Genomic DNA, 112,440 nt, shown 5'->3' with positions numbered 1-112,440 from the left:
ATGCAGAGTTAACGGTGTTGTCTGATCAGCAGGCTTCCTACATTGGTGTAACGAAGGAAGGCCCATATAAGGCTGACCACTATCGTTATTAATCCATTCATTTAATAGATACCTAGGCCCAAGATCATGGAATTAAGCGTCGAGTTCTTTCCTCCAAAAACACCTGAAGGTGAGAATAAGTTGCGCCTTGTGCGTGAGCGTTTCAGCGAAACACTCAAGCCAGCGTTTTATTCTGTGACTTTTGGTGCCGGTGGTTCTACTCAGTCTGGCACATTAAAAGTGGTGAGTGATATTCATGCTGCAGGCGCTGCAGTGGCTCCCCACTTATCTTGTGTTGGCAGCTCACGCGATAGTGTGAGAGAAATGCTCAAGCAGTATCAAGCTTTAGGCATTAAACGAATTGTTGCTTTACGTGGAGACTTACCGTCTGGCATGGGCCAGTACGGTGAGTTTCATCATGCCAATGAATTAGTTGAATTTATTCGTGCGGAAACAGGTGATTGGTTTCATATTGATGTGGCAGCCTATCCAGAGACTCATCCACAGGCAAAGTCGCCTGCAAGCGATGTAGATTTCTTTGTGCAAAAAATGAAGGCGGGGGCTAATTCTGCTGTAACACAGTATTTTTATAACAGTGATGCCTATTTTCGTTTTGTCGATGAGGCTTATGACTTAGGTGTTACGCAGCCCATTATTGCCGGCATCATGCCGATTACGAATAGTACGCAGTTACTACGTTTTTCAGACGCCTGTGGCGCTGAGATTCCACGTTGGATTCGCTTGCGCCTCCAGTCATATGGCGATGACATTGCATCTATACGTGCGTTTGGTGAACAGGTGGTGACGGATCTGTGTGACCAGCTTCTGACCGCTGGCGCACCAGGCTTACACTTCTATTCTTTGAATCAAGCAGATGCAGTTTTAGCAATCGCCGACAACCTCGATCTAACGAAGTAAGCCTGACTCAGTCAGGAGCATATCCAAAGGCTCATCGTGTGTTTGAGCCGCCCACTGGGTATCATCCAGTTTTTGCCAATCAAATCCAATCCCAATACAAATGAGCTTGGGATTGTTTTCTCTCAAGTTCGCAAGGGTTCGATCAAAATAGCCGCCGCCATAACCTAGACGCCAGTAATGTGTTTTACCGTTTGCTGTTGAGCCTGACCAGCCAACACAAGGAATCAGGATGCAGTCCGGTGTGCTAGCAGGCCTATCTGAGTTATTCGGGTCTGGTTCTGGCACACCATGTTTGCTTGGGATTAGGCTGTCACCATCTCTCCATTCATAAAAATCGAGATGCTTATCAGGGCGAGCAAAAGGCAGTAAGAGTAGACGTCCGAATGCGCTTTTAGACCAAGCAATTAAGGTAGGGCGCAAATCCAATTCATCCTGAATGGGCCAATAGAGCGCAATCGAGCGCAGGGATGCGCCATCCGATTCTAAAAATGCGTTTAGCTTACTCAGTAGGGGTTCTGTGGCATGGGTATAGTTTGCCCCCGCCGCAAATTCTTTGCGTTGCTTTAACAATTCTTGGCGAAGAGTTTTTGGTGAATTACCGTGCATATCGACCATTATCAGGCGAAAATCAATAGATGTAGTAATCAAGTTAGCTTAACAAAATGCCTCATCCATCGATATAGGGTTAGATGTTGAAAAAGAAGTTAAAAATTCGCATATGCCAACAATGGGCCAAGATTCTGATTTTGGGCCTAGTCTTCAATGCGCCCCAAGCATTTGCAGAGAAATTGAAAAAGCCAGTTCTACCTAAATCCTATAAGAGTAAGACCGCCCCAGCTGAAATTACTGACGCCGATAGGATGTTTATCGACTTACGTGAGGCAGCCAGAAAAAATGATGTGTTTCGTACGCAGCAGTTGTCAGCCAATTTAGCCAACTATCCTTTTGATGACTATGTAGCTTATTTCCGTATCAAGCCTCAGTTGTTTGATAGCGCTGGAGGGCCGCGAAATGATTACAGTGCCGATACTCAGGTAGTTGCATTCTTAAATCAATATCTAGGCACTGCTTTAGCAGATCGTATGCGCAATGATTGGCTACTGGTGCTGGGTAAGCGCAAAGACTGGGCGCGATTTGATACTGAGTACACCAAGTTTGTTTTAGATGACGATACTCAAGTGAAATGCTATTCCTTGTTATCGAAACTTTCTCAAGGCGAGAACCCAACAAAATTAGCAATTGATTCACGGGCAATCTTGTTGGACCCCAGTTACTTCGGTCAAGCCTGCCAAGAGTTAGTGCCTTCACTAGTGGCGGCAGGCGGTATGACGCCAAGTGAGGCAAAGGCGATTGGTCGTGCTGCCAGCGAAAGAGGTTTTGACACTATGGCGAAACGTCTTGGTGGTGATGATCCTATTGGCGAGATTGTCAGGGCGGCTAAAGCCGATCCATCAAAAGCCTATCGAGATTTCTTGCAAACATCCTCGCGGTATAGCAAAGAGAATCAAGCGGTGGCATGGGGTGTTATTGGACAATTTTTGGCGAAGAAATTAGACCCAAATGCAGATGATGCTTATCAATTACAACAAGCCCTGGGCTATAACGAACTTCTCTCAGTTGAATCGCAAGAATGGAAAGTGCGTGCTGCATTACGTGCTAAAGACTGGGTCTTGGTGAAGAATGCTATCGATGGTATGAACCCTGTGATACGCAGCAAAGATCCTGCTTGGACCTATTGGTACGGTCGTGCATCAAAGGCTGAGGGTCAGGATGCCAAGGCTAAAGATAGCTTTGAAATGATTGCTGATCAATACAACTTTTATGGTCAGCTCGCTCGTGAAGAGTTGGGCAAATCGAATCATGCACCAAGTCGCACCAAGGTAACTGAGTCTGAAATTGATGCCATGGCTAGTCATAAGGGATTTATTCGTGGTGAGCGCCTTTATGCGATGAACTTACGTTTTGAAGGTAATCGTGAGTGGAATTGGGAATTACGGAACATGACAGATAAGCAGCTATTAGCTGCCGCAGAGTATGCCAAACGAGTCAATCTCTATGATCGCGTGGTCAATACTGCGGATCGAACCAAGCAAGAACATGATTTTAGTTTGCGTTACCCAACGCCATATCGTGATGAGCTTTCTCCAATTGCAAGGCAGATTGATTTGAATCTTGCTTGGGCTTATGGACTCATTCGTCAGGAGTCACGCTTCATCATGAATGCCTCTTCTTCAGTTGGCGCTTCTGGCTTGATGCAAGTTATGCCTAACACCGCAAAGTATGTCGCCAAGAAAATTGGAATGACGAATTACACCAACGATAAGTTGACCGATACCAATACCAATCTGACCTTAGGCAGCAATTACCTCAATATGGTGTTGATTGATTTGGACGGCTCTTGGGTGCTAGCTTCAGCTGCGTATAACGCAGGCCCTTCGCGATCTAAGGCTTGGCGTGAAAAGCTCACAGGGCCTACTGAAGGCGCCATCTTTGCTGAAACGATTCCATTTAATGAAACACGTACTTATGTAAAGAATGTATTGTCCAATGCGAATTACTATTCATCGGTAATGAACGGACAAGCACAATCATTAAAGCAACGTTTAGGTGTGATTACGCCTAAAGCTGCGACACAATCTGAGTTACCTTAACGATACGTTTATAAAAGAAGGCTCTATGCAATACGATATTTTACTCATTGGTGGTAATGGATTTGTGGGCCGTGTGTTGGCTGCACAACTTCAAGTTGCGGGCTATTCAGTATTAATTCCGTCTAGTCATCCTGCGGCTGGGCGTGAGTTACGTATGCTACCGAAGATACACATTGAAGATGCTGACATTCATGAGTTTGATGAATTGCAGTCATTGTGTGCTCGTATAAAACCCAATGGCGCAGTCATCAACTTAGTTGGCGTATTGCACGATAAACCGGCTCAGCCTTATGGGAAAGTATTTAAAGCTGCACACGTAGATTTACCAAAAAATATTATTACTGCGATGCAACTCCATGGGCTAAAGCGCTATCTGCACATGAGTGCGCTTGGTGCCGACTCCAATGGACCTTCTATGTATCAACGGAGTAAGGGCGATGGAGAGGCGGCGGTTAAGACCAGTAATGTAGATTGGACTATTTTTAGACCCTCAGTTATTTTCGGCGCGCAAGATCAATTCATTAATTTATTTGCTAAGCTTGCCAAATTGTTTCCAGCAATGCCTTTGGCAAACCATCAAGCAAAGTTTCAGCCAGTGAGCGTGGATGATGTCGCAATTGCATTTGTAAAATCTTTAGCGATGCCACAAACCATTCATCAGTCTTATGATTTAGTAGGCCCTACGGTTTATACGATGAAAGAGATTGTGGAGTTTGCTGCACGCAAAGCCAAGACTTCTTGTGCCATTATTCCCGTGCCGGCTTTTGTGGGATATCTCCAGGCTTTAGCCTTTGAGTTTTTGCCTGTGCCAACCTTGATGTCACGCGACAACATTGCTTCTATGCAGTTGCCCAATACTTTGCCTGTGAACGGTAGAGATGCTTTGACTGAAGTGTTCAAAATGAGCCGCCGCACCCTAGAGGGTATGCAGTAATGAAGATTTACGCCGTTGGCGGTGCCATTCGAGATACCCTCATGGGTTTACCAGTCCATGATATTGACTACGTAGTAGTGGGCTCCAGCGTTGAGGAAATGATTGCGAATGGCTTTCGACCAGTTGGAAAAGATTTCCCCGTTTTTTTGCATCCCAAGACTCAAGCTGAATATGCTTTAGCGCGCACTGAACGTAAGACGGGCAAAGGCTATAAAGGCTTCCATTTTTATGCGAACCCTTCAGTCACTTTAGAGCAAGATCTGCAGCGTCGTGATTTAACGATTAATGCCATGGCCCAAGAAGTCGATGGTGATGGAAATCTATGCGGACCTATTTTGGATCTTTATGGCGGACAAAAAGATTTAGCAGCAAAAGTCTTTCGGCATGTATCAGATGCTTTTGCAGAAGATCCATTGCGTTTATTGCGTATCGCTCGTTTTGCCGCACGCTTTCCAGAATTTAGTGTGGCAGATGAAACGATGCTCTCATTAAAAGCCATCGTTCAGGCCGGCGAATTAAATGCTTTATCCGCAGAGCGGATCTGGCAAGAACTCGCTAGAGGTTTGGTTGCGAGCAAGCCAATGCATATGTTCCAAGTATTGTTAAACACGGGCGCTGCTAAAACGATTCTTTCACCAACATTAAACGTGCAACTGGCTCAAGAAAAATTTCGTGAACAGTTGATTGCCCATTTTGATTCGATTGGAGATGCATTAGATGATCGTTGCGCAATTGCCTTAATGAATGTGCCTGCCAGCGAGATTCGTTCGTGGGCAGAATGTGTTCGGATGCCTATTGAGGTTCGTGATTTTAGTGAAATCTTTAGTGAGCTCATTACATTCATTGATAAATACCATAGCCGTTTTCAGACGGTGGATGTCTTAGCTTGGCTGAATCGTGCCGATGTTTGGCGCAAGCCTGATCGCGGACAACAATTATTAAATCTTGCTGCAAAGATAGGGTTGAATGTTGCCGCCTTGATCAAGGCAATGCGGAACGCTCAAGCACTTAATACTGCCGAAATTATTGCTGGTGTCGCAGCAGAAGATCGATCTAATGGTGAGCGAATCGGTAGCGCATTTGAGCTTGCAAGATTAGCGGCAATTACTTCAGCACTCCAGACTTAAGTTTTAGAGTCTATTTCTGCCGTGTAATCCAGGCAGATCCTCTAGCGTGTAGCCTGGCAATAACTGCTCTAAGTTTTTAGTGAAAGCAAAGACTTTAAATAGCTCACCCATTTCTGCTTCGGATAACAATTTCTGTAATGAGTTAGAAATTGGTAAAAACGTTGCTGGATTATTAGGGTCGCCAATCGCCAAAGCAATGTCACCAATGCCTGCATCTAAGAGATAAGCAGCTTGGTTTGTGAGGAATACATCGTCGGCATTTTCTGCGAGAGCGCTGCGAGCAATTTGTGACCACTCCACGTGTGTTGTGAGATCACATAGACCTGGAAGATGAAAAGGGTCTTGAATAGCATGATGACGATGGTGGGCCATTAAAGTGCCCTCCAGTCTTTGTGGATGGTAATACTCACCTTCTGGAAAGCCGTAATCAAAAGTTAGGAACAAACCGCTGTGAAGTTGCTGTGTAACTTGATGCATCCATGCATTTGCGGGGGCATGCAATTCAGTGACGTAGCCCTCTGAAAAATTCCCACTTAATAAAGTCTCTGGGAGCAAATCCTGCTCAACAGGTGAACCTCTTTTCCAAGTGAAATTATTATTTTCAACAGTAACGCCATGCCAATACCAAAACCCATTTTGATAAATGATGGCATCGCACGGAATGGCATCGATCACCTCGTTTGCCAAAATGATGCCCTTGAAATCTTGAGGTAGTTCGCTAAGCCAATCGCATTGAGTTTGACTATGGAGTTGTTTAATAGTTTTGCCGATGAAATCTTGTTGACGTTGCGCTAAGTCGGGAGAGATCTCTACGATGTCATAACGGTCTAATGCGAAATCAAGATCTTGTAAGCGAGTCAGAATGGAGGCAGCTAATTTACCGGTGCCAGCCCCGAATTCCAAAATTTGGGTTTGTAGACCTTGGGCTTTAAGTCCTTCAAGAACTGGAATGAGCGTAGTGCAAATGGCTGCACCAAATAGCGGGCTTAGTTCTGGTGCCGTGGTGAAGTCCCCACCAGAACCCAACTTGTGCGCGCCAGCGCTGTAATAGCCCATTCCAGGCTCATACAGAGCCATCTCCATATAGCGGGAAAAGGGAATCCAAGCACCTTGGGAGGCGATCTCAGAGGCTATTTTGGCCTTCAGAAGCTCACTGTGCTCCATTTCGAGGCTGGTCAAGGTAATATCCATAGCTCGCTAGTCTAAGAGAATTTAATTGAACCCGAGTTCAAACACCCCTTCCGAGCAACGAAAAGCCGTTTTAGTGACCGGCGCCGCCAAGCGCCTAGGTCAAGAAATTGCTATGCAGTTCGCCCGCCAAGGCTGGGATGTGGCCGTTCATTATGGGCGATCTGAAAGAGAAGCTCAAGAAACCGTAGCTCAAATTCAGAGCCTTGGTGTGAAGTCAGTAGCCTTTCAGGCTGATTTGGCTGATGAGCAAGCTGTTAAAAATCTTTTTTCTCAAGTGAGTAAACAATTTACGAATCTGCATTGCCTAGTAAACAACGCATCAATTTTTGAATACGATCGCGCTAACTCCAATGTGCCACTGACTTCTCAGAGTCTGCAGGAGCACATGCAAGTCAATCTAACTGCGCCAATTCTGCTGTCCCAGTTGATGTTTGAGTTTCAGAAAATCAATGGGGATCAATCAGATGCTGTACCTTCCGCCATTCAATTGCTGGATCAAAAGCTGATTAATCTCAATCCTGATTATTTGTCGTACACCTTATCAAAAGCAGCGTTGGCAACTTCTGTCGAAGTGTTGGCAATGGATTTTGCTCCGCACTTAAGGGTGGTGGGATTGGCCCCAGGCATTTCTTTGCCTTCTGGCGATCAAACTGATAGTGGTTTCTCTAAAGCCCATCAAATGACACCACTAGGTAAATCATCTACACCCTCTGACATTGCTAAGGCTGCTGTATTTTTGGCCGAATCAAGCGCAATTACTGGAACGACTCTCTATGTAGATGGTGGACAACATCTACTATCTTCATCACGTGATGTGATGTTTAAAACGAATTAAGTATTTCTATAAAGTAACTATCTATGCACGCCATTCTTTCTCATCCTGCCCTCGCTGATTGCCGCCGTTTATTTTTGCGGGACTACGAGATTTATATCAATATCGGCGTCCATGATTTTGAAAAGAAGGCAGAGCAACGCGTGATTTTAAATATCGATTTGTATATTCCACTGGATATGAATACACCAACAAATGATCAATTGGATGAAGTGGTAGATTATGACTTCATGCGTGAGACCATTAAGGCGCGAGCCTCCAAGGGCCATATCCATCTGCAAGAAACCTTTTGTGATGACATCGTGACCTCGATGTTATTGCACCCCAAGGTCCTGGCTGCGTGCGTCAGTACTGCTAAGCCCGACGTTTACCCGGACTGCCATTCAGTAGGGGTTGAGGTGTTTCGGATTAAATCAGCATAGAGAAATTAGAAAAGAATTCAATTGTCATGGGCGATATTCGTAAAGTTGTCTTCGAAGAAAACAAGCTAGAGAAAAAACTCTGCCGCTTGGTGGGTCAAGCCATTGGTGACTTTGGCATGATCGAAGATGGCGATAAGGTGATGGTGTGTGTATCTGGGGGCAAAGATAGCTATGCCATGCTGGATGTTTTGATGAAGCTTCGTGAGCGTGCACCTATCCATTTTGAAATCGTTGCAGTGAACTTAGATCAGAAGCAGCCTAATTTTCCTGCGGAGACCTTGCCTAATTATCTTAAGAGTTTAGGCATTCCATTTCACATTGAAGAGCAAGATACCTACAGTATCGTCAAGCGCGTTATCCCTGAAGGTAAAACGACCTGTGGTTTGTGTTCTCGTTTGCGTCGCGGTATTTTGTATCGTGTTGCCGATGAGTTGGGCGCAACCAAGATTGCCTTAGGTCATCATCGCGACGACATTCTAGAAACCCTGATGCTCAATATGTTCTATGCGGGCAAGCTCAAAGGAATGCCGCCTAAGTTGCGCTCAGACGATGGCAAGCATATTGTGATTCGACCCCTAGCTTATGTTCCAGAAAAATTGTTGGAACGCTATGCGGGTGATATGAACTTCCCGATCATTCCCTGTGATTTGTGCGGCAGTCAGCCTAATCTGCAGCGCCAGGTGATGAAAGAAATGCTCCGCGATTGGGAAAAGAAGCATCCTGGTCGTGTAGAGAATCTATTCCGCTCAATGCACCATATCGTGCCTTCCCACCTGATGGATGGGGAAGCTTTTGATTTTCAGGGTCTGGAGATTACTACTGAGTTGACTGGAATTGCTGCGAGGTCCTCAGGCGACAAGGCAATTGATGAGGCAGATTTAGACGAATTGGCATGTGGAGCCCTGATTCAGGGGACTTATAATCCCCCTTTATGAATATCGTCATATTGGCTGCTGGGCAAGGAAAGCGGATGAAATCTGCCTTGCCCAAGGTCCTGCAAACTCTGGCAGGTAAGCCCCTTCTACAGCATGTGCTTAATACCGCTTTATCTCTGCAAGCAAAGTCCTCTAAAAATGGACCGATTGTGGTTGTGGGGCATGGCGCTGCAGATGTCAAAGAATTCCTATTCAGTGCCGCTAAGGAAGATTCCAGATTTAGTAGCGTGAGCACCGCTATGCAGGCCCAACAAAAGGGTACTGGGCATGCACTGCTGCAGGCACTGCCTAAGCTTGATTTACAAGAACCCACTTTAGTTTTGTACGGCGATGTGCCGCTGACAACCCAAAAGACTTTAAGTAAATTGACTAAGCTAGCTGATGGTGTACGTGGCAAAGATTCTGCGTTAGCACTTCTTACTCAGAATTTAAATAATCCAACAGGCTATGGGCGCATTGTGCGCGATACCGATGGCTCTGTTAAAGAGATTGTTGAAGAGAAGGATGCAACATCCGCTCAAAAAACCATTCATGAAATTAATACCGGCATTATGGTATTGCCAACCAATGCTCTGAATAAATGGCTCAAAGCATTGAGTGCAAGCAATGCTCAGGGCGAATACTATTTAACGGATGTCATCGCAATGGCTGTTAAGGATGGTGTGCCCATTCGAACTACGCAAGCTGATGCCGAGTTTGAAACTGTGGGTGTGAATAGTCGTGATCAACTAGCCGCTTTAGAGCGAATTCATCAACTTAATATTGCCAATCAATTAATGGATGCCGGCGTATCTCTTGCTGACCCAGCGCGTATCGATGTGCGCGGGACCTTAGAGTGCGGTAATGATGTTTCTATCGATGTCGGTTGTGTATTTGAGGGTTGCGTTACATTGGCATCGGGCACAAAGATTGGCCCATATTGCGTGATTCGTAACAGCGTGATTGGTAAAGATGTTGTTGTTCATCCTTATAGTCATTTAGATGGCGCAAAGGTTGGCAATCAATCAGTGATTGGGCCATATGCTCGCTTACGACCTGGTGCAGATTTATCGAATGATGTTCACATCGGTAATTTTGTCGAAGTGAAGAACAGCAAAATTGCAGCTAATAGCAAAGCCAATCACTTGGCTTATATTGGTGATTCTATTGTGGGCTCAAGAGTCAATATTGGTGCTGGCACGATTACTTGTAATTACGATGGAGTAAATAAGCACCAGACCATTATTGAAGACGATGCCTTCATTGGCTCAGATACTCAGTTGGTTGCCCCGGTGAGAGTTGGACGCGGCGCTACATTAGGCGCTGGCACCACCTTGACTAAAGATGCGCCTGCCAATCAATTGACGATCTCAAGAGCAAAACAAATTTCTTTGCCATGGCAGCGCCCCACAAAGAAAGAGAAAACACTGGCGACAAAAAAAGTTGCGGTCAAAAAGACTGTGAAGAAAGTAGTAAAAAAAGTAGCAAAGAAAGCTGTAAAGGGTAAAAAATAATGTGCGGTATTGTTGGGGCGGCATCTCACAAAAATATTGTTGATGTTTTGGTTGAGGGTTTGCGTCGTCTTGAGTATCGCGGGTATGACTCTTGTGGTTTTGCAGTAATCAATGGTGATGATGCTAAGCACCCCATTGAAAGAGCGCGCACCACCGCACGTGTTTCTGAGCTGGCTGAACAAGGCAAAGACTTTCGTGGCACCCTAGGTATCGCTCATACACGCTGGGCAACCCACGGTAAGCCGGATACACAAAATGCACATCCTCATATTTCAAATGGTTTGATTGCAGTTGTCCACAACGGCATTATTGAAAACTACGAAGCGCTGCGCACAGAATTAAAAACGGGCGGCTATGTCTTTACTTCTGAGACTGACACCGAAGTGATTGCCCATTTGATTCATCAGCAATATGTGAGTGCTGGCCAAAAGGATATTGCACAATCGGTTAGAGCGGTAGTACCTAAGCTGCATGGTGCTTATGCAATCGGGGTGATCGCACAAGACAGCCCCGCAACTTTGGTTGGGGCACGTGTAGGCTCGCCTTTAGTGGTGGCGCTTGGCGATCAGGAAAATTTTCTTGCATCCGATGCCCTAGCATTAGCTGGTCGCACTCATTCGATGATGTATTTAGAAGAGGGTGATGTCGCTGTTCTCAAGGCAGATAGCGTTGCAGTGATTAATCAGGCAGGTGAATCTGTGGAGCGTGATCGCAAGCCAATGCCGGCACAAGCAGACTCTGTAGACCTGGGCCCTTATCAGCATTACATGCAAAAAGAAATCTTTGAGCAACCAAGAGCGATTGGGGATACTCTTGCCAACATTGCTTCATTTGGTCCAGAGTTATTTGGTGCGAACGCTGATGATTGGAAAGCTTTTGACCAGATTTTAATTCTGGCTTGCGGCACGAGTTATTACTCTGCGTGCGTTGCTAAGTATTGGTTGGAGGATCTTGCCGGTATTCCTACTCAAGTAGAAATCGCGAGTGAATATCGCTATCGGACAACAGTACCTAATCCGAAGACTTTAATTGTGGTGGTCTCACAATCAGGCGAGACGGCCGATACCTTGGCAGCCTTGCGCCATGCCAAGGCTCTTGGCCATCCATATGCTTTGGCTATCTGCAACGTTGCGAGTAGTGCGATGGTTCGTGAAACCAACTGGCATTTCTTAACCAAAGCAGGTGCTGAAATTGGTGTTGCATCTACTAAAGCATTCACCACGCAATTGCTAGCGCTCTATCTTTTGGCGATTTCGATTGCTAAGCGTGCTGGAAAAGTTTCTGCAGAAAAAGAGAAAGAGCTTCTCCGTGAATTACGCCATTTACCAAAAGCGTTGCATGCAGCGCTAGCACTTGAGCCACAAATCATTGCTTGGAGCGATGTTTTTTCTAAATGCGAGAATGCGCTCTTCTTAGGTCGTGGCATGCATTATCCAATCGCACTGGAAGGCGCATTGAAGTTAAAAGAGATTTCCTATATACATGCAGAAGCCTATCCTGCAGGTGAGCTAAAGCATGGGCCGCTGGCATTAGTGACCGACAAGATGCCAGTCGTTACGGTTGCTCCTAAAGATGACTTGCTAGAGAAGTTGAAGTCCAATATGCAAGAAGTGAAGGCGCGTGGTGGAAAGTTATATGTATTTGCCGATCAAGATACTGAGATCGTTAACAGCGATGGTATTCATGTGATTCGCTTGCCTGAACACTATGGCAATCTTTCGCCCATCCTACATGTGGTCCCACTGCAGTTGTTGGCGTATCACACTGCGTGTGCTCGCGGCACTGATGTTGATAAGCCTAGAAACTTAGCAAAGAGTGTGACAGTCGAATAAATTTAAGCAGATAAATCAGGACTTTAGGAAGTCCTGATGCCATTTTTGTGTTCAAATAACTCTTGTAAAAGAGGATATTTGTTGCAATTCATGTTTCTGTCGAAAGTACCCCCATTCTCAAGCTTGCGTTTACTTGCACTGATTTGGACAGGCGTAATTTCTGCGTGTGCAGTTGGGCCAGATTTTAAGCAACCAGAAGCACCCAAAACATCTTCGTATACCGAAGGCCCCTTATCTAAAAAACTCACTACTGCTCCTGGCGTTCCTGGTGGCACTGAGCAAGAGTTTGTCGAAGGTGCTGACATAGAGGCACAGTGGTGGGAGTTATACAAGTCCCCTGAATTAGATGCTTTGATTAAAAAAGCTTTACAGCAAAATCCGAATTTAGGCGCAGCTGATGCAGCATTGCGCGCTGCCCAAGAAAATGTCAACGCTCAAATTGGTGGGCAATATTTTCCGGCGGTAAGTGTTGGCGGTGCTGCTACACGGCAGCTTCAGCCTTCAGCAATCTACGGCATTCCTTATGGCTCAGACACTTACAACCTCTACAACACCTCGGTAAACGTGAGCTACAAACTGGATGTGTTTGGTGGCGCCCGCCGTGCGGTTGAGGGCGCAAGAGCTCAAGCAGAAGTTGCGCAGTATCAACTTGAAGGCGCCTATCTCTCTTTGACGGCGAACGTTGTTACTAGCGCTGTGAAAGAAGCAGCACTCCGTGCGCAACTACAAGCTACGGAAGAAATTTTGAAAGCGCAAACCAATCTTGCGGAAGTGACTGAAAAACAATTAGCCATTGGCACAGTATCTAAAGTAGACGTCACTTCACAGCGAACTTTAGTTTCAACTTCTCAGGTGGATCTTTTTAATTACGAAAGAAATTTAGCGTTTGCACGTAACCAGTTAGCGGTATTGGTGGGCGAGCTACCTAGCAATGCCGCTATTACTCAGTTCAATCTCAGCAAATTGCACCTACCAGAAAAATTACCTCTTTCGGTACCATCGAGCTTAGTGCGTCAACGTCCTGATGTGCGGGCAGCTGAGGCTCAGCTAAAGGCACAGAACGCATTTGTAGGGGTTGCTACGGCAAATTTATTGCCTCAATTTAATATTACGGGTTCCATTGGTTCTGCTGCGTTAACTTCAGCAGCTTTATTTGGGCCTAATTCGGCCTTATGGTCTATCGGTGGCGGTATTTTGCAGCCTCTGTTTCAAGGTGGACAGCTATTAGCGCAGCGTCGTGGGGCGATTGCGAATTACGAGCAGGCAGCTTTTCAGTATCAGGCAACAGTATTAAGCGCATTTCAAGAGGTTGCCAATGCATTACGCGCACTTGAGACGGGTGCGCAAGGACTGAAAGCAGCATCTGACGCCGAGCGCTATGCCTATGAAACATTGGACCTTGTGCAGCAACAATATAAATTAGGAACAGCTAGTTACCTAGCGGTACTCTATTATCAAAACCAGTATCAACAGGCAAAAGTGAAATCGGTGGCTGCACAAGCAACGAGATTTTCTGATACAGCAGCATTATTTACAGCATTAGGCGGGGGCTGGTGGAATCGCGAAGGCCCCGCTTTCAAACCAAAAGCCATAGCGAATAAAGATCAAAATGAAACTTCTGGAAACAATTAAAAGCAAGTTGATTACCGCCATCCTTGCCGTATGGGCTTGGATGAAACTCAAAGCTGAGCAATGGAAATTACGTGATAAGGCTATCGCACTTTGGGAAAAAGCCAAAGCTTTCTATGCGCGCATGGGAGTTAAGTGGCGCGGCACTAAAGCGTATGCCAAGCTCATGGCGATGGAGCCACTTCAACGTCGTATGACGATCATGTTGTGTGCCGTTTTCTTATTGCTGGGCTTGATTTTTACCTTCAATCAATTGAAGACTTTCATGATTAAGTACTTCATCTCGGGAATGGGTTTGCCACCAGCAACCGTGTCGACGATGGTAGTAGGAAGCTCTGAATGGCAGCCTCAGTTGAGTAGCGTAGGTAATGTGCGCGCCTTCAGGGGTGTAGAGTTGAGCACTGAGATCGGTGGTTTGGTGCAGACAGTACCGATTAAGTCTGGTCAAGATGTCAAAGAAGGCGAGCTATTGATTAAGCTCAATGATGCTTCAGATGTGGCGCAGTTGAACTCCCTAAAAGCGATGGCAGATCTCGCCAAGGTGATTAATGAGCGGGATGCGCAACAGTTAGTGATTCAGGCGATTAGTAAAAACGTATTTGATAGCAGCAAGGCTGACGCAAAATCTAAGCAGGCACAAGTAGAAGCGCAAGCAGCCTTAGTAGCCAAGAAAAATCTGAAAGCGCCGTTTAGCGGGCGGGTCGGTATTGTTTCTATTAATCCAGGTCAGTACGTTAATTCTGGTGATAAGTTGTTCACGCTGCAGACTTTAGATCCTATTTTTGTGGACTTCACATTGCCACAAAGCAATGCTGAACAGATTCAAGTTGGCCAAGATGTAGTGGTTACTACGGATGCATTTAAGGATGCAAGCTTTACTGGCAAGATTACGGCCGTGAGCCCGAAGGTGGATACCAATACCCGCAATATTCAAATTGAGGCGCAGATTGCTAATCCGGACAAGAAAGTGCTTCCAGGAATGTTTGCGAATGTGAATATTAAGCTTGGCAACCAAGTGAAGTTGCTAACGCTGCCACAAACTGCTGTGACTTATAACCCATATGGTTCAACAGTCTTCATTGCTAAAGATACTGGTAAGAAAGATAAAAAAGGTAAGCCCACTTTAGAGGCACAACAAGTATTTGTGACTACCGGTAGTACTCGTGGCGATCAGGTGGCTATTCTCAAAGGCATTAATGAGGGCGATACCGTTGTAACGAGTGGTCAGCTGAAGCTAAAGAATGGCACGCCATTAATGATCAACAATAAGGTGCAACCTGCAAATTCACCTGATCCTAGACCTCAGGAATAAGTAGTCGATGAATTGGACGGACATATTCATTCGCAGGCCAGTACTCTCGCTGGTGGTGAGTGCGCTCGTATTGGCATTTGGTTTGAAGGCGATCGGGTCTCTCCCAGTTAATCAATATCCTCAAACACAAAATGCCATTGTTACCATCACCACTGCCTATTACGGTGCAGATCCTGAAACGATTGCTGGGTTTATAACGCAGCCCCTTGAGGCATCCATAGCACAAGCCCAAGGAATTGATTACTTATCTTCAACTAGTGTTAGTGGTGTATCTACTATTGTTGCTACCTTAAAGTTGAACTACAACTCTAATGCAGCATTGACACAGATTCAGACGCAAATTAGCGCAGTCAAAAATCAATTACCCCCGCAGGCACAACAGCCTGTTCTCACGGTGCAGGTAGGTCAATCTATCGCGGCAATGTACATGGGCTTTTATAGTGATCAGTTACCGAATAATGCGATCACAGATTACTTGTTGCGCGTAGTTAAACCAAAGTTAGATTCCATCGAGGGTGTACAGAATGCCGAAATTACTGGCGGTAGAAAGTTTGCTTTACGCGCTTGGCTAGATCGTGAAAAGATGGCCGGTCTAGGAATAGGCGCAGATGACGTTTATAGCGCGATGTCTGCCAATAACTATTTGTCAGCAGTGGGCAGCACTAAGGGCGATATGGTCTCTGTTGACTTAGTTGCTGGGACTGATCTTCATACCCTAGATGAGTTTCGCAAGTTAGTTGTTAAAAAAGATGGCATCAATATTGTCTATTTAGATCAGGTCGCCAATGTATCTTTGGGATCTGAGGACTACAACACGAATGTGGCGTTCAGTGGCAAGCAGTCGGTCTTTATTGCAATTAAAGTCGCACCGCAGGCCAACTTACTAGATGTTGCACAACGCGTAAGAGACTCCGTCCCTAATATCCAAAAGCAATTACCCATTGGCATGAATGGCAATATTGTTTATGACTCTACTAAATTTATTACTAGCTCGATTGATGAAGTAGTTACGACCTTGCTTGAAGCCTTGATCATTGTGACTTTGGTGATTTATCTCTTCTTAGGTAGCGTGCGCGCTGTTGCAGTGCCAGTGATTGCAATGCCACTCTCTTTGATTGGCACTTTCTTTTTGATGCAAGTTCTGGGCTATTCGATTAACTTGCTAACCCTTCTCGCCCTAGTGCTCGCAATCGGCTTAGTGGTTGATGACGCCATCATCGTCGTAGAAAACGTTGATAGGCATATGAAAGAGGGTAAGTCGCCCTTAGAAGCCTCTCTGATTGCTGCTCGCGAACTAGGCAGTCCTATTTTAGCGATGACTGTTGTCTTAATTGCGGTCTATATTCCGATTGGTTTCCAAGGTGGTCTCACAGGCGCGCTCTTTACTGAATTTGCTTTTACGCTGGCCAGCGCGGTTGCGGTATCAGGTTTAATTGCTTTGACTTTATCCCCGATGATGTGCTCGCGCATCTTTACTGAGGAGCAAGAGGCATCTTCATTCGTTAAAAAGATTGATCAGATTTTTGATAAGGTACATCACAGTTACCAGACTACTTTGCGTGATTTGTTGAGTACTTGGCAGGTCATTGTTGTGATGGGCGCCATTTTGTTGGGTGGTGTTGCTTACTTATATGCCACCGCTCGCGCAGAGCTCGCTCCTACCGAAGACCAAGGCATTGTTTTGATGCAGGCATCTGGTCCCCCGAACGCTACCGTGAATCAAATGCAAACCTATGCAGATCAAATTTATGCAATTGCTGCTGCTGAACCAGAATATGAGCAAGCGTTTCAGATCACCAGTCCAACCTCTAGCTTTGGTGGAATTTTGTTAAAAGATTGGAGTGAGCGCAGTCGTAATGCAACGAAGTTCCAACAAGACATGCAGCAAAAGTGGAATACGATTGCTGGCGCGCGCGTAGCCGCATTTCAGTTCCCAGCATTACCGGGGGCTCAAGGCTTGCCAGTGCAAGTCGTTATCAACACAACAGAGTCTTATGAGCAGTTGAATGATGTAGCGCAAGCGGTTTTAGATAAAGCGCGCCGTAGCGGTAATTTCTTCTTTGTGGATACTGATCTAAAGATCGACAAGCCACAAGACGTATTAGTGATTGATCGCGAAAAGGTGGCTGCCTTGGGAATGACACAGCAGCAAGTCGGCGCAGCATTATCTGCAGCCTTGGGTGGTGGTTATGTTAACTACTTCTCCGTTGCAGGCCGCTCTTATAAAGTGATTCCACAGGTGAAACAAGTTGATCGCTTGAATCCCGACCAGATTTTGGATTACTACATTCGTACACCGAGTGGCGCCATGATTCAGGCGCGCACGATTGCAAGTATTAAACAAAAAGTGGTTCCCCAATCGATTAATCACTTTCAGCAATTAAATTCGGCAACGATCTTTGGTGTGAGCACGCCCTTTATTTCTCAGGCGGATCTATTGGAGTACATGCGTCAAACTTTAAAAGAGGTTGCGCCAAATGGTTATGCCATGGACTACGCAGGTCCTTCTCGTCAATTTATGGCGGAGTCTGGCGGATTTCTAGTCACCATGTTCTTTGCGATTTTGATCGTGTTCTTGGTGCTTGCCGCGCAGTTTGAAAGCTTCCGTGATCCGATTGTCATTCTCGTTTCTGTGCCGCTAGCACTCTTTGGGGCTCTCATCTTTATTAACCTCGGATTCACAACTTTGAATGTTTATACACAGGTCGGATTAGTTACGCTGATGGGTTTAATCAGCAAGCACGGTATCTTGATTGTAGAGTTTGCTAATGAATTGCAAGAGGCAGGACGAAGCAAGCTAGATGCGATTGTAGAGGCGAGTAGCGTGCGCTTAAGGCCGATCTTGATGACGACTGCCGCGATGGTTTTGGGAGTGGTGCCGCTAGTAATAGCTTCTGGTGCTGGTGCCGCAGGACGTCAATCAATGGGGATTGTGATCTTTACTGGCCTATCGATTGGTACCTTGTTCACTTTATTTGTCGTACCCGCAATGTATCTTTTCATGGGTGCAGATCACCACGAGAAGAAATTTAAGCAGGGATAAAGGTAGAAAGCTAAGCTAACTCAATATCACTTACTAATGATATTGAGTTCTTTCTCTGCAAACTCTTGAAAGTGAGTTTCTGCTTGAAGTTGTTTTACCCAGCGTCCAATGTTTTTGAGATCAGTGCGCAATCCAGTTTGCTTAGGGAAGGTCTCATTAAGCAATATCCAGCGATGCACACATAAGGCCAGCACAATATCACCGATATGAAATTGCTTGCCGGAGCAGTAGGCTTGTGACTCCAGAGTTTGATCAAGCAAAGCAAATAATTGGTTGGTATCTTGGTACGCTTTTTGAATAGCCGCGTGATCACGCTCCGCTTCCGGAACTCTAGTGAGACCTAGAAAGGTGGGACGTAAAACTGGCCAAAGAGTGCCGACCTGCCAGTCCATCCATTTTTCAGAACCAAACTGAGACTTCACGTCTGATGGAAAGCGTTTATTTTTATCGTACTGCGCGGCCAGGTAGCGCATGATGGTATTCGATTCCCATAGCACGAGATCGCCATCTTCTAGTGTTGGCACAAGTCCATTAGGATTCAGCTTTAAGAATTCTGGTGAGCGAACGATGCCAAATTGAAGCCCTGCATCAATTCTTTCAAAATCAGACCCTTCTTTGAGTCCCAACTCAGCTAGACACCACAATACTTTTTGAACATTGATGGAACTTTTGCGACCCCATAAACGCATCATGGCATTTCCTTAGAAGTATTAATTAGTGTTAGCTAGTTTTGATCTCAGAAAAATCAAGACCAACAAATTTGCTGCGCGCGAAAATGAGCGGCTCTTTTTCAGGATGATTTTTTAATTGAATGACTTTGGCAACAATGATGTTGTGATCCCCACCGACGTGGACTGAGACTGTTTCGCACTCGTAATATGCGACGCAATGATCGATCTGAGTAAGACCACTAGCGGCAATTTTATGATCAAGCCCAGCAAACTGATCTACTTTTACAGTTGCAAAGTGCATCGCCAAGTTTTCTTGTGACCGCTCTAGGACATGAATGAGGTGCTTCTTGCCAACTTCCACCCAGGGCATGAGGCGCGAGTGTTTCTTGAGACTCCACAAAATTAAGGGCGGCTCTAGAGATACTGTATTGAAAGAGCTAATCGTGATGCCGTGAGAATGTTGATTCTCATCAATACAGGTAATGACGGTAACCCCAGTCGCAAAAGAGGCAAAACCTTTGCGAAGCTCTTGTGAGGTAAACGGGGTCATCAACGACTTACTTTGTCTCTGCTGGGGCGATAGTAGTTCCTGGAATGGGAATCAATACTTCATTTTCTTCCGCCTTCACGCATTTAAAACGATATTCCTTGCCAGCCTTGGATAAGAAGCTGGCACCTTCATAAAAATCGCTCTTACAAGTCTTAGTCGCAAAATCCATCACGCCTTGTGGGTTCGCACTAGAGGTAATGAGGCGCATATTGCCCATAGACATATTGATTTGGGTAGAGTAGCACCCAGAGAGCATCAAACCAGAAATCGCGGTTAATAGTAGAATTTTTTTCATGGAAGCCTCCATAATTAGCAATGCTCGTTAGGATAAACCTATTAAGCAAAAGCTGTGGGGAATTGCCTCGTTTGAAAAGGAAGAGACATGTTTAAAGCAATATTGATTAATAAGGATGATCAGGGTTATCGAGCCGAATTGGGCCAGGCAGATGAGGCTAATCTCCCCGAGGGCGATGTACGGGTAAGGGTCTTATATTCCACCCTCAATTACAAGGATGGTTTAGCGATTACTGGCAAAAGCCCAGTAGTGCGCAGTTTTCCAATGGTTCCGGGGATCGATTTTGCTGGCGAAGTGATAGAAAGCTCTAGCTCTGACTTTAAGACTGGTGACATGGTGCTTTTGAATGGCTGGGGGGTTGGTGAGGGGCATTGGGGTGGATTGGCTCAGCAGGCTAGGGTAAAGGCTGATTGGCTGATTCCTTTACCTAAAGGCTTTACCGCCAAACAAGCTTTAGCAATTGGTACTGCTGGGTATACCGCAATGCTGTGTGTCATGGCTTTGCAAAAGCATGGTCTCAAACCAAGTGATGGCGAGGTATTGGTAACGGGCGCTGCAGGTGGTGTAGGTAGTTTTGCCGTCCACTTGTTGAGTAAGCTGGGTTTCACGGTCGTTGCTAGTACAGGTCGAATAGCCGAAGCGGATTATTTGAAAAAACTAGGTGCTACTGAAGTGATTGATCGTGCAACTTTGTCTGCACCAGGAAAACCTTTAGCTAAAGAACGTTGGGCGGCGGTATTAGATAGCGTTGGCAGTCATACTTTGGCTAACGCCTGTGCACAGACGAAGAGTAATGGCGCAGTCGCTGCCTGTGGTCTTGCGCAAGGCATGGATTTTCCATCCAGTGTTGCGCCATTTATTTTGCGTGGCGTCACTTTGTATGGCGTGAATAGCGTTACCGTCCCCCGTGAAAAACGAATTGCGGCTTATGAGCAACTTAGTAAGTTAGTGGATTTGAAAACGCTTGATGAAATTTCTCATGAAATTACTTTAGGCGAATCACTTCAGTATGCTCAAGAGTTGATGGCGGGCAATGTGCGTGGACGTTTGATTGTGGACGTCAATAAGTAAACTTTTTAAAAAGCGTTTATTGAACTATTGAGCAGCTTGAGGTTTGCGATTTTCTAGTTGTGACCAAACCTTGAGTTTCTCTGCATTTGAAAGTTCTGACCAATCTGCGATTTCAGTAAGTGTGCGATAGCAACCTCGACAATACCCATTTTCAGGATTCATGTCGCACCAGTTGATACAAGGTGATGGTACTGTAGTCAAAGTAAGTCTAGATGTATTAGAAAAAACGAAAAAATAAATTCATGAGCACTCAAAAACAAACTGCTGCAGAAAGCGTACTCCATTATCCCTTAGGTGATCGGCTTCCACAGACAGGTGAGTCTATTGAGGTAGCGCCTGGAGTGCGCTGGCTTAGAATGCGCCTGCCATTCGCATTGGACCATATCAATCTGTGGTTATTACGAGATGAAATTGATGGCATTGCCGGTTGGACCATCATAGATTGTGGCATTGCAAATGATGAAACTAAAGCCTCGTGGGAGCAAATTTTTGCAAGTCAATTAGAAGGTCTGCCGGTGCTAAGGGTCCTCGTGACTCACATGCATCCCGACCATGTTGGCTTGTCACAATGGCTGTGCGAAAAGTGGAAGGTGCCCCTATGGATTTCCATGACGGACTATTTAACGGCGCAGTGGTTAAGTTGCAAAGAAGGTGGCGCTGCTATTGGTGCACGCGCTGGTGGGGGCGGCTCAGCAGATCATTTTCAGAGGCATGGTTTAACTGCTCTAGAAGATCTAGAAAAAATTCGGGCGCGCTCAAATTACTACAGTAATATGGTTCCTGGCGTGCCTCGTCAATATCGCCGTATCCTCGATGGCGAATTGATTTTGATCGGTGGTCATTCTTGGCAGGTCATCATGGGTTACGGGCACGCACCGGAGCACGCATCGCTTTTTTGTAAAGCACTTGGCTTATTAATTTCTGGCGATATGTTGTTACCTCGCATCTCTACTAATGTCAGTGTTTATGATGCTGACCCGGATGCTGATCCACTAGGGCTTTACTTGCAATCCCTAGAAAAATATTTGCCCTTGCCTAATGAAACTTTGGTGCTTCCCTCGCATGGCAAACCGTTTACCGGCATGAAGCCTCGGATTGCACAACTCAATGCTCATCATGATGAGCGTCTAGCAGAGGCGCTTGGTGCCTGTCAAAAACCAGCAACTGCTTGTGAGATAGTGCCAGTTTTATTTAAGCGTGAATTAGATATTCATCAACTCACATTTGCAATGGGCGAGGCTATTGCGCATCTGAATTACCTACTTCGTCGAGGAAAGTTGGATCGCCAGCTTTGCGAGGACGGCGTGTTGAGGTTTTCCGCGGTTTCGCTTTCGGTTTAGCACTGGTTTTTTTAGTCTCAGGCTCTTCACGAGGCGTCGTGGCTGCAGCCCCGGCTGCGGATACGGCATCCCCAAAAGACTTCAAGGCCATCATCGTGGCGTGTTGTACCTCGAGACCTTGAATGGTTGACTTCAGAATATTCAAGTTAAGGTTGAGCCAATTCTCGACGCTTTTCAGGTCTTTAATGCGCTTCTCGAGCTCATCAATATCCATGCCTGGAAAAGCGGATCCAATCCCCCCGGCAGCCTTTGAGGCATCAGTAGTAAAGGGAAATTGCCCAGCTTGACCTGCTGCACCTTGACCCCACATGGTTTTAAACATTTCTAGGCTTTGATTAAATTCTGGAATGGTTCCAAACATAGAGGCTCCGGGATAAATAAAAAGTGGCTTTTCCAATAGAATAAGGGATTCTAGAGATTAATCCCGGTTAAGCAATGCAATTTAATGGTTTGTCCCAGCCTTATACCCGTGGTCAGGCACTTCCTGATCTGCTGAAGCAGCGCATCCTGATATTGGATGGTGCAATGGGAACCATGATTCAGCAGTACAAGCTCAGTGAAGCAGATTACCGTGGGTTGCCTACTAATACCCGTTTTGCGGATCATCCAGGCGATATTAAGGGTAACAATGAACTCTTAGTGCTAACTCAGCCACAAATTATTAGCAAGATCCATGAGCAATATTTGGATGCTGGCGCAGACATTATTGAAACGAATACATTTGGTGCAACTTCAGTAGCGCAAGAAGATTACAAAATGGCAGGTTTGGCACGGGAGATGAATGAAGTCTCTGCAAGGCTTGCGCGCGCTGCTTGTGAAAAATACAGTACACCTGAAAAGCCACGTTTTGCCGCAGGGGCAATTGGACCTACTCCAAAGACAGCCAGCATCTCTCCAGATGTGAATGACCCAGGCGCACGTAATGTGACCTTTGATGCTTTACGTGCCTCCTACCGTGAACAGATCGAAGGTCTATTTGCAGGCGGGGTCGATTTATTCTTAGTTGAAACTATATTCGATACTCTGAATGCAAAAGCGGCCCTGTTTGCGCTGGATGAATTTTTTGAAGAGACGGGTGAGCGGTTGCCAGTGATGATTTCTGGAACGGTCACTGATGCCTCTGGTCGCATTCTCTCTGGTCAAACAGTTGAAGCGTTCTGGAATAGTTTGCGCCACATCAAGCCACTAACATTTGGATTGAACTGTGCTCTCGGTGCTGCATTAATGCGCCCTTATATCGCAGAGCTTTCACGTATCTGCGATACAGCAGTGTCTTGCTACCCCAATGCAGGTCTACCAAATCCAATGAGCGACACGGGCTTTGATGAGACGCCTGATATCACATCAGGTCTAGTGGATGGTTTTGCAAAAGATGGCTTAGTGAATTTGGTCGGTGGTTGCTGTGGTACTACACCCGAGCACATTCGGGCAATTGCTAATGCCGTTGCGAAGCGTAAACCGCGTGCGTTCTATCGTGAAAATGCAGAGGAATCAGCATGAGTAAGATAGATAAACAAACAATACCAGCGATGAAGCTTTCTGGCCTCGAGCCCTTCAATGTAACTTCTGCTGTCGGTTTTATGAATATTGGTGAGCGTACTAACGTAACCGGATCTAAAGCATTTTCTCGGATGATTTTGAATAATCAATTTGATGAGGCGCTAGTAGTGGCTCGCCAGCAAGTTGAAAGCGGTGCTCAAGTCATTGATATCAATATGGATGAGGCCATGTTGGATTCAGAAGCGGCGATGACGCGCTTCTTAAATCTGATTGCCTCCGAGCCTGACATTGCTCGCGTGCCCATCATGATCGATTCTTCTAAGTGGAGTGTGATTGAGGCTGGCTTGAAGTGTATTCAAGGCAAGCCGATTGTGAACTCGATTTCCTTAAAAGAAGGTGAAGAATCTTTTCGTAAACAAGCTCGCTTGATCCGTCGCTATGGTGCTGCTTCGGTAGTGATGGCGTTTGATGAAGTCGGTCAAGCCGATACTTTTAAGCGCAAGACCGAGATTTGTCAGCGCTGCTACAGTATCTTAGTCAATGAAATTGGCTTTCCAGCCGAAGATATTATTTTTGATCCTAATATCTTTGCGATTGCCACGGGCATTGAAGAGCACGATAACTACGCAGTCGATTTTATTAACGCTACTCGCTGGATTAAAGAAAATCTGCCGGGTGCCAAGGTCAGTGGTGGCGTTTCGAATGTGAGCTTCTCTTTCCGCGGCAATGATCGCGTACGCGAGGCTATTCATACGGTATTTCTGTATCACGCTATCCAAGCGGGTATGGATATGGGCATCGTCAATGCTGGGCAATTAGGTGTCTATGCAGATTTAGATCCTGAGTTGCGTGAGCGCGTTGAAGATGTCGTGCTAAACCGCTTTAAAGATAAAGATAGCCAAACGCCAACTGAGAGATTGCTGGCTATTGCCGATCAATTCAAAGGCGATGGCACTAAGCAGATTGAGAACTTGGTCTGGCGCGATAACCTAGTGCGCGATCGTTTAACGCATGCTTTGGTTCATGGCATCACCACATTTATCGAAGAAGATACCGAAGAGCTGCGTGCCGAAATAATGGGTGCTGGCGGTAGGCCAATTGAGGTTATTGAAGGCCCTCTGATGGATGGTATGAACGTAGTTGGCGATTTATTCGGCGCCGGCAAAATGTTCTTGCCCCAGGTCGTAAAGAGCGCACGTGTGATGAAACAAGCGGTTGCCATTCTGATTCCTTACATTGAAGAAGAAAAGCGTCAGCACATTGCTGCTGGTGGCGAAGCGAAAGCTAAGGGCAAGATCGTGATGGCTACCGTTAAAGGTGACGTCCATGATATTGGTAAAAATATTGTGACAGTAGTTCTGCAATGTAATAACTTTGAAGTGGCTAATATGGGTGTGATGGTACCCTGTGCAGAAATTCTGAAGCGTGCCAAAGAAGAAAATGCTGACATTGTTGGCTTATCAGGACTAATTACGCCATCACTTGAAGAGATGACTTATGTTGCGCAAGAGATGCAGCGCGATGATTATTTCCGTGAGCGTCAAATTCCTTTAATGATTGGTGGCGCTACTACTTCTCGTGTTCATACTGCCGTGAAGATTGCTCCGCATTATGATGGCCCGGTGGTTTATGTGCCAGACGCCTCGCGTTCGGTATCGGTTGCCTCAAGCTTGCTCTCTGATGAAAGTGCTAAGAAGTTTATTCAAGACTTGCGCGATGATTATGTCCGTATTCGTGAGCAACATGCCAACAAGAAGGCTGCCCCAACCATTTCCTTAGAAGCTGCTCGTAAAAATCGCGAGATGATTGATTGGTCTAGCTACGTTCCAGAAAAGCCAAAGTTTATTGGACGCCGCGTTTTTAAAAACTTTGCACTGAGTGATATTGCTAAATACATCGATTGGACACCATTCTTTCAAACTTGGGATTTAGCAGGAAAATTTCCGGCTATTTTGGATGATGAGGTAGTTGGAGTGGAGGCATGCAAAGTGCATGCCGATGCTCAGGCTATGTTGGATAAGTTGGTGAAGGGTCAATGGCTTCAAGCTGATGCTGTGGTCGCTTTTTACCCGGCCAATACAGTGGGTGATGATATTGTTTTATATAGCGATGAGGCTCGCCAACATCCATTATTTGTTTGGCACAATTTGCGCCAACAGTCTGAACGCCCAGTGGTCGATGGTGCGCGCAGACCTAATCGTTGTCTAGCAGATTACGTAGCGCCAAAAGATTCTGGTGTGGCTGACTATCTTGGCTGCTTCGCAGTGACTACTGGCCATGGTGTTGAAAAGAAAGTTGCTGAGTTTCAGGTAAAGCATGATGACTACAGTGCCATTATGTTGAAGGCTCTAGCAGATCGTTTGGCTGAAGCGTTTGCAGAACTAATGCACCATCGCGTGCGAACTGATTTGTGGGGCTATGCAACAGATGAGCTTTTAACCAACGATCAGATGATCAATGAAGAATATCGTGGTATTCGTCCAGCGCCAGGTTATCCTGCTTGCCCAGCGCATGAAGTAAAGCAGGACTTGCTAAGAGTGATTGGCTCTGAAGATATTGGCATGACTCTGACTGAGTCAATGGCGATGAATCCAGCTTCTAGTGTGAGCGGTTTTTATATGGCTCATCCAGATGCGCAATACTTTAATGTTGGAAAAATGAGTAGCGATCAAGTGGAGGATCTTGCTCAGCGTCGAGGGCAGTCTGTCGAAGATGTCCGCCGTCAATTAGCTAGCCTGATAGATTAAACGCCCCACATCACAGGCTCATTTTTGGCTTTTGCCTGTTTCATGAGCTCTAAAAAAGGATAAGCCCTTTGGCCAAGTCGGTCTGCTAACTTTGGCTTTTCAGTTTTTTCATTAGCCGGATTATTTGCCTTAGAGCGTTCTTCAAGGTCTTGAAGGATGGCTGTTTCCAAGGCTGTAATGAGAGTGGGGAGCTGTTCTTTAGTGAGGATCCCTCTGGGTTCCAGTGACCGACCCAAAATATCAAAAATTCGCTGAGTCAGATCCGCCAGCATGATGACGTCCGGACCCGCTTTGGAGCGAAATTGATAGATCATTTTGATAGCTTACCACCTGATAAACTCACTTATCTATGTTGCTGACTAATAAAAATCGTTTAATTGAAATGCTGAGTGCAACCCTTCAGGGCTTGGCTCAAGAGCGCGGACTAGGTGAGACACCGGCGCCCCGCTTAGAGCGTCCTAAGGCCGTTGATCATGGCGATGTCGCCTGTAATATTGCGCTCCAACTTTCAAAAGCTTGGAAGCTCAATCCAAGAGATCTGGCCCAAGCTTTGGTAGAGCGTTTACAAAAACAGTCTGACTTTAAGCAATTAATCGCATCCTGTGAAATCGCTGGTCCTGGTTTTATTAATTTCAGACTAAGCAATGCAGCCAAAACGGCAGTAGTTGGAGAGATTCTTTCGGGTGGTCCTTATTTTGGTGAGATTGCTCAAGGAGGCGAGCCTATTGCTAGCGCTATGATTGAATTCGTTTCAGCCAATCCCACTGGCCCATTGCATGTTGGTCATGGCAGGCAGGCTGCACTTGGTGATGCCTTAGCAAATCTATTAGCTACCCAGGGAATTAAGGTGTATCGTGAGTTTTATTACAACGATGCGGGCGTTCAGATAGCCAACCTTGCTTTGTCTGTTCAGGCGCGTCTGAATGGTTTGAAACCTGGTGATACTAATTGGCCCGAGCAAGCCTATAACGGTGAATATATTGCAGAGATTGCAACAGCATTTAAAGCATCTCCCGAATATCGGGATGATCTAGAAGCTATTCGTCAATTTGCTGTTGCGTATTTGCGCAATGAACAAGATATCGATTTGAAAATATTTGGTGTGAAGTTTGATTGCTATTACCTAGAGTCTTCTTTATATACAGATGGTAGCGTTGGTGAGATTGTTCAGGATTTACAGAGCATTGGTAAGACCTATGAATCCGAGGGCGCACTTTGGCTCAGAACAACTGATGATGGCGATGACAAAGATCGTGTGATGCGTAAGTCCGATGGCAGCTTTACTTACTTTGTTCCTGATGTTGCATACCACGCCAGCAAATGGAACCGTGGCTTTACAAAAGTGATCAATGTGCAAGGTAGCGATCACCACGGCACGATTGCACGTGTCCGTTCAGGCTTGCAGGGTGTGGCTCAGAAGCGTGGTTGGGAAATCCCGAAGACATATCCAGACTATGTATTGCATAAGATGGTTACCGTGATGCGCAATGGCGAAGAGGTCAAAATTTCTAAGCGGGCTGGTTCATATGTGACAGTGCGCGATTTAGTTGAGTGGTCTGGTGGCGTTAGCCCAGAGATGACACTAGAGGAAAGAGAGTTAGCGCTACAGCGCGGACGTGATGCGGTGCGCTTTTTCCTCATCTCTCGCAAAGCGGATACAGAATTTGTATTTGATATTGATTTAGCGCTTCAACAAAACGATGAGAACCCTGTCTTCTATGTGCAATATGCCCATGCGCGGATTAGTTCGATCCTGCAGCAATGGGGCGGCAGCACGTCAGATCTAGTGGGTGCAGACTTATCTTTATTACAAAGTAAGGCTTCAGATCATTTGCTAAGACGTTTGGCTGAGTATCCTGAGGTGTTAACAGATGCAGCAGCTGAATTAGCCCCGCATGCGCTTGCTTTCTATTTACGTGATTTGGCTGGAGATTTTCATACTTTCTACAATGCCGATCGTGTATTAGTAGATGATGAAAGCCTGAAATTAGCCCGACTTGCTCTTTTATCAGCCACTCGCCAAGTTCTACAGAATGGTTTAAAGCTTCTAGGGGTATCTGCACCAGCAAAGATGTAGTAGCAAAGAATAGCGTGAATAGGTAAGATGAGGAAATGATGAAAAAACCGAATCAGCAGGATGGCTTCATGAAGCACGAAAGAGAATCTATTCCTGTTAATAATGCTCAATATGGCGGCACTATTCTGGGCTTTGTTTTGGGTTTAGGCGCTGGTCTTGGGATTGCATTTTTTATTGCTTTCTACCTTTCTAAAAATACGCCTCAAGAAAGACCTGGCGTACGCGCGCCAAATTTACCAATGTTGATTAAGCCTGCCGCTCAAGCTGACGGAGAGGCTGCTGCCCCCGCAGAGCAATTAGATTTGAATAAGCCACTACAAGGTAAAAGTCCCGCACCGGCTACCACTGACCCAATTGGCGATTTGGTAGGCGGCAAGAAGTCAGCGGAAGCTGCTGCTCAAGCAGCCGCAAAAGGCGATGCCATTTATTTCTTGCAGGTTGGTGCTTTTACAAAACGTGCAGATGCAGATGCGCAAAAAGCAAGCCTAGCTATTCAGGGTATCCAAACACAATTGAGTGAAGTAACTGCTGATGGAAATACTCTATGGCGTGTTCGCTCAGGGCCTTATAACAGTCCTGAAGAAAGTAATCCAGCGCGTGACAAGTTAAATACCTTGGGCATCAAACCCACCCTTATCAAAGCTAGCAAGTAAAGTAAACATGATGATCGCATTGAGCAAAAGAGTATTTTTTGTATTCTCCTTTATCTTTTTGACTGGCCTTGCCATTGCGCAGGGACAAAAAATTGAAGAGGGATTTGAATATCGTGTTTTGCCTGTGCCTCAGCCAGTAGAAACCAAAGGCAAAGTTGAGGTCATTGAATTCTTTTGGTATGGCTGTCCCCATTGCTATGACTTTGAGCCTGAGCTTAGCACTTGGGTGAAGCGTCAACCAAAAGATGTGGTTTTCCGTAGAGTACCAGTAGCGTTCCGCGATGATTTCTTGCCACATAGCCAACTTTTCTATGCGCTTGAGGCCATGGGTAAAGGCAATGCCTTAAATGAGAAGGTGATGTATGCGATACATAAGGAAAATAAACGCTTACTGACCGAGCCTGAAATTACAGATTGGGTTGCCTCACAAGGCGTTGATAGCAATACTTTTTTAGCCACCTATCGCTCCTTTGCTGTTGTGTCTAAGGCAAGAGCTGCTAAGCAATTGGCGGAGGCATATCGTATTGACGGTGTTCCTACGATTGTGATGCAGGGCAAGTACGTTACTTCACCATCTATAGCTGGGACTAAAGCTAAAGCAATTGCTGTGATGGATTATCTCGAAGAGAAAATTCGGAAAGATAAGTACAAGTAGTAATTCTCAAGTATTACAAGCACTCCTTCTTCTTGCTTAGATTTTGACGAAGCGCCGCACAATCCAGAAATAGAGTGGATAAGGCAGAATTCTTAAGAACTTTAAAAATCCTGAGAATCTCTTGGGGAAGTGAATATCAAATTCCCCTCTTTGGATGCCGCTTAAAATTTCTTTGGCAGCTTCTTCAGCCGAAATCAAGGCAGGCATTTCAAAATCATTTTGAGCAGTAGCCTCGGTTGCAACAAAACCCGGGGAGATCATATGAACACTGATACCTTGAGGTAGTAAATCGTAGTACAGAGTTTCACAGAAATTGATGATGCCGGCTTTACTAGGGCCATAAGCCAATGCTTTAGGTAGGCCGCTATATCCTGCAACGCTACCAACAATGGCAATATGTCCGGAATGCGCCTTGAGCATTTCAGGTAGGACTAGTGCAACTGCCCTCATGGGTCCGAGGAGATTGGCCTCAATCGTTTGCTCTGCAATATTGATCTCAAAATCGTCTGCCCGTAAGGGCACATAGATGCCTGAGACAAATAGTAATAAATCTAATCCACCCCAAGTTTTAAGGAGAGTCTGATAGCCATGAGTGAGTTGATCACGATTGGTGACATCTAATGGAATAACTAAGGTTTGAGTAAGCTTTGCATGCTCTACGATTGTATTTAAACGTTCTACTCTTCTGCTCGATAACGCAACTTTAGCGCCTTGATTGATGAAGGCTTTAGCGCATGCTTCGCCAATTCCGCTAGAGGCGCCAATGACCCAGATGCGCTTTCCTGCAAAATTTGCTATACCTGTTTGTTTCATGCTGTCAGCGCATCCGGAGATGTTGGGGCTTGCTGATGACTTAAAGTGAACTGCACAACATCAATATTGCGCTCTGAAAATCCTGCGGCACAATACATCAAATAGAAATTCCAAAGTCTGATGAATGCCTCATCAAAGCCTAGTTCGCGAACTTCTTGGAGTTTTTGGTTAAAACTGTCGCGCCAGAGGCAGAGTGTTTTGGCATAGTCAGATCCAAACGCAAATTCCGCCTCAATTTGAAGACCAGCCTTTTCTGCACTTGCTTTAAAGCTAGAGCGAGAAGGTAGCATTCCACCTGGAAAGACATATTGCTGAATAAAGTCAGTGTTGTGGCGATAGCGTTCAAATAATTCTTCAGCAATCACAATCGTTTGAATGCAGGCTTTACCGCCAGCCTTGAGGCATTTAGCAATCATCTGAAAGTATTCTGGCCAATGTTTTTCTCCAACAGCTTCAAACATTTCAACGGAAGCAATCCCATTGAATTTTTCTTGGCAGTCACGATAGTCTTGCAACCGAACTTCAAACGATTGGGCCTTACTTGCTTTTGCCTCTACCTTTGCCAAACGATTTTCAGCAAAGGCTTTTTGTTCAGTCGAAAGTGTCAGGCCAGTAATGGAGCGCTCACTTAATAATGCCTCCTCCATAATGCCACCCCAGCCACAGCCAATCTCTAATATATGATCTCCTGGTCTAGTCTTGAGTGATTCCAGAATCCGCCTGATCTTAGCGCGCTGCGCTTCAGCCAGTGTTTGCCTGTCGCTTTCTGAAAACCAGGCACTGGAGTAACTCATCGTTGGGTCTAACCACAGGCTATAAAAAGCATTCCCTAGATCGTAGTGCGCATGAATATTCTTGCGGCTACCAGCTTTGCTGTTATCGCGAAGCCAGTGCTTAAAACGGTAGAGGATCGATCCAAGCCAGCTACCGTAAATTGCTTTTTCAAGAATGGTGCGATTACGAATAGCCAATTCCAAAATCGCTTGGAGATTAGAGGTATTCCACTCGCCGCGGATATAGCTCTCTGCAAAGCCGATATCGCCATGTGACATCACTTGTTTGAAAACAGACCAATCATGAATTTGAATGTCAGCATTCAATGAATCTGTATGCTTACCAAATTCTCGTATTTCACCATCTGGCAAAGTCATTTTGAGATAGCCACTGCTGAGTCTGGACAAACTGGTCAGAAGTGCTTTGCTACTCAGATCTTTACTAGATGAGTTAATCGCGCGGTTTTGTGGACGCGAAAAATTGAGTCGTGATAGTAAGTTTTGTCCAGGGCGATTCATCTACTGACTTCAAATTCTGGTGGTTTAGGTTTTGAATGAAAGGGTACACCTTTAATCCATAATTTTAATGCTTGCCAGTGAATACGGAAAATGACTCCCAAGCTCATTAATGGGTAGCGTAAGAGCGCTAAATAAAGCGTGGATTTGCTAAGCAGGCGGCTTTTTCCGCTAATGCTGGTATTGATGAGGGGCAGGCCATCTTCGTGCAGTTCAATACGGGCAACAGAGTGTTGCTTGGAATTGCTATCTTGAGCAAACAAGAACCGGAACCGATATTCACCACGGACTGCACAAAAAGGTGACACATGAAATACTTTTTTACTGGTGAGGGTCTCGCCCGATAGAAGCGGCTCTCCAGAATCTTTGTGTAATAAATAACAGTGACGCTCGCCAAAGGTATTATTTACTTCAGCCAATACTGCGTAAACTTTTCCATCTGCCTCGGAGCAGATCCAAAAGCTGACAGGGTTAAAAACATAACCCAATACTCTAGGAAAAGTTTGTAACCAAATTTCCCCATCCTTATTCAGTAGATTGTTTTCTTGCAGAATATTTTCAATCCAGGCCAGACTATCTTTGCCTCCAAGCCCATGGTCTTTATCGAAGAATGAACATAAACCTAGTTTGTTGTCGCCTAGACCACCATTGCTCAGAAGCTGAGGATTTTGTCTGCGAGCCCGCATTGGGATAGATACGGTAAATACACCATATCCAAAAGCATTCTTTGCCGGTCGAAGACGACTATGTTTTACATCTCCAAAGTTAATCTTTGCTTGATTCATTTAGCGTGCATCTTGTTTTGGGATGACATTGAGAGCCGGGCGGATGCTTTCAATTAAAGCTTCTGCGACTAGTTCGCCAGAGCGCAGACCATCTTCATGGAAGCCAAAGCCAGTCCATGCCCCGCAATACCAAATAGATGAGTTGCCTTGAATGAGTGGCAACTCTTTCTGTGCTTGAATAGCGCCCATGTCAAATATTGGATGTGAATAATGAATTTCTTGATGTACCAGTTTTGGATCTGGTTCTGAGGAGGGGTTAAGACTCACAATAATTTGGGTATTGTTGAGTTTTGCAGGTAAAGGCTGTAAGCGATTAATGAGGTAATTGACGCTAACGTGCTGCTTCGAGCTTGGTGCTGCACCAGACTTTGCTGTGTAGTTCCATGCAGCCCAGCAACGCTTTGCTTCCGGCAAGAAATTGGTATCCGTGTGCAAAATCGCACGATTTTTTTGATAGGGAATGGCGGCTAAGATATTTCTGGCTTGTTGCCCAATCCCATGCACAAGCTCTAAGGCTTGATCGCTATGACAGGCCATCACTACTTCGTCAAACCAGGCTGAGCCTGCTGAACTAATCACTTCAACTTGGGCGCTTTCATCTTGGCTTGTGTTGACGCGCAATACAGAATCACGCTTAATCGCGACCTGATTTTTTTCTAAGGCACTGACTAAGCGCTTTACGTATTCTCGGGATCCGCCTTGAATGGTGAGCCATTGCGGCCGATTTTGAATTTGCAGTAAACCGTGATTGTGACAAAAACGGATCATCGTCTGGATTGGAAATTCCAGCATTTGCTCCACAGAGCAAGACCAGATTGCACCAATCATAGGCAGGAAATAATTCTCTCTAAAGCTTTGACTAAAGCGATTTCGGTTTAGGAAATTAGCAATCGTTTCATCTGGCTGAGTATGATGATGACCCGCAGCAATCTGTTCATGAGCAAGCCGAGTTGCCATGCGATTAAAACGCAGAATGTCATAAGCCATACGCCAAAATGACAGAGATAGTAAATTAGAGCGTTGTCCAAAAAATGAATTGATGTCATTGCCAGCCCACTCTATCTTTCGATGCGCAGGATTTTTTTCAGAAACATCAATCGACACAGAAAAAGACATTTCAGAAGGGGCAACTGAAGCCTGGATTTCCTCGAACAGTCTAACTAGTCTAGGGTAGGTCTTACGGTTAAATACTAGAAAGCCAGTATCAACACCGTGCGTAATTTTTTCGCCAGCGATATTGCAAGTAAAGTCAACGGTATTGCTGTGACCACCAATATGATCCCCGCCTTCGTATATTGTCAGTTCAATATCTGGGTTCTGTCTTAATGCATATGCACACCCAAGTCCGGAGATTCCAGCGCCAACAATCGCAATTCTTTTTTTGCTCACTGAACTTTTTCCTCTAGGAGTTTTTCTATTTGATTGGTGATGCTGCTACTGGTGGGCTTGGTCATGCTTCCAAAAGAATCAATCACATTGCCATTACGGTCTATTAAATATTTATAGAAATTCCATTTTGGCGTTGTGCCTGTTTTGGTAATTAACATTTTGAAGAGGGGGTTCGGGTTGCTTCCAGAAACATTACTCTTGGCAAACATCGGGAACTTCACATCGTAAGTATTTTTACAAAAGTCAGCAATTTCTTTGTTACTGCCTGGTTCTTGTTGGCCAAAGTCATTCGATGGAAAGCCCAGCACAACAAAACCCCGATCCTTATATTTGGCGTAAATTTTTTCGAGACCCTCATACTGACTCGTGAATCCACAAAAACTCGCTGTATTGACCGCTAGGATGACCTTGCCTTGGTATTGGCAAAGACTTTGCGGTGCTTCGTCTTGGAGGCGTAGGAAAGTATGCGAAAGCAGGGGGCTGCAATTAGGGGCGGCATTTGCAATCTCGATTCCAGAAATGGAGAAAAAGAGTACGAAAAGCCAGCCAGCCACTTTATTGAGTCTCTTGCGGTTCATATTGTCACTTTATTTTCTGCTTTTGAGTGCCCAAGTTTAAGACATTCTGGGTAATATCGCAGGTTAGTTTGTAATGCTATTAATATTGCGTTATGAGCTCTTTGCCCCCACCTTCATTTGAGTCTAAAGTTTGCCCAGCCGAGCAACTTGAAGCACGAATTGCTAAATTGCCTAGACCCCTAGTATTTACCAACGGTGTATTTGATATCTTGCATCGTGGCCATGCGAGTTACCTTTCTCAAGCCCGTTCTCTAGGGGCAAGTCTTGTAGTTGGCGTGAATTCAGATGCTTCGGTAAAAATGTTGGGTAAAGGTGACGATAGACCTATTAATTCTGAATCTGATCGGCAAGCTTTATTAGCTGCTCTTGAAAGTGTTGATATGGCCGTGCTATTTACCGAGCAAACCCCAGTAAATCTAATTGAGAAAATTCGCCCTGATATTTATGTCAAGGGAGGCGATTATGAGATTGATACTTTGGCTGAAACTCAGCTTGTCAAAACGTGGGGTGGCAAAGCCATTGCCATTCCATTTTTGTATGAGCGCTCTACAACCAGTTTGCTGGGCAAAATTCGCTCTTAATGATTTTGTAAAAGCCAGCTCCAAATACCTCGCAGTACTAGCCCCTCACTGGTTTCTATATTTAATGTATTCAGTTTGCTAAATTGCTTCATTTCAGTTGCTAATATTTTTGCGTTACCACCATCAAACCAAATTTTTTCAACGGGTTGATTCATTTGTTTTGCAAGCTCGATCGCACACTGGATTGCACCAATTTGCGCGGCATTACATCCGCTAATAATGGCCTCATTCGTGGATAAACCAAAACCATGTTGAGGCTCTACTGGAGTTGCTAGTGGTAGTTGTGCCGTATTTCCTTCTAAACTCTTGAGCATGACTTCAAGGCCCGGCAGAATCCAGCCGCCATAATGCACGCCGTTAGAGCCAAGTAAATCAATGGTTGTGGCAGTGCCTGCATTGATGATTAAGGCATTTGTTTTTGATAGTACACGCGCCGCGATGACGGCGGCCCAGCGGTCAGCCCCTAGTTTGCTGAGGTCTTGGTATAGGGTGCGAATGCCATCAACAGCACTATCACCCATGAGTTGCTTCCATTCAACATCTTGCCACTGTGGAAAGAGTGACTTGAGGTGCTCGATAGCTTCTTGCCCTGCGACGCAACTAAATGCAATGGCACTAGGTTTGGGTAAAGTCTTAGAAATGTAATCAGCTAACTCCGCTCTATGCTCTGCGGATTGCAGTGACTTACTGCTAATAGCTCCAGAGTAGGCCCACAATTTTTTCTGTTGATCAGAAGGATGTTGAGCAGACTCAACTGCTGCCCACTTTAAGCGCGTGTTGCCGATATCAAACAATAAATACAGACTCATGATTGAACTCTCAGTGATACGTCACCAGCATAAATGGCAATCGTTTTATCTTCCTGCTCAAGCAAAAGGGCGCCATTCATATCAACCCCTTTTGCGATACCGTATCTAGGATCTTTACTGGCGCCTGAAATAGAGACTTTCTGATCTGTAAAAGCATCCCAGTGAAGCCATTCTTGTTGATATGCAGCAAAACCTAGTTGATCAAATTTTTTGAAATGCTCCTCGAAAGACTCTAGTAGCGTTAGCCAAAGATATTCGACATCAGGGAGTTTGCTTCCCTGTGGAAGTAACTCTTCTAAGGAGCTGACTTTTATCTCGTTTTGCAGATCTTTTTCGATTGCATTAGCATTGCATAAATTAATGCCAACACCGACGATCATCCAGCTTGGATCCCCAACTTGGGCTTGTCCACCTTCAACTAGAATTCCGGCTAGCTTTGCGCCGTTTAGCAATAAATCGTTAGGCCATTTGAGGCGCAATCCTGCTTGGTGAAGATCGAATGGATCAAGTTGATATGCGCGAGCAATGCCTTTAATGACGGCAATGCCAACTAATAGACTAAGACCGGTTAGTTCTATAGGGCTGCGATGAAAGGGGAAGGCCATTGAGAAGCAAAGGGAGTCCTCTGGGTTAGAGAGCCACGCGCGTCCCGCCCTTCCTTTGCCAGCAGTCTGTATGTGGGCAATACGAGCTACAGGATCTATCAGCGCGCCAGCACGCCAGCGCTCCAAGAGATCATCATTTGTTGATTTAGTCTCAATAACACGTTCAAGGATGCAATTAGCGGTCATTTCGCCATTGTAGAAAGGTCTGACCTAGAATTGTGGAATGGATGTAAATGATCAGCGCCCCCGCAAACTAATATGGCCTCTACAAGCGATGCCGCTGGCTCGCGCAATGAGTCTTGCTTATGCATTATTGATTCTCTATGTCAGCCTAAATCCATTTGATTTTGACTTTCAGAATGGGATTGCTACATGGGCTTGGCTAGATGCCCCTTTGCCGCGCTTCATTACGCTTTTTGATGTTTCAGTGAATATCTTGGCCTATATTCCTTTTGGGTTTTTACTAGTCTTTTCGGCATATCCTCGCTGGCGAAATTTTGTTGCTTTAGGAATGGCCATTAGCTTAAGTGCTCTATTGGCCCTGAGTGTTGAAACTCTACAAACTTGGGTTCCAACGCGTATTCCAAGCTTGATGGATTGGTGGGCCAATGTGTTTGGAGGTTTATTGGGCGGTTTATTGGCTATTCCTCTGGGGCCCGAGTGGCTATCTGGAACTGCCATCCGGCGCAGGTTTGGCCAATGGTTCGGTGTGAATTGGGCGATATGTGCTCTTTTTCTGCTATTTCCATGGTCGCAGATTTATCCTCAAAGCTCATGGCTTGGCGTAGGACTTTGGGGGCACGTCATTTTTGGGCCTGTTGATTGGGGTACGACAGTCATTAATCAAGTCATTCAAGAAACCCTCATTACTGGTTTTTGTTGGTTTGGCGTTGCGCTTTTGCTTTCTTCGGGGATGCGCCTCAAGGCGCCACAATGGCATATCCTTAACGGCTTACTGGGTCTTACGGTGTTGCTAAAGATTCTGTTTACAGCGCTTCAGTTTGGTTGGGAGTTCAGCTTCATTTGGCTGACAGCAGGCGCCTTTTGGGGAATGTTATTGGCAACAGTTGCACTACGATGGGCTTTGCGTATGAAGTTAATAACAAAGCAATTGTTAGCAATATTTTGTTTGATAGGCATTACGGTCGCGATTAATGTAATGCCTGATAATCCCTATTTCATCCTGACTCTCAGGCATTGGAACCAAGGACGACTATTGCACTTTAATGAGTTAATGCAATGGGTTTCAGTGATATGGTTACCACTAGCCTCTGTTTGGATGATTCGCAACATAGCAGACCTGAAATCAAAGTATTGATGAATATAATTTTCTGATGAGCTTTTCACACCACCTATTTTTTTGTTTGAATCAACGCAACAATGGGGAAGATTGTTGCGATCGGCATAATGCCTTTGCGCTATTTGAATATGCCAAGAACCGGGTCAAAGAGCTGGGGCTAGCTGGACCCGGAAAGATCCGTGTGAATAAAGCAGGATGCTTGGATCGTTGTGCTGATGGACCAGTGATGGTTGTCTATCCAGAGGGTGTTTGGTATACCTTGGTGGATAAAGAAGATATAGAAGAAATTATCCAATCCCATTTAATCAATGGTCTCCCAGTAGAGCGCTTGCAGCTAGCGTAGCGCTTCTGAGTAATTTGTAGTTTTTAGTTATTGTTGAAAGTTTTCTTCATGAATAGCCGTACAAAAGTAATTCATATAGATGGCATTGTGGGCGCGATAGAAATGTCCATCGATCTTCCTGATGAATTAAAAAATGATCCATCATTTGCTGTGCGTGGACTCGCCTTAGTTGCGCATCCGCATCCTCTGTTGGGCGGCACCATGGACAACAAAGTTGCACAAACAATGGCCCGTGCATTTAATCAATTGGGATATGTCAGTGTGCGTCCAAACTTTCGGGGTGTTGGGGGTACTGCAGGTGTTCACGATCATGGTGTAGGAGAACTAGAAGATTTACTGCATGTCACTGAGTGGATGCAAACCCCATCTAGTTGGTCTCAATTTGAAGGGACAGTACATCAACCTTGGGTCAATGCGGCCAATACTTTGCCGCTGGTGGTTTCAGGGTTCTCGTTCGGCAGTTTTGTGGGCAGTCATTTGGTGCAAAGGCTTGCTGAGCTTGGGCGTCCTGCCGAGCGTTTAGTAATGGTGGGAAGTGCTGCTGGTAAGTGGACATTGGCTCCGGTGCCCGCTGATACCATTCTGATTCATGGTGAGCTGGACGAAACTATTCTCCTGAAAAATGTCTTTGATTGGGCGCTTCCGCAAGAGTTGACAGTGCAAGTGGTGCCTGGCGCAGACCATTTCTTTCATCGTAGACTGCATTGCATTCGCAACATCATTACAAGCGCCTGGCTAGGTATGCCAGACCATCGCAAGAGTTGATTGGAACAATAGGAAATTGAGTTAATAAAATTATGGCCGAAGAAAAATCACTCATTGAATACCCCTCTCTTTTTCCGATTAAGGTGATGGGGAAAAATATTCCTGAGTATCTGCCCGCAATCATTCATATTGCTAAACAGTTTGATCCAACATTAGATGAGAGCAAGATAGAGCAGAGACCATCGAAGGACGGAAATTATCTTGGCATTACTCTGCCGATTACCGCAACCAGTCGTGAGCAACTTGACGAGCTTTATCGAACGCTTTCAACTCATCCATTGGTGAGTATTGTTCTCTAACAAGCGCTTATGACGGCTTTAGTAAAATATCTTGGTTTGGCTGATTACGCAAAAACATATGAGGCAATGCGTACTTTCACAAAGGATCGCGATTCTAGTACTCCAGATGAGATTTGGATCTTGGAGCATCCGCCAGTATTTACTTTAGGTTTGGCTGGCGATGCTGGTAACTTGCACTCCCCAAGCAATCAAATCCCGCTGGTGCAAGTAGATCGTGGCGGGGAGGTTACTTACCATGGGCCTGGTCAGATCGTTGTGTACTTATTACTTGACCTGAAGCGTCTTGGAATATTTGTAAAAGAGTTGGTCTCGCGTATTGAGCAGTCCCTAATTGATACCTTGGGAGATTTTGGAATACAGGCCGAAAGAAAACCAGGCGCACCAGGGATCTATATTTCTCAGCAGGCTGGAGTTTCGCCAGAATGGTTTGGGGCAAAAGTGGCAGCCCTTGGACTCAAGGTCTCTAAAAGCTGCTCCTATCATGGCTTAGCGCTGAATGTAGCAACTGATCTAGAGGCTTTTGGGCGCATCCACCCTTGTGGTTATGAGGGCTTAAGGACAGTAGACATGCAAACCCTTGGGATCAAGGACAATATGGATTCAATTAGCCAAAAGCTTTTAAGCCATTTGCAAAAGCAACTAATGCCATCATGACTGTTAACAAGACCGATACAAAGCAATCTATTGAAGGGCGCCAAGACCTTCAGTATGACGCTACTCGTAAGCAAAAATCGAGCGAGAAGACTGCGCGCATTCCAATCAAGATTGTGCCCCTTCAGGAAGTTCTCAAAAAGCCAGATTGGATTCGGGTAAAGGCTGCATCAGGCAACTCACGTTTTGCGGAGATAAAAAAGATTCTGCGTGAAAACGAATTAGTAACCGTTTGTGAAGAAGCCAGCTGCCCCAATATTGGCGAATGCTTTGGTAAGGGTACGGCGACATTCATGATCATGGGCGATAAGTGCACGCGACGTTGCCCGTTTTGTGATGTAGGTCACGGCAGACCAGATCCGCTAGATCAGAAAGAGCCGGCTAACTTGGCTCGCACAATTGCAGCGTTGAAATTAAATTATGTCGTAATTACTAGCGTTGATCGCGATGACTTGCGTGATGGTGGGGCGATGCATTATGTCGATTGCATTTCACAATCGCGCGGCCTCTCTCCAAATACGCGTATTGAGGTATTGGTGCCCGATTTCCGTGGTCGCTTGGATAAAGCGCTTGATATTTTCGCAGAGCATGCACCCAATGGTTTACCTGATGTCATGAACCACAACCTGGAAACTGTCCCCCGTTTATACAAACAAGCGCGACCAGGGGCCGACTATTTGCATTCACTGAAATTATTGAAAGACTTTAAAGAACGCTTTCCTAAGATCCCAACAAAGAGTGGTTTGATGGTTGGGTTGGGGGAGACTGACGAAGAGATTCTAGAGGTAATGCAGGATATGCGTGAGCACGATATTGATATGCTCACTATCGGCCAATATCTTGCGCCCACGGGTCATCATCTACCTGTTCAACGTTATGTTCACCCTGATGTATTCAGGATGTTTGAAGAGAGGGCTTATGCAATGGGCTTCTCGCATGCAGCAGTTGGTGCAATGGTGCGCTCTAGTTATCATGCAGATCAACAGGCGCATGGAGCGGGCGTTGTTTAAAAGTGTTTTAAGAGCTTGTGTAGTTTTAGCAGCATGTATTTTTTTATCAGCCTGCAGTCCTAAGCTCAATTGGCGCACAGTCCAATCTCCTGAGCAGCGATATACCGCACTTTTTCCGGGTAAGTCAGACAAACTTGAGCGACTTATCCCCTATCAGGATCAAGAATTCAAACAAACGCTTGAGGCAGTGAAAATCGATGATGATATTTATTCCATCAGCTCGATTCAAGTGCCGGCTAATCAATCAGATTTAGTTCAGAAAATCATCGATCAATTGCATGGTAATTTATTGGAGCGAGCAAAAGCATCGGGCGGTACTGTTTTGACAGAAGATGTTTTCTATCAAACTGGCAGTCATCAGCGATTGCCTATTAAAGATTATTTCATTGCGTTTAGCTCAAACAGTAAAGCTCAAAAAACTATGAGAGTGCGCTGGATAGTGCGTTCAGTTGAGGGTAGTGGAGTTTGGATATATCAAGTATCTGTATTGCATGCAAATGCAGATAGCAGCGATGCAAAAGTAGCTTTATCTAAAGAAGAGTACGCAAACTTTTTTAATGAGTTTCATCCAGAGTGAAACAATAGAACGAAAAATTTAAGTAGATTAATTTTTTTCTAGAGTGGCAACTTTTGCTTCAAGCGCTTCTAGTTTTTCTCTGGTCTTTGCAAGTACTTTGCTTTGTAACTCGAATTCTTCACGAGTCACGAGATCCATTTTCTGAAAACCTTGATTCATCATTGCACGCACATTCTTTTCAATTTCTTGAGCTGGTGAATTACGAATGGCATCACCCACTTTATTTTGCATATCGTTAGCAATGCGTTGGATTTGCTCGAGGATTTCACCGGGTTTTTGCATGATGGGTTCGCAGTTCTAATGGAGGTTGCATAAAAGATACACATGCATATTTTAGTTTGGGTGGCTAAAAATGGGCAAAAAGGCTTAAAAAAGCCCTAAAAAGCCAAAATTCACATATATGGGGCAAGATTAAGCACCAAAAAAGTGCATGTGCCTTATTGAGGGGATTTGTGACAAATCCATGAATACCCAAACCATCAATATCGCTTCATGCATTAAGCATTCAACCCATTTTTTTATTACAACCAGTAAGGAGCATTAAATGAAAACTTTACACAAGACAGCAATCTCTGCAGTCGCAGCAGGCCTATTAAGCGGTTTGGCATATACGCCAGCTTTTGCCGCTGATGAGCCAGAAGCTAGCCCGATCACTGCAAACGTAACAGTAGTTAATGACTATCGTTATCGTGGCCTTACACAGTCAAACTTTAAGCCAGCGATCCAAGGTGGCTTTGACTATGCTCATGAGAGTGGTTTTTATATCGGTAACTGGAATAGTTCTATTAGTTGGATAGGTGATGGATATGGCACTGCTGCTGCTACTAGGCAGGCTACAGTATCTGCTCCAGTAGAGATGGATTTCTATGCCGGATTTAAAAAAGAATTTATTGGAGAGGGTTTTGCTTCAGATTTTGGGGTGTTGCAATACTTTTATCCATCTAGTGGCATCCCAAGTATTTCTCTTCCTAGAAACGCAACGCCATCAACCAATACAAACACTCTTGCTGGTGGACGTCAGTCTGCTGGTGTGAGCCCCAATACTACTGAATTGTATATTGCTCAAAACTTTACATTTGGCGCCCTTTCTGGTTTTGCAAAATTCTCTTATGCTGTTACACCTTTATTCGGAATTTATAACAGCACTGGATCCTATTATCCTGACCTCACATTAAATTACGATACTGGTGTTATGGGTATTACTCTAAATGGTCACGTTGGATATCAATATGTGTCCAATAATCCCTCGGCCTATGACTATAGCTATACGGACTATAAGTTAGGGTTAACTAAGGATTTTGGTGGTGGACTATCAGCAGCAATTGCATATGTGGCCACTAATGCTAAATCTGTTTCAGGAGCTCCAATTTATGCAACACCTCAAAATGCTAACGCAGGCAGATCGGGCGGCTTGATTTCTTTAACAAAGACTTTCTAATTTCCACCTCTGAACGGAGAAACACATGAAATTAATTACCGCAATCATCAAGCCCTTCAAGCTTGACGAAGTGCGCGAAGCTCTCTCAGAAGTTGGAGTTTCGGGCATCACCGTCACTGAAGTTAAAGGCTTTGGTCGTCAAAAGGGTCACACCGAGTTGTATCGCGGTGCTGAGTATGTTGTCGACTTTTTACCTAAGGTAAAAATTGAAGCTGCTGTTGAAGATGGCATCTTGGAGCGTGCGATTGAAGCAATTGAAAAATCAGCACGTACTGGCAAGATTGGTGATGGCAAGATTTTTGTCTCTCCAGTCGAGCACGTCATTCGTATTCGTACCGGTGAAACCGGTGCATCAGCACTTTAAAGAGAGGTTCAAAATGTTAACTTGGATGAAACGACTCATTGCTGGTGGTGCTATGGCCTTGGCTATTGGTGCTACTGGTGTTATGGTGACTTCGCCAGCGCATGCTGATGAAGTTAAAAAACCAGCAGTGACTGCTCCTGCCGCAACTCCAGCAGCTGCAGAACCTGCCCCCGTTCTTTGTTCCGAAAAGTGCAACAAAGCTGATTCCGCATGGATGATGGTATGCACAGCTTTAGTGTTGTTAATGACACTTCCTGGCTTGGCTTTGTTCTACGGTGGTTTAACACGTAGTAAGAATATCTTGTCTATCTGTATGCAATGCTTCATGGTGTTTTCATTAATTACAGTGCTCTGGTCTATTTATGGCTACAGCTTTGCATTCACGGAAGGTGGGGCATTTGTTGGCGGACTTGATCGTTTGTTCTTGGGTGGGATGACTCCGGACTCAGTAGCGGCAACTTTTAGTAAAGGTGTTGTCATTCCTGAGTTTATATTCATGGCCTTCCAGGCAGTGTTTGCAACAATTACTTGCTGCTTGATCATCGGCTCTTTTGCTGAGCGCGCTAAGTTCTCTGCAATCTTGGTCTTCATGGTCCTTTGGTTCACATTTAGCTACTTGCCAATCGCTCACATGGTTTGGTTCTGGCCCGGTCCTGATGACATCAAAGATGCTGCATCACTCGAAGCCATTACAGCTCGTGCCGGTTGGTTGTGGCAAAAAGGTGTTCTCGACTTTGCTGGCGGTACTGTTGTGCACATCAACGCTGCGGTTGCTGGTTTAGTTGGTTCCTTTGTGATCGGTAAGCGTTTGGGTTATGGCAAAGAAGCAATGAAGCCACACAACTTAGTTTATGTAATGACTGGCGCTGCACTCTTGTGGTTTGGCTGGTTTGGTTTCAATGCAGGTTCAGCACTCGAAGCAAACGGTAGCGCAGCATTGGCTTTCGTTAATACTTATTTAGCTACCGCTGCTGCAGTATTGGGTTGGTCTGTTGCTGAGTGGGTTCTCAAAGGTAAGCCTTCTATGTTGGGCGCTGCTTCTGGCTGCGTAGCTGGCTTGGTTGCAATTACTCCTGCCGCTGGTTTTGCTGGCCCAATGGGTTCTATCGCAATTGGTTTGTTCGCCGGCGTAGTTTGCCTCTGGGGAGTTACTGGCCTGAAGAAGATTTTGGGTTCAGACGACAGCTTGGACGTATTCGGAGTTCACGGCGTAGGCGGTATTTCTGGTGCATTGTTGACTGGTGTATTTGCTGATCCAGCATTGGGCGGTTCTGGTATTTGGGACTATGTTGCTAATGCTGTTGCTCCTGACTACTCCATTGCTAGCCAATTATGGATTCAAGCTCAAGGCGTGATCACTACCGTAATTTGGTCTGGCGTTGTTTCTTATATTGCCTTCAAATTGATCGATATCGTCATCGGTTTGCGTGTCAAGGAAGAAGAAGAGCGCGAAGGCTTGGATATCAGTTCACATGGTGAGACTGCATACGAGTCTTAATTAGTAGATTTACCCCTCACTGGGCGGCTTTTTTGGCTGCCTAGTTTTAAGCGCGGGATCCTCGGATCCCGCGTCTTTCTTTTAATAATCTTACAATGGTGGAATGGTTCCACATCTCATCACTGCCCTAAGCGGCCCTTTGCTCGAATTAGAGTCAAAGGTGTTAGAAGCTACCCCAACGATTGAGCGCTGGTTTAGGCTGGAATGGCAAGAACATACCCCGCCATTCTATTGTTCAGTAGATTTAAGAAATTCTGGTTTCAAACTAGCCCCAGTTGATACCAACCTATTTCCTGGTGGATTTAACAATCTCTCTCCACAGATGTTGCCTTTGGCTGTGCAGGCAGCAATGGCTGCGATTGAGAAGATTTGTCCAGAAGCCAAAAATTTATTACTGATTCCTGAGCGCCACACTCGCAATACATTCTATTTGCAGAATATTGCGCGCTTATCTTCAATCTTGCGTCAGGCTGGACTCAATGTTCGCCTGGGTACTTTCTCTGAAGAGATTAAGAAGCCGACTTGGATTGAGTTACCCGATGGTAACCGTTTATTGATGGAGCCTCTAGCGCGCTTAGGATTAAAAAAACAGCGCTTAGGCTTAAAAGATTTTGACCCCTGTTCTATTTTGCTCAATAACGATTTATCAGCTGGTATTCCACCGATTCTGGAAAACATCCACGAGCAATACCTATTACCTGGACTGCATGCAGGTTGGCACATCCGTCGTAAGTCAAATCATTTTGCTGCTTATGAAGAAGTAGCCAAGAAGTTTGCTAAGGTTGTTGATATCGATCCTTGGATGATTAATCCCTACTTTATGAGTTGCTCGAATGTCAATTTCCATGAACGTAAAGGTGAAGAGGAATTACAAACCGCAGTGGAGCAAGTGCTGAAAAAGACTGCCAAGAAATATCGTGAATATGGCATTAAAGAGAAACCTTATGTCGTAGTGAAGGCCGATGCCGGCACTTATGGAATGGGCGTGATGGTAGTGAACGATCCCACTCAACTCAAGGGGCTGAACCGCAAAGATCGCAATAAGATGAGTGTTGTCAAAGAGGGTCTTGAGGTAAGTGATGTCTTAATTCAAGAGGGTGTTTACACCTTTGAGAAGGTGAACGAGGCAGTTGCAGAGCCTGTGGTGTACATGATTGATCGCTACGTGATTGGTGGCTTCTATCGTGTGCATACTGATCGTGGCCCAGATGAAAATCTCAATGCCCCCGGAATGCATTTTGTACCATTAGCATTCGAGCAAAACTCCATGCCAGATCTTGCTGCTAAGCCTGGTAGCGCAGCTCCGAATCGCTTTTACCTCTATGGTGTTGTTGCCCGCTTAGCATTACTAGCGGCTTCACTTGAGCTTGAGAGATCTGATCCAGATATGGAAGCAGCATAAATCAATGCTGAGAACTTAATAGAAGAATATGGATCTTTTATTTATTGCTGACCCTCTCGAATCTTTCAAGATTAAAAAAGATTCCACTTTAGCGATGATGCGGGTTGCTCAAGAAGCTAGTCATCGTTTGTGGTTCTGTCAGAGCCGCAATATTTTGTGGAAAGACAATCTCGTTATGGCCGACTGTCAGTCGCTCATGATTAAGCCTAGCTCTACATCTTGGTTTGAGTTGGGTGAGATTGAATCAAAGGCACTCAATACATTCTCTGCGGTACAAATGAGAACTGACCCACCGTTTGATATTGAGTATCTCAATGCAACGTGGCTTTTATCTGCCGCTAAGAAGCAGGGCACAAGAGTGTTGAATGATCCTACTGCAGTACGCGATCACTCCGAGAAACTTTCCATCACTGAATTTCCTGAGCTGATTCCACCAACACTGGTGACTCGCGAACTGAGCGCGGTGGAAGAATTTCATCAAGTGCATAACGATATCGTCATTAAGCCACTGGATGGTATGGGCGGCATGGGTGTCTTTCGGGTGGGGCCTGATGGTTTGAACCTCGCCAGTATTGTTGAGACATTAGGCGAGAATGGCGCCAGAACTCTGATGATTCAACGTTTCTTGCCTGAGATCGCTGATGGTGATAAGCGTGTCTTATTGATTGGTGGCGAGGTTGTGCCGTTTGCGTTGGCTCGCATTCCTCAGGGTAACGAGATTCGTGGCAACTTAGCAGCAGGGGGCAAAGGTGTGGCAATGTCTTTAAGTGATGTCGAAAAGCAAATCGCTGAAAAACTTGCTCCCATCCTCAATCAACGCGGTTTATTCTTAGTTGGCTTAGATTTAATTGGCGGCTATTTGACGGAGATCAATGTTACTAGCCCAACGTGTTTTGTTGAAATTACTGATCAAAGTGGTTTTGATGTTCCGCAGTTTTGGTTAAAGGCTCTAGAGAGGACATTGTCATAACATGACTGGAATCGTAATCGTTGCCCATACTCCTGTTGCAAGTGCAATGCTGAGTTTTGCAGAGCATACTTTTGGTGTTGTACCAGAACGTGTAAGGGCGGTGGATATTCCCCCTTATGAAGACACTAAGGTGAGTTTTGATCGGTTACTAAAGGCTGCTTATGTTGTGAACACTGGTAATGGTGTTCTCATCCTGACAGATGTGATGGGTGCAACCCCAGCGAATGTTGCATCCAAACTAGAAAGTTTGGGCCCATTATCGGGATTGAATACCCCCGTGATTGTATTGGCGGGATTAAATCTGCCGATGCTCATGCGCTGCATATCTCATCGTGGCGAAGGCTTAGAAGAGTTGGCTAAAAAAGCCTTAGCTGGCGGGCAGAATGGAATATTACGTCTTGGTATAAAAGTAGATCAAGCATAAAGGGAGCAGGGTTGAATGCCAGTTGCTGAAATTGAGATTATTAATAAGTTGGGACTCCATGCGAGAGCATCGGCAAAGTTGTCTCAATTGGCCGCCCAATTTCCTTGCGAAATATTCCTGTCACGCAATGGACGTCAGATTAATGCTAAGAGCATCATGGGTGTCATGATGTTGGCAGCAGGTATTGGAAGCACAGTCACACTTGAAACGGTAGGCGATAAAGCAGATGAGGCTATGGGAGCGCTGACAGCATTAATCAATGACCGCTTTGGAGAGGGCGAATAACAATGACGTTCGCGCTGCACGGCATTCCGGTATCAAAAGGCATTGCTATCGGCAAGGCGGTACTGATTTCGCGAGCAGCTTTAGAGGTTAGTCATTATTTAGTTGAGTCTGGCAAAGAAGACGCTGAAGCCCAAAAATTATTAGATGCATTTGATCAAGTACGTTTAGAGCTAGCTCAGTTGCGCTTGGGATTGCCCAAGGATGCTCCGCAAGAGATGGCGGCATTCTTGGATGTGCACAGCATGATCCTGGCTGATCCAGCGTTGGCCGAGAAACCCATCAAGCTCATTCGTACTCAGCGCTTAAATGCTGCTTGGGCTTTGACTACAGAGTTAAATGATCTTTTAGAGCAATTTTCTGAGATTGAAGACCCTTATTTAAAAGAGCGCGCAAATGATATTCGTCAGGTGGCTGAGCGTGTGATTAAGGCGCTTAATGCACAGAAAGATGCGCTCAACGAATCTGATTTCTTGCCATCGAGTGAGGTTGGAGTCGAATCCATCATTGTTGCTCACGATATTGCGCCACATGATATGTTGCGCTTCAAAGAGCATGCCTTTACTGGTTTTGTTACTGATTTAGGCGGTAAAATATCGCATACCGCTATTGTTGCGCGAAGTATGGAAATTCCGGCAGTAGTCGGTGTGCGCCATGCTAGTGAAATGATTCGCCATGGTGATTGGCTGATTTTGGATGGCGAGCAGGGCGTAGTAGTAGTTGCTCCTGATGAACACTTATTAGCTGAATATCGCAAACTCCAAACTCAGGTATTAAAAGAGGCTCGCAAGCTTCAGCAACTAAAACATGCCAAAACAGAAACGCTTGATCGAGTAGATATTGAACTCTTTGCCAATATTGAGTTGCCCGAAGATGCTGTGCAAGCCGTAAAACTAGGTGCTGTTGGTGTTGGTCTATTCCGCTCCGAGTTCTTATTTATGGATCGCAAGCAAGCATTGCCAGATGAGGAGCAGCAATATCAAGAATATCGCCGTGTAGTTGATTTGATGCATGGCTTGCCAATCAATATTAGAACTATTGACGTAGGTGCTGATAAAGCACTAGGTGCAGGCGGTACCGATGTATCGCAAACGGGCACATCACCATTGGGTTTGCGGGCGATTCGTTGGTCACTAACAGAGCCAGAAATTTTCTTGACACAGCTTAGGGCTATTTTGCGAGCATCTGCTCATGGTCAGGCACGCATCATGATTCCGATGCTCGCGCATGCAAAAGAAATCGATGAAACTTTTCGCTTGATCGAAAAAGCAAAGCAACAATTATTACAACGTGGACAGCCTTTCAATCCGAATATTCAAGTTGGCGCCATGATTGAAATTCCGGCTGCTGCTCTCGTCTTGCCTTTGTTTATTAATCGTTTTGATTTCTTATCCATCGGAACAAACGATTTAATTCAGTACACCTTAGCAATTGATCGTGCAGACCATGCAGTAGCACATTTGTATGATCCCCTGCATCCTGCCATTTTGCATTTATTAGCAAATATTATTGAGCAGGCAAAGCGTGCTAATGTGCCGATTGCAGTCTGTGGTGAGATGGCTGGTGATCCTACCTTAACCAAACTATTGCTCGCAATGGGATTAACGGATTTCTCGATGCATTTCAGTCAACTGCTACTAGTAAAGCGTGAGATTCTGCAAGCTAACGTAGGGATGTTGAAGTCCCGATTACCTAGAGTGCTGAAGGCTTATGAGCCAGAGGCTCAAGCAAAAGCTTTAGAGCGTTTAATAGCTTAGGCTTTAGTGGTTTTTGCTGCAGACTGGACAGTCAGCGTTGCGTGTAATGCGAATCTGATCTACCTGAGTAGTGCGCGCGTTCCAAAGCAACATCCGCCCTATGAGGGGCTCTCCAAATTGAATTAATACTTGCAAAGCTTGTGCTGCTTGAATGGTGCCAATAATGCCGACAAGTGGTGAGAAGATGCCCATCGTGGCACAACTCACCTCTTCAAATGTTTCTTCGGGTGAGAAGATGCAGGCATAGCAGGGAGATTGTTTATCGCGGGGATCAAATACTGAGACTTGACCATCAAAGCGTAATGCAGATCCTGAAACTAAAGGTTTTTGGTGTTGAACGCAACTGGCATTAATGAGATGTCGGGTTGAGAAATTATCTGTGCAATCTAAAACAATGTCTACGCTCGGTAGAAGCTCATCTAATAAGGATAAATTCGCTTTTGATTGAATGGTTTCAACTTGAATGCCTGGATTGAGTTGTTGCAAGAATTGCTTGCCTGAGACAACTTTACTTTTACCCACCATGGCCTCTGTATGCATAATTTGGCGTTGTAGATTAGTCAGTTCAACATCATCATGATCTACGAGGGTGATATGCCCTACCCCGGCAGCCGCAAGATAGGGGGCAGCTGCGCTACCTAGGCCGCCAGCACCAATCACCAACACATGTGCATTTAAGAGCTTCTCTTGCCCTTCAACGTCAATATCTTCAAGCAGTAAATGCCTGGAGTAGCGAAGTAGCTGCGCATCATTCATTAACAGACCAAAAAAGAATTACTCAAGCTTGGAAGAAGAGCGCTTCACCGGTTGCCCATTAATAAACGCAAGGGCTTGACTGAGCATGAAGTCATCCGCGCTACCAAGCTCAGGAGGCTTCTTATTTTTTTCTTTCTCTTTTTCCTCAGACGTTTTCTTGGCATTTTTCTCTTCAATGCGCTGTAACTCTTCGAGACGGCGTTGTTCCCGATCTTTAATCAGCTTATCTTCTGCAGATTGTTTGTTGCGGAGGTGTTTTTCACTATCAATCTCACGGGTAATCAATACATCATCTGGATCGCCATCTTTATTTTGATCTACGGGGATGTCAGGCTTGATACCATAAGCCTGAATAGATTTGCCACTAGGTGTGTAGTAATACGCAGTGGTGATCTTCAGAGCTGAGTCATTGGTCAGTGGGCGAACGGTTTGCACTGAGCCCTTACCAAAGGTAGTTTTTCCAATAATGGTTGCACGTTTGTAGTCTTGCAAAGCGCCCGCAACAATCTCAGATGCCGAAGCTGAATAGGCGTTCACTAAAACGACCATCGGAAGTTTTTTGAAGATTTCAGGTACACCTGCCAATGGATCGCCGGGCTCACTCAGGCGATACATCGCTGGCGTCGCATTAAATACTTGCTTGGAGTCAGCTGCTTGTCCTTTGGTTGAAACAATAACCGCATCGGCTGGAAGAAAGGCTGCCGCTACACCGACTGCACCTTGCAATAAGCCACCACCATTGTTACGAAGGTCAAGAATGATGCCTTTGAGTTTTGGATCTTGATTGGCAAGATCAGTTAATTTTTTTGCTAGATCAGGAACGGTACGTTCTTGAAAGCTTGTAACCCGAACCCAGGCAATATCGTTATCCAAAATTTTGGCTTTGACAGATTGCACCTTAATTTCTGCGCGGGTAATGGTGACTGGAAAGCTACGTTCTTCACTCTTGCGATATACAGTCAGGGTAATTTTTGTACCAGGTGTGCCACGCATAGTGCGTACCGCTTTATCAAGAGACATACCACGCACAGGCTTATCATCGAGTCGGGTAATTAAGTCTCCTGCTTGCAGGCCTGCACGGGCAGCAGGACTATCTTCAATGGGATTGAGCACTTTAACAACACCATCTTCTGAAGTAATTTCAATTCCTAAACCAGCAAACTTCCCAGAAGTTTGTTCCTGCATTTCAGAAAAATCTTTTTTATCCAAGAAAGTGGAGTGAGGATCTAGGCTGCTTACCATTCCTTTGACAGCATCCGTTAACAGTTGCTTGTCTTCAATCGGCTCTACATACTCCCGTTTGATTTGCGCAAATACATTAGAAAGTGTGCGGAGTTCATCTAAGGGCAGCTGCGTGCCTTGTTGGGCTGTTGCAGAGAGCTGGATAGTGGCAGCTACACCTGCGATCAGGCCAACCGTAATGAGAGCAAAGTTTTTAAGAAATTGACGCATGTCTTGTATTAGTCCAGATAGAAATGTTGAATTGGTTTGAGGTTGTCATCTAACTCATAAACCAGTGGAATGCCATTGGGTACATTGACTTCCATGATGGCCTCATCGGACATCTCGTCAATATACTTAATTAAAGAGCGAATGCTATTACCGTGAGCTACTAATAATACGCGCTTATTTGCTTTGAGGGCTGGAGCGATAGATTCATTCCAAAGTGGTAGTACACGTTCAACATTGTCCTTCAGACACTCGCCAAGCGGAATATCGGCAGCATTTAATTTTGAGTAACGACCATCATTTTTGAGATTACGCTCATCATGTGCTTCAAGTAAGGGTGGGCGAACATCATAGGACCGACGCCAAATATGGACTTGTTCATCGCCATACTTGGCCGCAGTTTCTGCTTTATTGAGACCAGTCAGCGCACCGTAGTGACGCTCATTTAAGCGCCAGCTATGTACTACTGGGATCCACATCAGATCCATGGCGTCCTGAATGTGCCACAGTGTTCGTATAGCGCGCCTTAAAACCGAGGTATAGGCAATGTCAAATTCATAGCCTGCTTTTTTGAGACTTTTCCCTGCAGCTAGGGCCTGTTCTGCGCCTTTTGGGGTTAAGTCAACGTCAGCCCAGCCAGTGAAGCGGTTTTCAAGGTTCCAGGCGGATTCGCCGTGACGAATAAGGACAAGTTGTTTCATAGAGCCATTCTATAATCCGGTGATGAACTTTCTCACGCAAATTGATAATTTAGCGCTGATTGCCCTCTTGCTGGTTTCGGGCGCAGCGCTCTTCTTACCTACATTATCTACGCTTATTAGCGGAAAAGGCTTGTCGCCTACTGAGGCGACGATTTGGATAAACCGCCGCAAGGCCCATGTTTTGGACTTGCGCACCGAGGAAGCATTTAAAGCAGGGCATTTACCGGGCGCAAAGCTAGCCAGCATGGCGAATCTGATTGGTGCGATTGAAACCTTGAAATTGGATCGTAAACGTCCCTTGGTATTGGTTTGCGATAACGGTAGCCAGTCACGCAAAGCCTTGGCACAAGTACAAAAGCTCGAATTTGTTGAGGTTGGCGTTTTAGAGGGTGGCGTTCAAGCCTGGAAAACGGCCGTTCTCCCATTGGTTAAGTAAGGGAATCTATGCCGCAAGTAACGATGTACAGCACTACGGTTTGCCCATACTGCGTTATGGCAGAAAAACTGTTGCTTAAAAAAGGTGTCAGTAATTTAGAAAAGATTTTGATTGATCGCGATCCCGCACTGCGTGAAATCATGATGACTCGCACTAGTCGTCGCACTGTTCCGCAAATCTATATTGGCGAGACTCATGTTGGTGGCTATGATGATTTAGTTGCTTTGGATCGCGCTGGTAAGCTCGATCCTTTATTGGCTTGATAGACTAAAAACATAAAGAAAGTTTGTGATGACTGAACAATCTTCCACTCCTAATGCAGCAGGAGCTGAATCCAATGATCCTTCATTTCGCATTCAGCGAATTTACCTGAAGGATTTATCTTTAGAGCAACCGAATGCGCCTGAAATCTTCCTAGTGATTGCTGAACCACAGGTGCAAGTTGAGGTCGACGTTGCTGTTAAACGCATGAGTGATGAACTCTTTGAGGTTGCATTAAGCTCCACCATAACTGCACGTGTTGAAGGCAAGGTGCTCTTCTTAGTTGAGGGTAATCAAGCTGGTATTTTCGAATTCAACAACATTCCTGCTGAGCAAGTGAATCCCATGTTGGGCATCACTTGCCCTACGATTTTGTATCCATACTTGCGCTCGAATATGGCTGACGTTATTACTCGTGCGGGCTTCCAGCCCATTCATCTAAATGAAATTAATTTTCATGGCATGTACGAGCACAGATTAATGCAAGCACAGCAAGCAGCTGGCGGCAATGCGGGTGACAGTGCAGATGAAAGTAAAATTATTCTTCCAAATTGAGCACAACAGCTAGGTCACAGATGATGAAAGTGACGCTGCTCGGTGCTGGTGCTTGGGGCACTGCAATGGCCTCTCAGGCGGCGCGTCAGCTTCGGGCGGTAGATGTGTGCTTGTGGTCTCGCAGTGAAAAACAATTGCAAGCAATCGCACAAAGTGGCGAAAATCAATCTTATCTACCAGGCATTTCATTGCCAAAAGATTTGCTCCTGGAAAGTGATTTTGCAGCTGCTATCAAACGACTTGGGCCTGAAGATCTTTTAGTGATTGCAACTCCAATGTCTGGGCTCTCAGATACCATTGCTCATGCTCTCAAAGTTGCCCAGCACCCGCTCAACATTGTTTGGTTGTGCAAGGGCTTAGAGCCATCCACAGCATTGTTACCACACCAGGTGGTTGAGCGTGAAGACAAGTTATACAGCCATGGCTTGAAACATACTTATGGCGCTCTATCTGGACCGAGCTTTGCGCACGAAGTTGGCGCCGGTATGCCTTGCGCATTAACGATTGCCAGTGCTTCAACCCAACTGTGTGAAATTGTTCAGACAGCTTTTCATCACGGCAATATGCGGGTGTATTCAAGTGATGATTTGATTGGCGTTGAATTAGGTGGCGCAGTGAAGAATGTATTGGCGATTGCTGCAGGTATTGGCGATGGCTTAAATCTAGGTTTGAATGCGCGTGCGGCAGTACTCACTCGAGGCCTGGCAGAGATGATGCGCTTAGTAAAAGCTGCCGGTGGTAAATCTGAAACCTGTATGGGCTTAACAGGCGTTGGCGATCTGATTTTGACTGCGACGGGGGATCTTTCTCGCAATCGCCGTGTAGGTCTTGAGTTGGCCTCAGGCAAGTCCCTAGAACAGATCTTGGCAAGTTTAGGTCATGTTGCAGAGGGCGTTTTATGTGCAGCCGCAGTGGGCGATCTTGCAAAACGTTTAAATGTAGAGATGCCAATTACAGCGATGATGGGTGAAGTGCTTTCTAGTAAGCTTGATCCCAAAGAAGCATTAAAAAAACTGATGGGTCGCGACCCCAAAATTGAATCCTAAGTCACCTGTAGCTTTACTTACCACCGACAAGACCATTCTGGCGCCAAGCTTCGTAGACCACGATAGCTACCGTATTAGATAAGTTCAGGCTGCGACTGCTATCTTGCATTGCTAGACGCATTTGATTTGCTGTAGGAATGGAGTTGCGCACCTCATCGGTAATGCCCTTGGTCTCAGAGCCAAAGACGAAGTAATCGCTGGCAACATACTGACCATCATGAAACTTTCCGCCGCCTTTGGTAGTTAAAGCAAAAAGATGTTGAGGATCAGGCTGTTCATTTTTTAAAAACTGCGCCCAATTGGTATGTACTTGAATACTCGCAAACTCGTGATAGTCCAAGCCTGCCCGACGTAATTTAGCATCTTCCATTGGAAAGCCTAAGGGCTCAATCAGATGCAGTTTGGCTCCCGTATTAGCACAGAGGCGAATGATGTTCCCCGTGTTGGGCGGAATTTCAGGTTCGAATAAAACAATATTAAACATGCTGCATTTTCAATTCATTTAGCAAATGATCAAGTCAGTCTAGTGGTTCTCAGTAATACCCAGTTAATCACGCGTAACACTCCAATATCTTTGAGAATACGCGCAATTTCGTTCAGTGTCGCGCCACTGGTCATGACATCATCAAAGACAATGACCGTCTTGTCAGTCAAGCGATCCACATATTGAGTATCAATATAAAACATCTCATGAATAGCATCATGCCTCGCATATAAAGTGTTGCGCGCTTGATGGCTTATATGATGATGACGTTTTAAGGCATACGGCAACTTTTGCATGTCCTTGTTGGAGCAAATTTTTCTTGCAATCTCCCAGCTTTGATTAAATCCTCTGGCGAGTAATTTTTCTCTACTCAAGGGAACGGGAAGCAAGTAGTCTGCAGAATATGGCTCTAATCGAGTAGATTGAATTTGATTCCACGCTTTAGCTAGCCCATGCGCAAATGCAATTCGTTTCTGATATTTAAGTTGGTGCAAAGCATCTTGCAAAATACCGTTATAACGATCAAGGCAATGAGTTTCGTCATACCACGGAGAATGCTGCTTGCAGTGGAGGCAATGCTGCCCAGGAAGTTCTTTAAATTGAAGTGGAATACCACATTGATAACAACACTCGTAATGAATAAGGCTATTACTCTCCAGTACATTCAGACATAAATTGCAAATGTATTGCGCTTGAAATTGCTGACAGGCGATACAAGCTGTCGGCAATATTTGTGCGCTGATTGAATAAACAAGCTTCTCTAGAAATTGCATGGGGCGATGAGTATACTGAGCCAATGACCCAGCCAATCAGATGGTTACAAGACGAAATTGCAGACCGCATGTTGCAAAAGCTTGATATCGTCAAATTAGATGCCAAAGATGTTTTAGTCATCCCCGATTTTTCTGGAAAACACTTTTCTTCTTTTGCAAAACGTTTTCCAAAAGCCCGTATTCATAGCATTACTGAAGAAGGCCTATCTAGTTTTCAGTTGTGGCGCACTAAGGTATTTGCAAATTGGCGATCATGTTTGCGTACCAGCAGAACTAACTCCATGGCAGACTATCTCAACACAGGAAAATTTGATCTTCCTGACCATTCTGTTGATTTGGTATTTAGTGATCTTTTATTACAAGACCTTGCCGATCCCAAATATTTTTTGCAGGAGTGTTGGCGCGTGTTGCGTGAGGGCGGCCTCATTGCATTTAGCTATCTGGGTCCCGACACTGGGAAAGAGTTGCGCCCTCTACAAGCCCCATCTTTTCAGTTTAAAAATTTATTAAGCCCTTGGGATATGCACGATATGGGAGATGCTCTGATGGCAGAGCGTTTTTCAGATCCCGTAATGGACATGGAGCTCCTGACTCTTGATTATGAAAAGCCAGCACTTTTAATGGCCGATGTGCAGGCACTGAAATTGGCCAACCCAACCGCGAATACAGAGCATGAAATTGCAGATTTGCCTCAAAAACTCACCTTAGAGGTGGTTTATGGACATGCCTGGGCTCTTGGCAAGTACCTTGCAAAGGCGGAGGATAGCGTTGCCTATATTGATGTAAATCAAATTGGACGCAAGACTAGGCAATATCCTGCTTAAGTGTAAGTGTTTACTATCATTTAAACCTAGATCAAGATTGAATAGAGCTGGGTTGTCCTTGTTTGTTCTTGAACTTAATTAACCCTATAATCATTGGCTGATGTATTGGCTTTAGACCGCATTTTGAGCATTCTGTGGTGCATTTTGCTGCAGTGCTCACGACAATCAATAGAGAATAAGATGAATTTATTTGGAAAAGTCACTAGGGCTTCGCTCTATCTTGCAGCAGCCTTCGGCACTGCTTTTGCATACGCTGCTGAAAATATGCCAGGTGGCCCAGCTGTAAACCAGCTGAATTTCGCTGCCCCAGCAACCAAAATCATGCAAGAAATCCATTGGTTGCACTGGATGATGTTGGTGATCTGCGCACTTATTTTTGTTGGCGTATTTGGCGTCATGTTTTATTCGATTTTGAAGCACCGCAAATCATTGGGGCATAAGTCAGCATCATTCCACGAAAGCACAACTGTTGAAATTATTTGGACAGTCATTCCCTTGCTCATCGTGATCGGTATGGCATTACCAGCAACTAAAACAGTTGTTGCAATGAAAGACACTACAAACTCTGACATCACGATTAAGACTACTGGTTATCAGTGGAAGTGGGGTTACGACTACATCAAAGGTGAAGGTGAAGGCATTAGCTTCGTATCTACCTTAGCTACCTCACGCGAAGCAATTAACAACCTCGCACCAAAATCAAATACCTATTTGATGGAAGTAGACAACGAAATGGTTGTGCCTGTTGGCAAGAAGATTCGTTTGATTACTACAGCGAACGATGTGATTCACGCATGGACTATTCCAGCGTTTGGCGTAAAGCAAGATGCCATTCCAGGATTTGTTCGCGATACTTGGTTTAAAGCAGAAACCATCGGCACATTCCGCGGTCAGTGTTCTGAGCTTTGCGGTGCAGAGCACGCTTTCATGCCAATCGTTGTAAGAGTAGTTTCAGAAGAGGATTACACGGCTTGGGTTGCGCAGAAAAAGAAAGAGATGGGCGCTGGAGGCGAAGATCCCTCCAAGGTTTACACCTTGGATGAGCAAAAAGAACGCGGTGCCAAAGTGTATGCAGCGAACTGTGCAGCATGCCACCAGCCAAATGGCAAAGGTGCAGGCGCATTCCCAGCTTTGGATGGCAGCAAGATGGTCTTGGGTCCAAAAGCTGGCCAATTCAATATCCTGATCAATGGAAAGGGCGCGATGCCGAAATGGGCTGGCGTGATTTCTGATGGCGATATCGCTGCAGTCATGACCTATACCCGTAACTCGTGGAGCAATAAGACGGGTGAAGTCATTCAGACCCAGGAAATTATTACTGCACGCGGCGGCAAGTAATTCAGATTAACTAATATAGATAAAACGAAACCGGAGTAATTCATGAGCACAGTCTCTACTACCCACGATCACGCACACGATCATGCGCACGATGATCACACGCCACATGGTTGGCGCCGTTGGTTGTTCGCAACCAACCATAAAGACATCGGCACGATGTACCTGATCTTCTCGTTTGTTAGCTTATTAGCTGGCGGCCTGATGGCTTTGGGAATTCGTTTGGAATTGTTCCAGCCTGGTTTGCAATTCTTCCGTCCAGAGTTCTTTAATCAATTAACTACGATGCACGGATTGGTGATGGTGTTCGGTGCGATCATGCCAGCCTTCGTTGGCTTTGCTAACTGGATGGTGCCATTGCAAATTGGCGCATCGGATATGGCATTTGCGCGGATGAATAACTTTAGCTTCTGGATTCTGCCAGTCGCCGCAACCTTGTTGTTGAGCTCATTCCTGGTTCCTGGCGGCGCACCTGCAGGCGGCTGGACTATCTATGCACCTTTGACCTCACAAATGGGTCCTGGCATGGATATGGCAATTTTCTCACTCCACTTGTTGGGTGCTTCTTCCATCATGGGATCGATCAACATCATCGTTACCATTTTGAATATGCGCGCTCCTGGTTTGACTTTGATGAAGATGCCAATGTTCTGTTGGACTTGGTTGATTACTGCTTACTTGTTGATCGCGGTGATGCCTGTTTTGGCTGGTGCGATTACGATGGTTTTGACTGATCGTCACTTCGGCACTTCATTCTTCTCTGCTGTTGGTGGCGGTGACCCAATCATGTTCCAGCATATTTTCTGGTTCTTTGGTCACCCAGAGGTTTACATCATGATTCTTCCGGCATTTGGAATCGTCAGTGAAATTGTTCCTGCTTTCTCCAGAAAAACCTTGTTTGGTTACAGTTCCATGGTTTATGCAACATCGTCTATTGCGATCTTGTCATTCATCGTTTGGGCTCACCATATGTTTGCAACGGGTATGCCGGTCACTGGCCAGCTGTTCTTTATGTATGCAACGATGTTGATTGCTGTACCAACTGGTGTGAAGATTTTTAACTGGGTCGCAACTATGTGGAAAGGGTCGATGACCTTTGAAACTCCAATGCTGTGGGCTATTGGTTTTATCTTCGTTTTTACGATGGGCGGCTTTACTGGCTTGATCCTGGCAATGGCTCCGATTGATATTGGCCTGCAAGATACTTACTACGTTGTAGCGCACTTCCACTATGTTTTGGTAGCGGGTTCCTTGTTTGCGATGTTTGCAGGCTTCTACTACTGGTGCCCTAAGTGGACTGGCTATATGGCAAATGAAACTCGCGGCAAGATCCACTTCTGGGCTTCCATGATTTTCTTTAACATTACCTTCTTCCCTATGCATTTCTTGGGTCTCGCAGGTATGCCACGTCGTTATGCAGACTACCCAACTCAGTTTGCTGACTTCAATTCTATTGCCTCGATTGGAGCGCTCGGCTTTGGTTTGGCGCAAGTGTACTTCTTGTTCTTTGTAGCACTGCCTGCTTATCGCGGCTATGGTGAGAAGGCTCCAGCCAAGCCTTGGGATGGTGCTAAGGGTTTAGAGTGGACTGTCGCTTCACCAGCCCCACACCACACTTTTGAAACACCTCCTAGTGCAGAGCAGTTGCGTGAAGCAGGAATTTAATACGTCTTCTCAACAAGCCCTAGCAGCGAATAATCGTCGCTTAGGGCTCATTCTTTTGAGCATTGCTGCAGTGTTCTTTATTGGCATTGTGATGAAGTGGAGCTTTTTGGGTTAATCCCACTTTGCCTACATGATAGTTACTCAATCTGCTAACCGCCAAATCTTACTGAAGCTACTCATTGCTTCAGTAATGATGTTCGGCTTTGGGTATGCGTTGGTGCCAATGTATAAGGCATTGTGTGAAGTTACTGGTATTAATGTTGTCACGAGCAAAAATGATTATGGCGTTAGGGCATTTAGTCCTAACAAGGTGGGCAATACGCAAGTGAACTATGCCCGTACCGTCACAATTGAATTTGACTCTAATAGCCGCGGACCATTTACATTTAAGCCAGTAAAGAATTTTCTAGAAGTACATCCTGGTGAAATGACAGAGATTGTTTACGAAGTTACCAATAATCTTGGTCGCTCCGTGCGCGCTCAAGCAATCCCCAGTTATGCGCCAAAAAGTGCTACTGAGTTTTTTACTAAGCTGGAATGTTTTTGTTTTCAAGAGCAGACTTTGGCAGCCAATGAAACTAAGAAGATGCCAGTAGTGTTTGTAATCGATTCAGGCTTGCCAGATGATGTGAAAACGATCACCTTGTCGTATACCTTCTTTGAGTTAGGTTTAGGTGGTACTCCACCAGCGCCAAAATCAAAGGTAGTTTCGTGAAGAAAAAAAGTAGTTTTACGCAGTCTATGAAAGCCGTGATGTGGGGTTTTTTGGGAGTGCGTAAGAAATCAGGTTTGCAGGAAGATGTAGCGTCATTAAGTTTTGTACACATTATTATTGCGGGTGTTGTTGGAGCCTTGATTTTTATGGCTATCCTGCTCTTGATAGTGAAAGCAGTTGTGTCCCAATGATTATTTTTTGATTGATAGAGAGAATAAGATGTCATCCAATTCAACCCCACACTATTTCGTCCCTGGACTATCTAGACATCCAGCCATGGCTGCTATTGGTTTAATCGCCTTTGGCTATGGTATGACTGGTTGGGTCAATCACACCTCTTGGGGTGGCGCTATGAGTTTAGTTGGCGTGGCATGGATTTTATTTGTGCTCTACAACTGGTTTGGCGATACGATCGCCGAATCGAATTCTGGCAAGAATGGTGTCAACGTAGATATTTCTTATCGCTGGTCGATGGCATGGTTTATCTTCTCTGAAATTATGTTCTTTGCTGCATTCTTCTCCGCTCTTTTTTATGCGCGGAATATTGCAATGCCTTGGATGGGCGATGTTGAAAGCAAATTGATTTGGCCTAATTTCCAAGCAGTTTGGCCTAATGATGGCCCTGCTGGTTTGGTTGAGAAATTCACGACGATGGGTCCTTGGCCTATTCCCACCATCAATACTTTCTTATTATTGAGCTCTGGTGTCACAATTACTATCTCGCATCATGCTCTGGTTGAAAACCACATGAAGAAGGCCATCATTGCTCTGGCTGCTACAGTTGGTCTAGGCTTTATCTTCTTAGGCTTTCAGGCTTACGAGTACTACCATGCCTATCATGAGTTGAACTTGAAGCTGACTTCAGGCATCTACGGATCCACTTTCTTTATGTTGACTGGCTTCCACGGTTTCCACGTCTTTCTTGGTGGCACTATGTTGGCGATTGTCTTGCGTCGTATGATTCGTGGCGACTTTGCTTCTAAGCATCACTTTGCATTCGAGGGCGCTGCTTGGTATTGGCACTTCGTTGACGTTGTTTGGCTTGGTCTTTATATCGCTGTTTACTGGATGTAAGTTGAATAAAAAATCGGGGCGTTAAGCCCCGATTGATTTTTAGGTATCCCAGTATTAATAGCCGGAATAGCCGGTTTAGTTTGTGCCTACTTTGATGCCTGTAGATTCAATTAGGCCAAAGTAGTGAGCCAACAGAATCCCGATGAATAGCGCAAGCGATAGACCAATACGTAGCATGAGTGAGCGAACCATTCTGGAACTATTGCCCCTATCCTTCATCATGTAATACAGGGCTGAACCTAAGCTAGCAACAATCATTAGTAGGACAATCGGAATAATCCACTTCATCTTAAATCCTTATTTTTAAATCTCTTGAATAATCTTTTTACTGCTCTCATTGCTAAGCGCATAGTTGCTACTGTATCAGCCTTGCTGGTCATTGCAATTGCTTGTGCTGCGGGTATTTGGCAGTTGAGCAGGGCTGAGGACAAGATTGTCTTGGCGGCTCATTTATTAGCTCGGCAACAGATGCCAATATTGAGCGTCAATTCAAGCTCTTTAACTCTAGAAGATGCAAGTGAGCGTCGCATGATTGCTCGCGGCCAATATATTCCGGAGGCGGCTATTTGGTTGGATAACCGGCCAAGACCAATGCCTCCTGCTGGGAGCACGGCATCACAATCCGGTTTCTTTTTAATGATGCCTTTGCGTTTAGAGGGTCGCAATGAAGTGCTCTGGGTCAATCGAGGTTGGGCGCCGCGCAATAGTGCTGACCGAGAGTTGCTGCCCCCGGTTAAAACGCCTGCCAATGTGGTCAATATTGAGGGGATTGTATTCGCCCATCCTGGCAAGGTCTATGCCTTGGGCGAAAGTAAGCCCCCCACAGATACTGGTAAGCCTCGAATTGAGCAAAATTTTGATTTAGTAGGCGAGGGCATGCTACGAGCTTGGTCTCAAAGCCCTTTTATTTTGAGAGAGATTGATACGGGCATCGATGATGGTTTATTACGCGAGTGGGCTCCTCTGACAACTGGAGTCGATCGCCATTATGCTTATGCATTCCAGTGGTTTGCGCTAGCAGTTGCTGGTTTCTTATTTTGGTTGATTACTGGCCTGCGGCAATATAGGCGTCAGGATGTGAATGGGGATCAAGAGTGAGTGATAAAGAGTTATTAATTCCAGCTTCACAGATGGATGCATCAGCAATCAATGCGCGGACTCGTCGTGGCCGAATTCAAATGCTGTTGCTATTGCTCGCATGCGCTAGCCCGGTGCTCGCATCCTACTTTGCTTACTATGTGATTAAGCCTGAGGGTGGAAAAACAAATTTTGGTACCTTGGTTTATCCAGCCCAAGAATTTAATGGTGCTTGGCTCGATGCACCCTTGCAAGGCAAGTGGACTTTGTTGATTGCACGACCTGCAGGCGAATGCCAAATTAAAGATGAAAAGTGTGTTGAAGCATTATTTTTAATGCGCCAAACCAGAGTGGCAATGGGTAGAGAAAGTAAGCGCGTTCAGCTGATTTGGGTCAATACAGGTGGCAAGCTTGTAGACCCTGAGCTTTTGAAGGCTTATGACGAACAGACTGCGGGACTTAAGGTGGTGCCACTGCCTGCAGATCCTAAGTCACGAGCTGAATTTAATGCGTGGCTGAATAAAGAGGGCGCTGGAAAAGAGATTCAGTTGATTGATCCAAGCCCAGCGAAGATGATGTACTTTCCAGTGACAAACTCTCCTAAAGAATTTGCTAGTATCAAAAAAGATTTAGAAAAGCTCTTAAAGTTAAATCACAAGGGTGAAAGTTTGTAATGCCCAATCTTCTTTTGTTCTTGGAGTTGGCTGCTATTGCCATAGTATTTGCAGGGCTACCATTGGCTTATCTTTGGACTAGACGGGGGTATAGTTTTTTTCAGAAACTCAATTGGGTCTTGGTGTTTATGACTTTTGATCTGATCGTATTTGGGGCTTTTACGCGCCTAACGGACTCAGGTTTGGGGTGTCCAGATTGGCCTGGCTGCTATGGCACATCTAATCCATTTCATGCATTGAGCGATATACAACAAGCTGAAAACGCCTTACCCAGTGGCCCCGTAACTGTCATGAAAGCTTGGATTGAAATGATCCACCGTTATTTAGCGATGACTGTAGGTGCATTGATTTTGGTTCAAGTAGTACTGGCATTTAACAAAGTAAAGGCTTTGGGTAAAACCCCCTTCTTTGTTAGTCTGGGTTTACTTTTATTGGTCTGCATTCAGGGAGCCTTTGGTGCGTGGACTGTGACACTCAAATTGCAACCCATCATTGTGACGATTCATTTAATGTTGGCCCTTTTTTTATTGGCTTGCTTAACTGCTTATGCTCAACAAGCTTGGGAAGAAAAAAATTCTACAGTACGTACACTGCGTATCAAACCTTTGCCAGCTGCTCTTTTATTGACGGCTTTTATAGTACTCGTGATTCAAGTATTCTTGGGCGCTTGGGTTAGTACCAATTACGCCGTTTTGGCTTGTCCCGACTTTCCAACGTGTTTAGGTGCTGCTTGGCCAGAAACCAATTGGATTGAGGGCTTTACGCTGTGGCGTCAACTGGGTTTAAATGCGCAAGGTGAGTTTATTTCTCCAGTTGCGCTGCAGACAATTCACTGGGCGCACCGCTTATTTGCAGTGTTGGTATTCGTAGTGTTCTCATTCTTGGGTTGGAGGGCGCTGCAACTTGCAACTCCAGCAATACCAGGGCTGAAACGCTTCAGCAAGCTCTTATTTAGCCTGCTTGCTTTACAGATTCTGACTGGTATCTCCAATGTTGTATTTCAGTGGCCTTTATTAGCTGCTTTATTACATAGCGCGGGGTCTGCTGCTTTGGTATTCTGTTTAGTCAGAATGAGTTATTGGTCTTCTTGGAAGTCATTATGAGCACACCGAAAAGATCCGCTACAGTACCGATGCCACGTTGGCGTCAGTACTGGGTTTTAACAAAACCTAGGGTGACTCAGCTCGCAGTTTTTTGTGCAGTGATTGGCATGTTCTTGGCAATACCTGGCATGGTTCCGTATCCAGTACTCATTGGAGGTGTTGTAGGTATCTGGTTATTAGCAGGCGCTGCATTTGCGGTGAATTGTTTGATTGAGCAGGCGGTCGATGCCAAGATGAGGCGCACTGCATGGCGCCCTTCTGCAACAGGTGAAGTCACTCCATTCCATATTATTGTTTTCTCTATCATTCTGGGTGCTTTGGGAATGATTATCTTGTGGATTTTTTGTAATCCACTAACAATGTGGCTCACCTTTGCAACGTTTGTAGGCTATGCAGTGATTTATACCTGGCTACTAAAACCGGCAACACCACAGAACATTGTGATTGGTGGTTTATCTGGTGCCATGCCGCCAGCCTTAGGTTGGGCTGCAGTCACTAATACACTTTCTGCTGAAGCTTGGCTTTTGGTATTAATTATTTTTGTTTGGACGCCACCCCATTTTTGGGCCTTAGCTTTATATCGTCGCGATGACTATGTGCAATCTGGCTTGCCAATGCTCCCAGTAACTCATGGTGAGCGTTTTACGCTGCTCAATATTTTGCTCTACACCCTGATTTTGATTGCAGCAACTTTATTGCCTTATATCTATGGCATGAGTGGCATGCTGTATTTGATATCAGCAATTATTCTCGGTTTAATATTCCTGGCTTACGTGATTGCGCTATTTATTACCTATAGCGATGCATTGGCCAAGAAGACCTTTCGTTTTTCAATCACCTATTTGTCTTTGCTGTTTGCAGTATTGCTCATAGATCACTACTTTCTCTAAGATGAAGCTCACCATTTTGCGCAGTTGCCTCATTGCTTCATTGCTGATGATTTTGGCAGCCTGTAGTCCAAAGCCAGAGTTCAAAAATATTGATATCACTGGTGGCACAGCGTTTGGTAAGGACTTTAGTTTGCTGGACCCTGATGGCAAGCTTAGAACGCTCAATGACTTTAAAGGTAAAGTTGTTGTGATGTTCTTCGGCTACACTCAGTGCCCTGATGTTTGCCCAACTACTTTGACTGAAATGCAGCAGGTCATGACCTTATTGGGGCCGCAGTCAGATAAGGTGCAGGTGCTATTTGTAACGGTTGATCCTGAGCGTGATACGGCCACCATTCTGAAGCAATACGTTCCCTCGTTTGATGCCCGTTTTCTTGGCTTACGCCCAGCAGATGAAGTCGCGTTAGAAAAGGTTACCAAAGACTTCAAAATTTATTACAAGAAAGTGCCAGGAACTAGCCCAGGTTCATACACCATCGACCACACGGCGGGTAGTTATGCGTTTGATCCCGAAGGGCGCTTACGTTTATATATCAAGCATGCGCAAGGTCCGGAGACCTTGGCGCATGACTTGAAAGAACTTCTAAAGTAAGTTGCTAAGGCTGCTTAAGCCGCTTCAGCTTGCAACATGCCACGCATCTTTTTGAGGGCGGCTGTTTCAATTTGACGCACACGTTCTGCAGAGATGCCATATTCTGCAGCAAGGTCATGCAAAGTCTTAGTGCCATTACCGTCAGCATCCATAGTTAACCAACGTGACTGCACAATATTACGACTGCGTTCGTCCAAAGCCATCAAGGCTTGATCTAATTTAGGACCTTGTAATGCATCGGCTTCTACATGAGCAATACGTTCAGTGGGCTCTTGACTGTTATCAGCAAGCCATTGTATTGGTGCATAGGCAGCTTCTTCATCACTGTCATCGCCCTCAAGGGCAACATCGCCACCAGCAAGACGCATTTCCATTTCTTTAACGTCCGAGCCTTTCACATCGAGGGCTTTTGCTAATGCATCAACCTCACCAGGAGTGAGTACGCTCAAGGTGGGTTTGTTGCTGCGTAAGTTAAAAAATAATTTGCGTTGTGCTTTAGTCGTTGCCATCTTGACCAAACGCCAATTCTTGAGAATGTACTCATGAATTTCTGCTTTGATCCAATGGATTGCATATGACACTAAACGGGCGCCATTGTTTGGGTCGTAACGTTTCACTGCTTTCATCAAGCCGATGTTGCCTTCTTGAATGAGATCAGCATGCGGAATGCCATAGCCAAGATATTGGCGTGCAACAGAAACGACGAGACGCAAATGGGAGAGCACCAAAGTTTTAGCGGCTTCTACATTTTCAGTACGACGAAACTCCTGCGCTAGATGCAGCTCTTCTGCAGCGCTCAGCATCGGCACACGATTCACGTACGCAATGTATGAGTCAAGAGTGCCAACCCCAAGGGATGGCAGCATAGGAAATGCAGACGCCGCTGCAGCCTGCGCTACAGGCAGCCTTTGCATATTCGGTTTGTCAGATTTCTTTTGAACCATTTTTTTATTAATAGAAAAAGTTAATAGGAGTCTATTTTAGCACTCTTGTCAAGAGAGTGCTAATGCTTTGTATAGTCTGTTAGTTATTGAATTAATTGAATAATTCTGAAGAATATTGCCCGGGAGTAAATGGGACTAAATCTTCAATACCCTCTCCTTTACCAAGCGCCAAGACTGCTGGTGCGGGGCTATCTTTGAGGGTGTTGGCAAGGGCGCAGATAACGCCGCCTTTAGCGGTGCCATCGAGCTTGGTAACAATGATTCCAGTGAGCCCCAGGGCAGCATGAAATGCCTTCACTTGGCTTAAGCCATTCTGACCAGTATTGCCATCTAAAACCAAGAGAGTGTGGTGAGGGGCCCCAGGAAGGGCTTTGCCGATGACCCTCTTCACCTTTTTTAACTCTTCCATAAGGTGGTCTTGGGTGGCAAGGCGTCCTGCAGTATCAATAATCAGAATATCGGTTTTACGAGAGATCGCCGAGTGGATTGCATCATGTGCAACTGCTGCTGCATCACCCCCCTCTTGAGTAATGACATCAACTTGGTTGCGACCACCCCATTCCTGAAGTTGATTGCGCGCTGCTGCTCTAAAAGTGTCACCTGCAGCCAAGAGTACTGATTTACCTTGAGACTGAAAGCGCCTGCAAAGTTTGCCAATAGTGGTAGTTTTACCTGCGCCATTAACGCCAACGACCAACCAAACTTCTGGAATAGTATCTTGCTGGCTTGAAAATAAAGGGTTTGGTGATGCTTCTAAAACCTGCAATAGGTCTCCAACCTCTTGAATGAGTAGTGCCTGAAGTTCTTCTGGACTGGAGGCTTGTTCAGACTTTGCTGCTTTGCGCAGTTTGCCGATCAATTGCTCAGTCGTCGGCAGCCCCACATCACTTTGAATCAGTGATTCTTCTAGGGCATCAAACCAAGCTTCGTCAGTCTTGCTAGATTTGAATAGGGATCCGAGGGTTTTACGTAAGCCGAACATAATCGATACAATTTAATCCTTGCATCTTATCAATTTAATTCTTGGGATATGGTGATTCAGCAGATGCGTTCTAATTTACTCCGAATTTCTTTCCTATTTTTACTGTTTGCGCCATTGTCTTGGGCTACAGGCAAAGATCAGGCGGATACACACGAATTTCAGTTAAGTAATGGACTGAAGCTCATAGTGAGGGAAGACCATCGTGCCCCAACTGTGGCCCATATGGTTTGGTATCGCGCAGGTTCGATGGATGAGATCAATGGTCGAACTGGTGTGGCGCATGTCCTTGAGCACATGATGTTTAAGGGAACTGACAAGGTGAAAGCAGGTGAGTTTTCACGTTTAGTAGCAGCGGTTGGTGGGCGTGAAAATGCATTTACTTCTCGCGATTACACCGCTTACTTTCAGCAAGTTGAAAAATCAAAGTTGGATGAAGTGATTAAGCTAGAAGCAGATCGAATGTCCAACTTAAATTTTGATGACGCTGAGTTCTTAAAAGAAATTCAGGTAGTGATGGAGGAGCGGCGTTTACGCACTGAAGATAATCCTAATAGCCTTCTCAATGAATCGCTCATGGCAACCGCTTATATGAGCTCACCATATCGTCATCCTGTAGTTGGCTGGATGAATGATTTACAGAATATGACAGCTTCTGATGCAAGGGATTGGTACCGCAATTGGTATAAGCCAAATAATGCAACTGTAGTCATTACTGGTGATGTTGATGCCATGAAAGTCTTGGCATTGGTAGAAAAATATTATGGCGCCGTTCCTGTACAAGAGCTACCAGTGCGTAAGCCACAAGTCGAGCCACCGCAAAAAGGAGTAAAGCAAGTTCAAGTGAAGGCACCGGCAGATAGCGCGCAATTGGCGATGGCTTGGAAAGCACCGCGTCTTGAGCCTGGCAAGCTGGATAATCCTGAGCCATATGCACTTGAGTTGTTAACCGCAGTGCTGGATGGTTATGACAATGCACGCTTGAATCGCACGTTAGTAAAGCAAGAAAAGATCGTGAACGATGTAGGTGTTAGTTATGACATGGTCTCTCGTGGACCCGAGTTATTTCTGATTAGTGCCACTATGACTAAAGGAAAAACGGTTTCACAGGCACAGGCGAGCATTCGCAAAGCGTTGGATGAGATCAAGCAAAAAGGGATTTTGGAGTCTGAACTCAAGCGCATTAAGGTGCGCATTCTTTCAGAACAAATTTATAAGAGAGATTCTATTTTTGGTCAGGCGATGGAAATTGGCAGTACTGAAATGGCTGGATTTTCTTGGAAGGATATTGACTATATGCTGGAGAAAATGCAAACCATTACTCCGGAGCAAGTCCAAGCGGTTGCCAAAAAATACTTGGTCGATGAAGGCTTGACGATTGCTGTACTCGATCCACAGGCACGCAAGACCGTTGGTAAGGAGGGCAAATAATGAGAGCCCTCACGAAAATCGTTTCATCCTATTTTTTAGCTTTTGGTTTCATCGCTAGTGCAAATGCCATATTGCCAATTGAAAAACTGGATGCTTATAAAGGTGCCAAAGCTTTTCTAGTACAAACCAAAGCATTGCCGATGGTTGATATTGAGGTCAGCATAGATGCCGGCGATCGTTATGATCCTGCTGGCAAAAGTGGCTTAGCCGACATGACCGCAGGCCTGATGAATTATGGGGTACGTGGCGATAGGGGCTTGTTAAATGAGGCCCAAATTGCGGATGAGATTGCTGATTTGGGTGCAAATATTGGTTTATCAGTTAGTGGCGAGCGCGCCATTTTGCGTATCCGGACTTTAAGTAGAAAAGATTTGCGTGATCGGGCTGTGCAATTGGCAGCCTCTATGTTGAGTTCGCCCACCTATGATGCCAATATTCTTGCGCGGGAAAAACAAAGAACTATCACCAGCTTGCTTGAAGCAGAAACTAAACCAGAGTATGTTTTAGAGCGCCGTTTCAAAAAAATGGTCTACGGAGCTTATCCTTTGGCTGATACTCCCTCAGTAAAATCGGTTGGTGCGATTACTGCTACAGACTTACAGCAGTTTCATAAACAGTTTTATCGTGGCGATCGGATGATCGTCAGCATTGTGGGTGACGTAAATTCGACTCAGGCAAATGAAGTCGTACAAATGTTATTAAAAAGAATTCCGCAATCAGGATCAGCAATTGCGCCTCTACCTGAACTTCAACGTTCACCCGTAGAGCCTTTGGCTCAGCGAGAGGTACAGATTCCATTTGATTCTCAGCAAGCCCATATCGCGATGGGTATGACGGCAGTAGCGAGGAATAATCCTGATTATTTCCCCTTACTTGTAGGAAATTACATTTTGGGTGGCGGTGGATTTGTGTCCCGTTTGATGAACGAGGTTCGTGAGAAGCGTGGCCTTGCCTATAGTGTTTTTAGTTATTTCGCTCCAGGCAAAGCTAGCGGTATTTTTCAGGCCGGTCTACAGACCAAGAGTGATCAGGGTTCTATGGCGCTTGGGGTGATGAGTGACACTATTGCAAAATTTATTACGGATGGTCCGACCGTCAGTGAACTTGCTGCAGCAAAAGCCAATTTGATCAATGGTTATCCATTACGTATTGATAACAATCGCAAACTCTTGGATAACGTCTCCTCTATCGCATGGAATGATTTGCCACTTGATACGATGGAAGTCTGGACTAAACAAATTGAGGCTGTTAGTTTGGAGCAGGTGACTGCTGCATTCCAAAAATATCTGGCGATGGATCGAATGAAGATTGCAGTCTTGGGGGCTCAAAATAAATAAGTCAAAGCCGATGAAGGCAGAGCCGCCAAAGAAAGTGCGCATTATCGGTGGTATATGGAGAAGTCGCCAGTTAATCGTCTTAGATTTACCAGGTTTGCGACCTTCTACAGATCGTATTCGAGAAACTCTATTCAACTGGCTTGGTCAAGATTTGACAGGCCTCACTTCTTTGGACTTATTTGCAGGAACGGGCGCTCTTGGTTTTGAGGCAGCCTCACGGGGTGCAGATTTGGTAGTGCTTCTCGAAAAAGATAAAAAGACCCATGCGAACTTAGTGTCTAATTTTGCGCTGTTGCAATCCTCGCCAGTATCTGCAGTGGTAGAAATTTTGCAGCGAGACAGTGTGGAGTTCTTAAGTCAACAGCCTGACCGCTCAACGAATCTGATTTTTATTGATCCTCCTTTTCAGGATGGGACATTACTTGACCGTGCTGTCATCGAAGCTGGCAGAATTTGTGATGACTCCATCGGGGGCGGAATTTATGTGGAATTTCCCTCAAATCGTCCTCGTGAAGAGATAGAAGCCCTACTGCCAAGCTGGCATTGTGGAAAATACTTAGAGGCTGGGCAGGTAAAAGCCTGTCTATTTCGGAGTGTAAGGGGCTAAACTCTTGCCTATAGCCGTTAAAGCCTTAGGAGAGTTATGACTGTCGCTGTCTACCCTGGAACATTTGACCCATTTACACGTGGTCACGAGGATTTGGTTCGTCGAGCATCTAGTATTTTTGATAAGTTGATTGTTGGTGTTGCCTCAAGTCGTAGCAAGCATCCTTTTTTCACTTTGGATGAGCGGATTGATATTGCTAAGGAAGTGCTTGGGCATTACTCCAATGTGAAGGTGGTTGGCTTTCAAGGTTTGCTAAAAGATTTTGCGCGCGAGCACAATGCACGCGTTATCGTGCGTGGCTTGCGTGCGGTATCTGACTTTGAGTATGAGTTTCAGATGGCAGGGATGAATCGTTATTTACTACCTGATGTAGAAACCCTGTTTTTAACTCCATCTGATCAGTACCAATTTATCTCTGGTACCTTTGTGCGTGAGATTGCGTCTATGGGTGGCGATGTCAGTAAGTTCGTTTTCCCGTCTGTGGAAAAGTGGCTTGTTCAAAAGATTGCGGCTGCCAATCAAAATTCTAAGTAAAGCCATCGAGTAAAAAATGGCTTTAATGATTACCGACGAATGCATCAATTGCGATGTGTGTGAGCCAGAATGCCCCAACGATGCAATCTATATGGGGCTAGAGATTTATGAGATTGACCCCAGTAAATGTACTGAGTGTGTGGGTCACTATGATGCGCCCCAGTGCCGTCAGGTATGTCCAGTAGACTGCATCCCCTTTAACCCCGCACATACTGAAACCCAAGAGCAGTTAATGGTGAAGTTCAAGCTATTAACTGCCGCCAAAAAAGCGAATTCAGTTTAACTAAGCAGCTTAGCCCTTAGAGTGCAGTTCCATCATGGCAGTTTGGGTATCGCCTTTTAAAAATAGCGGCAAAATTTGTAAACCATTTTCAATGCTGGTGTTGATGAGTTTTTGTTCCGCTAATTGCGGTCTACGTAAAACATAGTCAGCAACCTCCATCGGACGACCCTCACCAGCCACATCCCTTGGGTGCCCGATACCTAGACGCAGACGCCAGTAGTCAGGCGTGCCTAGGTGTGCTTGAATATCTTTGAGACCATTGTGTCCACCAGTGCCACCACCAAGCTTGATGCGTGCTGTTCCCGGTTTGAGATCAAGTTCGTCTTGCACTACCAAAATATCTGCAGGTGTAATTTTGTGAAAGCGACAAAGAGCTCCAACGGCTTGGCCACTCAGGTTCATGTAGGTGCCAGGCTTAAGTAAAAAGAGATCTTCACCTTCCCATTTCGCTTTAGCTACTTTTCCATGAAAACGTTTTTCTGATTCAAAGCGAGCGTTCAATTGTTTTGCCAAGACGTCGACAAACCAGAAGCCAGCATTGTGCCGATCTTCTTCATGTTCATCCCCAGGATTTCCCAGGCCAACAATTAATTTCATCATGATGAGAGTGTAAAGATATAAGTTGATTTCTACAAAAAGAGCAAAGGGATAAAAAGAAAGCCCGCTTGCGCGGGCTTCTCTCGCAAACAGATGACTTAATGAATTAAGCCTTATCCTTTGCATCAGCAGCAGGCGCAGCTGCTGGAGCTGCAGCGGCTGCAGGTGCAGCTTCTTCAGTCTCAGCGGCTTTAACAGCTGGAATACGTGCGTTTGCAAGCACTGGGTTTTCTTGCTCAACATGCAATACCAAAGTAACGCCTTTTGGCAATGTCAGGTCTTTCGCATGAACAGAATGACCCACTTCAATTTTGCTCAAGTCCACTTCAATGAACTCTGGTAAGTCTGCTGGTAAGCAAGAAATTTCGATGTCATTGAGGATGTGACTAATAACAGCACCTTGCAATTTCACAGCAGCCGATGTGTCAGCATTAGTGAAGTGCAATGGAATGCGCATGTGAACTTTCTCAGTCGCAGAAACGCGCTGGAAGTCAATGTGCAAAACCAATGGCTTAAATGGATGCATTTGGTAATCGCGTAACAACACTTTTTGTGTTTTGCCACCAATTTCCAAATCCAAAATGGATGAGTGGAATGCTTCCTTGCGGAGAGCATGGAACAACGCGTTATGGTCTAACTCAATGACCAAGGCTGGATCTTTACTACCGTAAACGATTCCCGGAGTCTTGCCGGAATTGCGCAGACGGCGGCTCGCACCCGTTCCCTGTACGCTTCTTTCAAAGGCTACAACTTTCATATTCAATTTCCCTATTAAGGTTAATTTCCGTTCGCGACCAAACAGAAAAGCCTTCGATTATATCGTGTGAATGGGGATTTTTGCCTACAAATGCTCAAAAAACGCCTAAGAACCCGCAAAAAACGGGGTAAAACAGGGTTTTTTGCTTATTCGGCAAACATAGACATGACTGAATCGCCCTTGCTAATACGAGAAAGGGTCTCTGCTAGCAATGGCGCTACGGTCAATTGACGGATTTTGCTCACTTTGGACGCTTCTGCAGTCAATGGGATCGTGTCGGTAACAACCAGTTCATCCAATTCGGAGGCGGCAATTCGAGCCACTGCACCGCCTGATAGAACAGCGTGAGTACAGTAAGCGGTAACTCCCTTCGCACCACGCTCTTTAAGCGCTTCAGCAGCCTTACAAAGGGTTCCGCCGGTATCAATGATGTCATCCATGATCACGCAATGGCGACCTTCTACTTCGCCAATGAGGTGCATTACTTCCGATACATTGGCTTTAGGGCGACGTTTATCAATAATCGCCAAGTCTGTACCTAATTGTTTTGCCATGGCACGGGCGCGCACTACACCGCCGATATCTGGGGAAACAATAATCAGATCTTTTTTTGTCTTTTGCGCTTCCAGATCGGCCAAGAGAACGGGTGAGGCATAAATGTTATCTACCGGGATATCAAAAAAGCCCTGAATTTGGTCAGCATGGAGGTCCATGGTCAGAACACGCTCAATACCAGCGACCGATTGCAGCATATTTGCCACGATGCGGGCAGAGATTGCAACGCGGGCGGAGCGTGGACGACGGTCTTGGCGGGCGTAACCGAAGTACGGAATCACCGCAGTGATGCGGCTTGCAGAGGCTCGCTTCAAGGCATCAATCATGATCATCAATTCCATCAAGCTGTCATTGGTTGGTGCACAGGTTGATTGAATGACCACGACATTTTTGCCGCGAACGTTTTCTTGAATTTCTACTTGAATCTCGCCGTCCGAGAAACGACCTACAAAGGCTTTACCCATCGGCAAATTGAGCTCTTTGGCTACAGCCTCAGCCAAAACCGGATTTGCGTTGCCTGTAAATAAAGTCAATAAATCTGTGTTTGTGGAGGACATAGTCTTAAGGATTTTGAGGGGTCAAAAGGTTTTCTTTGTCATTTCTACAGTAATTGGCAGGGGAAGAAGGATTCGAACCTTCGCATGCTGGAATCAAAATCCAGTGCCTTAACCAGCTTGGCGATTCCCCTTCGGATCAATCTGAAGAAATCAAATTGTAAGCTGGATTTTTATTTAGCCCCCGAACAACCCGACCTATCCACCCTTTAGGAAGATTTTGTAGAAGATTTTCCAGTTTTGCGACATTCATCTTAGAGTCTAAGACTGTAAACACGCTACTTCCAGAGCCTGACATACGGGGCTCAGAGCCCGGTACTGCCTGACTAATCCAATCCAAAGCTTGCTTCACTTCAGGACAAATCCGCATCGCTACTGCCTGACAATCATTTGAAAGATCGGACCATGGCGATGCAAGAAAGCCATCTATTGTAATCTGACCGTGATTTCGGGTCAATTCAGGGTCCTGAAAAATGCTGATAGTAGGAATCCCTTGATTGGGGAAGATCACTAAAAAATCACGAGTTTCCAGGGCAATTTCTTGAATTTGTTCGCCAATACCTTCAACAAATGCATTTTTGCCAAAAATGAAAAATGGTACATCTGCCCCGAGCTGAAGACCAAGTTCGCAAAGTGTCTTTTGGTTTAACTTGAGATTCCAGAGGGTATTTAAACCAATTAAGGTGGTGGCAGCATCGGAAGATCCGCCACCCATTCCAGCCCCCATGGGGATTTCTTTTTGCAGGCCAATCTCAACCCCAGATTCAATCTGGCAAAAGTCTTTTAATAGTTTGGCAGCTCTGACCACTAAATCATTTTCGGGTTCTACTCCCGAAATGGGATCGATACGAAGAATCTCATTTTGGGGGATCAGTTTTAAGTGGATCGTGTCACACCAATCAATTAACTGAAAGACGGATTGTAGTAAGTGATAGCCATCTGCTCTTCGACCAACAATGTGAAGAAATAAATTCAGCTTGGCTGGTGAGCGTAGCGTTAAGGATTGATAACTGATTTCACTCATTCGGGCTATCAAAGACTAGGCGAATATCAATCGATCCAATATTCGAGCTGCGAGTCATACTTAATTTCTCAAGACGGTTTTTATTACCCCAGGTATAAATTAAGTCCCAGCCATCCTGGTTAATTTTGCTCACTTGCCCTTTGGCATTTCTTTCTATGCTTGCTTCGCTACCGGGCCTTACTTCGCCTCTGAGCCAGTTTGATAAACCTCTTGCTGGTAATGGAAGTCCCAAAGTGTTTTGAACGAGGGTGTCTGCATCAATTGCTGTGACTACTTGTCCTTCACGTTCAAGAGTCGCTTCGCCCGGCATGATGGTAATTTTTGCGATGGATCCACCAACAGGATTGCGTATCTCTAAAACGTCTTTGAGTTGCTCTTGGGTGAGCGTAAAGCCACCTGATCCACCTTGATTGTGAGCATCGGTAAGTCCAGTAACTTTAACGGCAAAGCGGCCATCCCAAGAGCCTGCAGAAGCTTGATCAGCGTTTGACCAATCTTGTTTTAAGCGCTTGAGCGTTTCTTTAAGTGTGGGATTATTAGCGTCTAATTTTTGAGCCTGTTGCCACATCTCCTCTGCTTCAGTGCGGCGACCCATTGCCCACAATACCTCACCAGTATGTGCCGCAATATCAGCTTCCGGTTTCATTCTGAAGGCTTGTTGAAGTTGCTCTAGAGCCAATTCATTTTTTCCAAGACGGAAGTTGACCCAGCCTAAGCTATCTAAAATGAAGCTGTCCTTAGGGGAGAGTTGGTGCGCTTTAGTGATGAGTGCAAATGCTTCGGGTAGTTTGATGTTGCGGTCGGCAAAAGAATAGCCCAAAGCATTTAAAGAATTCGCATCATTTGGATTCTTGCGCAAAATTTCCCGCAAGGTTTTTTCCATCACATCTAAGCGGCCTACTTTTTCTGCTGACATGGCATAGGTATAAAGCAACGCTGGATCCTTGGGGGTCGGTTTTACAGTAGACGTAATTTCATAGAAAGCCCGTAGAGCATCTGACTCATCTTTGGCTTTACTGAGCAAAGCTTGCAGTTGCAGTAGTGTATTTTCTTGCTGCGCTGGAGTTTGTTGGCGCAATAACGCGATGGCAGGTTTGACGGCATCTGACCAGCGATTATTTAAAACCAGCAACGTAATCAAAACTTCTTTGGGTTTGGTTTGGGATGCTGGAGACAAACTATCCCAAGTTTTAGCAGCATTTAAAGCTAATTCAGGCGAGCCACCTGCAATCCCAATTTCCATCGCCCTTTGGGCCAAGCGAGGATCCTTGAATTGACGTGCCATTTCCATATAGGTGTTGTAGGCTAGGCCCGCTTCGCCTCTTTGCAGGGCAATTTCTGAAGCTAAGACTTCAAAAACTGCCTGCCCCGTTTGGATATCGTCGGTTTGTGCAGATGCCTGACCAGGCAGGGCGCTTGCGTAAGCGATGGAGAAGAGTAATAAACCCTTCAAATAGGATTTAAGTAACAATTTGCTCATAAGCACATTCTAATCTGCGAATCTACAATTGATTTATGCCAGAACTTCCAGAAGTTGAAGTCACCCGCTTGGGAATTGCCCCTCACCTTCAGGGGCGCGTGATTAGTGCCGTCAAAATCCTTGATGGGCGTTTACGTTGGCCTGTCCCTAGCACCCTGACTAAGATTTTGCCTGGTCAAAAAGTGCACACCATTGAAAGGCGCGGAAAGTACCTCTTAATTGAGCTGGATATAGGGCATCTATTGATTCATTTGGGAATGACAGGCACCTTACGGGTATTGCCCAGCTCTGATCTTTTGAAGTTGCATGATCGAGTGACTGTAGAGTTTGGGAAGTTAAGTTTACGTTTGCATGACCCCAGAAAATTTGGTGCAGTGTTGTGGCATCCAAGAACTAAAGGTCCGATAGAGAAAAATGTTCTATTACAAAAGTTAGGGGTAGAGCCTTTTTCAACAGAATTTGCTGGAGAGCTTGGCGCTGAAATTTTGTATCGGGCATCACGCAAGCGCACCGTCGCTGTTAAGCAATTTCTGCTGGCTGGCCAAGCGGTCGTTGGTGTTGGAAATATTTATTGCTCCGAGAGTTTGTTTGAGGCAGGCATTCATCCTGCTAAGGCTGCTGGAAAACTCACGCGCCCTCAATGTGTTCGTCTAGCTGAAGCAGTGAGATTGATTTTGAAAAAAGCCATTGCTGCTGGCGGCAGTAGCTTGAAAGATTTTGTGAACAGTGATGGCGATCCAGGACATTTTATGGTGCAAACCAAAGTCTATGATCGTAAAGATGAACCCTGTAAAGTTTGTAAAACACCCATCAAGCAAATTGTGCAGGGACAGCGCTCCACTTATTTTTGCCCTACATGTCAAAAGCGCTAATCACTACTTTTTCTGAAAAGTTGATTGCTTGGCATGCACGCAGTGGCCGCTCAGGTCTGCCTTGGCAAGGCAATCGAGACCCTTATGCAGTCTGGGTTTCAGAAATCATGCTACAACAAACTCAGGTAGCTACTGTTCTAGAGCGCTACCCTCGCTTTATGAAGCGCTTTCCAACGGTTAAAAAATTAGCAGCTGCTCATATCGATGAAGTGCTGGCTGAGTGGGCTGGCTTGGGTTATTACTCTCGCGCTCGAAATTTACATGCGTGTGCCCAGCAAGTGATGCAACAATTTGCTGGGCAATTTCCGGGCGATCCAGTTTTACTCGAGCAACTCAAGGGGATTGGTCGGTCAACCGCAGGCGCAATCGCTGCTTTTGCTTTCCATGCAAGAGCACCAATTCTAGATGCAAATGTCAAAAGAATTTTGGCGCGCTTATTTGCTGTAGAAGGCACGCTACAAGACAAGGCGGTAAATGACCATTTATGGGAGCTAGCTAATCAGCTCTTGCCAAGCAAGCCTCAGGATATGCCGGTGTATACCCAAGCATTAATGGACTTTGGCGCTACTTGGTGTACTGCTCGTAAACCAGTTTGTCTTAGGGGTGAAAAAAAATGCCCATTTGAAAAATACTGCCAAGCAAATTTAAGCAATCAAGTATTGGCGTTACCGAAAAAGGCAATAAAAGCAAAGTCACCCGAGTTTGACTGCGACATGCTCTTAGTCAGGCATGGCAATGCGATTCTGCTACAAAAGCGCCCAAGCAAGGCAATTTGGGGTGGATTATGGTCTTTACCAGAATCTATCTGGGTGGCGAAATCCACTCCTCGAAAAGCGGCACCAAGCCTCAAGAGCTTGTTGGAAGCGGCTTTACCTGAAGAAAAGACAGCTATATGGCTAAAGGCTTGTAAGTCGGTCCAAGTAGGTCCTCAAATTAAGCATGTCTTTACCCATCGACGTTTGTGGATGCAGATTTGGGATGTGAATGCTTTAAAAAGCGTAGAGCCTGAAAGTGCAAATCTGCAGTGGGTACCCTTGAGCCAATTAGGGCGCTATGGCCTACCGCAGCCGATTAAGATTTTGCTGCAGGGATTGAGTCTAGCTCGCGATGACGGTCTAAAAAATTAAGCTGTAGATCAATCAATTCTCTTTGGGTGCGGAAGTGTTCGCTAATTCGATTCACAAGATAGACCGAGCGATGCTGACCACCGGTACAACCAATTGCAACCGTTAAGTAACTGCGTCCGTCAGCAATGTAGTGCGGCAACCATTTCTCAATAAATTGTGTAATGTCACTTTCCATGCTAATGACTTCTGGAATTTTTTCTAGAAATTCTTTTACGGGTTTATCGTTCCCTGTTAGGGGCCTTAAGATTTTGTCGTAATGGGGGTTGGGCAAGCAACGAACATCAAAGACGAGATCTGCTTCGCTAGGCACGCCTTTTTTAAATCCAAAGGATTCAAAAATGACTGTCAAACCAACGGGCTTATCTTTCAGTAGGTCCTGAATCCAAGTGCGTAGGGCGTGAGATGGTAGGTTACTAGTATCAATGCTATGAGCTTGCGTGCGCAGGGGTTCAAGCAAGCTTCGTTCTTTATTAATCGCTTCTATCAATGTCGCCGATTGGGATTGCCTGGCATTCGTTGATAAGGGATGTCGTCGGCGAGTTTCTGAAAAGCGCTGTACCAAGGTATTGGTATCTGCATTTAAGAATAAGATGCGTACTTGGTGCGTACGCTTCAGATTTTCAAGAATGAAAGGAAGCTCTGCAATCGATTGGCCACGACGTGCATCAATAGCTACTGCTACGCGCTCGCACTTTTCGCTTTCAAGAGTGCTGATAAGGTTTTCTAGGAGCGAGACGGGAAGGTTATCGACGCAATCATAGCCAGCATCTTCAAAGGCCCTCAGGGCTACTGATTTACCTGAGCCTGAGATTCCGGTAATCAGATTAATTTGCATGACTTAAAGCAAGCGCCCTTGGGATTTAATCGCATCTGTCTCGGCGTTCATTTGCGCTCGTTGACGCTCTATAAATTCTTTGAGGGTATCAATACCGCGTAATTGCAAAATTGTATTGCGGACTGCAGCCTCTACTAGTACCGCTAAGTTGCGTCCAGCAGCCACTTGAATTTTTACCGTTCGAATCGGAATTCCTAAAACATCGATATGTTGAGCTTCCAGTGGCAATCTTTCAAATTCACCATCGGTTCGTCGAACCAATTGCACAATAAGGCGCAGTTTTAATTTTCGACGAACGGCTGTTTCACCAAAAATCGTACGAATGTCCAAGAGGCCAAGTCCGCGCACCTCAAGAAGATTGCGAAGAATTACGGGGCAACGACCTTCAATATAGTCGGGTCCTAAGCGTGCAAAATCTACCGCATCATCAGCAACTAAACCATGCCCGCGAGAAATCAATTCCAAACCTAACTCACTTTTGCCTAAGCCAGATTCACCCGTTAATAAAACGCCCAAGCCTAAGATGTCCATAAACACCCCGTGCATCGTAATTTGCGGAGCGCCAATTTTGGTGAGATAGGTGCGCAAATGGTCAATGACTTCTGCGGCTGAAATACTCGTGGTAAACAGCGGGGTGGATGAGCGTTGGCAGAATAGTTGTAGATCTGGATCTGCGGACTTGCCATCAGCCACAATGACACAAGGCGGAGTTTTAGAAATTAGGTTAGCAATTTGCTCTTGTTTTTGTTCGGGCTCAAGCGCTGCGTGATAGTCAACTTCTTGTACACCAAAAATTTGGATGCGACTTGGGTGAATCAGATTTAAGTGACCCACCAAGTCTGAGCTGGCTGCAGCAGCTTTGACTGCCTCAGGTGGAAAGGTGCGATCAGCACCTTCAAGGCCGCTAATCCAGGAGAGCTTCAGATCAGAAACATTGTCATCAAAGATTTGTTGCGCAGTTACTCGATCGAGGAGTAATGGCTGGGTCATTTTGTATTACCCCATTGCTGCAATAGTTCACAGACTGATGTGGGGTCGGTAGCAGAAATCAATTTTTCTCTTGCCTCTGAATCTGATAGCAGTTGTGCGATAGAGGAGAGAATTTCTAAATGTTGTTGGGTTGCCTTTTCTGGAACCAACAAAAAAATGAGGATCGACACAAGCTCACCATCAGGCGCTGCAAATTCGATCGGGTCTTTCAACTTCATGAAGGCTGCAGTGGGTTGCTTCAGGCCTTTTACACGACCGTGAGGAATCGCAACACCAGCCCCGAGGGCTGTTGAGCCTAAGTCTTCGCGGGCATTGAGAAACTCTACTACTGAGCTTGCATCAATACCAACTTGCTTGGCAAACAACTCCCCAGCGGCTGCAAAAGCATCAGCCCTGTTTTTGGCGGGGTTATCTAATGCAATGCAGTCTGGGTTAAAGAGATTAGTCAGCACATTCATTACAGATGATTATAGGTGTCCTCACGCTCATGCTTACTCAAAATGCTTTTCGTGATGATGATCTTGAATCTTTTCTTTGTGTTTCACAACCTGGCGCTCAAGCTTATCGACCACTGCATCCATAGCGTGATAGAGATCAGCATTATGTGCCTCAGCGAACAGTTCTTTGCCTTTGAGGTGAATCGTGATTTCGGCACTTTGACGGAGATCTTTTTCTTTGGCGTTATCAATCACTAAAAAGGCAGATGCATCAATGACGTGATCGAAGTGCTTGCGAATTTTAGCTAACCCAGCCTCAAGATGCGTACGCATAGCAGGGGTAACTTCTACATGACGGCTATTAATTTTTAAATTCATGAGCAACTCCTTATATCAACGCGTGCGCATAGCAATACCGAGGGTGCGCAGCAAGCCCCTGTCTTTTTGAGCTGTTTTTTTGGAAAGTGAACCATGAACCTCCAGCGTATCAGCGAATTTGCCGAAAACCAAGAGGGGAAAGTACTTTTTATTACTTATACGGACAGATGCCTTGTCTGGCTTACATCCGGAAGTTTTCGCCTAAGTAGACTCTGCGGACAGCATCATTTTGAATAATTTGATCGGGCTTGCCTTCTGCTAGAACGCTTCCTTCGCTAATGATGTAGGCGTGGTCGCAGATACCCAAGGTTTCTCGAACGTTATGGTCGGTAATCAACACGCCAATCTGACGATCTCGTAAGAATCGAACAATCCGCTGAATTTCCCCTACGGCAATAGGGTCAACTCCTGCAAATGGTTCATCGAGCAAGATAAATTTTGGTTGGGACGCTAATGCTCTCGCGATTTCAACACGGCGACGCTCTCCTCCAGACAATGACAGGGCTGGATTATTGCGGAGGTGGCCAATTTGTAGTTCGCCTAATAATTCATCTAGACGGTCCGCAATTTCGCCTTTGCTTAAGGGTTTTCCACCTTGGACTTGGAGCTCTAGGACTGCTTGTATATTCTCAGCAACGTTGAGCTTTCTAAAAACAGAAGCCTCTTGAGGAAGGTAAGAGAGCCCCATACGCGCTCGCTCATGAATAGGAAGATGGGTGATATTGACCCCATCTAAAATAATTTGACCGGCGTCCAGTGGCACCAGCCCAACAATCATGTAGAACGACGTCGTTTTACCCGCACCGTTTGGACCCAATAGTCCAACTACTTCACCACATTCCACTTCAATCGAAACATCTCGTACTACTGTTCGAGAGCCATAACGTTTTTGAAGATTGCTAGCGATGAGTGTTGCTTTGGGATGGTTTTGAGCTAAATCCGTTGTCATTTCTCTAATGTGGCTTTTCGTCTTGGTGAAAGGATTGCTCTAGCTAAAGGCAAGTCCTCCGCTTTTGCATTGGCGGGAGGTGTTACACGATAGCGCTCTTTAATATCATCGTACTCAATTTTCCAGCCCTGCAGTTGATCGAGCATCTGCATATTCAGAGAGCGCTTAAGACTGGCTTCTCCTGTGATAGTCAGAATCTCAGTCTTGGCATTGTAGGTAACTTGAGTCCCGCGTCCTTGTATAAATTCATCGGCAGGACCTTCTCTGCGCTGCCTGAAACTTGCAGTAGTGTCGGCGGATCCTTTGACATCAACTAATTCATAGCCTTCAGGATCCACTTGAATATGACCATCTTCGCCTGTAACGATAATGCTGCCTTTAATCAATAAAACTTGACCTTTTAAGTCATACACCTGCTGTACATCATTTACTGAAACTTTTTCAGCCTCAAGAATGATGGGCTTGTCTTGATCGGCTTTCTCGGCGTTAGCAATAGGGCTCAGCACCAGTAAGGAGAGGGTGAATCCAATATGAAGTAGGCGATGCATGGTAAACATTTTATTGTGCACCCCGAGGAGCGCGTTCGATTCGACCTTTAACTTGACCGGAAAGTGTCATGCTTTGTTGAATGTTGTCGAATGTTCCACCTTCTGTCGAGTTCATGATCGACATGCCTTGCTCTAATGTGATTGGCCGATCAGTTTTAACGATATCGTCGTTAATCAAGACCTTGAAATAACTAGACGAGGCCAGCATCCGTAAGCTTGCAGGCTCTGTGGCAGTAGCTGCTTGTTGGGGTCTAAAGATAGAAGCATTATCAAAGAGCTCCAAGATTGTTAGGTCACCATCTAGATGACCGGTATTCGATTTGACAGTCACAGGAGCTTTGTCTGGCTGAAAGAGGCGCATCCGTGGAGCATCAATATCAATGGAGGCATCGTCATCATAGTGAGTCACTTTATTGCCCAAAATTCTGTACTTGGTATTGCCTTGTTCGTTTAAAGCGGAAAGAGTGCCGTTTTTAATAATGTAGTCAGGCTCATGCAGGCGAATGCGTTCAAGTATTGAGCTTTCTGGAGGAGTATTTTTTTTAACCAACCAAAAAGTCATGAGGGTTAAGGCACCCATCAATAGCAAAGGCATGAGGCCCAGCAATGTACGCCCAATGTTGAGTTTGATCCGTTGAGAATTCAATTGCATTGCTTATTGACGAGCCTGGCTGAGCAATTCCTCGTAGCGGCTTTGTGCCTTGAGAATCAGATCACACACTTCTCTAACGGCGCTATTGCCACCCGCATGCGTAGTGACATAATGTGCAAATTCTTTCACAGCTTCATGCGCTTGCGCAGGAGCAATTCGTAGTCCAGCGTTTTTCATCATGGCTAGATCTGGCCAGTCATCACCCATGACAGCGCAGTCACTGGCTTTCAGTCCAAGTGTTTTTAGAACTTCTTCTAAAGCTAACGCTTTATTTTCAACACCCATATGAACCTGTTTGATGCCTAATTCATCACAGCGCGCTAAGACCATTTTGGAGTTTCTGCCCGTGATGATGGCTGTCGGAATACCACATTGCTCTAAAAGTTTGATCCCTAGACCATCTTGAATATCAAATGCCTTTAAAGATTCTTTACCATCAGCACCAATCCATACCTGCCCGTTGGTGAGGACCCCATCAACATCTAAAACTAGCAACTTCACTTTGCCAGCGCGCTCCCATGCTTGTGGATACTGTGAAAGAGGGTTGGTGTTGTGTGTAGTAAAAGCGTTGGGCATAAGTCTCAATCAACGACGGTATTAAATTACTTTGGCTGCAAAGAGATCATGTAGATTGAGGGCGCCTAGTAGGCAGCCATCTTGATCGGTAACAACTAAATGATTGATGCGATGTTTTTCCATCATTTCAATGGCTTCTTCAGCCAACAGTTCTGGTGGGATGGTGCGAGGGCTAGCAGTAGTGGCATTTTGTAAAGTGACGCCACTAAGATTCGTGTTTTTCTCTAGCAGTCTGCGTAAATCACCGTCTGTCAAAATGCCAAACACTTTTTGCTTGTCATCCAATGTCACTACCATCCCCATGCGCTTAGCAGTCATTTCTAGTAGGGCATCTTGCAGTGAAGCGTGGATAGAAATTTTTGGCGTGTCATCAAAGCTACGCATTACTTCACTGACATGCATTAATTGTTTGCGGCCCAAGCGACCGCCAGGATGGGAACGCTGAAAATCTTCTGCCTGAAATCCACGGGCGTCTAATAAAGCAACTGCTAATGCATCGCCCATAGCTAATGCAGCAGTAGTGCTGGTTGTGGGGGCAAGATTCAGTGGGCACGCCTCTTTTTCAACACTGGTATCTAAATGGGCGTCTGCTAATTGGGCAAGCGAAGAATTTGGTGCGCCAGTCAAAGCAATCAGTTTTGCACCAGTACGTTTCACGATCGGTACGATAGTTAATAATTCTTCTGTCTCTCCAGAGTTCGAGAGAGCAACAAAAACATCGTCTCTAGTAACCATACCTAAATCACCGTGACTAGCCTCGGCTGGGTGCACAAAAAAAGCAGGTGAGCCTGTCGAGGCAAAGGTAGCAGCAATTTTGCGAGCAATATGCCCCGATTTACCAATGCCAGAAACCACAATTCTCCCTTTGCAGTCATGCAGTAATTCCACTGCGTATACGAGTGCATCGGCGTTGATGCCTTCTAGGCGATCGCGCATGGTTTGCAGCGCAGCAGCCTCAATTGCGAGGGTATCGCGTGCAAGCTTTAGGGTACGTTCACGAGTCTTAGCTATCATCGAGTAAGTATATGCCGTCAGTCCTTCAATTAACCCTCATTCTCCTAGCCGCAGGTGTGGCTGGAGTGGTTATTTTCCGCTATTTTGGCTTACCCCCTATTTTGGGCTATTTAGCGATTGGGGTGCTGATTGGCCCCAATGCCCTGGCTTTGGCAAGCGACTCTTCTACAGTGAAGTATTTAGCTGAATTTGGGGTAGTTTTCTTAATGTTCTCGATCGGCTTGGAATTTAATCTAAACAAGCTGCGATCGATGCGGAACATCGTATTTGGTCTGGGTGGCAGTCAAGTGGTCTTGACGATGCTTTTAGCGGTGCCGGTCAGCCTCTTGATGAACTGGATTTACCCAATTTCTTGGCAGGCAGCCATTGCCTTGGGCGGGGCTTTGGCGATGTCTTCCACCGCGATTGTGACAAAACTCATTTCTGATCGATCTGAATTAGAAACAGAGCATGGTCGCAATGTCGTCGGTATTTTGTTATTCCAAGATTTAGCAGTGGTTTTTTTATTGATCTTGATTCCCTCTTTGGGAAAAAACCCAAAAGATCTGTTTGTTGCTCTCACTGCGGCCTCAATCAAGATTACGGTTGCTTTGGCCTTAATTTTCTTCATTGGCCAATCGCTCATGAGTCGCTGGTTTAGATTGGTTGCTAAGCTACGCTCGCAAGAATTGTTCATGTTGAACCTCTTGTTGATTGTGCTCGGTATGGCAGGTTTAACAGAGCACTTTGGTTTGTCTTTAGCGCTCGGTGCATTTTTGGCTGGGATGTTAATTGCTGAGACGCCATATCGTCATCAGGTTGAAGAGGATGTCAAACCATTTCGTGATGTCTTATTGGGACTCTTCTTTATTACGATTGGCATGCTGCTTGACTTCAATGTCATTCGTGAACAGTGGATGTTGGTGGTAGCACTTCTGATTGGCCCCTTACTATTTAAATTTGGCTTGATCGCCTTACTCTCGAGAGCGTTTGGCTCAAGCCCTGGCATCTCGATTAGAACGGGCTTATGCCTTGCTCAGGCGGGCGAATTCGGCTTCGTATTGCTGACTCAAATTGATGGCTTAGATTTAATTGATCCCGTTCTGAGCCAAGCGGTTCTTGCCGCGATGTTGCTCTCGATGTTTTGCGCGCCATTTTTGGTTGAATATAGTGATCGCATTACAATGCGTTTTTCCAGTAACGAATGGCTATTGCAATCGCTTGCGTTGACACGCGTTGCTGCAAAGAGCGTACGCAATGAGAATCACGTCATCATTTGTGGGTTTGGCCGTTCTGGTCAAAGCTTGGCACGTATGCTCGATCAAGAAAAGATTCCTTACATTGCCCTAGATTTGGATCCCGATCGCGTGAAAGAGGCTGCTGCTGCAGGCGATAACGTGGTGTATGGCGATGCGAGTCGTGAAAATTATTTAGTTGCCGCTGGCCTCTCAAGAGCTAAGACAGTTGTCATTACTTATGCAGATACTGCTGCTAGTTTGCGTGTGTTGCGTCAGGTTGAACACCTGCGTCCCGGCATGACAGTATTAGTTCGCACCAAAGACGACGCCGACATTGCTAAGTTGCAAGCGGCTGGTGCTACCGAAGTGGTGCCTGAGTTGATTGAGGGAAGCCTCATGATTGCCTCGCACGTCTTGTTGATTATGGGTGTACCTATGCGTAAGGTAGTTCGGCGGATTACGACTGCACGTGAAGAGCGTTATAGCTTGCTAAGAGGGTATTTCCGAGGCGCAGGCGATGATGACTTTGGCTCGAATGAGTCTTGGCGTTTACATTCGATTACTTTGCTGCCCAATTCTCAAGCCGTTGGTAAAACTCTAGAAGAGCTTGATTTAGGTAGTGCAGGTGTCAGCGTTCAAGCAGTACGTCGTAAGGGGCGCAACGCAGACTATGTGAAACTTGTCTTGACGCCCGAATTGCAACTGCAAGCTAACGATATCTTGGTGATCTCAGGTAACTCTGAAGCGACTGACTTGGCTGAAGCTAAATTACTCTGAGATTTATTGACTATTTCTTTTTCTTAGCTGCGACGAGTTTGCGAGTGAGTAATGGTGCCAAGTAGTGACCAGTAAAGCTGGCTTCATTTTTTGCTACATCCTCTGGCGTTCCCGTGGCAATGATCTGACCACCACCTGCACCACCTTTTGGTCCTAAGTCAATAATCCAGTCAGCAGTCTTGATCACATCTAAGTTGTGCTCAATGATGACAATCGTATTGCCTTGCTTTTTGAGTGTCTGAATCACCGTGAGTAATAGTTGAATATCGTGGAAATGTAAACCAGTGGTTGGTTCATCCAAGATATAAAGTGTTCGACCAGTATCCCGCTTAGAAAGCTCAAGTGATAATTTCACGCGCTGGGCTTCGCCGCCAGATAGAGTTGTAGCGCTTTGTCCCAGCTTCACATAACCCAAGCCAACATCTAACAGTGTTTTGAGTTTGCGCTTGACTACTGGAACGGCTTCAAAGAATTCATGGGCTTGCTCGATCGTCATCGAGAGTACTTCATGAATGTTTTTACCTTTATAGCGAATATCTAAAGTTTCACGGTTGTAACGTTTGCCATGGCAGACATCGCAGGGTACATAAACGTCTGGCAAGAAGTGCATTTCTACTTTGAGTACGCCATCGCCTTCGCAGGAATCGCAGCGTCCGCCTTTGACGTTAAAGGAGAAGCGACCAGCTTCATAACCACGTTCACGTGAGGCTGGAACTCCAGAAAAAAGTTCACGAATGGGCGTAAAGAGGCCGGTATAGGTAGCGGGGTTGGAACGAGGTGTTCTGCCAATGGGAGACTGATCAACACTAATCACTTTGTCAAAGTGTTCTAAGCCCTTCATTGCATCATGTGCAGCAGGCTCTGCATTAGAGCCATAGAGGTGTTGTGCAACTGCATGATGCAGGGTGTCGTTAATCAGTGTAGATTTTCCGGAACCCGATACTCCAGTGACGCAAGTTAATAAACCGACTGGAATTTTGGCGTGTACTGATTGCAAGTTATTGCCACGCGCACCGATGATTTCTAAAAAGCGATCATTTACCGGAATACGTTTTTGGGGAACTTCAATGGCTTCGCGACCAGCAAGATAGGCGCCAGTAAGGGATTTGGGATTGGCCTCGACTTCAGCAGGCGTGCCTTCTGCAACAATTTCGCCGCCATGAACACCGGCTCCTGGGCCGATATCGATGACCCAATCAGAAGCGCGAATCATATCTTCATCATGCTCAACCACTAATACGCTATTACCTAAGTCACGTAAGTGTTTGAGTGTGCCAATCAAGCGATCGTTATCGCGTTGATGTAGACCAATTGAGGGTTCATCGAGTACATACATTACGCCCGTTAAGCCTGAGCCAATTTGACTTGCGAGCCGAATACGTTGGGCTTCTCCGCCCGATAGAGTGTCTGCACTTCGTTCTAAAGAGAGGTAATCAAGACCCACGTCATTTAAGAAACGCAGACGTGCACTGATTTCTTTCACAATCTTATCGGCGATTTCTCTCTTGGCACCTTTCAGTTCAAGTGCCTCAAAGTATTCCTTTGCTTCTTTTAGCGGGAGAGCGCTAATTTCATAAATAGCGCGAGATTGTTTCTTCTCACCCACTTTGACAAAACGCGCCTCTTTGCGTAAACGACTGCCGTTACATTCTGGGCAGGTTTGCACATTTTGATAGCGAGATAGCTCTTCACGCACGGTGACAGAATCTGTCTCGCGATAGCGCCGTTCAAAGTTGGCAACAATCCCTTCGAAAGCATGCTCGCGAATGCTATTTTTGCCACGCTCATTGATATATTCAAAAGGAATAGTAATGTCACCAGAGCCCAACAAGATGAGGTCTTGTTGTTTCTTGCTAAGGGATTCAAATGGCTTTTCTACGTCAAACCTGCCATGCTTGGCAAGAGTTTGCAGTAATTTGAAGTAGAACTGATTACGGCGATCCCAGCCTTTAATCGCCCCAGACGCTAGGGATAAATCAGGATGTGCCACGATACGTTTTGGATCAAAGAAAGATTGATGTCCAAGGCCATCGCATGAAGGACATGCACCCATTGGATTATTAAATGAGAAGAGGCGTGGCTCTAGTTCTTGAAGAGAGTAAGAGCAAACAGGGCAAGCAAACTTACTGGAGAAAATCATCTCTTTACCAGTATCCATATCCACAATCATGGCCTTGCCATCCGCAAGGCGTAGCGCTGTCTCAAAAGATTCAGCAAGACGTTGTTGAATGTCAGGGCGCACTTTAATGCGATCAACAACTACTTCAATGGAATGTTTATCATTCTTTTTGAGGGTTGGTAATTGATCGACTTCAAAAATTTCTGCCTTAGCTACGTTTGCTGTGCCACCGCCGGAGCGCACTCGAAAGCGCACAAAGCCTTGGGCCTGTAGGTCTTGGAAGAGATCAACGAACTCGCCTTTGCGCTCACTTACCACTGGCGCAAGAATCATCAACTTTGTGTCCTCAGGCATAGAGAGCACTGTGTCTACCATTTGAGAGACGCTTTGCGCCTCTAGAGGTAGGTCGTGGTCTGGGCAGTGAGGTGTGCCTGCGCGTGCAAATAGCAAACGCAAATAATCATGAATTTCAGTAACAGTACCCACAGTGGAGCGTGGGTTATGGCTCGTTGCTTTTTGTTCAATGGAAATTGCAGGTGATAGACCTTCGATGGTGTCAACGTCGGGCTTTTCCATCAACTGCAAAAATTGACGCGCATAAGCGGAAAGCGATTCGACATAGCGACGCTGACCTTCGGCATAGAGCGTGTCAAAGGCCAATGAACTTTTACCTGAACCAGAGAGGCCAGTCAGGACGACGAGTTTCTCTCTAGGGATGTCTAGATTGATATTTTTGAGGTTATGGGTGCGGGCACCGCGGATCTTGATTTCGTTATTCATGATTTTTTTGCGTAACTTGTTAATATAGCTCTTTCCCATGAATTCTTCTGAACTTCGCTCCACTCTGGCCTTAGCGGGCATCTTCGGCTTACGTATGCTGGGCCTATTTTTGCTGTTGCCCGTTTTTAGCATCCACGCCAAAGACTTACCAGGAGGTGATCAAGCCTTCTTGATAGGGCTGGCACTCGGAATTTTCAATATTGTTCAGGCCTGCTTCCATATTCCCTTAGGCAGACTTTCCGATCGAATCGGCCGAAAAGCGGTCGTTTTATGGGGGTTGTCCTTGTTTGTTGCCGGGGCTTTAATTTGCGCAACCAAAGATGATTTGTTATGGATTTCTATCGGTCGGGGAGTAATGGGCGCCGGTGCAATTTCTGCAGCGGTTTCTGCTTGGGTTGCCGATCTGACTCGAGAGCAGGTGCGCAGTCAAGCGATGGCTTTAGTCGGCGCCAGTATTTCCCTCTCTTTTGCGGTTTCGCTAGTGCTGGCTGCCCCGCTTTATCGCATGATTAGCTTAAGTGGGATGTTTTTTGTGTTGGCAATTCTAGGTGTCTTGGCGATGTTAGTAGCCTATTTTGTATTGCCAAATAACAGACCTGAAGTTCATGCGCAACAAGATTCACTCAAAGTCGTATTTCTTCGCCCAGAGCTCATGCGACTAAATGTAGGTGTATTTGTATTGAATGCTACCCAAGTAGCTATGTTTTTAGTGGTGCCACGTTTATTAGAGCAAGCAGGATTTCCGCTTACTGCGCACTGGCAAATCTATCTCTCAGTGGTTTTACTCTCGTTTGTATTTATGGTTCCACTTTTAGTCTACGGTGAGAAAAAACAGCGCATACGACTTGTTCTGTTAATTGCCATCATTTTGCTGGTTATTGCTGAAATCATTTTCACTCAAGCTGCATCTGTGACTCTCATTACGGTGGCATTGCTGATTTATTTTGTAGGCTTCAATCTTTTGGAAGCATTACAACCATCATTGGTCACTCGTTATGCAAAAGAATCAAAGGGCACTGCTTTGGGGGTTTACAACACCACACAATCTATTGGCCTCTTTTCTGGTGCGTTGTTAGGGGGTTATTTAATGGATAGCCTTGGCAATGTATCGGTCTTTGCAGTCGGGGCGGTTATGCTAGTTGGCTGGCTTATAATTGCCTGGTCGATGGGTGAAATGCCAGCGAGAGCAACAGAATCAAAGGGTTTAGCCACAAAGACATAGCCGTAGCTTCATCAATTTAATTAAAGCGAGTAGTTCATTTTCAGCAGTAATAACAGCGGTATTTTTCTTCGGGAGACAACATGGCTTCGGTAAATAAGGTCATCATCGTAGGTAATGTAGGACGTGATCCAGAAACGCGTTATATGCCAAGTGGCGACGCCGTTACAAACATTTCAGTAGCCACATCTGATCGCTACAAAGATAAACAAACTGGTGAGATGAAAGAAACCACAGAATGGCATCGCGTTGCATTCTTTGGCAAGCTTGCAGAAATCGCTGGCCAGTACCTCAAAAAAGGTTCACAGGTTTATGTTGAAGGCCGTTTACGAACACGCAAATGGACTGATGCCAGTGGACAAGAAAAGTATTCTACCGAGATCGTTGCAGAAACTATGCAAATGCTTGGTGGTAAGCCAGTAGGCGGAAGTGGTGACGGTGGTGAAAGCTATGCTCGCTCAAAGCCGGCTGAGCAGTCTGCCCCCGCATCGTCTAATGCCGCATCCCTCGGTGCAATGGACGATGATATTCCGTTTTAGGCAACATTCAATAATGCGGTAGATATCGTAGTATTAAAAAACCCCTTCTAGGATTTTCTACAAGGGGTTTTTATTTACCTACTGTCTTGCGTGTCGAATATTTTCGGGCCAGGGAGAATTATGATCCGTGCGGAATGGGTTGATGTCTAGGCCCCCGCGTCGGGTGTAGCGGGCGTAGACAGAAAGTTTTTCTGGTTTGCACTGTCGTTTGATGTCAGTAAAGATTGTTTCTACGCAATGCTCATGAAACTCACCCAATTGCCTAAAGCCAATCAGGTAGCGCAGTAAGCCTTCTTCAAGAATGGGGCGTCCTTGATAACGAATTTGGACGCTAGCCCAATCCGGTTGGCCGGTAACAGGGCAGTTTGATTTGAGTAAGTGCGATACCAAGCACTGTTCAATTGGACCAAAAGATTCATTAACACCTAATAGGCTTGGATCTGCAGGCAAGCTTGGATCAATCTCGATATCTAGTCGATCCATCAAGATGCCGCCCATCTCTTGCATTCCTTTTTTGGAAATGATATCAGTTGGGTTGATGCGAGTAGTGATCTTGCTGCCAGCCACTACTGATAAATCCGCAGTGAGTTTTTCTTTGACTTCATTCTCATCTTCAAAGCGGGCGTTGTTGAGACTATTGAGATAGAGCTTGAAAGATTTAGACTCAATCATGTTGGGAGAGTCTGCGGGAATCTGAAACTCAGCTAGGGCAATTTGTGGCTTTCCTTTTTGATTGAGCCAGCTTAGTTCAAATGCGTTCCATGTATCAACACCCACAAATGGCAAAAATTGACCCTCTTTAAGTCCGATCTTCTTGCGGTTTTCAGCCCTGGGAATGGGAAAGAGCAAACTCGGATCATATTGATCTGGGTATTGCGTTGATTGTCCAAGTGGAAGCGTTGCCATTAATTACTTTTAGCTTTTAGGTTTATTCGATACACCTGATACGACATGTCCTGTTGGGGCTACGGATGCAGCCGATTGGCAATGGCCCGTTTGATCATCAAAGAAAAAGTCGGGTTCAAATTCTCGCAAGAACTCACTCTTTGATAAGCCACCTAAGAACATGGCTTCATCGACATCAATACCCCATGCCATCAGTGTTCGAATAGCGCGTTCATGTGCTGGGGCAGAGCGTGCAGTAACTAGCGCAGTACGAATGCGCATACCGTTTTCGCTAGTGGAGCGCTGCAGTCTGTGCAATGCTTCTAATAAAGGTTTGAAGGGTCCCGGAGGTAATGGAATGTCGACCTTCTTGCTCTCATGATCAACAAAAGCCTCAAGCCCTTTTTTCTGAAATACTTGCTCGGCTTCATCGGAGAACAGGACTGCATCTCCGTCAAACGCAATCCGAATTTCATTGGGGTGAGACTCAGCAGTTTTACTAGACTCTGGGTAGACCCGTGCAGCTGGGAAACCTGCATCAATCGTCGCCCTTACATCATCTTCGTTGGCCGATAAGAAGAGGTTGGCTTGTAATGAGCGAAGGTAATGGTAGGGAGGGCGACCTCTGGTAAATACGCCACGTTCAAGATGCAGACCATGGTGTTCGGCGGAACGGAAAACGCGCAGACCACTGACAGGATCATTGCGGGAAAGTATCACTACCTCAACCCGTTGCTCACCTTCTTCATTAAAAGCGAGAAGTTTTTTAACTAATGGAAATGCCACCCCTTTTTGAGCGGCCTCACTCAGGCGCTCAAGTTGTAATTTCATATAAGCGCTGTCATCGGTTGACTCAAAGATGCGATTTTCTTCTTCAAAATCAAATAGGGCGCGCGATGAGATCGCAACAACGAGTTTTCCGGTGAGGGTGTATGACATTTAAGAATTACATCTCATTTCAGGAACAGCTGATATGCAGGGTTATTACTTTCATCCCAGTGAGGGTAACCCAATGTTGCCAAGAAGTTTTGGAATTTCTTCTGCTCATTTTTGGGTACCTGGATGCCTACCAAAATGCGGCCGTAATCAGCACCATGATTACGATAGTGGAAGAGACTAATGTTCCAGTTAGGCGCCATGCTCGTTAGGAACTTCATCAAAGCACCCGGGCGCTCTGGAAATTCAAAACGGTAGAGCAATTCATCTTTAGCCAGTTCAGAGTGACCGCCTACCATATGACGTAAGTGCGATTTTGCTAACTCGTCATGGGTGAGGTCGATCGTTGCAAACTTCGCTTTACGAAAATGTTTTGCAATGGCTTCGCTATCCCCCGCTTTTTGTGTGCTGATGCCTACAAAAATATGTGCTTCGCTTTGATCACCAATCCGATAGTTAAACTCAGTTACATTGCGTTTACCGAGTAATTCACAGAAACGTTTGAAAGAGCCACGCTCTTCAGGAATTGTTACGGCAAATACTGCTTCGCGGAACTCACCAACGTCTGCACGCTCTGCTACAAAGCGGAGACGGCTAAAGTTCATATTGGCTCCGCAAGCAACGGCTACGAGGGTTTTCTTCTTGAGACGTTTTTTATCAACATACTTCTTCATGCCTGCAATGGCTAAGGCGCCAGCAGGCTCAAGGATGCTACGGGTATCGGTAAAGACATCATTAATGGCTGCACAGATTTCATCGGTATCGACAGTAATGATTTCATCAACCACTTTTTTACAGATGCGGAAAGTTTCTTTGCCGACCAATTTGACAGCAGTGCCATCAGAAAATAAGCCAACATCTTTCATCTCAATTCGTTTGTTCGCTTTGAGTGATTGATTCATGGCATCAGAATCTGAGGCTTGCACGCCGATGACTTTGGTCTTTGGGCTTACTGCTTTGATATATTCGCCAATACCGGATATGAGACCGCCACCACCAATGGCGACAAATACTGCATCGATAGGTTTTTCATATTGAGTAAAAATTTCGTGGGCAATGGTGCCTTGTCCAGCGATTACATCTGGGTCATCAAATGGGTGAACAAAGGTCAAGCCTCGTTTTTTGCCTAATAGTTCCGCATGTTGAAATGCGTCGCTGTACGACTCACCCTGGAGGATGATCTCGACCCAAGAACCACCTCTCGCTTTAACGGCATCAATTTTGACGCTGGGAGTCGTCACCGGCATCACGATGACAGCCTTACATTTCATTTTGGCAGCCGATAAGGCTACGCCTTGAGCATGATTGCCTGCAGAAGCCGCAATCACACCGCGTTTTAAGGATTCTGGGGGCAAATGGGCCATTTTGTTATAGGCGCCACGAAGTTTGAAGGAAAAAACCGGCTGGTTATCTTCTCTTTTGAGAAGGACCTGGTTACCCAAACGCTTAGTCAGTTCGGGGGCGAGCTGCAGTTCAGTTTCTCTGGCTACGTCATAGACGCAAGCCGATAAAATTTTCTTTAAATAGTTCGTTGCCATCCAATGAGCGTACCACGGATGGCTCCTAAGCCCTTAGATTTGCAAGGGTTTATCGATTTAGGGAGCAACTTTATCCGTTTGCTGACACTATCAGGTTCGCTCAACTAAAATGCTTATTTATCAAATATGTCGCTATGAACGCACCATTGGCTTTAAACCAGTTGTTGGATGCTGAGGCGGGCTCCCCCCGTCTTCGCGAAATTCCCTACAACTACACCTCCTTTTCTGATCGAGAAATTGTGATTCGCCTCTTAGGTGAGGAGTCGTGGCGGGTTCTCAATGAGTTGCGCGGCGTCCGCCGTACTGGCCGCTCTGCCCGCATGTTGTTTGAAATCCTGGGTGATATTTGGGTGGTTCAACGCAACCCCTTTTTGCAGGATGACTTATTAGATAGCCCAGTTCGCCGCAAACAATTAATCGATGCTCTATGGCATCGCTTGGGTGAAGTTAAAAAGCGTAATAGTGGAGATTCTGCAGAACAGGTCGAAATTTTATTAAGCGCTGCTTATCGCGCCATTGAAAATTTCGAAAATGGATTTAAGGAAGTTGAACAAATTCGTAAACGCGCACGTAAAGAATTAGGCCGCCATACCGCTAGCGACAATATTTGTTTTGATGGCGTATCGCGCGCAGCGCATGTTACTGATGCAACGGACTGGCGTGTTGAGTTTCCACTAGTAGTACTTAAGCCTGATTACGAGTCAGAGATTCCTGGTTTGGTGAAAGCCTGCGTGGCATTGGGTCTCACGATTATTCCTCGTGGAGGTGGCACTGGCTATACCGGTGGTGCGATTCCCTTGTATGCCATGTCTGCAGTGATTAATACTGAGAAATTACAAGATATCGGCGGCGTGAAATCTAAGCATCTGCCTGGTGTAGCTCATGAGGTCTCAACCATCTTTACTGGTGCTGGTGTTGTCACTCGCCGTGTAGCCGATGCTGCAGAGCAAGCTGGCTTAGTGTTTGCAGTTGATCCTACTTCTGCTGATGCGAGTTGCATTGGCGGCAACATTGCCATGAATGCCGGCGGTAAAAAAGCAGTTCTTTGGGGCACTGCTCTAGATAACCTTGCTAGCTGGCGCATGGTGGATCCAGAAGGCAATTGGCTAGATGTCGAACGTCTTGAGCACAACCTTGGCAAGATTCATGATGTTGCAACCGTGCGCTTTCAGTTAACTTGGTCTGATGGTAATAGCGAGCCTGGTCAGCGGATTCTAAAAACAGAATTGCTGGAAGTAGAAGGCAAGCGTTTTCGCAAAGAGGGTTTAGGTAAAGACGTTACTGATAAATTTTTATCAGGCTTGCCTGGCGTACAAAAAGAAGGTTGCGATGGTTTGATTACTAGCGCAACTTGGATATTGCATCGCATGCCAAAATTTATGCGTACTGTTTGTTTAGAGTTTTTTGGGCAAGCGCGCGAGGCCATTCCAAGTATTGTCGAAATCAAGGCTTACTTGGATGGTTTAAGTAAGCAAGGCGGTCCCATTCTGGCTGGTCTGGAGCACTTGGACGATCGTTATTTGCGCGCAGTTGGCTATTCCACAAAATCTAAACGCAATAGTCTGCCAAAGATGGTGTTGATTGGCGATATTGCTGGCGAAGATGAAGGAGCAGTCGCAGCAGCTACTAGTGAAGTAGTGCGCATGGCAAACCTGCGGGTTGGCGAGGGCTTTGTTGCAGTGAGCGCAGAAGCCCGCAAGAAGTTCTGGCTCGACCGTGCTCGGACAGCCGCCATTGCTCGTCATACCAATGCATTTAAGATCAATGAAGATGTGGTAATTCCTTTGCCACGAATGGGTGAGTACACCGATGGGATTGATCGCATCAATATTGAACTATCCCTTAAAAACAAGTTACAAGTTCTCGACGGCCTGGAGTCGTTCTTGAAAAAGAGCGCTTTGCCATTAGGCAAGAGTGATGCGGAATATGAAATCCCTACAGCAGAGATTTTAGGTGATCGGGTACAGCAGGCTCTTGAATTAATTACGAGGGTACGCACTCGTTGGGCTGATTGGCTGACGCAGATGGATACTTACTTTCCACAACTGCAAAACTACAGCTTGCGGGCATCATGGAAAGAGCAAGTTCGTTCTGAATTACGCATTATTTTTGGCGGTCTTGCATTCGAGCCGATATTGGCTGAGCTTGAGGCTATTCATAAAAATATTCTGCGTAAGCGCGTATTCGTAGCATTGCATATGCATGCTGGTGACGGTAATGTACACACCAATATTCCGGTGAACTCTGATGACTACGAGATGCTGCAAGATGCCCATCGTGCAGTCGATCGTATTATGAAGTTAGCCCGCTCCTTAGATGGCGTGATTTCTGGTGAGCATGGTATTGGTATTACGAAGTTGGAGTACCTGACAGAAGCAGAATTAAAAGACTTCCGTAGCTATAAGAATCGTGTAGACCCTGAAGGCAGATTTAACAAGGGCAAGCTGATGCCGCATGCCGACCTGAGCATGGCTTACACGCCAAGCTTTGGCTTGATGGGGCATGAGTCCATCATCATGCAGCAAAGTGATATCGGCGCTATCGCTGATAGCGTGAAAGATTGCTTACGCTGTGGTAAGTGCAAGCCAGTTTGCGCGACCCACGTGCCACGCGCAAATCTTTTATATAGTCCCCGCGACAAAATTTTGGCGACATCATTATTGATTGAAGCCTTCTTATATGAGGAGCAAACTCGTCGCGGTGTTTCAATTCGGCATTGGGAAATGTTTGATGATGTCGCAGCGCATTGCACTGTCTGTCATAAGTGCTTAACGCCTTGCCCAGTCAAGATCGACTTTGGTGATGTGACGATGAATATGCGCAACCTCATGCGTAAAATGGGTCAGCAGCGTTTTAATCCAGGTACAGCAGCATCGATGTTTTTTTTGAATACCACCAGTCCAGAGACGATTAATTTAGTTCGTACGGCTATGATTGGTTGGGGCTATAAGTTACAGCGCTTAGGCAATGATCTTCTGCGTAAGTTTGCTAAAAAGCAAACTGCACATCCTCCTGCAACTGTTGGGAAACCGACCATCACTGAACAGGTTATTTTCTTTGTAAATAAGAAGATGCCTGGCAATTTGCCGAAAAAGACTGCGCGTGCTTTATTGGATATTGAAGATGCAAACTATGTGCCCATTATTCGGGATCCTAAAACAACCTCTGCCGATACTGAGGCGGTCTTTTACTTCCCGGGCTGCGGATCCGAGCGTCTATTTTCGCAAGTGGGTTTAGCAACCCAAGCAATGCTCTGGAATGTTGGAGTGCAGACAGTGTTGCCACCAGGCTATTTATGCTGCGGCTACCCACAGCGCGGTAATGGTGATTTTGACAAAGCGGATAAGATGATTACGGACAACCGCGTCTTATTTCATCGGGTGGCTAATACCTTGAACTACTTAGATATCAAGACGGTAGTCGTATCTTGCGGCACTTGTTACGACCAATTAGCGGGCTATCAGTTTGAGCAAATCTTCCCTGGTTGCCGGATTATTGATATCCACGAATTTTTAGCCGAGAAGGGTGTCAAGCTCACTGGAGTAACAGGCGTGAAATATATGTATCACGATCCTTGCCACTCCCCCATGAAGTTACAGGACCCTTTGAAGACAGTGAATGAGCTCATCCAATTGGAAGACGGAAAAGCGATTGCGAAAAATGATCGTTGCTGTGGTGAGTCTGGAACCTTAGCGGTTACTCGCCCTGATATTTCTACTCAAGTCCGTTTTCGCAAACAAATTGAAATGGAAAAAGCGGCCAATGATTTACGTCAGGGCGATTTCACTGGCGACGTTAAAGTATTAACAAGCTGCCCATCTTGCTTGCAAGGCTTAACCCGCTTTGATGCAGATAGTAATACTACTGCTGATTACATCGTAGTTGAGATGGCGCAAAAATTACTCGGTGAAAATTGGATGCAAGACTACGTCACCAAAGCTAACCAAGGCGGTATTGAAAGGGTGTTGGTTTAATGATTCCAACGAATGTTGTGGTGCACCAGCAGTCCAAGGTTCTTGAGCTCTCTTATGACGACGGCTCTTCATATCGACTGCCTTTTGAATTATTGAGGGTACTTTCTCCATCGGCAGAAGTTCAAGGTCACGGCCCCGGTCAAGAGACTTTACAAACGGGTAAGCGTGAGGTGTTGATTGCCAGTCTGGAGCCTGTCGGTCATTACGCACTGAAACCCACTTTTTCTGATGGGCATGATTCAGGCTTATATTCTTGGGATTACTTGTATTTCTTGTGCGAAAACCAAGAGCAAGTATGGAAAGAGCATTTGGATAAATTGGCTGCTGCAGGTCTTGATCGTGATGCGCCGATGGTGCAGGCAGGACACTCACATGGCCACTCTTGTGGAAGTCACTAATGAGTAAAACCCACTTTGGCTATCAAAGCGTTGACGAAGCCGAGAAGGCTGGTAAGGTTGCTGAGGTATTTCATTCGGTAGCTAGCAAATACGATGTGATGAATGACTTAATGTCTTTCGGCCTACATCGCGTTTGGAAAAAGATCACGATTGCAAGTGCAAATGTACGTCCTGGCCAAAAAGTGCTGGATATTGCTGGCGGTACTGGCGACCTAGCTAGCGCATTTGCCAAGGCGACGGATTGGGGTCGTAATCCTGATGCTCAAGTTTGGTTGAGTGATATCAATGCTTCAATGTTAGGTGTCGGTCGAGATCGTTTGTTAGACCAGGGCATGGCCTTGCCTTGTGTGCAATTTGATGCGGAAAAAATTCCGTTCCCTAATAACCATTTTGATGTTGTAACCGTTGCTTTTGGTTTGCGCAATATGACTCATAAAGAGCTTGCACTTGGCGAAATGTGTCGCGTGATTAAGCCAGGGGGCCGCGTACTCGTCTTGGAGTTTTCCAAGCCAGATGCCTTCCTGCAACCTGTATATGACCTGTATTCATTTAAAGTGCTGCCTTGGTTGGGTGAAAAAATAGCGCAAGATTCAGAAAGCTATCGCTATTTGGCAGAATCTATCCGCATGCACCCTGACGCGGATACCCTCAAAGAGATGATGCTGGGGGTTGGTTTTGACGAAGTGCAAACCCATAGAATGACTGGGGGTATCGTTGCCTTACATATTGGTATTAAATACTGATAGTTGTATAGTTTTTAAGCTCTTAAAAACTCAAGTATTGAAGAAGTTATTAGAAGGGGTAAAAGCAATGAACAAACATTTTTTTAAAGCAGTTTTATTAAGCTTTACTTTGATATTCGCAACAGTGGGTCACGTTGATGCAGCGCGTCTTGGTGGCGGCAAAAGTATCGGTAAAGCTCCCAGTGCTCCAATTCAAAAGCAAGCTCAACCTGCACAAAAGCAAGCTCAGCAAGCTCAACCTGCAGCTCCAGCACCACAAGCGCCAGCGCCTAGTCGTTTTGGTGGCATGGGTGGCCTCTTAGGTGGGTTAGCTGCTGGTTTAGGTATTGGCTATCTCTTATCGCATTTTGGTCTGGGTGAGGCAGCCTCTTCCCTGATTACCGGTTTGTTGATTGCGGTGCTGGCTGGTTTTGTCATCATGTTTGTGATTCGCAGGTTCTTGCCTGCTATGTCAGGCGCAGGGCAGAATGCAAATGCACCTACCCCTGGTATGCAGCGAGCGAGCCTTAATCAAAATCCCAGACAAGACCCGGCTTTTACTCCTGTAGCAAATGCTTTTGCTGGCGTTTCACAGGAGCCTGAGCTATTTCATTCCACGCTGCCACCAGGCTTTGATCAGCAAGCTTTCTTAGAGAATGCAAAACAGTATTTTGTGACCTTGCAAAAGGCCTGGGATCAAGGGGATCTTGCTGCATTGCGTGAATTCGCTACCCCTGAAATGTTTGCAACCATTCAGCAGGACTTAGCGGGTCGGACTGATAGCGCCAACCAAACTGATGTTGTGACGATTAATGCGCGGTTATTGGGAATCGAAACCGCAGATGCGCATTACTTCTGCAGCGTTCAGTTCAGCGGCATGATCCGTGAGCAACAGGGAGTGCCAGCCAGTGATTTCTCAGAAATCTGGAATTTAAGCAAGCCAGTAGAGGGTCCTGGAGGCTGGGTACTAGCGGGTATCTCCCAGTTAGTTTAAGCTTTAGGTAATTTCCGTCGGAAAACCCGCACTTGTGCGGGTTTTTTACACTTATGAACACAATATCCTCTTCAACACATACGATTGCTGCCGGAGCTGCTTGCCGAGGAATTAACCACGTCTTGGGGCGAGAGCCATGGGCGTGCGCTGAGTTAGCAAAGCATGCAGAGAAGACGGTGCTTATTCAACTTCCTTTTGGGCGCTTGTGTTTTGAGATTAATCCTGTTGGACGCTTAGAGGTCTTAAGAGAGTTGGAAAGCCCTACACTTGCCTTAGAGGTGTCTGCAAAAGCGATGAGTGATTTGGTGGCTAGCCCTGGCAATTTAAAGGAACAAGCTTTCAAAGCTGTCAAAATTACTGGTGATGCAGATTTGGCTCAATTGATTGGACGTTTAGCGGGCCAGTTGCGCTGGGAGTATGAGGAAGATCTGGCGCGTATAGTTGGTGATGCGCCTGCAAATTTTGCTGTCAGACAAGGTAAGAAATTTGTTTCTGCTACGCGTTCTGCCGCCAGTGACTTATTAGACAATGTGATTGAGTACGTCAGTGAAGAGCGAAAGATCCTTTTAAATAAACGCGATTTTATGGTTCGCAAATCCGAGTTAAATGACTTACGCGATTCAGTAGATCGTTTAGAAAAACGCATTCAACTCATAGAGCAAAAGGCTAAATAAATCGTGCGTCGAATTGCTCGTATCTGTTTTATATTTTTTACTGCTTGGCGTTATGGTTTATTGCCTTTATTGCGCGATGTTCTTAAATCAGGAGTTGGCCGTAGCTTTTTGACAGTCGTTTGTTGGACTTCTCCTGGCACTAAATTACCAAGAGGAGAGCGCATTCGCTTAACCCTTGAAGCACTTGGTCCGATTTTTGTAAAGTTTGGACAAGTGCTTTCCACGCGTCGTGACTTGTTACCAGAAGATATTGCCAATGAGTTGGCAAAATTACAAGATCAAGTGCCGCCGTTTTCTAATGCAGAGTCTCGTCGTTTAATTGAAGAGGCTATTGGTCAGCCTATCGAAGAGGTATTCATGAGCTTTGATGCGACCCCGGTAGCAAGTGCCTCGGTTGCACAAGTGCATTTTGGAGTGTTGCGCGCCACCGACAAACATCCTGAATGGGCTCATAAAACCGTAGCCATCAAAGTATTGCGCCCTGGTATCTTGCCAGTAATTGAAGGTGATCTGGCCTTGATGTATGACTTAGCAAAAGTCATTGAAAAGAGTTCTGAGGATGGGCGTCGCTTGAAACCGACTGAGAACGTTGCAGAGTTTGACACTTACTTGCATGATGAATTAGATCTGATGCGCGAGGCAGGAAACGCAAGTCAATTGCGTCGCTATTTTGCAGATTCTAAGAAGTTGATGATTCCAGAGATGTATTGGGATCTATGTCACACCAATGTCATTGTGATGCAAAAAATGGATGGCATTTCAATTGGACGCACTGCAGACTTGCGTGTAGCTGGCGTAGATTTTAAGAAGTTGGCAGCTGACGGCGTAGAGATATTTTTCACACAAGTATTTGAGTACGGATTTTTCCACGCAGATATGCATCCTGGAAACATCATGATTAGTTTGGAGCCAGAAACTTTTGGCCGATTTATTTCTTTAGACTTTGGAATCGTTGGTGCTCTCAGCGAATCGGATAAGAATTATTTAGCGCTGAACTTTTTGGCGTTCTTTAATCGTGACTATCGCCGCGTTGCTGAACTTCATATTGAATCTGGTTGGGTTCCGGCGAATACGCGCGTTGAAGAATTAGAGGGGGCCGTGCGTTCTGTTTGTGAGCCTTACTTTGATCGTCCACTCAAAGAGATTTCTCTTGGAATTGTGTTGATGCGTTTGTTCCAGACCTCACGTCGCTTTAAGATCGAAATACAGCCTCAATTGACCCTGTTGCAAAAAACACTCTTAAATGTAGAGGGGTTGGCGCGTGAGCTAGATCCAGACTTGGATCTTTGGAAAACCGCTAAGCCAATTTTGGAAAAATGGGTTGATAAGCAGCTCGGTTGGCGCGGTTTGCTGGATGGACTGAAGGAAGAGGCGCCCACTTGGGCCAAAATTCTGCCTACTTTGCCGCGTTTAATTGCTGATAGTTTGGCTCAAAGCCGTCATCAAACAAAAGACCAAAATGGTGAATTAGAGGTCTTAAAAGCCCTTTTGCTTGAAGAAAGACGTACTCACCGCCTGATAGCTGGGGCTTTGCTCTTTGCTGGAGGATTTTTGGCTGGAATTTTGATCATCAGCCTAGGCATTTATTAGCCTCTCGCCGATTGGCTCCTTAACCGCTAAAATAGCAGGTTAGGCAAAACACATGAAAAAATACTTTATCGCTGGCATCCTGGTTTGGGCACCATTGTCAATCACCGTTTGGGTGATTGCCGGGGGCTTGGGTTTACTCGACGGTGTTTTTGGCTCGGTAATGCACGCCATCATTATGGTTCTTCCCCATGATGCTGCAATAGATGTCCAACACTTCCGCGACCTCCCAGGCGTTGGAATTGTGATTGTGATTGCAGTGATTATGTTCACCGGACTACTGGCAATTAGTTTTGCTGGCCAGTGGTGGTTGAAGATTTGGGATAAGTTTGTCAATCGCATTCCGATTGTTCGCTCTATCTACTCGAGCGTTCAACAGGTTTCTTCTACTTTATTTTCTGGAAATGGTCAGGCCTTTAGTAAGGCTCTGTTGATTCGTTATCCTCATGCTGACTCTTGGGTGATTGCATTTCAAACCGGCACGCCTGCAAAAGAAGTGACTGCTAAGCTCGGCGAAGACTACGTCAATGTATTTTTGCCCACCACGCCAAATCCTACCTCCGGATTTTTTATGATCGTACCTCGTGCGCAAACGATTGAGTTGGAGATGAGTGTAGAAGAGGCATTGAAACATATTGTTTCCATGGGCTCGGTTCCACCAAATAATTCTAGTGCCCTGACTTCACATGAGTCACCACACCATTTTTGATTTTAGGAAATTGTTATGTCAATGCGTAGCCATACTTGCGGCCAAGTAACCGATTCACTGATTGGTCAAGAGGTCACACTCTCAGGCTGGGTTAACCGCCGTCGTGACCACGGAGGCGTCATCTTTATTGACTTGCGTGATCGCGAAGGTTTTGTGCAGGTAGTTTGTGATCCAGATCGTCCGGAGATGTTTGCCCTTGCTGAGCAAGTGCGCAATGAGTTCTGCATTCAGATTAAAGGTTTGGTTCGCGCACGCCCTGCTGGCACAGAGAATACCGATTTGGTTAGCGGTAAAGTAGAAATTCTCTGTCACAACCTGGTTATTGTTAATGCTTCTATTACTCCACCGTTCCAGATTGATGATGAGAATTTATCCGAGACCACTCGTTTGACTCATCGTGTATTGGATTTGCGTCGTCCACAAATGCAAAAGAATCTACGCTTGCGTTATAACGTTGCAATGGAGTGCCGCCGCTATTTAGACGAAGCGGGCTTTATTGATATTGAAACACCGATGCTCACCAAGAGTACGCCTGAAGGTGCGCGCGACTATTTGGTTCCATCCCGTGTGCATGATGGTCAGTTCTTTGCTTTGCCGCAGTCTCCCCAGTTGTTTAAGCAGCTGTTGATGGTGGCTGGTTTTGATCGTTACTATCAAATTACCAAATGTTTCCGTGACGAAGATTTACGTGCAGATCGTCAACCAGAATTTACTCAAATCGACTGTGAAACGGCTTTCTTGAGCGAGATTGAGATTCGCGATCTCTTTGAAAACATGATTCGTCATATTTTTAAGAAAACCATGAATGTGGAATTGCCTAATCCATTTCCAACCATGCCTTACTCAGAGGGTATGGCGCGTTTTGGTTCCGATAAGCCAGATTTGCGTGTCAACTTTGAATTCACTGAATTGACAGATTTGATGAAAGACGTTGATTTCAAGGTCTTCTCAGGCGCAGCAAATCAAGAAGGTGGCCGAGTAGTGGGCTTATGTGTACCAGGTGGCGCCGAGATCAGTCGTAGTGAAATTGATGACTACACCCAGTTTGTCAGTATCTATGGCGCCAAAGGTTTGGCATGGATCAAAGTGAACTCTATCGCTGAAGGCCGCAATGGTTTGCAATCACCGATTGTGAAAAACTTGCATGATGCTGCGATCGAAGGCATCTTGAAACGGACTGGTGCTAAAGACGGCGACATCATTTTCTTTGGTGCTGATAAAGAAAAAGTGGTGAATGATGCCATCGGCAACCTGCGCTTGCGTATTGGTCACTCTGCTTGGGGTAAAGAGCATGGCCTCTTTACCGAAGCATGGAAGCCATTGTGGGTAGTAGATTTCCCGATGTTTGATTACGACGAAGGCGAAGCCCGTTGGGTTGCTTGCCATCATCCATTCACCAGCCCGAAGGATGAGCACATGAAGTACCTCGAGTCTGATCCAGGCAAGTGCTTGGCTAAGGCTTATGACATGGTTCTAAATGGTAGTGAAATCGGCGGCGGTTCTGTTCGTATTCACCAAGAGGCGGTACAAAGTCAGGTTTTCCGCGCATTGAAGATTGGTGCTGAAGAAGCTCAAGCAAAGTTTGGCTTTTTATTAGATGCACTTCAATACGGTGCGCCCCCACATGGCGGTATTGCCTTCGGCTTAGATCGTATTGTGACCATGATGACTGGTGCTGAGTCCATTCGTGATGTCATTGCTTTCCCTAAAACACAACGTGCACAATGCTTATTAACCCAAGCGCCTAGCCCAGTAGATGAGCGTCAGTTGCGTGAGTTGCATATCCGCTTGCGCCAAGCAGCGCCGGCTGCTTAAAACAATTCAAGCCGTATCGGCGCTATCTTGAAAATACCTATCTCGGTTTTAGTCGTTATCTACAAATCGAATAGGGATGTTTTATTGATAGAGCGTGCTGATCGTGCAGGCTTTTGGCAATCCGTTACTGGTAGCTTGGATAGGTCAGATGAAGATTTAGCTCAAGCGGCTACCCGTGAGGTTTTCGAAGAAACGGGGATTGCCGTTGACCAGCTGCCAGCAGATGCGCTGCGCAATTTGCATCACCAGATCGAATATGAGATCTATCCAGAGTGGCGCTTTCGATATGCGCCTGGCGTCACCAGAAATACTGAACATTGGTTTGCGCTGCAGGTTCCAGAAAATACTTCCATTCACCTTTCCCCAAGAGAGCATGTTGCTTATGATTGGTTGCCATTTGCAGAGGCAGCTCAGAAATGTTTTTCTCCTAGCAATGGTGAAGCGATTCTGAAATTGTTTTTAGCGAACTGAACTAGAAGCGAATAAGATAGAGCGATGAGACATTCATCGGGACACCATCACGGTAGCGCAGATTCCAAGCCCTCACAGGGAAGTGACTGGAAGGTTATTCGCGATTTAATTCCCTATCTACTGGAATATAAATTTAGAGTTGCGATTGCTCTGGCTTGCTTAGTGGCTGCTAAGGTTACCAATCTAGGTATCCCTATTTTGCTGAAGCGTTTAATTGATGATTTAAACCTCAGGGCAGACTCTCCACAAGTCTTACTTGTAGTTCCAGTAGGGCTCATTCTGGCTTACGGGCTCCTCCGAATGGCTGCATCCTTGTTTGCTGAGTTGCGTGAGTTTCTCTTCGCTAGGGTGACCCAAAATGCTGTCCGCAAAGTGGCTCTCCAGGTCTTTGAGCATTTACATGCTTTGGCGCTGAGCTTTCATCTGGCTCGTCAAACTGGAGGTGTCAGTCGAGATATTGAACGTGGTACTCGCGGTATTCAGTCGCTGATTTCTTATTCGCTCTATAGCATCCTACCAACGCTTGTTGAGTTCATTTTGGTGTTGGGCTATTTGGCGTACTCATATGATATTTGGTTTGCAGCAATTACCTTGTGCGCTTTGGTTTTCTATATCGTATTTACTGTAGTAGTCACGGAGTGGCGTACCCATTTTCGCAAGACTATGAATGACATGGATTCAAAGGCGAATCAGAAAGCCATTGATTCTTTATTAAATTTTGAGACGGTAAAGTATTTTGGTAATGAGGCTTTTGAAGCTAGTCGTTACGACAAAAATTTAGTGCGCTACCAGGCCGCTGCTATTAAGTCGCAAAAATCTTTAGCAGTTCTCAACTTTGGACAGCAAACAATCATTGCCATTGGCTTAGTCTTAATTTTGTGGCGCGCTACACTCGGCGTAGTAGACGGCACCATGACTCTTGGCGACCTTGTATTAGTAAACACTTTAATGATCCAGTTGTATATTCCACTCAATTTCTTGGGTGTGATTTATCGCGAGATCAAACAGTCTCTAACGGACATGGAGCGAATGTTTTCATTACTCAATACCGATAAAGAGATTGCTGATTCACCGAATGCACATCCATTGCGAATCGATCATCGTGGTCACGGGCCAGATGTCCGTTTTGAGAATGTATCTTTTCACTACGATGCTAAGCGTGAAATTTTGCGTGATGTCAGCTTCAACATTCCCGCCGGTACTATTACTGCGGTTGTGGGTCAAAGTGGTGCAGGCAAGAGTACCTTAGCTAGATTGCTCTTTCGATTCTATGATGTGCAGTCTGGAAAAATCTTGATTGATGGTCAAAACCTTCAAGATGTGACACAGGCAAGTTTGCGTAAAGCCATTGGCATCGTTCCCCAAGATACGGTTTTGTTCAATGACACCATTGGTTACAACATTGCCTATGGTGATCCTTCAGCAACAATTGACGAAGTTCATGAGGCTGCAAGGGCAGCGCAAATCGATGGCTTTATTAAACGTTTGCCTGAGGGTTATGAGACCCAAGTAGGCGAGCGGGGCCTGAAGCTATCAGGTGGCGAAAAGCAGCGTGTGGCAATTGCCAGAACTTTACTTAAAAAACCCGCAATGTTGATTTTTGATGAGGCTACTTCAGCTTTAGACTCTAAAACGGAGAGGGCTTTTCAGGAAGAATTACTCGGTTTGGCCAAAAATCGAACAACTCTGATCATTGCACATCGACTGTCAACCATTATTCATGCCGATCAAATCTTGGTGATGGATCATGGTCAGATTGTGGAGCGTGGCACTCATCCTGAGTTACTGGCTGCTAATGGGAGGTATGCCGAGATGTGGCAAATGCAGGAACGAGCGGCACTTGATTAGAATAGCTTCATGACGCAGCAAATGAATCCATCAGTTACTACAGAGGCTATTCTCAAGAATGCCTTTGCTGCTGCCGTATCGGTAGCGGATCCGCAGGTGATTGTCCCGCAATACTTAGCAAAGATATTTCCATTTGGGCAGGAGCCACAAGGTAAATGCTTGGTAGTTGGTGCCGGCAAAGCAAGTGCATCTATGGCAAGTGCCCTAGAGTCTTATGCAAAAGTAAACTGGCCCCAGACAAAGATAAATGGTGTGGTTCTGACGCGCTATGGCCACAGCTCTCCAACAGCTCACATCAAGATTGTGGAGGCTGGTCATCCGGTGCCTGATCAGGCTGGTATGGATGGCGCAAAGGAAGTGTTGGCTTTGGCTAATGAGCTTCAAGCTGGGGATGTCTTAATTGCTTTGGTATCAGGCGGCGGTTCTAGTCTTCTAACCTTGCCGGTCGAGGGCATTTCGATTGAAGATATGCGCAAGACTACTGAGGCACTCCTGCGCAGTGGTGCACCGATTGAAGAGATGAATATAGTGCGCAAACATTTATCAGCAATTCTGGGTGGCAACTTAGCAAGGGTTGCGATTGCACGCGGTGCTCGTGTTGAAGCTTTATTAATTTCAGATGTGACTGGGGATTCTCCAGCAGATATTGCGAGCGGTCCTTGTGCTGCTGACTATTCAACCTATTTAGATGCACTGAATATCTTAGAAAAATATCACTTAGGTACTGACGCAGTGCCTACAACTGTTTTGAATCATCTCAAGCAAGGTTTAGCCGGAGAGAAGCCAGAAACCTTAAAAGACATTGATTTGGTAGATGCGCAAGTAGCCAATCATGTGATTGCTACCGCATATAAAAGTTTAGAAGCAGCAGCTGATTATGTGCGTACCCTAGGATATGAACCTGTTGTTCTGGGTGACACCATTACCGGTGAAGCTCAAGAGGTTGGAGTGAGTCAAGCAAATTTGGTTCGTGAGTATTTAGCAAAAGGTGACAAGCCCTTGGCTCTTATTTCTGGTGGTGAATGCACGGTGACGATTCCTGCAGGGCTTAAGGGGCGCGGCGGTCGTTGCAGTGAATATCTTTTATCCCTTTTTGCTGCTAGTGCAGATTTATCCAACATTGCTGCCTTAGCGGCAGATACCGACGGTATTGATGGCAGCGAGAAAAATGCCGGCGCATGGTTTGATGGTGAAGTTCGAAAACTAGCTCAACCTCAAGGGCTTGTGCCAGAAACATTCTTGGCGGCACATGATTGCTATGGTTTCTTTGCAGAATTAGGAGCTTTAGTGGAAACTGGCCCTACACTCACAAATGTGAATGATTTCCGCATTATCTTGCTCGATAAATAATGATGTCCAATAGTTCCATACAAATTGAATTAATTCAGCCAGACGATTGGCATTTACACATTCGTGATGGCGAAGTAATGAAGGATGTATTAGCTGACACTGCTCGTCAATTTGCACGCGCGATCATCATGCCAAATTTGAAGCCACCAGTCACTACCGTGGATTTGGCCAAGGCTTATCAAGCTCGCATTGAATCGAATTTGAAATCATTAGGTATTGGCAGTTTTACGCCGCTGATGACTTTATATCTAACTGATAACACTTCAGCGGATGAGGTGCGTAAAGCTAAGGCAGAAGGCATAGTTGGATTCAAGCTATATCCTGCAGGTGCTACGACAAATAGCGATGCGGGTGTTAGTGATATTAAGCGTTGCTATCAAGCTTTAGAGGCGATGCAAACTGTTGGAATGCCTTTGCTAGTGCATGGTGAAGTGACTCATGCTGACGTTGATATCTTTGATCGCGAAGCTGTATTTATTGATCAAGTTCTGGAGCCATTGCGCAAAGATTTTCCTGAGCTCAAAATAGTGTTTGAGCACATTACGACAAAACAGGCGGCGCACTATGTCCGTGATACCTCGACTGACGGAAAGAATACGATTGCTGCGACGATCACCCCACAGCATTTGCTCATGAACCGCAATGCGATCTTTGCTGGCGGTATTCGTCCACACAACTACTGTTTGCCAGTACTCAAGCGTGAAGAGCATCGCGTTGCCTTGCTAGAGGCTGCTACTAGCAGCAATCCTCGTTTCTTCTTGGGTACCGATAGCGCGCCACATGCGAAGGGCGCTAAAGAGGCTGCTTGCGGTTGTGCTGGTTGCTATAGTGCATTTAATGCTTTGGGTTTATATGCTGAGGCATTCGAGAGTGTTGGCAAATTGGATCAACTTGAAGGCTTTGCCAGTTTCTTTGGTCCTGATTTTTATTCTTTGCCACGCAATAGTAAAAAAATTACTCTTTCCAAACAGGCGCAACGTATTCCTGCAGAATTGCCTTTAGGTGATACGACGATTGTGCCGCTGCGCGCAGGCGAAACAATTGCCTGGTCGTTGATTTAAATCTACATACGCTAGTCCTTCGTTTTCAAGCCAATTTGCTCCGTCTGCGTTAGACTGCAGGCGCAGAGTCAATTAGGCAATCGCCGCCTCTTTATTGAGGGGGAGGAAAGTCCGGACTCCACAGGGTAGGGTGATGGCTAACGGCCATCCACGGTGACGTGAGGAATAGGGCCACAGAGACGAGCGTATTTAGTTACGGTGAAACGCGGTAACCTCCACCTGGAGCAATCCCAAGTATGCAGACGATGAGGCGTCCCGCTGAGTCTGCGGGTAGGGAGCTTGAGCCGTTAGGTAACTAACGGCCTAGAGGAATGATTGCCCCTAGGTGCGAATCTAGGCGACAGAATCCGGCTTATCGATTGACTCTGCACTTATTCCGAAATGACTTCGACGCTGTAAGTCAGCTCAGCAGTTTTAGCCAGCATGGTAGTGGCGGAGCAATACTTTTCATGAGAAAGCTTCACGGCGCGATCCACTTTGGTTTGCTCTAAGTCTTTGCCTTTAACGATGAAGTGCAAATTAATCTTGGTAAAGACTTTGGGGTCCTCAGAGGCTCTTTCTGCCTGAAGGGTGACATCGCAGGCTGTAACTGCTTGGCGAGCCTTTTGTAGGATTAAAACCACATCAAATGCGGAACAACCTCCAGCTCCAGCCAGAAGGAGTTCCATCGGCCTTGGAGCTAGGTTTCTGCCGCCTGCTTCAGGGGCTCCGTCCATATTGACAAGATGCCCACTGCCGGTTTCAGCTGAAAAAGCCATACCGCCATTACCCAACCAAGAGACTCGACATTCCATATTAGTGATCCCTAACTTAATAAATTAATCAATATTATCAATAGTTTACCAATTTCTATATATTAGTATTGCCCTAAATTTGGGCTAAAAAACATCAGAAAATTGATTTTGGTCAATTTTTTTGCATTGCACCATAAATCTTGTGTAGAATAACCATATTGGTAGTCAGTCTTGTATAAGACTGAGATTTACCACCCAGTGTCTCCTCCACCCAAACATAGGTGGATTCCAACCCAGGACTCGTTCCTGGGTTTTTTTTGGGTTACAATTCAAGGCTTTACTGAATTACCGAACCAGTCAGCGGTGATTTGTTGTAC

At 45.6% G+C, this 112,440-nt stretch carries 117 protein-coding genes, 1 tRNA gene and 1 other RNA gene (1 of these 119 only partly in view); 75 read left to right on the top strand and 44 right to left on the bottom strand.

Translation table 11 applies throughout. The annotated features are described in order from the left end of the window. Positions 1 to 92: the final stretch of an adenosylhomocysteinase gene (ahcY, locus tag ICN35_RS09740; RefSeq protein ID WP_216127255.1), read on the top strand. It extends 1,354 nt beyond the left edge of the window; 92 of the gene's 1,446 nt are visible here — the last part of the coding sequence; its start codon lies off the left edge, out of view; its stop codon occupies positions 90 to 92. A gap of 34 nt (positions 93 to 126) precedes the next feature. Continuing rightward, positions 127 to 957, top strand: a complete 831-nt coding sequence (gene metF, locus ICN35_RS09735; protein WP_216127166.1) for a methylenetetrahydrofolate reductase [NAD(P)H] — start codon at positions 127 to 129, stop codon at positions 955 to 957. Here the strand turns inward: metF and ICN35_RS09730 are convergent. Then, positions 946 to 1,605, bottom strand: a complete 660-nt coding sequence (locus ICN35_RS09730; RefSeq protein WP_255535795.1) for a 5-formyltetrahydrofolate cyclo-ligase — start codon at positions 1,603 to 1,605, stop codon at positions 946 to 948. The two genes, metF and ICN35_RS09730, sit on opposite strands and share 12 nt — an antisense overlap. 41 nt (positions 1,606 to 1,646) lie before the next feature. Here ICN35_RS09730 and ICN35_RS09725 point away from each other — a divergent pair, with 41 nt between their 5' ends. From ICN35_RS09725 to ICN35_RS09715, 3 genes are read left to right on the top strand one after another with little or no spacing between them, the layout of a single operon-like run. Then, positions 1,647 to 3,608, top strand: coding sequence for a lytic transglycosylase domain-containing protein (locus ICN35_RS09725; protein WP_216127164.1), 1,962 nt, complete (start codon positions 1,647 to 1,649; stop codon positions 3,606 to 3,608). 25 nt (positions 3,609 to 3,633) lie between these two features. Beyond that, positions 3,634 to 4,542, top strand: coding sequence for a complex I NDUFA9 subunit family protein (locus tag ICN35_RS09720; protein ID WP_216127163.1), 909 nt, complete (start codon positions 3,634 to 3,636; stop codon positions 4,540 to 4,542). Then, a complete protein-coding gene (locus ICN35_RS09715; protein ID WP_216127162.1) occupies positions 4,542 to 5,669 on the top strand; it encodes a polynucleotide adenylyltransferase in 1,128 nt (375 codons plus the stop codon). The genes ICN35_RS09720 and ICN35_RS09715 overlap by 1 nt, the downstream gene beginning before the upstream one ends. Before the next feature lie 3 nt (positions 5,670 to 5,672). On the opposite strand, the gene ICN35_RS09710 is transcribed toward ICN35_RS09715, so the two are convergent. After that, entirely contained in the window at positions 5,673 to 6,848 is a 1,176-nt protein-coding gene (locus ICN35_RS09710) for a class I SAM-dependent methyltransferase (RefSeq protein WP_255535794.1), read from the bottom strand. A 37-nt stretch (positions 6,849 to 6,885) separates the two neighbouring features. Between ICN35_RS09710 and ICN35_RS09705 the strand changes: the two genes are divergently transcribed. The 8 genes from ICN35_RS09705 (at position 6,886) to ICN35_RS09670 (ending at position 18,358) form a co-directional block, all read left to right on the top strand. Then, a complete protein-coding gene (locus tag ICN35_RS09705; RefSeq protein WP_216127159.1) occupies positions 6,886 to 7,695 on the top strand; it encodes an SDR family oxidoreductase in 810 nt (269 codons plus the stop codon). 23 nt (positions 7,696 to 7,718) lie between these two features. Further along, a complete protein-coding gene (locus tag ICN35_RS09700) occupies positions 7,719 to 8,114 on the top strand; it encodes a dihydroneopterin aldolase (RefSeq protein WP_216127158.1) in 396 nt (131 codons plus the stop codon). A 26-nt stretch (positions 8,115 to 8,140) separates the two neighbouring features. Further along, positions 8,141 to 9,049: a tRNA 2-thiocytidine(32) synthetase TtcA gene (ttcA, locus tag ICN35_RS09695; protein WP_216127157.1), complete on the top strand. Its 909-nt coding sequence runs from the start codon at positions 8,141 to 8,143 to the stop codon at positions 9,047 to 9,049. Beyond that, the gene (gene glmU / locus ICN35_RS09690) at positions 9,046 to 10,542 is read left to right on the top strand and encodes a bifunctional UDP-N-acetylglucosamine diphosphorylase/glucosamine-1-phosphate N-acetyltransferase GlmU (RefSeq protein WP_216127155.1); all 1,497 of its coding nucleotides are present in this window, start codon (positions 9,046 to 9,048) and stop codon (positions 10,540 to 10,542) included. Before ttcA ends, glmU begins: the two co-directional genes overlap by 4 nt. Next, positions 10,542 to 12,374 carry a glutamine--fructose-6-phosphate transaminase (isomerizing) gene (gene glmS, locus ICN35_RS09685; RefSeq protein WP_216127153.1) on the top strand — a complete coding sequence of 611 codons (1,833 nt, stop codon included), beginning with the start codon at positions 10,542 to 10,544 and terminating at the stop codon, positions 12,372 to 12,374. Before glmU ends, glmS begins: the two co-directional genes overlap by 1 nt. Positions 12,375 to 12,452: 78 nt before the next feature. Next, the gene (locus ICN35_RS09680; RefSeq protein WP_255535793.1) at positions 12,453 to 14,006 is read left to right on the top strand and encodes an efflux transporter outer membrane subunit; all 1,554 of its coding nucleotides are present in this window, start codon (positions 12,453 to 12,455) and stop codon (positions 14,004 to 14,006) included. A gap of 169 nt (positions 14,007 to 14,175) precedes the next feature. Beyond that, positions 14,176 to 15,315 carry an efflux RND transporter periplasmic adaptor subunit gene (locus tag ICN35_RS09675; protein WP_216127249.1) on the top strand — a complete coding sequence of 380 codons (1,140 nt, stop codon included), beginning with the start codon at positions 14,176 to 14,178 and terminating at the stop codon, positions 15,313 to 15,315. Positions 15,316 to 15,322: 7 nt separating this feature from the next. Next, entirely contained in the window at positions 15,323 to 18,358 is a 3,036-nt protein-coding gene (locus tag ICN35_RS09670) for an efflux RND transporter permease subunit (RefSeq protein WP_216127151.1), read from the top strand. Between the two features lie 26 nt (positions 18,359 to 18,384). On the opposite strand, the gene ICN35_RS09665 is transcribed toward ICN35_RS09670, so the two are convergent. Genes ICN35_RS09665 through ICN35_RS09655 form a run of 3 tightly spaced genes read right to left on the bottom strand, consistent with a single transcriptional unit; the run spans position 18,385 to position 19,874 of the window. Beyond that, a complete protein-coding gene (locus ICN35_RS09665) occupies positions 18,385 to 19,050 on the bottom strand; it encodes a glutathione S-transferase family protein (RefSeq protein WP_216127148.1) in 666 nt (221 codons plus the stop codon). Positions 19,051 to 19,078: 28 nt separating this feature from the next. After that, entirely contained in the window at positions 19,079 to 19,579 is a 501-nt protein-coding gene (locus ICN35_RS09660; RefSeq protein ID WP_215295969.1) for a flavin reductase family protein, read from the bottom strand. 7 nt (positions 19,580 to 19,586) lie between these two features. Continuing rightward, positions 19,587 to 19,874 carry a hypothetical protein gene (locus ICN35_RS09655; protein ID WP_216127145.1) on the bottom strand — a complete coding sequence of 96 codons (288 nt, stop codon included), beginning with the start codon at positions 19,872 to 19,874 and terminating at the stop codon, positions 19,587 to 19,589. A gap of 87 nt (positions 19,875 to 19,961) precedes the next feature. Here ICN35_RS09655 and ICN35_RS09650 point away from each other — a divergent pair, with 87 nt between their 5' ends. Beyond that, positions 19,962 to 20,945: an MDR family oxidoreductase gene (locus ICN35_RS09650; protein WP_216127142.1), complete on the top strand. Its 984-nt coding sequence runs from the start codon at positions 19,962 to 19,964 to the stop codon at positions 20,943 to 20,945. A 24-nt stretch (positions 20,946 to 20,969) separates the two neighbouring features. Here ICN35_RS09650 and ICN35_RS09645 read toward each other — a convergent pair whose 3' ends face one another. Beyond that, positions 20,970 to 21,146, bottom strand: a complete 177-nt coding sequence (locus ICN35_RS09645; RefSeq protein ID WP_216127139.1) for a DUF1289 domain-containing protein — start codon at positions 21,144 to 21,146, stop codon at positions 20,970 to 20,972. 41 nt (positions 21,147 to 21,187) lie between these two features. Between ICN35_RS09645 and ICN35_RS09640 the strand changes: the two genes are divergently transcribed. Beyond that, complete coding sequence (locus tag ICN35_RS09640; protein WP_216127137.1) at positions 21,188 to 22,285, top strand: MBL fold metallo-hydrolase; 1,098 nt, start codon at positions 21,188 to 21,190, stop codon at positions 22,283 to 22,285. Here the strand turns inward: ICN35_RS09640 and ICN35_RS09635 are convergent. Next, a complete protein-coding gene (locus ICN35_RS09635) occupies positions 22,185 to 22,646 on the bottom strand; it encodes a PhaM family polyhydroxyalkanoate granule multifunctional regulatory protein (protein WP_215319216.1) in 462 nt (153 codons plus the stop codon). The two genes, ICN35_RS09640 and ICN35_RS09635, sit on opposite strands and share 101 nt — an antisense overlap. Positions 22,647 to 22,720: 74 nt before the next feature. Here ICN35_RS09635 and ICN35_RS09630 point away from each other — a divergent pair, with 74 nt between their 5' ends. Next, on the top strand, positions 22,721 to 23,785 hold the full coding sequence (locus ICN35_RS09630) for a homocysteine S-methyltransferase family protein (RefSeq protein ID WP_216127135.1): 1,065 nt from the start codon (positions 22,721 to 22,723) through the stop codon (positions 23,783 to 23,785). Further along, a complete protein-coding gene (gene metH, locus ICN35_RS09625) occupies positions 23,782 to 26,532 on the top strand; it encodes a methionine synthase (protein WP_216127133.1) in 2,751 nt (916 codons plus the stop codon). Before ICN35_RS09630 ends, metH begins: the two co-directional genes overlap by 4 nt. Here the strand turns inward: metH and ICN35_RS09620 are convergent. Continuing rightward, positions 26,529 to 26,846, bottom strand: coding sequence for a DUF1840 domain-containing protein (locus ICN35_RS09620; RefSeq protein WP_216127130.1), 318 nt, complete (start codon positions 26,844 to 26,846; stop codon positions 26,529 to 26,531). The genes metH and ICN35_RS09620 overlap by 4 nt on opposite strands. 35 nt (positions 26,847 to 26,881) lie before the next feature. On the opposite strand from ICN35_RS09620, the gene argS reads away from it, so the two are divergent. The 3 genes from argS to ICN35_RS09605 are packed head-to-tail and all read left to right on the top strand — an operon-like array spanning position 26,882 to position 29,917. Beyond that, positions 26,882 to 28,609, top strand: coding sequence for an arginine--tRNA ligase (gene argS, locus ICN35_RS09615; RefSeq protein WP_216127128.1), 1,728 nt, complete (start codon positions 26,882 to 26,884; stop codon positions 28,607 to 28,609). Between the two features lie 38 nt (positions 28,610 to 28,647). Beyond that, complete coding sequence (locus ICN35_RS09610) at positions 28,648 to 29,262, top strand: SPOR domain-containing protein (protein WP_255535792.1); 615 nt, start codon at positions 28,648 to 28,650, stop codon at positions 29,260 to 29,262. Positions 29,263 to 29,272: 10 nt separating this feature from the next. Continuing rightward, positions 29,273 to 29,917: a thiol:disulfide interchange protein DsbA/DsbL gene (locus ICN35_RS09605; RefSeq protein WP_216127126.1), complete on the top strand. Its 645-nt coding sequence runs from the start codon at positions 29,273 to 29,275 to the stop codon at positions 29,915 to 29,917. Positions 29,918 to 29,953: 36 nt separating this feature from the next. On the opposite strand, the gene ICN35_RS09600 is transcribed toward ICN35_RS09605, so the two are convergent. Genes ICN35_RS09600 through ICN35_RS09580 form a run of 5 tightly spaced genes read right to left on the bottom strand, consistent with a single transcriptional unit; the run spans position 29,954 to position 34,771 of the window. Continuing rightward, a complete protein-coding gene (locus tag ICN35_RS09600; RefSeq protein ID WP_216127125.1) occupies positions 29,954 to 30,730 on the bottom strand; it encodes an SDR family oxidoreductase in 777 nt (258 codons plus the stop codon). Then, positions 30,727 to 32,022 (bottom strand): cyclopropane-fatty-acyl-phospholipid synthase family protein, encoded by a 1,296-nt coding sequence (locus ICN35_RS09595; RefSeq protein ID WP_216127124.1) that lies wholly within the window; start codon positions 32,020 to 32,022, stop codon positions 30,727 to 30,729. The genes ICN35_RS09600 and ICN35_RS09595 overlap by 4 nt, the downstream gene beginning before the upstream one ends. Further along, on the bottom strand, positions 32,019 to 32,804 hold the full coding sequence (locus ICN35_RS09590) for a DUF1365 domain-containing protein (RefSeq protein WP_216127123.1): 786 nt from the start codon (positions 32,802 to 32,804) through the stop codon (positions 32,019 to 32,021). Before ICN35_RS09590 ends, ICN35_RS09595 begins: the two co-directional genes overlap by 4 nt. Beyond that, positions 32,805 to 34,193: an FAD-dependent oxidoreductase gene (locus ICN35_RS09585; RefSeq protein ID WP_216127122.1), complete on the bottom strand. Its 1,389-nt coding sequence runs from the start codon at positions 34,191 to 34,193 to the stop codon at positions 32,805 to 32,807. Beyond that, on the bottom strand, positions 34,190 to 34,771 hold the full coding sequence (locus tag ICN35_RS09580; protein WP_216127120.1) for a glutathione peroxidase: 582 nt from the start codon (positions 34,769 to 34,771) through the stop codon (positions 34,190 to 34,192). The genes ICN35_RS09585 and ICN35_RS09580 overlap by 4 nt, the downstream gene beginning before the upstream one ends. Before the next feature lie 92 nt (positions 34,772 to 34,863). Here ICN35_RS09580 and rfaE2 point away from each other — a divergent pair, with 92 nt between their 5' ends. Then, a complete protein-coding gene (gene rfaE2, locus ICN35_RS09575) occupies positions 34,864 to 35,352 on the top strand; it encodes a D-glycero-beta-D-manno-heptose 1-phosphate adenylyltransferase (protein WP_215319192.1) in 489 nt (162 codons plus the stop codon). Here the strand turns inward: rfaE2 and ICN35_RS09570 are convergent. Then, positions 35,349 to 36,161: a type III pantothenate kinase gene (locus tag ICN35_RS09570; protein ID WP_216127117.1), complete on the bottom strand. Its 813-nt coding sequence runs from the start codon at positions 36,159 to 36,161 to the stop codon at positions 35,349 to 35,351. The two genes, rfaE2 and ICN35_RS09570, sit on opposite strands and share 4 nt — an antisense overlap. Next, positions 36,158 to 36,952, bottom strand: a complete 795-nt coding sequence (locus ICN35_RS09565) for a biotin--[acetyl-CoA-carboxylase] ligase (protein ID WP_216127115.1) — start codon at positions 36,950 to 36,952, stop codon at positions 36,158 to 36,160. Before ICN35_RS09565 ends, ICN35_RS09570 begins: the two co-directional genes overlap by 4 nt. An 88-nt stretch (positions 36,953 to 37,040) precedes the next feature. On the opposite strand from ICN35_RS09565, the gene ICN35_RS09560 reads away from it, so the two are divergent. The 7 genes from ICN35_RS09560 to ICN35_RS09530 are packed head-to-tail and all read left to right on the top strand — an operon-like array spanning position 37,041 to position 41,711. Next, positions 37,041 to 38,084 carry a VanZ family protein gene (locus ICN35_RS09560; protein WP_255535791.1) on the top strand — a complete coding sequence of 348 codons (1,044 nt, stop codon included), beginning with the start codon at positions 37,041 to 37,043 and terminating at the stop codon, positions 38,082 to 38,084. 16 nt (positions 38,085 to 38,100) lie between these two features. Further along, positions 38,101 to 38,409 (top strand): ferredoxin, encoded by a 309-nt coding sequence (locus tag ICN35_RS09555; RefSeq protein ID WP_216127102.1) that lies wholly within the window; start codon positions 38,101 to 38,103, stop codon positions 38,407 to 38,409. 48 nt (positions 38,410 to 38,457) lie between these two features. Continuing rightward, entirely contained in the window at positions 38,458 to 39,174 is a 717-nt protein-coding gene (locus ICN35_RS09550) for an alpha/beta hydrolase (RefSeq protein WP_216127098.1), read from the top strand. A 32-nt stretch (positions 39,175 to 39,206) separates the two neighbouring features. Continuing rightward, positions 39,207 to 39,473 (top strand): YbeD family protein, encoded by a 267-nt coding sequence (locus ICN35_RS09545; RefSeq protein WP_216127095.1) that lies wholly within the window; start codon positions 39,207 to 39,209, stop codon positions 39,471 to 39,473. Positions 39,474 to 39,482: 9 nt separating this feature from the next. Further along, positions 39,483 to 40,127 (top strand): lipoyl(octanoyl) transferase LipB, encoded by a 645-nt coding sequence (gene lipB, locus ICN35_RS09540; protein WP_216127094.1) that lies wholly within the window; start codon positions 39,483 to 39,485, stop codon positions 40,125 to 40,127. After that, positions 40,124 to 41,134, top strand: a complete 1,011-nt coding sequence (gene lipA, locus ICN35_RS09535; RefSeq protein ID WP_216127091.1) for a lipoyl synthase — start codon at positions 40,124 to 40,126, stop codon at positions 41,132 to 41,134. The genes lipB and lipA overlap by 4 nt, the downstream gene beginning before the upstream one ends. Continuing rightward, a complete protein-coding gene (locus ICN35_RS09530) occupies positions 41,127 to 41,711 on the top strand; it encodes a hypothetical protein (RefSeq protein WP_216127089.1) in 585 nt (194 codons plus the stop codon). Before lipA ends, ICN35_RS09530 begins: the two co-directional genes overlap by 8 nt. Before the next feature lie 27 nt (positions 41,712 to 41,738). Here the strand turns inward: ICN35_RS09530 and ICN35_RS09525 are convergent, their stop codons facing one another. Then, positions 41,739 to 41,993: an accessory factor UbiK family protein gene (locus ICN35_RS09525; RefSeq protein ID WP_216127086.1), complete on the bottom strand. Its 255-nt coding sequence runs from the start codon at positions 41,991 to 41,993 to the stop codon at positions 41,739 to 41,741. Between the two features lie 262 nt (positions 41,994 to 42,255). Here ICN35_RS09525 and ICN35_RS09520 point away from each other — a divergent pair, with 262 nt between their 5' ends. The 8 genes from ICN35_RS09520 to ptsP all read left to right on the top strand — a co-directional run bounded on the left by ICN35_RS09520 (position 42,256) and on the right by ptsP (position 49,846). Continuing rightward, positions 42,256 to 43,149, top strand: a complete 894-nt coding sequence (locus ICN35_RS09520; RefSeq protein WP_216127083.1) for a TorF family putative porin — start codon at positions 42,256 to 42,258, stop codon at positions 43,147 to 43,149. 25 nt (positions 43,150 to 43,174) lie between these two features. Next, positions 43,175 to 43,513 carry a P-II family nitrogen regulator gene (locus ICN35_RS09515; RefSeq protein ID WP_011903792.1) on the top strand — a complete coding sequence of 113 codons (339 nt, stop codon included), beginning with the start codon at positions 43,175 to 43,177 and terminating at the stop codon, positions 43,511 to 43,513. 13 nt (positions 43,514 to 43,526) lie between these two features. Continuing rightward, complete coding sequence (locus tag ICN35_RS09510) at positions 43,527 to 45,011, top strand: ammonium transporter (RefSeq protein WP_215295942.1); 1,485 nt, start codon at positions 43,527 to 43,529, stop codon at positions 45,009 to 45,011. 103 nt (positions 45,012 to 45,114) lie between these two features. Next, positions 45,115 to 46,413, top strand: coding sequence for a glutamate--cysteine ligase (gshA, locus tag ICN35_RS09505; protein WP_216127080.1), 1,299 nt, complete (start codon positions 45,115 to 45,117; stop codon positions 46,411 to 46,413). Between the two features lie 28 nt (positions 46,414 to 46,441). Continuing rightward, on the top strand, positions 46,442 to 47,383 hold the full coding sequence (gshB, locus tag ICN35_RS09500) for a glutathione synthase (protein ID WP_216127077.1): 942 nt from the start codon (positions 46,442 to 46,444) through the stop codon (positions 47,381 to 47,383). 1 nt (position 47,384) lies between these two features. Continuing rightward, the gene (locus ICN35_RS09495) at positions 47,385 to 47,807 is read left to right on the top strand and encodes a PTS sugar transporter subunit IIA (RefSeq protein ID WP_216127075.1); all 423 of its coding nucleotides are present in this window, start codon (positions 47,385 to 47,387) and stop codon (positions 47,805 to 47,807) included. A 15-nt stretch (positions 47,808 to 47,822) separates the two neighbouring features. Next, positions 47,823 to 48,092, top strand: coding sequence for an HPr family phosphocarrier protein (locus tag ICN35_RS09490; RefSeq protein WP_216127072.1), 270 nt, complete (start codon positions 47,823 to 47,825; stop codon positions 48,090 to 48,092). A gap of 2 nt (positions 48,093 to 48,094) precedes the next feature. Next, a complete protein-coding gene (gene ptsP, locus ICN35_RS09485) occupies positions 48,095 to 49,846 on the top strand; it encodes a phosphoenolpyruvate--protein phosphotransferase (RefSeq protein ID WP_216127069.1) in 1,752 nt (583 codons plus the stop codon). A 3-nt stretch (positions 49,847 to 49,849) separates the two neighbouring features. Here the strand turns inward: ptsP and ICN35_RS09480 are convergent, their stop codons facing one another. The 3 genes from ICN35_RS09480 to gpmA are packed head-to-tail and all read right to left on the bottom strand — an operon-like array spanning position 49,850 to position 52,752. Then, on the bottom strand, positions 49,850 to 50,602 hold the full coding sequence (locus ICN35_RS09480) for a HesA/MoeB/ThiF family protein (RefSeq protein WP_216127066.1): 753 nt from the start codon (positions 50,600 to 50,602) through the stop codon (positions 49,850 to 49,852). An 18-nt stretch (positions 50,603 to 50,620) separates the two neighbouring features. Then, positions 50,621 to 52,054 (bottom strand): S41 family peptidase, encoded by a 1,434-nt coding sequence (locus ICN35_RS09475; protein ID WP_216127063.1) that lies wholly within the window; start codon positions 52,052 to 52,054, stop codon positions 50,621 to 50,623. An 8-nt stretch (positions 52,055 to 52,062) separates the two neighbouring features. Further along, positions 52,063 to 52,752, bottom strand: a complete 690-nt coding sequence (gene gpmA, locus ICN35_RS09470) for a 2,3-diphosphoglycerate-dependent phosphoglycerate mutase (RefSeq protein ID WP_216127060.1) — start codon at positions 52,750 to 52,752, stop codon at positions 52,063 to 52,065. A gap of 22 nt (positions 52,753 to 52,774) precedes the next feature. On the opposite strand from gpmA, the gene ICN35_RS09465 reads away from it, so the two are divergent. From ICN35_RS09465 to ICN35_RS09450, 4 genes are read left to right on the top strand one after another with little or no spacing between them, the layout of a single operon-like run. Further along, positions 52,775 to 53,188 carry a rhodanese-like domain-containing protein gene (locus tag ICN35_RS09465; RefSeq protein ID WP_216127058.1) on the top strand — a complete coding sequence of 138 codons (414 nt, stop codon included), beginning with the start codon at positions 52,775 to 52,777 and terminating at the stop codon, positions 53,186 to 53,188. An 8-nt stretch (positions 53,189 to 53,196) separates the two neighbouring features. After that, positions 53,197 to 53,451, top strand: a complete 255-nt coding sequence (grxC, locus tag ICN35_RS09460; protein ID WP_216127056.1) for a glutaredoxin 3 — start codon at positions 53,197 to 53,199, stop codon at positions 53,449 to 53,451. Positions 53,452 to 53,479: 28 nt separating this feature from the next. After that, positions 53,480 to 54,004, top strand: coding sequence for a protein-export chaperone SecB (secB, locus tag ICN35_RS09455; RefSeq protein ID WP_216127054.1), 525 nt, complete (start codon positions 53,480 to 53,482; stop codon positions 54,002 to 54,004). A gap of 23 nt (positions 54,005 to 54,027) precedes the next feature. Next, on the top strand, positions 54,028 to 55,050 hold the full coding sequence (locus ICN35_RS09450; protein ID WP_216127052.1) for an NAD(P)H-dependent glycerol-3-phosphate dehydrogenase: 1,023 nt from the start codon (positions 54,028 to 54,030) through the stop codon (positions 55,048 to 55,050). Between the two features lie 13 nt (positions 55,051 to 55,063). Here ICN35_RS09450 and trmL read toward each other — a convergent pair whose 3' ends face one another. Further along, positions 55,064 to 55,534, bottom strand: a complete 471-nt coding sequence (gene trmL, locus ICN35_RS09445; RefSeq protein ID WP_216127050.1) for a tRNA (uridine(34)/cytosine(34)/5-carboxymethylaminomethyluridine(34)-2'-O)-methyltransferase TrmL — start codon at positions 55,532 to 55,534, stop codon at positions 55,064 to 55,066. A gap of 29 nt (positions 55,535 to 55,563) precedes the next feature. After that, positions 55,564 to 56,307, bottom strand: a complete 744-nt coding sequence (locus ICN35_RS09440) for a ComF family protein (RefSeq protein WP_216127041.1) — start codon at positions 56,305 to 56,307, stop codon at positions 55,564 to 55,566. Between the two features lie 23 nt (positions 56,308 to 56,330). Here ICN35_RS09440 and ICN35_RS09435 point away from each other — a divergent pair, with 23 nt between their 5' ends. From ICN35_RS09435 to ICN35_RS09405, 7 genes are all read left to right on the top strand, one after another. Beyond that, positions 56,331 to 57,131 (top strand): methyltransferase domain-containing protein, encoded by an 801-nt coding sequence (locus ICN35_RS09435; protein WP_255535790.1) that lies wholly within the window; start codon positions 56,331 to 56,333, stop codon positions 57,129 to 57,131. A gap of 180 nt (positions 57,132 to 57,311) precedes the next feature. After that, on the top strand, positions 57,312 to 58,469 hold the full coding sequence (gene coxB / locus ICN35_RS09430; protein ID WP_215295928.1) for a cytochrome c oxidase subunit II: 1,158 nt from the start codon (positions 57,312 to 57,314) through the stop codon (positions 58,467 to 58,469). 42 nt (positions 58,470 to 58,511) lie between these two features. Further along, entirely contained in the window at positions 58,512 to 60,131 is a 1,620-nt protein-coding gene (ctaD, locus tag ICN35_RS09425) for a cytochrome c oxidase subunit I (protein WP_216127038.1), read from the top strand. Then, positions 60,115 to 60,246, top strand: coding sequence for a cytochrome oxidase small assembly protein (locus tag ICN35_RS11425; protein WP_215295926.1), 132 nt, complete (start codon positions 60,115 to 60,117; stop codon positions 60,244 to 60,246). Before ctaD ends, ICN35_RS11425 begins: the two co-directional genes overlap by 17 nt. A gap of 15 nt (positions 60,247 to 60,261) precedes the next feature. Further along, positions 60,262 to 60,846, top strand: a complete 585-nt coding sequence (locus ICN35_RS09415; RefSeq protein WP_215295925.1) for a cytochrome c oxidase assembly protein — start codon at positions 60,262 to 60,264, stop codon at positions 60,844 to 60,846. A 26-nt stretch (positions 60,847 to 60,872) separates the two neighbouring features. Then, entirely contained in the window at positions 60,873 to 61,037 is a 165-nt protein-coding gene (locus ICN35_RS09410) for a DUF2970 domain-containing protein (protein ID WP_215320960.1), read from the top strand. A 28-nt stretch (positions 61,038 to 61,065) separates the two neighbouring features. Beyond that, on the top strand, positions 61,066 to 61,920 hold the full coding sequence (locus ICN35_RS09405) for a cytochrome c oxidase subunit 3 (protein WP_216127034.1): 855 nt from the start codon (positions 61,066 to 61,068) through the stop codon (positions 61,918 to 61,920). Between the two features lie 75 nt (positions 61,921 to 61,995). Here the strand turns inward: ICN35_RS09405 and ICN35_RS09400 are convergent, their stop codons facing one another. Beyond that, entirely contained in the window at positions 61,996 to 62,208 is a 213-nt protein-coding gene (locus ICN35_RS09400) for a twin transmembrane helix small protein (RefSeq protein WP_215295923.1), read from the bottom strand. 24 nt (positions 62,209 to 62,232) lie between these two features. Between ICN35_RS09400 and ICN35_RS09395 the strand changes: the two genes are divergently transcribed. From ICN35_RS09395 to ICN35_RS09375, 5 genes are read left to right on the top strand one after another with little or no spacing between them, the layout of a single operon-like run. Further along, on the top strand, positions 62,233 to 63,018 hold the full coding sequence (locus ICN35_RS09395) for an SURF1 family protein (protein WP_255535789.1): 786 nt from the start codon (positions 62,233 to 62,235) through the stop codon (positions 63,016 to 63,018). Next, on the top strand, positions 63,015 to 63,671 hold the full coding sequence (locus ICN35_RS09390) for a hypothetical protein (protein ID WP_216127033.1): 657 nt from the start codon (positions 63,015 to 63,017) through the stop codon (positions 63,669 to 63,671). Before ICN35_RS09395 ends, ICN35_RS09390 begins: the two co-directional genes overlap by 4 nt. Then, a complete protein-coding gene (locus ICN35_RS09385; protein ID WP_255535788.1) occupies positions 63,671 to 64,774 on the top strand; it encodes a heme A synthase in 1,104 nt (367 codons plus the stop codon). Before ICN35_RS09390 ends, ICN35_RS09385 begins: the two co-directional genes overlap by 1 nt. Beyond that, positions 64,771 to 65,664 carry a heme o synthase gene (cyoE, locus tag ICN35_RS09380; RefSeq protein WP_216127031.1) on the top strand — a complete coding sequence of 298 codons (894 nt, stop codon included), beginning with the start codon at positions 64,771 to 64,773 and terminating at the stop codon, positions 65,662 to 65,664. The genes ICN35_RS09385 and cyoE overlap by 4 nt, the downstream gene beginning before the upstream one ends. Before the next feature lies 1 nt (position 65,665). Next, on the top strand, positions 65,666 to 66,256 hold the full coding sequence (locus ICN35_RS09375; RefSeq protein WP_215295919.1) for an SCO family protein: 591 nt from the start codon (positions 65,666 to 65,668) through the stop codon (positions 66,254 to 66,256). 14 nt (positions 66,257 to 66,270) lie between these two features. Here ICN35_RS09375 and rpoH read toward each other — a convergent pair whose 3' ends face one another. Both rpoH and ftsY read right to left on the bottom strand, forming a co-directional pair. After that, complete coding sequence (gene rpoH, locus ICN35_RS09370; protein WP_216127029.1) at positions 66,271 to 67,200, bottom strand: RNA polymerase sigma factor RpoH; 930 nt, start codon at positions 67,198 to 67,200, stop codon at positions 66,271 to 66,273. A gap of 91 nt (positions 67,201 to 67,291) precedes the next feature. Then, positions 67,292 to 68,182 carry a signal recognition particle-docking protein FtsY gene (gene ftsY / locus ICN35_RS09365; RefSeq protein ID WP_216127027.1) on the bottom strand — a complete coding sequence of 297 codons (891 nt, stop codon included), beginning with the start codon at positions 68,180 to 68,182 and terminating at the stop codon, positions 67,292 to 67,294. 63 nt (positions 68,183 to 68,245) lie between these two features. On the opposite strand from ftsY, the gene ICN35_RS09360 reads away from it, so the two are divergent. Genes ICN35_RS09360 through ICN35_RS09340 form a run of 5 tightly spaced genes read left to right on the top strand, consistent with a single transcriptional unit; the run spans position 68,246 to position 72,371 of the window. Next, entirely contained in the window at positions 68,246 to 69,610 is a 1,365-nt protein-coding gene (locus ICN35_RS09360) for a pitrilysin family protein (RefSeq protein ID WP_216127026.1), read from the top strand. Then, positions 69,610 to 70,947 carry a pitrilysin family protein gene (locus ICN35_RS09355; RefSeq protein ID WP_216127023.1) on the top strand — a complete coding sequence of 446 codons (1,338 nt, stop codon included), beginning with the start codon at positions 69,610 to 69,612 and terminating at the stop codon, positions 70,945 to 70,947. The genes ICN35_RS09360 and ICN35_RS09355 overlap by 1 nt, the downstream gene beginning before the upstream one ends. Before the next feature lie 10 nt (positions 70,948 to 70,957). After that, positions 70,958 to 71,554 carry a 16S rRNA (guanine(966)-N(2))-methyltransferase RsmD gene (gene rsmD, locus ICN35_RS09350; RefSeq protein WP_216127020.1) on the top strand — a complete coding sequence of 199 codons (597 nt, stop codon included), beginning with the start codon at positions 70,958 to 70,960 and terminating at the stop codon, positions 71,552 to 71,554. A 36-nt stretch (positions 71,555 to 71,590) separates the two neighbouring features. Then, positions 71,591 to 72,088, top strand: a complete 498-nt coding sequence (gene coaD / locus ICN35_RS09345) for a pantetheine-phosphate adenylyltransferase (RefSeq protein ID WP_215295913.1) — start codon at positions 71,591 to 71,593, stop codon at positions 72,086 to 72,088. A 16-nt stretch (positions 72,089 to 72,104) separates the two neighbouring features. Beyond that, entirely contained in the window at positions 72,105 to 72,371 is a 267-nt protein-coding gene (locus ICN35_RS09340) for a YfhL family 4Fe-4S dicluster ferredoxin (protein ID WP_216127017.1), read from the top strand. 9 nt (positions 72,372 to 72,380) lie between these two features. Here ICN35_RS09340 and pth read toward each other — a convergent pair whose 3' ends face one another. The 6 genes from pth to ICN35_RS09310 all read right to left on the bottom strand — a co-directional run bounded on the left by pth (position 72,381) and on the right by ICN35_RS09310 (position 77,338). Beyond that, a complete protein-coding gene (gene pth, locus ICN35_RS09335; protein ID WP_216127014.1) occupies positions 72,381 to 72,971 on the bottom strand; it encodes an aminoacyl-tRNA hydrolase in 591 nt (196 codons plus the stop codon). 103 nt (positions 72,972 to 73,074) lie between these two features. Further along, positions 73,075 to 73,725 carry a 50S ribosomal protein L25/general stress protein Ctc gene (locus ICN35_RS09330; protein ID WP_215295910.1) on the bottom strand — a complete coding sequence of 217 codons (651 nt, stop codon included), beginning with the start codon at positions 73,723 to 73,725 and terminating at the stop codon, positions 73,075 to 73,077. A gap of 146 nt (positions 73,726 to 73,871) precedes the next feature. Next, positions 73,872 to 74,837: a ribose-phosphate pyrophosphokinase gene (locus ICN35_RS09325; protein WP_216127002.1), complete on the bottom strand. Its 966-nt coding sequence runs from the start codon at positions 74,835 to 74,837 to the stop codon at positions 73,872 to 73,874. A gap of 54 nt (positions 74,838 to 74,891) precedes the next feature. Continuing rightward, positions 74,892 to 74,968 (bottom strand) — tRNA-Gln (locus tag ICN35_RS09320). Positions 74,969 to 74,973: 5 nt separating this feature from the next. Beyond that, the gene (gene ispE, locus ICN35_RS09315; protein ID WP_216127000.1) at positions 74,974 to 75,858 is read right to left on the bottom strand and encodes a 4-(cytidine 5'-diphospho)-2-C-methyl-D-erythritol kinase; all 885 of its coding nucleotides are present in this window, start codon (positions 75,856 to 75,858) and stop codon (positions 74,974 to 74,976) included. Continuing rightward, entirely contained in the window at positions 75,851 to 77,338 is a 1,488-nt protein-coding gene (locus tag ICN35_RS09310) for an outer membrane lipoprotein LolB (protein WP_216126998.1), read from the bottom strand. The genes ispE and ICN35_RS09310 overlap by 8 nt, the downstream gene beginning before the upstream one ends. 35 nt (positions 77,339 to 77,373) lie before the next feature. Here ICN35_RS09310 and mutM point away from each other — a divergent pair, with 35 nt between their 5' ends. Next, positions 77,374 to 78,210, top strand: a complete 837-nt coding sequence (mutM, locus tag ICN35_RS09305; protein ID WP_216126996.1) for a bifunctional DNA-formamidopyrimidine glycosylase/DNA-(apurinic or apyrimidinic site) lyase — start codon at positions 77,374 to 77,376, stop codon at positions 78,208 to 78,210. After that, the gene (gene mutY / locus ICN35_RS09300) at positions 78,195 to 79,337 is read left to right on the top strand and encodes an A/G-specific adenine glycosylase (protein WP_216126993.1); all 1,143 of its coding nucleotides are present in this window, start codon (positions 78,195 to 78,197) and stop codon (positions 79,335 to 79,337) included. Before mutM ends, mutY begins: the two co-directional genes overlap by 16 nt. Here the strand turns inward: mutY and rapZ are convergent. From rapZ to ICN35_RS09255, 9 genes are all read right to left on the bottom strand, one after another. Continuing rightward, a complete protein-coding gene (gene rapZ / locus ICN35_RS09295) occupies positions 79,282 to 80,172 on the bottom strand; it encodes an RNase adapter RapZ (protein ID WP_216126991.1) in 891 nt (296 codons plus the stop codon). The genes mutY and rapZ overlap by 56 nt on opposite strands. Before the next feature lie 3 nt (positions 80,173 to 80,175). Then, the gene (gene hprK, locus ICN35_RS09290; protein ID WP_216126990.1) at positions 80,176 to 81,162 is read right to left on the bottom strand and encodes an HPr(Ser) kinase/phosphatase; all 987 of its coding nucleotides are present in this window, start codon (positions 81,160 to 81,162) and stop codon (positions 80,176 to 80,178) included. Next, the gene (locus ICN35_RS09285) at positions 81,159 to 81,620 is read right to left on the bottom strand and encodes a PTS sugar transporter subunit IIA (RefSeq protein WP_215295902.1); all 462 of its coding nucleotides are present in this window, start codon (positions 81,618 to 81,620) and stop codon (positions 81,159 to 81,161) included. The genes hprK and ICN35_RS09285 overlap by 4 nt, the downstream gene beginning before the upstream one ends. Before the next feature lie 33 nt (positions 81,621 to 81,653). Then, complete coding sequence (hpf, locus tag ICN35_RS09280; protein WP_215295901.1) at positions 81,654 to 81,977, bottom strand: ribosome hibernation-promoting factor, HPF/YfiA family; 324 nt, start codon at positions 81,975 to 81,977, stop codon at positions 81,654 to 81,656. Between the two features lie 181 nt (positions 81,978 to 82,158). Then, positions 82,159 to 82,926 (bottom strand): LPS export ABC transporter ATP-binding protein, encoded by a 768-nt coding sequence (gene lptB, locus ICN35_RS09275; protein ID WP_215295900.1) that lies wholly within the window; start codon positions 82,924 to 82,926, stop codon positions 82,159 to 82,161. Beyond that, a complete protein-coding gene (gene lptA / locus ICN35_RS09270; RefSeq protein WP_255535786.1) occupies positions 82,923 to 83,474 on the bottom strand; it encodes a lipopolysaccharide transport periplasmic protein LptA in 552 nt (183 codons plus the stop codon). Before lptA ends, lptB begins: the two co-directional genes overlap by 4 nt. A gap of 10 nt (positions 83,475 to 83,484) precedes the next feature. Then, positions 83,485 to 84,126: an LPS export ABC transporter periplasmic protein LptC gene (lptC, locus tag ICN35_RS09265; protein WP_216126982.1), complete on the bottom strand. Its 642-nt coding sequence runs from the start codon at positions 84,124 to 84,126 to the stop codon at positions 83,485 to 83,487. Positions 84,127 to 84,129: 3 nt separating this feature from the next. Continuing rightward, positions 84,130 to 84,702, bottom strand: coding sequence for an HAD family hydrolase (locus tag ICN35_RS09260; protein WP_216126979.1), 573 nt, complete (start codon positions 84,700 to 84,702; stop codon positions 84,130 to 84,132). A 21-nt stretch (positions 84,703 to 84,723) separates the two neighbouring features. Then, positions 84,724 to 85,716 carry an SIS domain-containing protein gene (locus ICN35_RS09255; protein ID WP_216126975.1) on the bottom strand — a complete coding sequence of 331 codons (993 nt, stop codon included), beginning with the start codon at positions 85,714 to 85,716 and terminating at the stop codon, positions 84,724 to 84,726. An 11-nt stretch (positions 85,717 to 85,727) separates the two neighbouring features. On the opposite strand from ICN35_RS09255, the gene ICN35_RS09250 reads away from it, so the two are divergent. Then, positions 85,728 to 87,710, top strand: a complete 1,983-nt coding sequence (locus ICN35_RS09250) for a monovalent cation:proton antiporter family protein (RefSeq protein WP_216126972.1) — start codon at positions 85,728 to 85,730, stop codon at positions 87,708 to 87,710. Positions 87,711 to 87,720: 10 nt separating this feature from the next. Here the strand turns inward: ICN35_RS09250 and uvrA are convergent, their stop codons facing one another. Then, positions 87,721 to 90,609: an excinuclease ABC subunit UvrA gene (uvrA, locus tag ICN35_RS09245; protein WP_216126969.1), complete on the bottom strand. Its 2,889-nt coding sequence runs from the start codon at positions 90,607 to 90,609 to the stop codon at positions 87,721 to 87,723. A 37-nt stretch (positions 90,610 to 90,646) separates the two neighbouring features. Between uvrA and ICN35_RS09240 the strand changes: the two genes are divergently transcribed. Both ICN35_RS09240 and ssb read left to right on the top strand, forming a co-directional pair. After that, complete coding sequence (locus ICN35_RS09240) at positions 90,647 to 91,831, top strand: MFS transporter (protein ID WP_216126966.1); 1,185 nt, start codon at positions 90,647 to 90,649, stop codon at positions 91,829 to 91,831. Positions 91,832 to 91,911: 80 nt separating this feature from the next. Next, complete coding sequence (gene ssb / locus ICN35_RS09235) at positions 91,912 to 92,367, top strand: single-stranded DNA-binding protein (protein ID WP_215295892.1); 456 nt, start codon at positions 91,912 to 91,914, stop codon at positions 92,365 to 92,367. 78 nt (positions 92,368 to 92,445) lie between these two features. Here ssb and queF read toward each other — a convergent pair whose 3' ends face one another. Genes queF through ilvA form a run of 3 tightly spaced genes read right to left on the bottom strand, consistent with a single transcriptional unit; the run spans position 92,446 to position 95,726 of the window. Then, on the bottom strand, positions 92,446 to 93,273 hold the full coding sequence (queF, locus tag ICN35_RS09230) for an NADPH-dependent 7-cyano-7-deazaguanine reductase QueF (protein ID WP_216126963.1): 828 nt from the start codon (positions 93,271 to 93,273) through the stop codon (positions 92,446 to 92,448). A gap of 9 nt (positions 93,274 to 93,282) precedes the next feature. Beyond that, positions 93,283 to 94,191 (bottom strand): 5'-nucleotidase, encoded by a 909-nt coding sequence (locus ICN35_RS09225; protein ID WP_216126961.1) that lies wholly within the window; start codon positions 94,189 to 94,191, stop codon positions 93,283 to 93,285. A gap of 14 nt (positions 94,192 to 94,205) precedes the next feature. Further along, on the bottom strand, positions 94,206 to 95,726 hold the full coding sequence (ilvA, locus tag ICN35_RS09220; protein ID WP_216126960.1) for a threonine ammonia-lyase, biosynthetic: 1,521 nt from the start codon (positions 95,724 to 95,726) through the stop codon (positions 94,206 to 94,208). Positions 95,727 to 95,860: 134 nt separating this feature from the next. Here ilvA and ICN35_RS09215 point away from each other — a divergent pair, with 134 nt between their 5' ends. The 13 genes from ICN35_RS09215 to rnpB all read left to right on the top strand — a co-directional run bounded on the left by ICN35_RS09215 (position 95,861) and on the right by rnpB (position 111,700). Further along, positions 95,861 to 99,700, top strand: a complete 3,840-nt coding sequence (locus tag ICN35_RS09215; protein WP_216126959.1) for an FAD/FMN-binding oxidoreductase — start codon at positions 95,861 to 95,863, stop codon at positions 99,698 to 99,700. After that, positions 99,700 to 100,098, top strand: a complete 399-nt coding sequence (locus ICN35_RS09210; RefSeq protein ID WP_215295887.1) for a gamma-butyrobetaine hydroxylase-like domain-containing protein — start codon at positions 99,700 to 99,702, stop codon at positions 100,096 to 100,098. Before ICN35_RS09215 ends, ICN35_RS09210 begins: the two co-directional genes overlap by 1 nt. After that, entirely contained in the window at positions 100,098 to 100,841 is a 744-nt protein-coding gene (ubiE, locus tag ICN35_RS09205) for a bifunctional demethylmenaquinone methyltransferase/2-methoxy-6-polyprenyl-1,4-benzoquinol methylase UbiE (RefSeq protein ID WP_215295886.1), read from the top strand. The genes ICN35_RS09210 and ubiE overlap by 1 nt, the downstream gene beginning before the upstream one ends. Positions 100,842 to 100,908: 67 nt before the next feature. Then, positions 100,909 to 101,814 carry a Tim44 domain-containing protein gene (locus ICN35_RS09200; RefSeq protein ID WP_216126957.1) on the top strand — a complete coding sequence of 302 codons (906 nt, stop codon included), beginning with the start codon at positions 100,909 to 100,911 and terminating at the stop codon, positions 101,812 to 101,814. 53 nt (positions 101,815 to 101,867) lie between these two features. Continuing rightward, complete coding sequence (locus ICN35_RS09195; protein WP_216126955.1) at positions 101,868 to 102,488, top strand: SCP2 domain-containing protein; 621 nt, start codon at positions 101,868 to 101,870, stop codon at positions 102,486 to 102,488. A 3-nt stretch (positions 102,489 to 102,491) separates the two neighbouring features. Then, positions 102,492 to 104,078: a ubiquinone biosynthesis regulatory protein kinase UbiB gene (gene ubiB, locus ICN35_RS09190; protein WP_216126952.1), complete on the top strand. Its 1,587-nt coding sequence runs from the start codon at positions 102,492 to 102,494 to the stop codon at positions 104,076 to 104,078. Between the two features lie 52 nt (positions 104,079 to 104,130). Then, positions 104,131 to 104,784, top strand: coding sequence for a DUF502 domain-containing protein (locus ICN35_RS09185; protein WP_216126938.1), 654 nt, complete (start codon positions 104,131 to 104,133; stop codon positions 104,782 to 104,784). Between the two features lie 15 nt (positions 104,785 to 104,799). Then, positions 104,800 to 106,599: an aspartate--tRNA ligase gene (aspS, locus tag ICN35_RS09180; RefSeq protein ID WP_216126935.1), complete on the top strand. Its 1,800-nt coding sequence runs from the start codon at positions 104,800 to 104,802 to the stop codon at positions 106,597 to 106,599. Between the two features lie 27 nt (positions 106,600 to 106,626). After that, a complete protein-coding gene (nudB, locus tag ICN35_RS09175) occupies positions 106,627 to 107,070 on the top strand; it encodes a dihydroneopterin triphosphate diphosphatase (RefSeq protein WP_216126932.1) in 444 nt (147 codons plus the stop codon). Positions 107,071 to 107,094: 24 nt separating this feature from the next. Then, complete coding sequence (locus ICN35_RS09170; protein ID WP_216126929.1) at positions 107,095 to 108,918, top strand: ABC transporter ATP-binding protein/permease; 1,824 nt, start codon at positions 107,095 to 107,097, stop codon at positions 108,916 to 108,918. A gap of 9 nt (positions 108,919 to 108,927) precedes the next feature. Next, positions 108,928 to 110,268 (top strand): glycerate kinase, encoded by a 1,341-nt coding sequence (locus ICN35_RS09165; RefSeq protein ID WP_255535785.1) that lies wholly within the window; start codon positions 108,928 to 108,930, stop codon positions 110,266 to 110,268. A gap of 2 nt (positions 110,269 to 110,270) precedes the next feature. Then, positions 110,271 to 111,329 (top strand): dihydroorotase, encoded by a 1,059-nt coding sequence (gene pyrC, locus ICN35_RS09160; RefSeq protein WP_216126927.1) that lies wholly within the window; start codon positions 110,271 to 110,273, stop codon positions 111,327 to 111,329. Positions 111,330 to 111,393: 64 nt separating this feature from the next. Beyond that, positions 111,394 to 111,700, top strand: an RNA gene (gene rnpB / locus ICN35_RS09155) — RNase P RNA component class A. Here the strand turns inward: rnpB and ICN35_RS09150 are convergent. Continuing rightward, positions 111,701 to 112,123: an OsmC family protein gene (locus tag ICN35_RS09150; protein WP_215319053.1), complete on the bottom strand. Its 423-nt coding sequence runs from the start codon at positions 112,121 to 112,123 to the stop codon at positions 111,701 to 111,703. It lies immediately after the preceding RNA gene. Positions 112,124 to 112,440: the final 317 nt, after the last annotated feature.

The organism is Polynucleobacter sp. es-GGE-1 (assembly GCF_018882005.1).
In the GTDB taxonomy this organism is placed as follows: Bacteria; Pseudomonadota; Gammaproteobacteria; order Burkholderiales; family Burkholderiaceae; genus Polynucleobacter.
Note: the sequence above shows the minus strand (reverse complement) of the source record. Positions and strands in the feature narration are given on the sequence as shown.

Excerpts from the sequence above, each read along its gene's own strand:
- ICN35_RS09475 (WP_216127063.1), bottom strand. The coding sequence starts at position 52,054 with ATGCGTCAATTTCTTAAAAACTTTGCTCTCATTACGGTTGGCCTGATC.
- queF (WP_216126963.1), bottom strand. The coding sequence starts at position 93,273 with ATGGCAACGCTTCCACTTGGACAATCAACGCAATACCCAGATCAATAT.
- argS (WP_216127128.1), top strand. The coding sequence starts at position 26,882 with ATGTTGCTGACTAATAAAAATCGTTTAATTGAAATGCTGAGTGCAACC.
- ICN35_RS09240 (WP_216126966.1), top strand. The coding sequence starts at position 90,647 with ATGAATTCTTCTGAACTTCGCTCCACTCTGGCCTTAGCGGGCATCTTC.
- ICN35_RS09250 (WP_216126972.1), top strand. The coding sequence starts at position 85,728 with ATGCCGTCAGTCCTTCAATTAACCCTCATTCTCCTAGCCGCAGGTGTG.
- ICN35_RS09550 (WP_216127098.1), top strand. The coding sequence starts at position 38,458 with ATGAATAGCCGTACAAAAGTAATTCATATAGATGGCATTGTGGGCGCG.
- ICN35_RS09185 (WP_216126938.1), top strand. The coding sequence starts at position 104,131 with ATGAAAAAATACTTTATCGCTGGCATCCTGGTTTGGGCACCATTGTCA.
- ICN35_RS09600 (WP_216127125.1), bottom strand. The coding sequence starts at position 30,730 with ATGAAACAAACAGGTATAGCAAATTTTGCAGGAAAGCGCATCTGGGTC.
- rapZ (WP_216126991.1), bottom strand. The coding sequence starts at position 80,172 with ATGCAAATTAATCTGATTACCGGAATCTCAGGCTCAGGTAAATCAGTA.
- ICN35_RS09720 (WP_216127163.1), top strand. The coding sequence starts at position 3,634 with ATGCAATACGATATTTTACTCATTGGTGGTAATGGATTTGTGGGCCGT.
- ICN35_RS09260 (WP_216126979.1), bottom strand. The coding sequence starts at position 84,702 with ATGCCCAACGCTTTTACTACACACAACACCAACCCTCTTTCACAGTAT.
- lptA (WP_255535786.1), bottom strand. The coding sequence starts at position 83,474 with ATGCATCGCCTACTTCATATTGGATTCACCCTCTCCTTACTGGTGCTG.
- ICN35_RS09310 (WP_216126998.1), bottom strand. The coding sequence starts at position 77,338 with ATGAGCAAATTGTTACTTAAATCCTATTTGAAGGGTTTATTACTCTTC.
- ssb (WP_215295892.1), top strand. The coding sequence starts at position 91,912 with ATGGCTTCGGTAAATAAGGTCATCATCGTAGGTAATGTAGGACGTGAT.
- ICN35_RS09165 (WP_255535785.1), top strand. The coding sequence starts at position 108,928 with ATGACGCAGCAAATGAATCCATCAGTTACTACAGAGGCTATTCTCAAG.
- ICN35_RS09595 (WP_216127124.1), bottom strand. The coding sequence starts at position 32,022 with ATGAATCGCCCTGGACAAAACTTACTATCACGACTCAATTTTTCGCGT.
- ICN35_RS09545 (WP_216127095.1), top strand. The coding sequence starts at position 39,207 with ATGGCCGAAGAAAAATCACTCATTGAATACCCCTCTCTTTTTCCGATT.
- ICN35_RS09650 (WP_216127142.1), top strand. The coding sequence starts at position 19,962 with ATGTTTAAAGCAATATTGATTAATAAGGATGATCAGGGTTATCGAGCC.
- ICN35_RS09590 (WP_216127123.1), bottom strand. The coding sequence starts at position 32,804 with ATGAATCAAGCAAAGATTAACTTTGGAGATGTAAAACATAGTCGTCTT.
- ttcA (WP_216127157.1), top strand. The coding sequence starts at position 8,141 with ATGGGCGATATTCGTAAAGTTGTCTTCGAAGAAAACAAGCTAGAGAAA.
- ICN35_RS09560 (WP_255535791.1), top strand. The coding sequence starts at position 37,041 with ATGCCGCTGGCTCGCGCAATGAGTCTTGCTTATGCATTATTGATTCTC.
- ICN35_RS09355 (WP_216127023.1), top strand. The coding sequence starts at position 69,610 with ATGAGAGCCCTCACGAAAATCGTTTCATCCTATTTTTTAGCTTTTGGT.
- ICN35_RS09610 (WP_255535792.1), top strand. The coding sequence starts at position 28,648 with ATGAAAAAACCGAATCAGCAGGATGGCTTCATGAAGCACGAAAGAGAA.
- ICN35_RS09405 (WP_216127034.1), top strand. The coding sequence starts at position 61,066 with ATGTCATCCAATTCAACCCCACACTATTTCGTCCCTGGACTATCTAGA.
- lipA (WP_216127091.1), top strand. The coding sequence starts at position 40,124 with ATGACTGTTAACAAGACCGATACAAAGCAATCTATTGAAGGGCGCCAA.
- ICN35_RS09640 (WP_216127137.1), top strand. The coding sequence starts at position 21,188 with ATGAGCACTCAAAAACAAACTGCTGCAGAAAGCGTACTCCATTATCCC.
- ICN35_RS09255 (WP_216126975.1), bottom strand. The coding sequence starts at position 85,716 with ATGATAGCTAAGACTCGTGAACGTACCCTAAAGCTTGCACGCGATACC.
- ICN35_RS09465 (WP_216127058.1), top strand. The coding sequence starts at position 52,775 with ATGAACTTTCTCACGCAAATTGATAATTTAGCGCTGATTGCCCTCTTG.
- gshA (WP_216127080.1), top strand. The coding sequence starts at position 45,115 with ATGGTTCCACATCTCATCACTGCCCTAAGCGGCCCTTTGCTCGAATTA.
- ICN35_RS09360 (WP_216127026.1), top strand. The coding sequence starts at position 68,246 with ATGCGTTCTAATTTACTCCGAATTTCTTTCCTATTTTTACTGTTTGCG.
- gpmA (WP_216127060.1), bottom strand. The coding sequence starts at position 52,752 with ATGAAACAACTTGTCCTTATTCGTCACGGCGAATCCGCCTGGAACCTT.
- ICN35_RS09565 (WP_216127115.1), bottom strand. The coding sequence starts at position 36,952 with ATGACCGCTAATTGCATCCTTGAACGTGTTATTGAGACTAAATCAACA.
- ICN35_RS09415 (WP_215295925.1), top strand. The coding sequence starts at position 60,262 with ATGATAGTTACTCAATCTGCTAACCGCCAAATCTTACTGAAGCTACTC.
- secB (WP_216127054.1), top strand. The coding sequence starts at position 53,480 with ATGACTGAACAATCTTCCACTCCTAATGCAGCAGGAGCTGAATCCAAT.
- ICN35_RS09330 (WP_215295910.1), bottom strand. The coding sequence starts at position 73,725 with ATGAAAGTTGTAGCCTTTGAAAGAAGCGTACAGGGAACGGGTGCGAGC.
- ICN35_RS09700 (WP_216127158.1), top strand. The coding sequence starts at position 7,719 with ATGCACGCCATTCTTTCTCATCCTGCCCTCGCTGATTGCCGCCGTTTA.
- ICN35_RS09210 (WP_215295887.1), top strand. The coding sequence starts at position 99,700 with ATGATTCCAACGAATGTTGTGGTGCACCAGCAGTCCAAGGTTCTTGAG.
- cyoE (WP_216127031.1), top strand. The coding sequence starts at position 64,771 with ATGAGCACACCGAAAAGATCCGCTACAGTACCGATGCCACGTTGGCGT.
- ICN35_RS09605 (WP_216127126.1), top strand. The coding sequence starts at position 29,273 with ATGATCGCATTGAGCAAAAGAGTATTTTTTGTATTCTCCTTTATCTTT.
- ispE (WP_216127000.1), bottom strand. The coding sequence starts at position 75,858 with ATGAGTGAAATCAGTTATCAATCCTTAACGCTACGCTCACCAGCCAAG.
- ICN35_RS09555 (WP_216127102.1), top strand. The coding sequence starts at position 38,101 with ATGAGCTTTTCACACCACCTATTTTTTTGTTTGAATCAACGCAACAAT.
- ICN35_RS09450 (WP_216127052.1), top strand. The coding sequence starts at position 54,028 with ATGAAAGTGACGCTGCTCGGTGCTGGTGCTTGGGGCACTGCAATGGCC.
- ICN35_RS09385 (WP_255535788.1), top strand. The coding sequence starts at position 63,671 with ATGCCCAATCTTCTTTTGTTCTTGGAGTTGGCTGCTATTGCCATAGTA.
- lptB (WP_215295900.1), bottom strand. The coding sequence starts at position 82,926 with ATGACAACGGATTTAGCTCAAAACCATCCCAAAGCAACACTCATCGCT.
- ICN35_RS09510 (WP_215295942.1), top strand. The coding sequence starts at position 43,527 with ATGTTAACTTGGATGAAACGACTCATTGCTGGTGGTGCTATGGCCTTG.
- ftsY (WP_216127027.1), bottom strand. The coding sequence starts at position 68,182 with ATGTTCGGCTTACGTAAAACCCTCGGATCCCTATTCAAATCTAGCAAG.
- rsmD (WP_216127020.1), top strand. The coding sequence starts at position 70,958 with ATGAAGGCAGAGCCGCCAAAGAAAGTGCGCATTATCGGTGGTATATGG.
- metF (WP_216127166.1), top strand. The coding sequence starts at position 127 with ATGGAATTAAGCGTCGAGTTCTTTCCTCCAAAAACACCTGAAGGTGAG.
- ICN35_RS09630 (WP_216127135.1), top strand. The coding sequence starts at position 22,721 with ATGCAATTTAATGGTTTGTCCCAGCCTTATACCCGTGGTCAGGCACTT.
- ICN35_RS09150 (WP_215319053.1), bottom strand. The coding sequence starts at position 112,123 with ATGGAATGTCGAGTCTCTTGGTTGGGTAATGGCGGTATGGCTTTTTCA.
- glmU (WP_216127155.1), top strand. The coding sequence starts at position 9,046 with ATGAATATCGTCATATTGGCTGCTGGGCAAGGAAAGCGGATGAAATCT.
- ICN35_RS09635 (WP_215319216.1), bottom strand. The coding sequence starts at position 22,646 with ATGTTTGGAACCATTCCAGAATTTAATCAAAGCCTAGAAATGTTTAAA.
- ICN35_RS09340 (WP_216127017.1), top strand. The coding sequence starts at position 72,105 with ATGGCTTTAATGATTACCGACGAATGCATCAATTGCGATGTGTGTGAG.
- ICN35_RS09665 (WP_216127148.1), bottom strand. The coding sequence starts at position 19,050 with ATGATGCGTTTATGGGGTCGCAAAAGTTCCATCAATGTTCAAAAAGTA.
- ICN35_RS09580 (WP_216127120.1), bottom strand. The coding sequence starts at position 34,771 with ATGAACCGCAAGAGACTCAATAAAGTGGCTGGCTGGCTTTTCGTACTC.
- mutY (WP_216126993.1), top strand. The coding sequence starts at position 78,195 with ATGTCAAAAGCGCTAATCACTACTTTTTCTGAAAAGTTGATTGCTTGG.
- ICN35_RS09490 (WP_216127072.1), top strand. The coding sequence starts at position 47,823 with ATGCCAGTTGCTGAAATTGAGATTATTAATAAGTTGGGACTCCATGCG.
- ICN35_RS09375 (WP_215295919.1), top strand. The coding sequence starts at position 65,666 with ATGAAGCTCACCATTTTGCGCAGTTGCCTCATTGCTTCATTGCTGATG.
- gshB (WP_216127077.1), top strand. The coding sequence starts at position 46,442 with ATGGATCTTTTATTTATTGCTGACCCTCTCGAATCTTTCAAGATTAAA.
- ICN35_RS09325 (WP_216127002.1), bottom strand. The coding sequence starts at position 74,837 with ATGTCCTCCACAAACACAGATTTATTGACTTTATTTACAGGCAACGCA.
- coaD (WP_215295913.1), top strand. The coding sequence starts at position 71,591 with ATGACTGTCGCTGTCTACCCTGGAACATTTGACCCATTTACACGTGGT.
- ilvA (WP_216126960.1), bottom strand. The coding sequence starts at position 95,726 with ATGGCAACGAACTATTTAAAGAAAATTTTATCGGCTTGCGTCTATGAC.
- ICN35_RS09410 (WP_215320960.1), top strand. The coding sequence starts at position 60,873 with ATGAAAGCCGTGATGTGGGGTTTTTTGGGAGTGCGTAAGAAATCAGGT.
- ICN35_RS09620 (WP_216127130.1), bottom strand. The coding sequence starts at position 26,846 with ATGATCTATCAATTTCGCTCCAAAGCGGGTCCGGACGTCATCATGCTG.
- ICN35_RS09440 (WP_216127041.1), bottom strand. The coding sequence starts at position 56,307 with ATGCAATTTCTAGAGAAGCTTGTTTATTCAATCAGCGCACAAATATTG.
- ICN35_RS09525 (WP_216127086.1), bottom strand. The coding sequence starts at position 41,993 with ATGCAAAAACCCGGTGAAATCCTCGAGCAAATCCAACGCATTGCTAAC.
- ICN35_RS09400 (WP_215295923.1), bottom strand. The coding sequence starts at position 62,208 with ATGAAGTGGATTATTCCGATTGTCCTACTAATGATTGTTGCTAGCTTA.
- ICN35_RS09200 (WP_216126957.1), top strand. The coding sequence starts at position 100,909 with ATGAACAAACATTTTTTTAAAGCAGTTTTATTAAGCTTTACTTTGATA.
- pyrC (WP_216126927.1), top strand. The coding sequence starts at position 110,271 with ATGTCCAATAGTTCCATACAAATTGAATTAATTCAGCCAGACGATTGG.
- ICN35_RS09515 (WP_011903792.1), top strand. The coding sequence starts at position 43,175 with ATGAAATTAATTACCGCAATCATCAAGCCCTTCAAGCTTGACGAAGTG.
- ICN35_RS09495 (WP_216127075.1), top strand. The coding sequence starts at position 47,385 with ATGACTGGAATCGTAATCGTTGCCCATACTCCTGTTGCAAGTGCAATG.
- mutM (WP_216126996.1), top strand. The coding sequence starts at position 77,374 with ATGCCAGAACTTCCAGAAGTTGAAGTCACCCGCTTGGGAATTGCCCCT.
- ICN35_RS09570 (WP_216127117.1), bottom strand. The coding sequence starts at position 36,161 with ATGAGTCTGTATTTATTGTTTGATATCGGCAACACGCGCTTAAAGTGG.
- hpf (WP_215295901.1), bottom strand. The coding sequence starts at position 81,977 with ATGAATTTAAAAATTAATAGCCGTCATGTAGAAGTTACCCCTGCTATG.
- pth (WP_216127014.1), bottom strand. The coding sequence starts at position 72,971 with ATGATGAAATTAATTGTTGGCCTGGGAAATCCTGGGGATGAACATGAA.
- ptsP (WP_216127069.1), top strand. The coding sequence starts at position 48,095 with ATGACGTTCGCGCTGCACGGCATTCCGGTATCAAAAGGCATTGCTATC.
- ICN35_RS09480 (WP_216127066.1), bottom strand. The coding sequence starts at position 50,602 with ATGAATGATGCGCAGCTACTTCGCTACTCCAGGCATTTACTGCTTGAA.
- ICN35_RS09170 (WP_216126929.1), top strand. The coding sequence starts at position 107,095 with ATGAGACATTCATCGGGACACCATCACGGTAGCGCAGATTCCAAGCCC.
- ICN35_RS09655 (WP_216127145.1), bottom strand. The coding sequence starts at position 19,874 with ATGAAAAAAATTCTACTATTAACCGCGATTTCTGGTTTGATGCTCTCT.
- ICN35_RS09675 (WP_216127249.1), top strand. The coding sequence starts at position 14,176 with ATGGAGCCACTTCAACGTCGTATGACGATCATGTTGTGTGCCGTTTTC.
- uvrA (WP_216126969.1), bottom strand. The coding sequence starts at position 90,609 with ATGAATAACGAAATCAAGATCCGCGGTGCCCGCACCCATAACCTCAAA.
- ICN35_RS09670 (WP_216127151.1), top strand. The coding sequence starts at position 15,323 with ATGAATTGGACGGACATATTCATTCGCAGGCCAGTACTCTCGCTGGTG.
- rfaE2 (WP_215319192.1), top strand. The coding sequence starts at position 34,864 with ATGAGCTCTTTGCCCCCACCTTCATTTGAGTCTAAAGTTTGCCCAGCC.
- ICN35_RS09660 (WP_215295969.1), bottom strand. The coding sequence starts at position 19,579 with ATGACCCCGTTTACCTCACAAGAGCTTCGCAAAGGTTTTGCCTCTTTT.
- ICN35_RS09215 (WP_216126959.1), top strand. The coding sequence starts at position 95,861 with ATGAACGCACCATTGGCTTTAAACCAGTTGTTGGATGCTGAGGCGGGC.
- ICN35_RS09285 (WP_215295902.1), bottom strand. The coding sequence starts at position 81,620 with ATGAATGTGCTGACTAATCTCTTTAACCCAGACTGCATTGCATTAGAT.
- trmL (WP_216127050.1), bottom strand. The coding sequence starts at position 55,534 with ATGTTTAATATTGTTTTATTCGAACCTGAAATTCCGCCCAACACGGGG.
- ICN35_RS09195 (WP_216126955.1), top strand. The coding sequence starts at position 101,868 with ATGAACACAATATCCTCTTCAACACATACGATTGCTGCCGGAGCTGCT.
- lptC (WP_216126982.1), bottom strand. The coding sequence starts at position 84,126 with ATGCAATTGAATTCTCAACGGATCAAACTCAACATTGGGCGTACATTG.
- ICN35_RS09715 (WP_216127162.1), top strand. The coding sequence starts at position 4,542 with ATGAAGATTTACGCCGTTGGCGGTGCCATTCGAGATACCCTCATGGGT.
- lipB (WP_216127094.1), top strand. The coding sequence starts at position 39,483 with ATGACGGCTTTAGTAAAATATCTTGGTTTGGCTGATTACGCAAAAACA.
- ICN35_RS09520 (WP_216127083.1), top strand. The coding sequence starts at position 42,256 with ATGAAAACTTTACACAAGACAGCAATCTCTGCAGTCGCAGCAGGCCTA.
- metH (WP_216127133.1), top strand. The coding sequence starts at position 23,782 with ATGAGTAAGATAGATAAACAAACAATACCAGCGATGAAGCTTTCTGGC.
- hprK (WP_216126990.1), bottom strand. The coding sequence starts at position 81,162 with ATGACCCAGCCATTACTCCTCGATCGAGTAACTGCGCAACAAATCTTT.
- ctaD (WP_216127038.1), top strand. The coding sequence starts at position 58,512 with ATGAGCACAGTCTCTACTACCCACGATCACGCACACGATCATGCGCAC.
- ICN35_RS09725 (WP_216127164.1), top strand. The coding sequence starts at position 1,647 with ATGTTGAAAAAGAAGTTAAAAATTCGCATATGCCAACAATGGGCCAAG.
- grxC (WP_216127056.1), top strand. The coding sequence starts at position 53,197 with ATGCCGCAAGTAACGATGTACAGCACTACGGTTTGCCCATACTGCGTT.
- ICN35_RS09435 (WP_255535790.1), top strand. The coding sequence starts at position 56,331 with ATGACCCAGCCAATCAGATGGTTACAAGACGAAATTGCAGACCGCATG.
- coxB (WP_215295928.1), top strand. The coding sequence starts at position 57,312 with ATGAATTTATTTGGAAAAGTCACTAGGGCTTCGCTCTATCTTGCAGCA.
- rpoH (WP_216127029.1), bottom strand. The coding sequence starts at position 67,200 with ATGGTTCAAAAGAAATCTGACAAACCGAATATGCAAAGGCTGCCTGTA.
- ICN35_RS09225 (WP_216126961.1), bottom strand. The coding sequence starts at position 94,191 with ATGTCATACACCCTCACCGGAAAACTCGTTGTTGCGATCTCATCGCGC.
- glmS (WP_216127153.1), top strand. The coding sequence starts at position 10,542 with ATGTGCGGTATTGTTGGGGCGGCATCTCACAAAAATATTGTTGATGTT.
- ubiE (WP_215295886.1), top strand. The coding sequence starts at position 100,098 with ATGAGTAAAACCCACTTTGGCTATCAAAGCGTTGACGAAGCCGAGAAG.
- aspS (WP_216126935.1), top strand. The coding sequence starts at position 104,800 with ATGTCAATGCGTAGCCATACTTGCGGCCAAGTAACCGATTCACTGATT.